The organism is Streptomyces sp. NPDC040610 (assembly GCF_055594065.1).
Map to the genome: position 1 here is coordinate 416,029 of NZ_JBVIXA010000006.1, position 114,033 is coordinate 530,061.

Genomic DNA, 114,033 nt, shown 5'->3' on the forward strand with positions numbered 1-114,033 from the left:
GGGGCCAACCCCCCCCCCCCCCCTTCCCCCCCCCCCCCCCCCCCCCCCCCCCCCCCCCCACAACCCCCCCCCCCCCCCCCCCCCCCCCCCCCCACCCGGGCCGCCCTCGGGCCCTACGGCCGCAGCGCCCGCAGCAGCAGGTCCGCCAAGTGGTCCGCGACCTGCTGCGGGGTCAGGGGTCCGTCCGGGCGGTACCACGTCGACAAGTGGTGGACGGAGCCGAAGTGGTAGTCCACGACGAGGTCGGCGGGGGTCGCCGTGGAGAACACCCCGGACTCCTGGCCCTCCTCGATCAGCGCCCGGAACCGCTCGTGGTAGCGGCGCCGCTCCGCCCGTACCTGCTTGTGCTTCTCGGGGCTGAGGTGGTGCATCGACCGGAAGAAGATCGAGGCGTCGTCGAGGTGGGCGATGGTGGTGACGACGACGTCGGCCGCCGCGTCCCGCAGCCTCCGCTCCACCGGCTCGTCCGCGTCGGCGAACGCGTCGAGCCGCTCCTGCTGCACCCGCAGCAACCGCGCGTACACCTCGTGCAGCAGGTCGTCCTTGGACCCGAAGTAGTGGTAGAGCGCGCCCTTGGTGACGCCCGCCGCCTCGACGATCTCCTGCACGGACGTACGGTCGTAGCCGCGGTCGGCGAAGAGCCGGGTGGCGGCGGCGAGCAGCCTCTGCGGGACGGGCGTACCGTCACCGTCCGTCGTTCTGGCCACTGCCGCCACCTGCCTTCCGTTGCATGCTTTTCTGGTCTTCCAGGCGTCCCGCCGCGATCCACCGCGGGTCTTCATGGACGGGAACGCGGTTCCCGCCGGAGGATCTTCCCATTCGCGGTGTGCGGTGGCTTCTCCAGGACCTCCACCGCACGGGGGTACTTCTCCGCAAGGGCGGCCCCGGGGTCCGCTCAGCGCTCGGACGCCTCCCACTTCTGCTGGATGTGGTTCATGCTCGTCAGCCACTTGTCGGGGGTCGCGGCCCGCGCCTGGTAGTACCCGGCGACCTCGGGGTGCGGCAGGATCAGGAAGCGGTCCTCGGCCATGCCGGTGAACAGCGCGTCGGCGACGTCGTCGGGCTCGATCGCGGTGGGCGCGAGGACGAGTTCCCCGGCGGAGCCCGCGGCGGTGAGCATGTCCGTGCGCACGCCCTGCGGGCAGATCGCGTGGACCTTGATGCCACGGTGACGGTAGGTCAGGGACAGCCATTCGGCGAAGGCGTACGCGCCGTGCTTGGTGACGCTGTACGGCGCGGCGCCCACCATCGTGAGCAGCCCGGCCGCCGACACCGTCGACACGAACCGGCCCTCGCCCCGCTCCAGCCAGCCGGGGATCAGCGCGTGCGCGGCCCGGACGTGCGCCATCACGTTCACGTCCCAGGCGTCGGCCCACACCCGCTCGGCCGCGGCCTCGGTGCCGCCGGAGGCGAGTCCCGCGTTGGCGCAGTACACGTCGACGGTGCCGTCGAGCGCGGCGAGGGCGTCGGCGACGACCGCGGAGGCGTCGCCGGGCAGCGCGACGCCGCCCACCTCGGCGGCCACCTCCGCCGCCCTGGCCGCGTCCAGGTCGTTGACGACGACGCGGGCCCCGGCGGCGGCGAAGCGGCGGGCCAGCGCGGCCCCGATCCCGCCGCCCGCGCCGGTGACGACGACTCCCTTGCCCTGCAGGCTCTCCACGGGTGGTCTCCTTCGGCCTCGGTCACCCTCGCGTCGACCGCGTGCGGGTCGATCACGTGGTGCTGGTCGATCACGTACTCCCTCGCAGACTAACCAGTCGGTATGTTGTGCCGAAAGGGGGTCTCCGGTGCCGGCGTCTCCCCGGCTCCTGGTGGAGCGGGCTCCACCACCGGACGGGGTGCCTCCGGGATGGTCGCGCGGGCCTGCGCACGGAATCGTGATCTTCGTACGGAACACGATTTCCAGGAGGAAGAACATGGCACGGACCGCCTCATCGCGGGCTTCTCTGCTGCTGGTCACGGCGGTCGGGACGGGGGCCCTGCTCGCCCCCGTCGCCGCCTCGGCGGCCCCGCGCCCGGACAGCCCGGTGCGGGCCATCGAGAGCGCCGCGCACCCCCTGCGCGCCACGGGGCCCGGCGGCTCGACGAAGGACCTGCGGCCGCTCGGGCGGATGGTGGGCGACGCCAAGGTGGTGGGCCTCGGCGAAGCCACCCACGGCACGCACGAGTTCTTCACCATGAAGGACCGGATGTTCCGCTATCTCGTCCAGGAGAAGGGCTTTCGGACCTTCGCCCTGGAGGTCGGCTGGACCACGGGGCTGCGCTTCGACGCCTATGTGCGCGGCGGCCCGGGCGATGTGCGCGAGCTGGTCCGCCAGGAGCTGTCGAAGGGCCCCTGGTACAACGAGGAGTACATCGAGCTGCTCACCTGGATGCGCCAGTACAACAAGAAGCACCCGGACCGCCAGGTGCGCTTCATGGGCAACGACCTCAACAACCCCAGGATGGGCGTCGAGCTGTACGACGCCGTGACCGACTACGTGCGCCGCCACGCCCCCGACCGGCTCGACCGGATCAAGTCCCTGTACGCGCCGCTGCGCGAGGTCACGGACGGGGACGCCCACCTGGCGCTGCCCCAGGCCGAGCGCACCCGGCTCGCGAAGCAGGCGCGGGCGGCGTACAAGCTGGTCAAGGACATCCGGCCGGAGCACGGGGGCACGAAGTTCACCTGGACCCTGCAGCACGCCCGCTCCATCGCGCAGACCTCGGACATCTACGCCTTCGACGCCGACACTCCCGCCGGGATCCGCGGGGCGATGCTCTACCGCGACCGGATCATGGCGGAGAACACGGTGTGGTGGCAGCGGCAGACCGGGGGCAAGGTGCTCGTGTCGGCGCACAACGCCCACATCGGGTACGAGTCGCGCGACGCCAACTACCCGAAGATGCAGGGCGCCTTCCTGCGGGACGCGCTCGGCTCGAAGTACCGCAGCGTCGGGTTCAGCTTCGACCGGGGCTCCTTCATGGCGACCGGCACCCAGGACACGAAGTGGAAGCCGCGGACCGTGGGCGCCGCCAGGCCCGGCATGAACGAGCACACCCTCGACAAGGTGTCGTACGACGACTACTACGTGGACATGCGCAACGCCCCCGCCGCCGCGCGCAAGTGGCTGGCCAAGTCCCGCCCGACCCGCAGCATCGGCACCGCCTACCCCGAGGGTCTTCACGACATCAGGCTCGGCGCGAACCACGACATCCTCATCCACCTGCACCGGATCACGGCCGCCCACCGGCCGCAGTAGCCCCGCCGGTGGCGCGACCGGTGGCCCGGCGGGTCAACTGCTGAGCCACCAGCGCCCGTTGTCCTTCGCCAGGGCGTCCCAGAGCAGGTTCAGCGGATGGTTCGCGTCGTACGAGGCGCGGTCGCCGCGCCGGGTGAAGACGCCGACGAGGACCTCGGTGCGCGGCCCGACGTCACCGACGACATCGAGGCGGCGCAGGCCCCCGGCCTCGGGGAGGCTGCCGGACTCGGCGGCCTCCGCGATGCCGCGGGTGACGAGCATCGCCCCGCTGACCACCCCGGACCGCAGCAGTTCGAAGCCGTAGTGGGCGGCCTCGATCTCGGCGGCGATGGACATCTCCTTGCGGAAGTCGGCGCCGTACCAGGCGGTGAGGAAGCGGGCGATGAGGCCGCCCGCGGAGACCACCAGGGGCAGGCCCGGCAGTTCGCTCGCGTCGACCGAGCCGCCGGGCAGCTTCTCCGGCGGCAGGTTCGTGAGGATCGACAGGCCGCTGCGCCGCCACTCCACGATCTCGTACGGCTCCAGCTCGGCCTCCTGGCCCTCCGTGACGACGATGCTGCCGCAGACCAGGTCGAGTTCCTTGGAGCGCAGCCGGGCGAAGAGGTCGCCGGTACGGACGTGGGTGACCTTCAGGTCGACGCCGCGGCGTTCGTAGGCGTCGCTGACGCGCTCCACGGCGTCCAGGAGGAAGCCGAGGGTGTAGCGGGTCGAGCCGACCGAGAGGGTGCGGCCGAGGCGGCGGCGCGCGTCGTGGATGCCGTCCGACCACGCGGACAGCGTGGAGCGCGCGAGCGCGACCAGATGCTCGCCGGTGGCGGTGAACAGGACGTCCTTCCCGCGACCCCGCTTGAGCACGAGCGCCTCACCGCACAGCGCGCCGAACGTGCGGTTCATCGTGTCCAGTTGCTTCTGCACGCTGGACTGTTCCCGGCCGAGCTGGCGCGCGGCGGCGAGCGCCGTGCCGGTCTCGTGCACGGCGAGCAGCGTCCGAAGCTGATCCATCGTGGTGTCCAGCAGTTCCGCGGGGTACTGCGTGGGACCGTTTAAGGCCATGCGAACTTACTCTCTCCAACTCCCTTTGAGTTTTACGGCATTGCAGCATAACCGCCACGGAAACTGATCCCTCGATCACCCCAGATTATCTGGGGATTTCTTCCAGAAAATGCTGGCTGTGTTCGTGGTGCCCATGGAATGGTCGAGCCAATCCCACTCGAACCTTCATCTCCCCGAGGAGAGTCGCACCCGTGAGCCAATACCAGGTCGCACCCGCGCCGGTCGGTCCCCGCCGCGCGGCCCGCGCAAACCGCGCGGTCCGGCGGCCCGGCACCCTGACCACTCTGGTCTGGACCTCTGCCATATCCGCAGTGTCCGCGATCGTCGGCGCGGTGCTCGTCTTCACCGGCGGCAATGACATGGCCGACGAGAACATCAGGGACGTCATCGACGACCATCCGGACGTTGTGGGACTGCCGTCGAATACGACAGCGGCCGACATCAAGTCGCTCTCGGGGCCCATCTGGGACGAGCTCGTCAGTGACCGTGCGGGCACCCTCGCGACCCGCGCCGGATTCGCCATTTTCACCGCTGTGTGCCTGCTGGTATTCACGCTCAGTGTCCGCAAGAAGGCGGCCACTTGGGCGCGCGTATTCATTACCATTTCGGGCTTCGTGGCCTTGTTCCCCCATGTCCTCATCTTGGGTGACTACGAACCCGAATCCGTCATGGCGTTCAGCTTCGTGGCGCTGCTCACGGTGCTCGTGGCCGTCGTGTGCTGCTGGCTCCCGGCCACCATCCGCTATGCCCGCGACCAGAGGACGCCCCCGCCCGCCGCCGTGCCCCACGGCGCCCCCGCCCACCCGGGCGACCGCATGCCGTACTGATCAGGGGCCCCGCGGACCCGCGCGGGAGCCGGTGCCGCCGCCCGGGGGACGGCACCGGCTCCCGCGTGTTCGCGTATGTTCCCGCGCGACATCTGGCCATGAGCGCCGAGCGGCAGGACCATGCGGTCGTGGAGCCCTACTGGGAATTGACCTTCGACGCCGACGGAGACGTCGACGCCGCGCAGCGCGACCGGCTCCTGTCGGGCGCGGAACGCGAACGCGTCACCGACCTGCTGGTGTTCGCGCACGGCTGGAACAACAACCAGCGGATGGCCCGGCAGCTGTACCGGCGCTTCTTCGCCCCGTTCGAGCAGCTCGCCGGAGCCGGGGTGCGCCTCGGCTACGCCGGTGTCCTGTGGCCCTCGATCCGCTTCCCCGACGAGCCGATCCCGGACTTCGAGCCGTCCGCGGGACCGGCCGCGGCCACCCCCGGGCCGCCGCCCTCCGCCCCGGCCATGTCCGCCGGCCCGGCCCCGCCCGGCGACCCGACCCTGGACCGGGCCACCCGCGACCTCCTGTCCCGGACCTTCCCTGGACCCGAGCAGACGGCCCGCCTGAACCGGCTCGCCGGGCTGCTCCAGGAGCGCGCCGAAGTCCGCTCCCGCCTGGACGAGTTCGCGCGGCTCGTCCGCGATCTGGTGGCGGTGCGCGACACCAGCCCGGCGCACGAGTTCGCCGACGACCTCGGCGCGGGCGAGCCCGCGATGCTCACGGACGACGCCGTCGAGGTCTGCGAGATCTTCCTGGCCATGCTGGAGGACGCCCGTGGCGCGCAGTTCCTCGACGGGGTGCGCAAGCGGCTGTGGCGCGGCGCGAAGGAACTGCTGCGGCAGGGCACGTACTACGCGATGAAGCGGCGGGCCGGTGCCATCGGGCAGCTCGGTCTCGGCCCCGCCCTCGGTCTGCTCGCCGGGGACGTGCCGGGCCTGCGCGTGCATCTGATCGGGCACAGCTTCGGGGCCCGCCTGATCGCGTACGGGCTGCACGGCATGCCTGCGGGGGCGCGCTGCGTGAAGTCGGCCACGCTGCTCCAAGGGGCCTTCTCGCACTACGCGTTCAGCCCACGGCTGCCCCACGACCGCTCGCGCGGCGGGGCGCTCGCCGGGGTGGAGCGGCGGGTCGACGGGCCGCTGGTGTGCTGTTTCTCGCGCCATGACGACGCGCTCGGCAAGCTCTATCCGCTCGCCTCCAAGCTCGCCGGCGACTCCGCGAGTTTCCTCAATCTGTGGGAGCGCTACGGCGCCATCGGGTTCGACGGGTTCAAGGCCGTCGACGGTGCGCAGCGGGTGGCGCTCGGCGGGGTCCTTCCGGCCCGGGGGTGCGTGAGCGTGGACGCGGCGGCCGTGGTGCGGCGGGGCGGCCCGCCCAACGGCGCGCACAGCGACATCTGCCATGCCGAACTGGCCCACGCGGTGTGCGGCGCCGGACGGATCGCCCTCGCCTGACCGGGGAGTCCACCCGTCGGTCGGACAGGGCCCGAAGCGCCCTGTCCGACCGGAGCGGTCCCCGCCGCGTGCCGGTCACCGGTGCCGGGGGAACTCCACCACCTGCTGGTAGGTCGGCCGGTTCTGCCACTGGACGGCGCGGTGCGTGATGCCGCCGACGGCCCGGTGGATCACGGCGTCCGCGCACCACTGCTCGCCCACCTTGCAGCTCGCGTCACCGGGGTAGACCTCTGACGCCGGTGTGGCGACGGCACGCTCCAGGGTCTTCAGGAGCACGTCGCGGCACGCGTCGAGCTTGCCGTTGCCGCAGTACGCCTCCTTCGTCCAGCCCTCGACCGGCTGCCCGAGCACGGTCCGCAGATCCTTGTCGGCATAGCCCCACCAGCCGTACTGGAAGGCCGACCCGGCGTGCGCCCCGGTCGGCCCGTGCCCCGCCGACGGCGCCTCGTCCACGCCGAGCTGCGCGGTCAGCGCCGCATAGAGGCCGTCCCCGAGGCCGGGCTTGAACGCGGCCTCGACGAGCTGCGGCCACCAGGCGTCCATGATCCGTACGGCGTCGGGGTGCGCGTAGACGTGCGAGCCCTGCGCGGTCTCCTTGCGCTGCGAGCCCGCCTTGCGCCAGGCCTCCAGCTGCTGCACGGCCTGGGCGAGGGCCGGGTTGTCGACGGGCTTGCCGCGGACCACCTTCAGGATCTCGGGAAGCACCTGTTCACCGCGCAGGTCGGTGACGGCGGCCTCCGCCATGGCCCGAGTGAGGGAGGCCCGGGTGACGCCGCCCTCCTCGGTGAGCTTCTTGACGCGGTCGTCGAGCAGGTCGCCGCGGTGCACGGCGCTCATGCCGAAGCCCGCCGAGCTGAAGTCCTTGGCCTGTTTGTTGTTCCAGGAGATGTAGTAGTCCTGGTTGACCGACTGCGGGTGCTCGGCGGGCGGTGTCTGCGCCGAGGTGTTGTTCGTCGGGTCGAAGTCCCGCCATTCGTAGGCCTGTTGGGCCTTCACCGGGAAGGACGGGTCGATGTCGGCGGCGCGCCGGGGGTTGGCACCGCTGTTGTAGTAGGCGATGTCGCGCGAGTCGGCGTAGAACCAGTTGAAGGCGTAGGAGATGTGCTGGGCCGCCTTCTGGAAGGTCGCGGCGTCCTTCACGTACGACGGGTCGTTGAGCATCTGGAAGCCGATGATCGAGTCGGCCTCGTGCCGGTAGGTGGAGCGCAGCGAGACGTACGCCACGGGCTTGCCGTCGACCGTCGCGCGGTGCGTGACGATGCCGTAGTGCGTGCGGAAGACCTGCATGCGGTAGGAGCCCGCCGCGGTGGAGTCGGCGACAGTGGGCTTCCAGGCGTTCTTGCGCTCCAGTTTGTCCATCGGGGTGCAGGTGCCCCGGTAGAGGTAGTGGGTCGCGTCCTTGCCGGGGGTGCCGCCGCCGGGTGCGCACAGTTCGACGGCGTACGTGTCCGTGATGTCCTGGCCCGCGGACGTCGCCGACCACGCGTAGTCCTGGCCGCGGCCGAGCTGGACGTACATGCCGACGCCCGCGAAGGAGACGCCGCGCGCGCTGATGCCGGGGCCCTGGAGTTCCTGCTGCATCAGGAGCTGGGGCGCGAAGTAGCCGGTCTGGGGGCCGAAGACGGCGACGGGGTTGCCGCTCGCGGTGTGCTTGCCGGAGACCAGGAGGGCGTTCGACATGCCCTTGCCGTGGGCGGGGTTGCCGGCCGAGCCGAACAGGTCGGACGGCAGGACGCCCTTGTCGTACATGCCCTGGAGCGGCTTGAGCTTCTTCGGGGCCCTGACCGGGTCCTTCGGCGCCTTCGCCGGGTTCTTGGCCGTGGCCTTGGCGCCGCCCTCGCGGTCGTACACGAGCTGTTCGCGCTGTACGGAGCCCGGGTCGGGCAGGGCGGTGCCGCGCGCCTTCTCGGGCTTGCCCGCGTAGGGGAAGCTGCTGCCGTCGTGGAGGGTCTGGACGGTCTCGGGGTCGTTGCGGCCGCGGAACTTCTCCCAGACCTCGGTGCCCTTCTCGACGCCGTACTTCTGCTGGGCCGCGAGCAGAGAAAGCGCCGACTCGACCTCTCCCCCGCCGCCGTTGCCGAACAGGCCGCCCACCACGGAGGCCAGCGCGATCATGTCGGTGATCTTGAAGGGCTGGATCTCGCCGACGTTCGTGATCGCGTCGATCTTGCCGGTGAGGACGTACTCGCCCGGGAAGTACCGCCCGTCCTTGGCCTTGACGCGGTACGCGTTGAGCCCGTCGACGTACGCCTGTGCGTCCTCCATGGCCCGCTGGCCGCGCTCGCCCTGCGTCTGCCGGATGTAGTCGACCTGCCGCTGGAGGTCCGCCTCCGTGTACGGGGCCTGCGGCCAGAACTGCTGCTCCAGGCCCTGGTTGGCGGGGGCGCCGCCCGCGAACGGGGTCAGCTCGCCGCGGCCGATGTGCCGGAACAGATCGATGAGCCACAGCCGGTCCTGGCCCGCGGCGAAGCCCGCGCCGAACTCGGTGCCGTAGCGGGTGGTGCCCTGGATGTGCGGAATGCCGTACTTCTTGTCACGGGTGATCGTCACGTCGTCCCGCGGCTTGGTGACGGAGGCGACCTGGTCGGGCTCGACACCGAAGGAGGCGTCGTTGAAGAACTCGGTGAGCTTGCCGTCGGTCAGCGAGGGATAGCCCGCCGCAAGGGCGTCGTAGGGGCCCAACTGGTCGTCGGCGTGGGCGGGCTGGGTGCCGAAGACGCGGTGGCTCAGGATCTCGGCGAGGGTCGCGTTGCCGTTCGCGCCGGGCGGCAGGATGTCCGCGCAGCGGTCGCCGCAGAAGTCGGTGACCGGCTGGGGTTCGGCCGCGGCGGCGCCGGGCCCGGGGGCGAGCAGCAGACCGGCCCCCAGGACAAGGGCCGCTGACATGGTGAGGGTTCTGAGCCGTGCGGTGCGTCGTCGCATAGGTGCTCCTCCAGGTCCTGGGGGTCCTTGGGGTCCTGTGGGTCCTGCGGAAGGCCGTCGCGGCGGAGGTTACTGTCGGGTTGCCGAACCTGAAAGATGAACAACCGTCGCCTTTTCACAACCACCACATGCATCTCCGCTGACCTGCGGGGAACGCGCTGATGGAAGCCATCGAAAATCGGATGGCACCAAAACGTGAGTCGATACGTCTACTCGATGCCTCTCGGGTCCAGGGCGACATCCCTCGGCCCGGGACGACGTCCGAGAACGTGTGACGGAGGTGCAGGGCGATGGCCGGATTCCGGAGTCTCGCGAGACAGGTGCGCGATCCGCAGAGCGATCTGGCACTGCGGCGGTACTCACTGCGCAAGTGCCTGGAGAGATTCGCCCCTTACGGTCACCGGGCGACCTGGGACCACCTGTGTTCCCGCGCCGGGTTCGGCCCCGAGGACCGCTCACCCGACCCGGCGCGGCTGGTGGCCGCGCTCGACGAACTGGAGGCGGCCCGCGCGGTGTGGCTCGCCTACGAAGAGGGCTTCGCGCGCCGTCGGCGCAGGGAGAAGCACGACGGCCTGCGCCGCCCCGGCAGCGTCGACGACTGGCACCGCTGCACCTGGGGCGGCCGTGGGGTCGCCTGGTGCGACGACCCCGGCGTGCACCCGTCCGCGCCGCTCGCCGACGTGCTGCGCAAACTCATCGACGCCCTCGAACGAGACCCCGGCGCCGCCTGCCCCGTGTGCGGCGACACGGCCCTCGAATGGCGCTACGGCCTGGCGCACGAACCGTCGTCGGGCCCCGTCTGCACGAGCTGCGGCATCGTGGTCCCCGCCCCCGTCCTCTCGCCCGAGGCCGAGCGGCACGCCCGGATGCGGCACTCGCGCCCACTGGTCTCCGCGTGAGAGCGACGGAGCACGCACGGGGCGGACCCCTCCCGGGGCCGCCGATCCGCCCCTGACCCTCAGGGCCTGGCGACGTCCGTGTGGATGGCCAGCTTGAACTCGGCCAGCATCAGAGGTGCGGCGAGCTTCACATCGCCCGAGCCGCGCGCGGATATCTTCAGGCCCACCGGGGTCCCGGGGTGCACGAACATCTGCCAGGTGTACGAGCGGTACTGCCCACCTCGGGTGGGGACGGTGTCCGTGGTCGCGGTGGAGTCGTAGCCCGTCGACAGGTTCAGCGGATCGCGCACGAACCGCGCGCGGTACTCCGTCGGCCGGTTGTCCGGCTCCCAGAAGACCATCGCCGACAGCGTGCCCCACCCGTCGTGACTCGGCCATATCAGGCCCGAGCGGGCGTCGGGGAAGCGCGACGGCGTGGTGAAGCCGTGCGCCGGGTCATGCATGCGCCAGGGGTCGTACTGCTCCTCGCCGGCTTCGTACGGGAAGCGCACGAGGTGGTACCCGTCGCTGTCGTAGGTGATCTTCTGGCGTCCGCCGCGTGCCGCTTCCCATTTCAACGAACAAATGACGACGCTCATCCTGTCCCCCGTGCGGTGTCGGCGTGTGCTGCTGGCGTGTTGTGATGGCTCGATGCAGGTATGTCTGAACGGTGCCCGTGGCGCGGACGACGGTGCGGCCGTGCCGCTGTCGCCCGGAGCCCTGGCACGATCCGCCGCCGAGGCGGTCGCCGCCGGCGCACTCGATGTCCATGTACACCCCAAGTCCCCCTGCGGGGAAGACACTTTGTCGCCACGCGCGGTCGCGGCGACGCTGGACGCGCTGCGCGCCGCCGTCGCGGTGCCCGTCGGCGTGACCACGGGTGCCTGGGCCGAGCCCGACCCGGCGGCGCGGGCGGCATGCGTGCGGGCCTGGACCGTGCTGCCCGACCACGCGTCCGTCAACTGGCACGAGCCGGGCGCGGAGGACGTGGCGCGGGCGCTCCTCGAACGGGGCGTGGGCGTCGAGGCAGGCATCTGGTCCGGCACGGACGGCGCGGAGCGGTTCGCGGCCTCGCCGCTCGGGCCCCGGGTGCTTCGGGTCCTCGCGGAGGTCACCGACCGGGACGCGGAGACGGCCGAGGCGTCGGCGCGGGCGCTGCTCGCGGGGATCGGCGACGCGCACGGCCGCCCGGTGCTGCTGCACGGTGAGGAGGGCGGCACCTGGCCGGTGCTCGCGCTCGCCGGACGGCTCGGGCTCGGGCGGCGGATCGGCCTGGAGGACACGCTGGTGCTGCCGGGCGGGGAACGGGCGGGGTCGAACGCGGAGTTGGTGGCGGCGGCGCTGGGACGGTGACCGCCGGGCGGGGTGGCCCGGCGGTCACCCGGCGAGGTCAGGAGCGGCGTTCGCCCATCAGGCGGGAGCCGATGATGCGGTTGCCGAACTCGTCGTCGGGGTTGGACAGGACGCAGGTCTCCAGGGACAGGCAGCCGCAGCCGATGCAGTCCGTGAGGTGGTCCCGCAGCCGTCCCAGCTGCCTGATGCGCTCGTCCAGCTCGGAGCGCCAGGTCCGGGACAGCGCCGCCCAGTCCTCGCGGTTGGGCGTGCGGCCCTCGGGCAGCTCGGCGAGGGCCTGGCCGATCGTGGCGAGCGGGATACCCACGCGCTGCGCGGCCCGGATGAAGGCGACGCGGCGCAGCGTGTCGCGGTGGTAGCGCCGCTGGTTGCCCGAGGTGCGCCGACTGCTGATGAGTCCCTTGGACTCGTAGAAGTGCAGGGCGGACACGGCGGCGCCACTGCGCGCGGCGAGCTGTCCGACCGTGAGCTCGTGGACCTTCTCTGGGATCTGGGGCACTCCTCGAAGCCTACTTGGCGCGTTGACAGCGGTCGGGGGCACCCCGCATGCTGAGCAAGCGCTTAGTTCACCTACGTCCGGGAGGCCGGGGACATGGCAGAGCCGAGGATCTTCACGTCAGCCGAGGAGCTGCGCGCCGCGGTCGGCGAGCAGCTGGGGCACAGCGACTGGCTGGCGGTCGACCAGAAGCGGATCGACCTGTTCGCGGACGCCACCGGCGACCACCAGTGGATCCACGTGGACCCGGAGCGGGCCGCGGCGGGCCCGTTCGGGACGACGATCGCGCACGGCTATCTGACCCTGTCGCTGCTGCCGGTGCTCGTCCCGCAGGTGCTCCGGGTCGAGGGCATGAGGATGGGCCTCAACTACGGCACGAACAAGGTCCGTTTCCCCTCCCCCGTGCCGGTGGGCTCGCGGGTGCGCGGGACGGCCGTGCTCACCTCGGTGGAGGAGACCAAGGACGGCGGCGTGCAGGTGACGGCCGCCGTCACCGTGGAGCGCGAGGACGGCGACAAGCCCGCCTGCGTGGCGGAGTCGGTGTCCCGCTACTACTTCTGAGCCGCCCCCACCATCCGCAGCACGAGGTCGGCGTACAGCGCGCCGACCTCGTCCGGCGTCCTGCGCCCCCCGACGTCGAACCAGCGGGCGACGTCGATGCACAGGGACAGCACGGCGAGCGTGGTGCCGGGCACGTCGGGGACATCGAACTCGCCCGCACGCACGCCGTCGTTGATGATCTCCCGGACGGCGGCGTCGGAGCGGCGGCGCAGGGCCACGATCTCGGTGCGGTGGTCGGCGCTGAGCGCGTCGAGTTCGTACTGCACGACCCGGGCGGTGGTGTGGTGCCCGGCGTGCCAGCGGACGAAGGACCGGACGGCGGCGGAGAGCCGGTCGGCCGCGGTGCCCTCGCCGTCGGCGGCGGCGCGCAGGATGGCGAGCGCCTTGTCGTGGCCGAGCCTGCTGATGCGGTGGAGCAGCTCTTCCTTCGTCTTGTAGTGGATGTAGAGCGCGGCGGGGCTCATGCCGGCGCGGCCCGCGATGTCCCGCGTCGTCGTCGCGTGATAGCCGCGCTCGGCGAAGGCGTCGACGGCGGCGATCAGCAGCCGCCTCGCCGCGTCGGGACTGACCTCGGCCCACGGCTGTTCCTCGCCGAGGGTCTCCTTCGCCGCACCCATGCGCGCTCCTTCCACCGTTCAGGACAGTCACCCTACCCTGAAGGTGAGCAAGCGCTTAGGCAAGTGGGCGGTGCGATGGATGCCGGGGCCCTCAGAACGCGGACACCCCGGTCAGCGCCCGCCCGATGACCAGCTTCTGGATCTGGCTCGTGCCTTCGTAGAGCGTCATGACGCGGGCGTCGCGCAGCAGCTTGCCGACCGGGTACTCGTCGATGTAGCCATAGCCGCCGAACACCTGGAGCGCGTTGTTCGCGGCGCGCACCGCGGCCTCCGACGCGAACAGCTTGGCCTTGGAGGACTCGGTGGCGAACGGCTGCCCCCGGTCGACGAGGTCGGCGACCCGCCAGGTCAGCAGCCGGGCCGCGTCGACGTCCACGGCGATGTCGCTGATCAGCTCCTGCACGAGCTGGTGCCGGGCGATGCTCTTGCCGAACTGCTCGCGCTCGCCCGCGTACGCCACGGCCGCGTCGAGGGCGGCCTGGGCGATCCCCACGCACCCCGCGGCCACCGACATCCGCCCCTTGGCCAGGGCCGACATCGCCACCGCGAAGCCCTTGCCCTCGGGCGCCAGCATCGCGTCCGCGGGCACCCGTACGTCCTCCAGGACCAGCTCGGCGGTGGCCTGGCCGCGCAGGCCGAGCTTGCCGTGCACGGGGCGGCGGGTCAGGCCGGGGCTGTCGGCGGGCACGAGGAAGGCGGAGACGCCCTTGTGCCCGGGGGTGTCGTTGGTGCGCGCGAAGAGCAGCACGACATCGGCCCAGGTCCCGTTGGTGATGAACATCTTGGAGCCGTTCACGACGTAGGCGTCGCCGTCGCGGACTGCCCGGGTGGCCAGATTTCCCGCGTCGGAACCGGTGCCGGGCTCGGTCAGGCCGAAGCACCCGACGTACGCGCCGGACGTGAGCCCCGGCAGCCAGCGCCGCTTCTGCTCCTCGCTGCCCCAGGCCGCGACGGACTTCGCCACCAGGCCGAGCGAGACCGAGACGATCCCGCGCACCGAGGAGTCGCCGCGCCCCAGCTCCTCCGTCACCAGGCAGTACGCCAGGTGGTCGCCGCCCGAGCCGCCGTACTCCTCGTCGATGGTCAGGCCGAGGAAGCCGACCTCGCCGAGCCGCCGCACGATCGACTTGTCGACGCTCTCGGCGCGGTCCCACGCGGTCACGTGCGGGGCGATCTCGCGCTCGACGAAGTCACGGGCGAGCCGCTTGGCGGCGGTCTGCTCGGCACTGAGCTCCAGGTTCATCGCGGCCACCTCACGCTCGGCTCCACCCTTCTCGGCGCTCGCCCGCAGCCCTAAATTAGCAGTGCTAGTTTCTGCGGGCAGCCCTACTATGTGCCGCATGGCCCGACCGCGCAAGCCCCTCCTCAGCCGAGATCGCATCGTCGACGCGGCCCGCGGCCTCGTGGACGCCGAGGGCCTCGCGGCGCTCTCCACCCGCCGCCTCGCGGCCGAACTCGGCGTCAGCGGCCCCTCGCTCTACAACCACTTCCGCACCAAGGACCAGATCCTGGAGGCGGTCGCGGACTCGGTGAGCGCGCAGGTCGACCTGTCGATGTTCGAGGACGGCAGGGACTGGCGCGCGGCGCTGCACGACTGGGCCGTCTCCTACCGCGCGGCCCTCACCCTGCACCCGAACATCGTCCCCGTCCTGGCCCGAGGACCCGGGCGGCGCCCCGCCGGACTGCGGCTCGCCGACGCGATGTTCGGCGCGATGGTCGCGGCGGGCTGGCCACCGGCCCAGGCCACCTCGATCGGCGCGCTGATGCGGTACTTCATCATGGGCTCCGCCCTCGGCTCCTTCGCGGGCGGCTTCGTCGACGACGAGACGGCGTACGACCCCGCCGACTATCCACACCTCGGGCAGGCCCATCTGCTCGCGGAGCACCAGGAGCTGGTGGACGAGCGGGCCTTCGAGGCGGGGCTGCGGGCGCTGCTCGACGGCCTGGAGGTGCAGTACCGCTGCCTGCCGGTGACGAGGACGGGCTGACCCCACGTCTTCCTGCCGCCCGCCGCCCTTCCTGGGGCTCCGCCCCAGACCCCGCTCCTCAAGCGCCGGAGGGGCTGAATCTTCCAGGGGCCCTCGGACAGGGGCCCCTCAGAACACCACCAGGGCCCGGCCGCCCTTGCCCGCCACCATGTTCTCGAACGCCGCCGGGATGCCGTCGAGGCCGATGCGGTCGGTCACCAGGGCGCCGAGGTCGAGGCGGCCCGCGCGGACGTGCTCGGCGAGGACGGGCAGGTCGACGGCCGGGTCGGCGTTGCCGTAGACGCAGCCGGACAGGGTGCGGCCCCAGTGGAACAGCTCCAGGGCGTTGAAGGTGACCTGCTGGTCCTTGCCGCCGATGCCGACGACCGTGGTGCGCCCGCCGCGCCGCGTCGACTCCCAGGCGGTACGGATCGTGACGGCGCGCCCCACGCACTCCACGGCCACGTCGACGCCGTGGCCGCCGGTCAGCCCGCGGATGTCGCGGGCGGTGGTGCCGGAGGCGACCACGTACTCGGTGGCGCCCGCGGCCCGCGCCAACTCCTCCTTCGCCGGGGAGACATCGACCGCCACGATCCGCCCGGCCCCGGCGATGCGGGCCGCCTGGAGCGTGGCGAGGCCGACACCGCCCGCCCCGAAGACGGCGACCGTCTCGCCCTCGCGGACGCGGGCCGCGTGGTGCACGGCGCCGTACCCGGTCAGGACGGCGCAGCCGAGCAGGGCCGCGTCCGTCAGCGGGACGCCGTCGGGCACGGGCAGCACGCAGGCGGCGGCGACCACGGTCTCCTCCGCGAACGCGGCGACGTTCAGGCCGGGGTGCAGGTCGGTGCCGTCGGACCGGCGCGCGTACACCTCGCCCGCGCCCGCGAGCGCGTTGCTGCACAGCCACACCTCGCCCAGGCCGCAGGCGTGGCAACTGCCGCACGAGGGCGCCCAGTTCAGGACGACCCCGTCGCCCGGGGCGACATGCGTGACGCCCTCGCCCACGGACACGACGGTGCCCGCGCCCTCGTGCCCGAGCACGGCGGGTACGGGCACCCGCATCGTGCCGTCGGACAGGGACAGGTCGGAGTGGCACACCCCGGCGGCGGCGAGGCGCACCCGCACCTGGCCGGGCCCCGGTTCGGGCAGGTCGATCTCGGCGATCTCCAGGGGGGAGCCGACGGCGGGCAGGACGGCGGCGCGGACGCGGACCACGATGGCGTACTCCTAGCGGGCGAGGTGACGAGGGCGGCCGGGGTCAGAACTGGAGCGACTTGGTCTGGAGGTACTCGGTGAGGCCGTGGGCGCCGAGTTCGCGGCCGACGCCCGACTCCTTGTAACCGCCGAACGGGGCCAGCGGGTTGAAGCTGCCGCCGTTGATGTCGACCTGTCCGGTGTGCAGACGGCGGGCGAAGGCCACGGCCTCGGCGTCGTCACCGGCCCACACCGCGCCCGCGAGCCCGTACACGGTGCCGTTGGCGATGGCCTCGGCGTCCGCCTCGTCCTCGTACCGCAGGAGCGAGACGACGGGGCCGAAGATCTCCTCCTGGGCGATCGTCATCTCCGGCGTGACGTCGGCGAAGACCGTCGGGCGGACGTAGTAGCCCTGCTCGCGCGGGGCGTCGGCGCCGCCCGCGACCAGGCGGGCGCCTTCCTTGACGCCCTGCTCGATGTAGCCGCGCACGCGGGTGCGCTGCTTCTCGCTGACGACCGGGCCGATGCGGTCGCCGTACTTCGCGGCGGCGGCCGCGGCCAGCTCCACCGCCTCGTCGTAGCGCGAGGTGTGCACCAGCATGCGGGTCCAGGCGCTGCAGGTCTGGCCGGAGTTGGCCATGACGTTGGCGACGCCGACGTTCACGGCCTTCGCGAGGTCGGCGCTCGGCAGGATGACGTTGGCGGACTTGCCGCCGAGTTCGAGGGCGACGCGCTTGACGGCGGCGCCCGCGAGGGCGCCGATGCGCTTGCCGACGGCCGTGGAGCCGGTGAACGAGACCAAGTCGACGCCGTCGTGCTCCGCGAGCGCCTGGCCCGCGACCGGACCGAGCCCGGTGACCAGGTTGAACACGCCCGCGGGCAGCCCCGCCGCGTGCACGATCCCGGCGAAGAGGCGCGCCGTCAGCGGGGTGTCCTCGGCGGGCTTGAGCACCACGGTGCAGCCCGCGGCGAGGGCGGGGGCGACCTTGGCGACGATCTGGTGCAGCGGGTAGTTCCAGGGCGTGATGGCGCCGACCACGCCGACGGGCTCGGCGTACACCGTGGAGTTGCCGACCTTCTCCTCGAAGGCGTACGTGGCCGCGAGGTCCGCGTAGGACCCGGCGACCAGGACGGGGACGGCGGCGTGCACGGCCTCCGAGAAGCGCAGCGGTGCGCCCAGTTCGGCGGTGACGGTCTCGGCGATCTCGCCCTGGCGGGCGGCCAGGCCGTCGCGGATCGCGCCGAGCAGCGCCGCGCGCTCCCGGGGCGGGGTGGCCGACCAGGCGGGGAGGGCGGCCCGGGCCGCGCGGACGGCCGCGTCGACGTCCGCCGCCGTGCCCGCGGGGACGTGGGCGATGACCTCTTCGTCGGCCGGGTTCACGACCGGGATCGTGTCGCCCGTCGCGGCCGGGCGCCAGGCGCCCCCGATGTACATCCCGTCGTGGGCCTTCATCCCATTCCTCCCCAACGCGACCTGCGGCTGACGTGCGCCACCCAAACTAGCGCCGTTAGTTTTCCGCCGCCAGGCCCCTCCTCGGGCGCTGCCCCCGCTCCCCGTCGGCGGCGCGCTCCGAGGCCGTCAGGCTGCCGAGCAGCGCCAGCGCGTGCGCGGAGGGGCTGCCGGGTTCGGCCTGGTAGACGACCAGTTGCCGGCCCGGTTCGCTGTTCACGGTGAACGACTCGTAGGCCAGTGTGAGGGCGCCCACGACCGGGTGGTGGAAGCGCTTGGTGTCCCGGGTCTTCTGCCGGATGTCGTGCCGTGCCCACAGCTCGCGGAACGCGGCGCTCTTGAGCGACAGCTCACCGACCAGCGCGGTCAGTTCGGGGTCGTTCAGGCCGACGCCCGCTCCCTCGCGCAGTGCGGCCACCGTGTTGACGGCGACGCGGTCCCAGTCCGGGTAGAAGTCCGGGGCGCCGGGGTCGAGGAAGACGAACCGCACCAGGTCCCCGCTGTAGGTGTGCCCGGCGAACAGCGCTCCGCCGAGCGGATTGTGCGCGAGCACCCGCAGACACGGGTCCAGGACCACGGCCGGGGTCCCGGCCCAGCTGTCCAGCATCCGCACGAGCCCCGCCCCCACCGTCCTGCCCCGCACCCGCCGCCGCCCGCCCGCGCCGGGCCCGGCCAGCCGCCGCAGATGAACGACCTCGTCCCCCTCCAACAACAACGCCCCGGCCAGCGCTTCGACCACCTGCACCGAGGGATTCCGCTCCCGCCCCTGCTCAAGCCGTACGTAATAGTCGGTACTCAACCCCGCCAGCATCGCCACCTCCTCCCGCCTGAGCCCCGGCACCCGCCGCCGCTCACCCCCCGGCATCCCGACGTCCCCGGGCCCCACCCGCGCACGCCGGGCCCGAAGGAACTGCCCGAGGAGGTTGTCGCTGTCCATAGGGCCGACGGTAGCGCCGGGGGCGTGGGGGTGGGTGGGTGTGCGGCTCCTAGGCGAGGGGGCCCGTCCGGCGCTGAGTGCGGACGGCTCGGGCGGAGGCGGGGCGGCCCCGGCTACGGCTACGGCGCAGGCCGAGGAATGGGCGGGCGGGTGGGAGAAGAGCCCGTCCGGCGCTTGAGGACGAGCGCGCAGCGCGATCGGGGCGCCCCCGTCTCACCGGGCCTGACGGTCCGGTCCAGGAACCCCGGCCGGGCCCACCCCGGGGCCGACCCGAGGCCCAGGCCCCCCGGGCCCCCGCCCAGAAGCCCGGCGCAGCCCCAGCACGGCGGCCCCCAGCAACAGCACCCCCAGCATCACGAACGGCGCCCCCACCCCCGCCACCCCGGCGATCGCCCCGGCCCCGGCGGGCGCGGCCACCTGCCCGAGCCGGTTCCCGGTGAGCCGCAAGGCCAGCGCGGTGGACCGCGCCTTTGCGGGCGCGGCCTGGACGACGGTCGTCATCGACAGGGGCTGCCCGACCCCGAGGCAGAAGCCGAGCAGCACGAGCATGACGGCGAGCGCCCACACGGGCACGGGCACGGCGACCCCGGCGCACAGCACCGCACCGAGCAGACAGGTGACGGCGACGAGCGCCCGCCGCCCGAGGACCAGCAGGAGCGGCGTCATCACAAGGCGGCAGGCGATCGTGGCGCCCGCCCGCAGACTGAGCAGGATCCCCACGGTCGCGGGGGCGATCCCCCGGTGCTCGCCGACGACCGGCAGATAGGCGGTGAGGATGTCCGTCGCGGACAGCACGGCGAGGCTGATGAAGATCCCCGCGGGCACACCGCGGGCCCGCAGGATCCCCAGCACGGGCACCTTGCCCGACCGCTCCACCGCCTCCGGGCCCACCGCCTCCCGGCCCGCGCCCCGCCCGCCCGAACCCGCCGCCCCGGCCGCCCCATCCTCGTACTCGATCCGCCACAGCGCCCCGACCCCGACCGCCCCGACCCCCGCCGACACCACGAGGGCGAGGGCGCTGGTGCGGGCCATGTCCGGCCCGATGAGGGCCCCCGCGGCGATCGGGCCGACGAGCTGGCCGAGCGAGGCGCCGATCGTGAAGTGGCCGAAGTTCCGGTCCTGTTCGGCGGGCGCCGACTGGCGGGCCACGATCGACTGGGCGCCGATGACGAAGCAGAGGTGGCCGAGCCCCATGACCCCGCTCCACGCGGCGAGCGCGGCGAGGGAGGAGGCCGTGCCGCTGAGCGCGCACCCGCCCGCGATGAGCGCGACGCCGACAGGCAGCAGCGGCGCGCAGCGCCCGTGGTCGGTGCGGCGGCCGAGCGGCACGGCGGCGAAGAGCGGGAGCAGGGCGTACACGCCCGCGATGACGCCGATGGCGCGCTCGTCGGCGCCCAGCGACAGGGCCCGGTAGGAGACGGCGGGCCGCGCCATCGACACCGCCCCCTGCGCGAAGCTGAAGGCGATGACGAGACGCAGCAGCCAGCCCCGGCCGGTCGGCCGGGGCCCGCCGCCACGTCGGTACCGCATCAGATGATGCCGAAGAGGATCCCGGCGCCGAGCACCACGAGCGAGGTGAGCACGGCCCACTTGACGGTGAACCGGGTGTGGTCGCCGAACTCGACCTTCGCCATGCCCACGAGGACGTACACGGCGGGCACGAGCGGGCTCGACATGTGCAGCGCCTGGCCCGCGATGGAGGCGCGGGCGATCTCCAGGGAGGAGACGCCGTGCGCCTGGCCCGCCTCGGCGAGGACCGGCAGGACGCCGAAGTAGAAGCCGTCGTTGGACATGAAGTAGGTGAGCGGGATCGACAACAGGCCGGTGACCAGGCCCATCTGGCCGCCCATGCCGTCGGGGATGGTGGAGACGAGCCAGTCGGCCATGTGGTCGACCATGCCGGTGCCGGTGAGGACGCCGGTGAAGACGGCGGCGGCGAAGACCATGCCGGTGACGTTCAGTACGTTCTCGGCGTGGGCGGCGATGCGGGCCTTCTGGTCGGGCATGTGCGGGAAGTTGACCGTGAGGGCGAGGGCCGCGCCGAGCAGGAACAGGACGGGGATCGGCAGCCACTCCATGATCATGGCGGTGAGGAGCAGGACCGTCAGGGCCGCGTTGAACCAGTAGAGCTTGGGGCGCAGGGTGGGGCGGTCGGGGTCGAGCCCCTGGAAGCCGTCGTCGTCATCGGCGTCGGCGTCCGTGTCCGCCCCGGCCGCGCCCGAACCCACGGCCGCAGAGCCGGAGTTGCCGCCCACGGCAGGGCTGCCCTTGGCGGGGCCACCCTTGGTGAAGCTGACGCGCCCGGCGTCCGCCCCCTCGCCCGCCCCCACGAGCACCGGCTCCCCGGCCCGCGTCTCGCTCTCCAGGACCTCGTCCAGCGAGAGCACCCCGAGCCGCCTGCGCTCCCGCAGCCCGAGTGCGTACGACAGGATGAAGACGGCGACGAGCCCGCAGGCGAGCGCCGGGATCATGGGGACGAAGATGTCGGCCGCGTCGACCTTGAGCGCGGTGGCCGCGCGGGCCGTGGGGCCGCCCCAGGGCAGCGTGTTCATCACGCCGTTGGCGGTGGCCGCGACACCCGTCATCACGACGAGGCTCATCTTGAGGCGCTTGTACAGCGGGTACATCGCCGAGACCGTGATCATGAAGGTGGTGGAGCCGTCACCGTCGAGGGAGACGATCGCGGCGAGCACAGCGGTGCCGACCACGATCCGCATCGGGTCCGCCTTGCAGAACCGCAGGATGCCCCGGACGATCGGGTCGAACAGACCCACGTCGATCATGACGCCGAAGTACACGATGGCGAACATGAGCATCGCGGCCGTGGGGGCCAGGTTGCCCACACCGTCGAGGACGTAGTCCCCGAGATGGGCGCCCTTTCCTACGAAGACGCAGAACAGCGCGGGGATGAGCACCAGTGCCGCGATCGGCGACATCTTCTTCATCATGATCAGCACCAGGAAGGTGGCGATCATGACGAATCCGAGGATTGTCAGCATGGGGGCTACCTATCGTTCACCATCGAACTACCACCAGGTCTGGCGGTTCGGATGACCGTAGGACCGGCTATCAAGCGTTAACAAGACGTTGACATGCGAGCAATAAGCGCAAAACTCCAGGTCAGCGGGTTTCTGCCGACGGCAGCGGGGCGAGCGTGACCCGGAAGCCGTTGAGCACGGCGGTGCCGGAGAGCGGGTCGAGGAGCGTGCCGTCCAGGAGCTGGTTGACGTTGGCTCCCGGGTCGGCCGCGGCCACGCTCAGCCGGGTGCCGGGCCGGTCGTGGCCCCAGCCGTGCGGCAGGCTCACGACGCCGGGGCGCACGGCGTCGGTGACCTCCACGGGCACGGCGATCTCGCCGCCGGAGGCGGTGACGCGGGCCCGCCCACCGTCGTCGAGGCCGAGGCGGTCGGCGTCGTCGGGGTGGACGTGCAGGGTGCAGCGGTTGGTGCCGCCGACGAGGGCGGGGACGTTGTGCATCCAGCTGTTGTTGGAGCGCAGATGGCGGCGGCCGACCAGGACGAGTCCGGCCGGTGCCCCGTCCGGGGTGCGGGACTCGTCCAGGGCGCGGGCGAGGCGCGGCAGGTCGTCGGCGATCGGCCCGGGCAGCAGCTCGACGCGGCCGCTGCGGGTCTTCAGGAGCTGGGGGACACGGGGTTCGAGGGGACCGAGGTCGATGCCGTGGGGGTGGTCGAGGAGGCGCTGGAGGCTGAGCCCCTCCGGGTCGGCGCCGAAGCCGTCGCCGTACGGGCCGAGGCGCAGCATCAGGTCCAGGCGCCGCTCGGGTCCGCTCTCGCCCGTGAGCCGGTCGGCCAGCTTCTTGGGGTCCTGGCCGTGCACGGACGCGTGCGGATCGGCGACGGCCTTGCCGAGGGTGCGGTCGATGGCGAGGGTGTCCACGGCGGCCGGGTCGGCGCCGTGCATGCCGATGGCGGCGAGCACGAGCCGGGCCAGGATCTCCGTCTCCGCCATCCGGCCCGCCTCCAGGGGGACGGCGGCGCGGTTGTAGCGGACCTGGTTGCGCACGGCGAGCGCGTTGAGGGCGAAGTCGTGGTGGGGGCTCTGCGAGGGCGGGGGCGGCGGCAGGACGACGTGCGCGTGGCGTGAGGTCTCGTTCAGGTACGGGTCGACGCTGACCATGAAGTCCAGTGACTCCAGGGCCTTGTCGAGGCGGTCGCCGTCGGGGGCGGAGAGGACGGGGTTGGCGGCGATGGAGATGAGGGCACGGATGGGGCTCTCCCCCGGGCCGCCGTCCACGGGACCGCCACCGCTCCGGCCGCCGTCCACGGCTCCGTCACCGCCCGGGCCGCCGTCCACCCCGTCGCGCTCCCCGCCCGCTCCGCGCGCAGGCGTGTCGATCTCCGCCGCCAGCGCGGCGATCGGCAGCTCCCCCTTCGCCTCCGGGTGCCCGTCGGCGCGGCTGCGCCAGCGGCCGAGGGCGAAGCCCTTGCCGGGTCCGGCCGGGCGCCGGGCCCGGTCGGTGGCGGAGAGCGGGAACATGGCGCCGCCGGGCCGGTCGAGGTTGCCGGTGAGGACGTTCAGTACGTCGACGAGCCAGCAGGTGAGGGTGCCGAGGGCGACGGTGCTCGCGCCGACGCGGCCGTAGACGGCGGCCGTGGGCGCGGCCGCGAGCTCGTGGGCCAGCTCCCGGATGGTGGCGGCGGGCACGTCGCAGGCGGCGGCGACGGCTTCGGGGGTGAAGTCCCGTACGGCGTCGGCGACTTGCTCCACCCCCACCACCTGCCCGTCGAGCGCCCCCAGCGCGACCAGGCCGTCCGCGAACAGGACCTGCGCCATCGCGGCGAGCAGCAGCGCGTCCGTGCCGGGCCGGATCGCCACGTGCCGGTCGGCCAGCTTCGCGGTGCGGGTGCGGCGCGGGTCGACGACGGTGAGCCTGCCGCCGCGGGCGCGCAGCGCCTTGAGCCTGCCGGGGAAGTCGGGCGCGGTGCACAGGCTGCCGTTGGAGTCCAGCGGATTGGCGCCGAGCATCAGGAGGTGGTCCGTGCGGTCCAGGTCCGGCACGGGGATGGCGAGGGCGTCGCCGAAGAGGAGTCCGCTGGAGACGTGCTTGGGCATCTGGTCGACTGTGCTGGCCGTGAACAGGCTGCGGGTGCCGAGGCCCGCGAGCAGCAGCGGCGGGTAGAGGGCACCGGCCACGGTGTGCACGTTCGGGTTGCCCAGTACGACGCCGACCGCGTGCGGCCCGTACCGCTCGACCAGTGGCCGGATGCCCGCCGCGACGGCGTCGAAGGCCTCCTCCCAGCTTGCCTCCTCAAGCCGCCCGTTCCGGCGTACGAGAGGCCGCCGCAGCCGGTCCGGGTCGCTGTCGGCCGCGCCGAAGGAGGCGCCCTTCGGGCAGATGAAGCCGCGGCTGAACACGTCGTCCTTGTCGCCGCGCGCGCCGGTCACGGCGGTTCCCTCGACGGTGAGGGTGAGGCCGCAGGTGGCTTCGCAGAGGGGGCAGACGCGCAGGGCGGTGCGGGGCATGGGTCCTCCAGAACGGCCGCGGCGGCGACCGCGGCGGCTTCGGCGCACGGACGGGTCGAGCATACCGACCGGTATGCATGGTGGCGAGGGCAATGGCTCAGTCCAACACCCCCGCCAAATAGGCCCGCAGCAGCGCCCGCGCCTCCCCCACGATCGCCTCGTCCCCGGCCGGGTCCACCCGGAACGCGAGGCGGAAGAGCGCGTCGGCGGTCTCGACGGCGACGAGGAAGGCGCGGCGCAGGGCAGGGTCGGGGGCGCGCCCGATGTGGCCGGAGAGCAGCTCCGCGAGGTGGTCGGCGACGCGGTGGTTGGGGGCCGCGCCGGGGTCGCCGACGGGGATCTGGGTGCCGAAGTCGACGAGGGCGAAGCCGGGGGCGGTGCGCTTCATGGCGAGGTACTCGTCGAGGAGCGCGTCGAGGGCGGCCCGCCAGTCCCCCGGCGCGACCGGCACGAGCCGCCGGGTGACCCGTCCGGCGTAGCGCTCCAGGTTGCGGTGGGCCAGGGCGTCGACGAGGGCCCGCTTGTTGCCGAAGAAGCGGTAGACGGAGCCGATGGGCACGCCCGCGCGCTCGGCGACGGACCGGGTGGTCAGGCTCTCGTAGCCGGTCTCGTCGAGAAGGTCCGCGCAGGCGTCGAGGATGCGGGCGAGGCGCTCGGCGCTGCGGCGCTGGACGGGGGCGCGGCGCAGGGCGGCGGGGGCGGGCGGGGACTCGGCGGCGGGTGCGGGCGGGGGCTCGGAGGCGCTGCGGTCCTGCATCCCGGGAGAGTAGAGCACTGTTCACATTTCATGGATCCTCTTGCGCTGGGAAATCGTGAATCCTACGGTGTTCCATAGGAATCAGGTCGGGATCACCGACCGGGGAGCCGAGGGAGCTGTGATGAGCGGGGACGACCCGAGGGACCACGCACGCAAGACCGCCGAGGGGCTGAGTTACCTCACGGGCTTCGGCAACGAACACAGCTCGGAAGCCGTGCCCGGCGCCCTGCCGCACGGCCGCAACTCGCCCCAGCGCGCCCCCCTCGGCCTGTACGCGGAGCAGCTGAGCGGCACCGCGTTCACCGAGCCGCGCGCCCACAACCGCCGCTCCTGGCTGTACCGCATCCGCCCCTCGGCGGCGCACCCGGCGTTCACGCGCGTCGACAACGGCGCGATCCGCACGGCGCCCTTCACGGAGGCCGTCCCCGACCCCAACCGGCTGCGCTGGAACCCACTGCCGGAGCCCGCCCCCGGCACGGACTGGCTCGCGGGCCTGTGGACCCTCGGCGGCAACGGCGACGCCACGCAGCGCACGGGCATGGCGGTGCACCTGTACCACGCCAACTCCTCCATGACGGACCGGGTGTTCAGCGACGCCGACGGCGAGCTGCTCATCGTCCCCGAGCACGGCGGCCTGCTGCTGCGCACCGAGTTCGGCCTGCTGCACGCCGAGCCGGGCCATGTGGCCCTGATCCCGCGCGGGGTCCGGTTCCGCGTGGAGCTCCTCGACGAGAACGCCCGCGGCTATGTGTGCGAGAACTACGGCGCGGTCTTCCAACTCCCCGACCTCGGCCCGATCGGCGCCAACGGCCTCGCGAACGCACGGGACTTCAAGGCTCCGGTGGCCGCGTACGAGGACGACTCGGACACGGCGGGCCCCGTCGAGGTCGTCAACAAGTTCTGCGGCAACCTCTGGTCGGCGACCTACGACCACTCCCCGCTCGACGTCGTCGCCTGGCACGGAAACCACGTCCCGTACGTGTACGACCTGCACCGCTTCAACGTCATCGGCACCATCTCGTACGACCACCCGGACCCGTCGATCTTCACGGTGCTCACCTCCCCCTCGGACACCCCGGGCCTCGCGGGCGTCGACTTCGTGGTGTTCGCGCCGCGCTGGCTGGTCGGCGAGGACACCTTCCGGCCGCCGTACTTCCACCGGAACGTGATGAGCGAGTACATGGGCCTGATCGAGGGCGCGTACGACGCGAAGGCGGAGGGCTTCGTGCCCGGGGGCGGCTCGCTGCACAACATGATGTCGGCGCACGGTCCCGACCACGAGACCTTCGAGAAGGCCAGCGCCGCCGAGCTGAAGCCGCAGCGGATCGACGACGGCCTGGCCTTCATGTTCGAGACCCGCTGGCCCGTCACCGCCACCGAGCAGGCGGCGACGGCCCCACACCTGCAGCGCGCCTACGACGACGTGTGGCAGGGTCTGGAGCGTCATTTCCGGCCGTAGTGGCATCACTTCCGGCCGCTGCCCGCGTCGCTACCGGAGTACGGAGTTCCACGTGACCGCTTTCGCCCCGGACTCGATCGTCCTGAACCGAAAGCTGCCGCTCTGGTATCAGGTGTCGCAGTCGTTGCGCGCCTCGATACTCGGCCGGGCGCCCGACGCCCCGCTGCGCCTGCCCACCGAGGAGCAGCTGGCGGGGCACTACGGCGTCAGCGTGCTCACCATGCGGCAGGCCCTCAAGGAGCTGGAGGACGAGGGCCTGATCAGCAGGCACCGGCGGCGCGGCACGTTCATCGAGCCCGGGGTGCAGCGCGGTTCGCCGGTGCGACTGCTCGGCTCGGTGGACGCGATCGTGGCCCAGCAGTCCGGCATGGACACCAAGCTCCTGTCCCAGGGGCAGGAGCCGGTGCCCGCCGAACTCGCCGAGTACTTCCCGGACGTGGACCGGGTCGCCACGTACCACCGGCTGCGCAGCGACACCAAGACCGGCGAGCCGACCAACCACGCCCGCAACCACATCCGCCCCGACCTCGCCGACCGCGTCGACCCCGCCGACCTGGAGCGGTGGCCGATGACGAAGGTCCTGCGGGACGTGGTGGGCGTGGCGATCTCCCGCATCACCGACACCGTGGAGGCCACTCTCGCCGACCCCGAGACGGCCCGCCTCCTCCAAGTGCCGCTGCTCAGCCCGATCCTGCACTACACCGGCATCACCTACGACGACCAGGGCCGCGCCCTGGACGTGGCCCGGATCCACTACCGCGGCGACCGCTTCTCCTTCACCGTCACCCTGGACGCGACCTGACGGCCCCCGGCGGGAGCGTCGTACGATGCCGGGCGTGACGCACGACGAAGCGCCGCTGCTCGCGGATCTCCTGCCGTGGTCCGTCGCGCCGCTCAGGCCCGGGCGCGGGTGGCCGATGGCGCCGGACGCCGCGTCCCTGAAGGCCCGTTGGAACGCCTTCGTCCGCGCCGATGCCGCCGACCGCGAGACGCTCCTGCGGCCCACCCGGTCCCGGACCCTGCACACCGCCGTGGCCCAACTGCCCGGCTTCGACGGCGCCACGGTCCGCCTCGCCCGCGAGGCGGGCCCCTGCCCGGAGCCGGTCCGCGTCCTGCACGGCCCCTTCGACGAGCAGTGGCTCATCCCCGACCACCGCCTCATCGACGTGGCCCGGCCCGAGCTGTGGCGCGTCCTCGGCACCGGACAGCTCTTCCTCACCGAGCAGGGGTACGTGGCCGACGGCTCCGGTCCCGCGGTGCTCGCGTCCGCCGTGCTCCCCGACGGGCGCTCCCCCGCGGGCCGCCCCGGCCGCATCCGCCCCCTCTTCCGGCGCCCCGGCGGCCTCGAACCCAACCTCGCGCCGGGCCTGTCGCGCCATCTCACGCGGGTGTACGGGGCCGAGGTCACCGCCCCGGACGTGCTGGCGTGGACGCTGGCCGCCGCCCGCGCGTCGGCGGCGGGCTGCGCGGTGCCGCTGACCTCCGATGCCCGGGTGTGGGCGCGGGGCGTCGCGGCGGGACGGCGACTGCTGTGGCTGCACCTGCGCGGCGCGGGCGGCGAACGCCCCCGACTGCCCGGCGGACGGCGCCCCTACGTCCGCTCACCCCTGCCCGCGCGCCCCCGCACCCTCGCCTACGACCCGGACGAGGAGGCCCTTGTGGTGGGCGGGAGCGGCGTCATCTCCCCCGTGCCCGCGGCCGCCTGGGACTTCCGGGTGAGCGGCGTGCGAGTCGTTGAGCTGTGGTTCGACCGACGGACGGCGGAGGCGGAACCGGGCTCCCTGGAGGCCGTGCGCCCCGCCGCCTGGCCGCAGGAGTGGACGTCCCAGCTCCTCGAACTGGTCACGGTCCTCGCGCTCCTCGCCGCGGAGGAGCCGTTCGACGTCGGGGACGCGGGGCGGATCACGTCCGGGGACCTGCGGGCGGCCGGGGTGCTGCCGGTGCCCGGGTCGGCGCGGCGGCCCGCTTCGGTCCTCGACCACCACGAGGAGGGGCCGGAGGGGCAGTTCGCGCTCCTGTAGCCGGGTCGGCCGCGGTGCGGCCGTGGCGGCGTCAGGCGCGGGGAGCGCGCCCCGCACCGGCCCCCGGCAGCAGCGCCACCAGGCTCAGCCCCTGGAGCACCACCAGCACGGTCACGCCCACGTGGAAGCCGGACTCCCCGCCACCGCCGACGCCGTACGCGAGGGCGGCGACCGCCGGGCCCACCGCGAACGCCAGCGTGCGGGACGTGTTGCCGACGCCGCCCGCGGTCCCGACGAGGTGCGCGGGGGTCGCGCCGAGGATCCCGGTGTTCACGGGCGTGCCGAACAGGGCCTGCCCGGCGCCCGCGAGGGCGAGGCGCCAGCCGATGTCCCAGAGCCCCGCGTCGGGCCCGAGGGTCACCATGCTCAGGACGCCCGCGCCGCAGAGCCCGGCCCCCACCGCCCCCACGAGCCGCGGCGGCAGCCGGTCGGCGAGGGTCCCGCCGAGCGGCGCCGTCAGCGCGACCGCGCCGATGAAGAAGACCATCGCCAGGCCGGTCAGGGACGCTCCGGCGTCCAGGACGTCGGAGACGTAGTACGGCAGCAGGAAGTAGGAGAGCCCCACGAACGTGCCGCTGAGGAAGAGGGAGAGGACGGGCAGGCCCACCGCGCGGCGGCGCAGCAGGTCGAGGACCGGGCGGGCGGTGCCGAGCCGCGCCCAGGCCACGGCGCCCCCGACGGCCGCGAGGCCGAGCAGGGCCGCGGCGACGGGCGCGTCCGCCTCGATCCGGCCGAGGGCGAGGAGCAGCGCGGTCACGGCGGCGCCGAGCAGCACGCCGTCGCCGACCAGCGAACGGCCGGGCACCGCGAGGCCCTTGCCGGTACGCGGGAGCAGGCGCGCCCCCAGCCACCACACGACGAGCAGCACGGGGATCTTCAGCAGGAACACCGGGCGCCAGCCGTACGCGTCGGCCACCGCACCGCCCAGCGACGATCCGCCCATGGAGCCGATCGTCATGACCGTGGCCACGAACCCCATGGCCCGCCCCCGCTGTTCGGGCCGCACGCTCGCGGCGACCACCGGCAGGTAGAGCGCCCCGACGAGCGCGCCCGCCACTCCCTGGAGGACGCGGGCGGCGAGCAGCACCGGCAGGTTGGGCGCGGCGGCCGCGAGGACGCCGGTCAGTCCGATCGCGGGCACGGCGAGCAGGAACAGGGAGCGCAGGTCCACGCGGTCGCTCCAGCGTCCCGCGGGGATCGCGAGGGCGGCGGTGGGCAGCGTGTACGCCAGCAGGACCCACTGGGCCGACGAGGAGCCGACGCCCAGGTCGGCGCCCATCGCGGGCAGCGTCACCGCCGTCAGGCTGATCTCCAGGGTGACCATGAGCATGGCCAGCGCCATCACGGCCACGGGGGCCCAGCGCGTGGGCGGGGAGCCGTCGGGCGGCGGGGTGCGGGTGGATTCGGGAGTGTGCTGAGTCATGCGGCCGACGCTAGGAAGGAGGTGAGGGTGGTCGCCTCTGTCGGATGACTGGGGTGTGCGGGACTCGGCAGCTTCCCCGGTCACGTCGCCCGGCCCCGGTCACCCCGCTCCCCCCCGGACGCGCGACCCCAGCCGCCCCAGCCGCCCCAGGCACCCCGGTCGCCCGACCCCAGTCATCCGACAGAGGCGACCGCGCGCACCGCTCGCGTAACTTCCTGGGTGTCGGCACGAGCCCTCCCGCTCAATGCCTCCCCCACCTGGAAGGACATCCCATGCACGCCATCCGCGTCCACGCCTTCGGCGGCCCCGGGCAACTCCGCCACGAAGAGGTGCCCGACCCCGAGCCGGGGCCCGGTCAGGTGCGGGTGCGGGTCCGCGCGGCGGGCGTGATGCCGTTCGACATCGGCGTCCGGCAGGGGGCGATACGGCCGCCGGGGCTGGAGTTCCCGATCGTGCCGGGCAATGAGTTCGCGGGCACGGTGGACGCGGTGGGCGCGGACGTCACGGACTTCGTGCCCGGTCAGGGCGTCCTCGGATTCTCGCTGCTCGGTGCGTACGCCGAGTACGTCGTCGTGGGCGCCGACCAACTCGTCGCCAAGCCCGACGCCATGGACTTCACCGTCGCCGGCGGCTTCCCCGGCAACGCGCAGGGCGCGCACATGGCGCTCAGCGCGCTGCGGGTGGGGCCCGGCGACACGGTCCTCATCAACGGCGCGGCGGGCGGCCTCGGCACGCTGTCCGTGCAGCTCGCCAGGGCCTGGGGCGCCACCACCGTCATCGGCACGGCGAGCCCCCGCAACCACGACCACCTGCGGGCGCTCGGCGCGATCCCCGTGACGTACGGGGACGGTCTGGAGGAGCGGGTGCGCGCCATCGCCCCCGACGGCGTCGACGCGGCCCTCGACAGCGCGGGCGCACAGGCGCTGCGCGCGTCGGTCGCCGTGGCCAAGGACCGCTCCCGCGTCATGTCGATGGTCGACGACGAGGAGGCCGAACGCCTGGGCCTCCCCCTGCTCCGCGGCACCCGCACCGCCCGACGCCTGGCCGAGGTCACCGACCTGTACGCCAAGGGCCTGTTGCGGGTCCACGTCCGGGCCACGTTCCCCTTGGAGCAGGCCGCGGCGGCGCAGCGCGAGGTGGAGTCGGGGCATGGGCGGGGGAAGGTGATTCTTACGGTGGCGGGGTGAGGTGGGGCGCGGCCCGGGGGAGGCGGTCGGTCGGCCACCGGGGACGGCCACGGGGGCCGGACGCCAGGTCGCAGATCCCACATCCCACATCCCAGGTCCCACATCCCAGGTCCCAGGGAATATCCACCGCCTCCGGCGGCTTACTTGAACCATGCTTCAAGGTCGCGCCGCCGAACTGGACCAGCTGGCAGCCCTCCTCGCCCGGGCCCGGCAGGGCCACAGCGCCGCCCTGGTCCTCCGCGGCGAGGCGGGCATCGGCAAGTCGGCCCTCCTCACGGAGACGACGGCCATGGCCGCGGCCCAGAACTTCAAGGTGCTCCGCACCACGGCCACGGAGACGGAGGCCGAACTCCCCTTCGCGGCCCTCCACCTCCTCCTGCACCGGGACACCGACAGGATCTCGGCCCTCCCCGCGCCCCAGGCGATGGCGCTGCGCACGGCGTTGGGGTTGGCCGCCACCCCGGACGACGCGGAAGCCTCCGCCGGGAGGGAGCCCTACGACGACACGCGCGTCCCCGCCAGGACCGGCGCCGGGAACGACAGTGCGGTCGGCGTCACGACCGGCACCGAAGCCACCATCGCGCGCAATGCCCGGAGCCACACCGCGATCCACACCGAGAGCGCCAGCGACGGCCACCCGCACGTCCTCACCGGAGCCGGGCCCCGGAACGGCACTTCAGCCACCTCGACCACCGCCCACGCCACTCCCACAGTCCGGGCGGACACCGACACCACCACCGCAGCCCCCACCCCCGACCACCTCGCCACCCCTACCGAGACCGACCCACGCGGCACCACCCCGACCGGCGCCACAGCCGACGCCCGAACCACCCCCGCACCCACCACCCCCGCTCCCCGCCCCCACCAAACCACCACCACCGACCGCTTCCTCACCGGCCTGGCCGTCCTCACCCTCCTTGCCGAACTCGCCGACGGGCAGCCGCTGTTGTGTGTGGTCGACGACGCGCACTGGCTGGACCACGCGTCCGCCGAGGCGTTGCTGTTCGCGGCGCGGCGCCTCGCCGCCGAGGGTGTGGTGCTGCTGTTCGCGGTCCGCGAGGGGCACGCGCCCCGGTTCCCGGCCCCCGGGCTGCCGGAGTTGCGGGTCACCGGCATCGGCGGGATGGCCGCGGCCGACCTCCTCGCCGAGCACGCGGGTGACCTGCCTCCGTACGTACGCGCGGAGATCCTCGGCGAGGCGCACGGGAATCCGCTCGCGCTGCGGGAACTCCCCGCGGCCCAGCGGGAGGGGCACCTCGGGACGCTCGCCGGGACGTCGCACGCGGGGGCGCTCCCCCATGGCTCCCGTGTCCAGCAGGCGTTCGTGGACCGCGTCGCCGCGCTGCCGGAGGCGACCCGCACGCTGCTCCTCGTGGCGGCGGCGGAGGGCACCGGCGACCTGGAGGCGACGGCGGCCGCGGCGGGCGCGCTCGGGGCGGGTGTCGCCGATCTCGAACCGGCCGAGCGCAGACAGCTCATGCGACTGGAGGGCGGGCGGCTGGTGTTCGGGCACCCGCTGATCCGTACCGCGGCCTACCAGTCGGCCCCGCTCGCCGCCCGTGTCGCCGCGCACCGCGCCCTCGCGGACGCCCTGCCGCGCGTGGGCGGCGCCGACCGTCGCGCCTGGCAGTTGGCGGCGGCCGCCACCGCGCCGGACGAGTACGTCGCCGCCGCCCTGGAGGAGACCGCGCGGCACGCCCGCGCCCGCGGCGGCTACGCGGCCGAGGCGGCGGCGCGCGAACGGGCCGCCCGGCTCACCCCGGACGGCACCGGACGGGCCCGGCGCCTCGCGCTCGCCGCCGTGGCCGCCGCGGACGCGGGCCAGAGCGCGCACGCGGCCGACCTCGCCCGGCGCGCCGCCCCGCACCTCACCGACCCCGCCGTCCTGGCCCGGCTCGCCCGGGTCCGCGCGGGCGTGGCCAGGGAGCGCGAGGAGTTCGACGCGGCGCACAGGGTGCTCGTGGACACGGCGGCGGCGATCGCCGACCGGGCGCCGGACACGGCGGCGCCGCTCCTGTACGAGGCGATGACGGCTGCCTGGGTGGCGGGGCACCGCCCGTCCATCGACGAGATCACCGACCGCGTGGCGGCCCTCGGCCTCGCGACGCCGTCCGGCGCCCCGCCGTACCTGCCCGCCGTCGAGGGCATCGCCCGGCTGGCGGCGGGCGAACCGGGCCGGGCCCTGCCGCCCCTTCGGGACCTGTTCGCGCGGCTGCGCGGCGAGGCGCACGGGCTCGGCCTGCGCGAGCGGGCGTCCATCGCCACGTGGTTCGCGCCCCTGGGCGATCTTCAGGGCGGCATCGACGTGGCCGCCGAGCTGGAGCGCGAGTGCCGTGAGCAGGGGGCGGTCGGGCCGCTGCCGTTGGTGCTGCTGCTGCGGGCGCGGGCCCGGGTGCTGCTCGGGCGGCACGGGTGCGCGCTCGCCGGGGCGGCCGAGGGGGTGCGGATCGCGGAGGACAGCGGGCAGCGCCACTACGCCGCCCAGCTGACCGGCGTCCTCGCCTACCTGGCCGCGCTCGGCGGCGACGAGGCCCGCGTCAAGGAGCTCACGACCTTCGTCGACCCCCGGCAGGCCCCGCCGGGCCGGGTGTGGAGCGCCGCCGCCCAGCCCCTGCTCGACCTGGGCCTCGGCCGTCACGAGGCGGCGCTGCGCGGCTACGAGGACCTGGCGGCGGGCCCGGCGTCCCACACGACCGTCGCCCTGTACTGCGTCCCCGACCACGTCGAGGCCGCCGTGCGCGCCGGAGAGCCCGACGGCGTAAGGGAGTTGGCGGAGCGGTACGCCGAGTGGGCCGGGCACACGGGCATGCCGTGGGCCCGTGCCGTCGCGGCCCGCTGCCGGGGGCTCCTCGCCGAGGCCGGGGCGGCCGGGGCCGACGCCGTGCACGCGGCGTACGAGGAGGCCCTGCGGCTGCACGCGGACGACGGCCGCCCCTTCGAGCGGGCCCGCACCCAGCTGCTCCTCGGCCAGTGGCTGCGGCGCGCGGGCCGCAGGAGCGAGGCCCGCGGGCCGCTCCGGTCGGCCCTCGACGTGTTCGAACAGCTGGAGGCGGCGCCGTGGGCGGAGCGGGCCCGCGCCGAGCTGCGCGCCACCGGCGAGAGCAGGTCCCCCCGGCACCCGGAGAAGCTGACGGCGGCCCGCCTGACCCCCCAGGAACGCCAGGTGGTCCGCCTGGCCGCCACCGGCATGACCAACCGCGACATAGGAGCCCACATGTTCCTGTCCCCCCGCACAGTCGGCTACCACCTGTACAACGCCTACCCGAAGCTGGGCATCTCCTCCAGAGCCGACCTACCCCACCTGAACCTGCAGCCCGACTGACCCCCAACAACCGCACACAGCAAAGCCGTTACGAAGACGGGAAGCGGGAGAAACACGAGGACGAGGCGCCGGGGGGCATCCCAGCCCGCCGGGCGCTTGAGAACGGGGCGGGGGCCGACAATGTCAGCCGGTCCGGCACTCGGGAACGAGGCACAGGGCAGACAATTTAAGCCCGTCCGGCGCTTGAGGACGAGGCGCGGAGCGCCGATTCGGCGGCGCCCCGTCCCACGGGCACATGGCGACAGCGCACACGGCAACAAGCCAGACGGGGCACGCCAAGAACAACAGAAAGCCGGGCATTCCGGGCCCCTTGGCCCGACAGCGGGGTGGGCGGGCGGGAAGAAAAGAGCAAAGAGAGGGAGGACGGCGGGACGCCACGGCCCGAGACCAAGGCGCCCACGCCAGAAACTAGTGGCTGCCGAACAGCGAACGCCGCAACCGCCGCAGCGGAGCGAACAGCGACACCCGGCGCACTCGTGCGCGCCTGCCGCCGCTGCGGTCGTGCGCGACATCACGCGAGGTGAGCTCGCGCATCAGCAGCGTCGCCTCGGCCGCCTCGCGCTGCGGGACGGCGGGGCCGCCCAGCACCGAGAGATGACGGTCGAGACGCGAACTGGTCGCGCCGCTCCCACAAGTGATCGCAGGGACCCTCGCCCTACTGCGCACTGTTATCTGTTCCATGTCACTCCCCACCCGTACGAGGGCACCCGGCCCAGGGCAGGTTAACCCTATCGCCCCGCCATGACACTCGTGTATCCCGGTCGCAGGATTCACCTTCTCCACAAGGACGTTGACGATTACTCTCCGAATCCAACTGATTTCAGGGAGAGTTGGACAACCGGTGCGGTGGTGGGCCGCACCGAGCCCCCGTCGGGTTCGACGGTGACAGCGAGTGAGCTCGCGTTCCTCTTCAGATCGTCCGCGACGACCGGCGTTTCGCCGTCGAGAAGGCCCAGGGAGCGGGGCGCGCCCCCGGCGCGCATCACCCACAGTTGATGGTCCCGGCCGACGGGCGGGCTGCCGAGCCGGGACGGCGTGACCACGGCCTGCCCCCGCGTGCGGGACGCGACGACGCCGAGGCCGCGCCCGCGGGCGTCCCGGGCGTCGGCCGCGCGGACGTCGGGCGCGGCCAGGACGTGGGCGATCTCACGTGTGGCGGTCCGCTCCTCGTCGAGCCGGTCACCGGCACGGCCGAGGGCGAGGGCGAGGATGCCGGCGGCGACGAGGGCGAGGACGGCGGCGGACGCGGCGAGCGCCACGAGGACGGGGGCACGGCCGCGCGCCGGGGCGCCCCGGTGCTCCCGCACCACCACCGCGGGCTCCGGAGCCTCCTGCTCGGTGGCGCGCACGGCGGTCAGGATGCGGTCCCGCAGGTCCGGCGGCGCCGGGACGGAGGCGGCGCGCGCGAGGCGTACGGTGTCGGCGGCGAGCGCGCGCACCTCGTCGGTGCAGCGCGGGCACCCCTCCAGATGCCGTTCGAAGCGGCGGGTCTCCTGCGGTTCGAGGGCGTCGAGGGCGTACGGCACGGCGAGGGAGTGCACGGTGCGGCCGATCCGCAGGCCGCCCACGTACATCCGGATGCGGCCGAACAGGCCGGTGCCCGCAAGTCTCATGCGGCGGCGCCCAGACAGTCGCGGAGCCGCAGGAGGCCGTCCCGCATCCGGGTCTTGACGGTGCCGAGGGGGACGGAGAGGCGGCGGGCCACCTCGCGGTATGTGTAGCCGTCGTAGTAGGCGAGCGTCACGGCCTGGTGCTGGAGGTCGGTGAGCCGCTCCAGGCAGCGGCGCACCCACTCGCGCTCCAGGCTGCCCTCGACCTCCTCGGCGACCTGGTCGAACGCGGGCGCCTCCGCGCGCTGGGCGACGCGCTGCTCGCGGTCGCTCGCGGCCCGCGCGCTGCGGACCCGGTCGACGGCTCTGCGGTGGGCGAGCGTGAGGATCCAGGACAGGGCGCTGCCGCGCGCCGGGTCGTAGCGGGCCGCGGTGCGCCACAGTTCGAGCAGCACTTCCTGGACCACCTCCTCCGACTGGGCGGGGTCGCGCAGCACTCTGCGGACAAGGCCGTACACGGGCCCGGACACCAGTCCGTACAGCTCCTCGAACGCCTTCTGGTCGCCGCGGGCCACCAGTGGCAGCAGTGCGTCAGCGTCCACCGAGTCCCCCTCTCGTGGCCTGTCGTGGCCTCTCCCCGGGTCTTCCGCCCCACGTCCCGGCCCTTCCCCGCTCCCCCGGGCGCCCAATTCTGGACGCGGTGGGGGTTCGGTGCGAGACCTCCGGCGGGATTGGTGCCAATCCGCTCGGGGCGCGGCACCGAATGGCGGGGCAGACGGACCGCGCCCGGCCCACGCGCGCGGCCGTCGGGACAACGCACGAGAGACGACCGACCACCCAACCACCACAGTGAGGACGGACGCGATGACAGCAGTCGCGAGGAGCCGCGCGAGGCTACGGAGCACCCGTGGCATCGCCGGGCTCGTGTGCGGTGTGCTGGCCGCCGGAGGGCTCGCAGCCGCCGGGACCGGCACGCTCGAACCGGAGGCGGCCCACGCCTCCAGCCACCGTGAGGCCCCGCTGATCTCGGGGCAGCCGCAGTACGACAACACGGACGTGTACGCGTTCGTCAGCCCCGACAAGCCCGACACCACGACGATCGTCGCGAACTGGCTGCCGTTCTCGGAGCCCGCGGGCGGCCCGAACTTCTACACGTTCGCCGAGGACGCCCAGTACGACGTGCACATCGACAGCGACGGCGACGCGCAGGGCGACCTGCTGTACCGCTGGACCTTCGACACCCGTACGAAGAACGGGGACACGTTCCTCTACAACACCGGCGCCGTCACGTCCCTCGACGACCCCGACCTGAACGTGACGCAGACGTACGACATCGACCTGCTGCGCCTGAAGGACCAGAAGGTCGTCTCGACGAAGAAGGTCGCCGACGACCTGCCGGTCGCGCCGAGCCATGTCGGCAAGGCGTCCATGCCCGACTACGCCAAGCTGCGCGGCCAGGCCGTGCGGAAGCTGTCGGACGGCGGCACGGCGTTCGCCGGGCAGGCCGACGATCCGTTCTTCCTGGACCTGCGGGTGTTCGACCTCCTGTACGGGGGCGATCTGTCGGAGGTCGGGCGGGACACCCTCGCCGGGTACAACGTCAACTCCGTCGCCCTGCAGGTGCCGTCCGCCTCGATCCGGCAGTCCGAGAAGCAGCCGACCGTCGGCGTCTGGTCGACGACGCAGCGCAAGAACGCCGCCGGGAAGTGGACGCAGGTCTCCCGGCTCGGGGCGCCGCTCGTCAACGAGGTCGTCGTGCCCATGAAGGACAAGGACAAGTTCAACGCGTCCGCGCCCTGGAACGACGCGGACTTCCTGCCGTACGTCACCAAGCCGGAGCTGCCGCGCCTGATCGAGTCGATCTACAAGATCAAGGCGCCGAAGGAGCCCCGCAACGACCTGGTGTCGGTGTTCCTGACCGGCGTGAAGGACCTCAACCAGCCGCCGAACGTACGGCCAGCCGAGGCCCTGCGGCTCAACACCTCCGTCAAGCCCACCGCGTCGCCGAAGCGCCTCGGCGTCCTCGACGGCGACAACGCGGGCTACCCCAACGGACGGCGCCTCGGCGACGACGTCCTCGACATCTCCCTCCAGGTCGTCCAGGGCGAACTCGTCGGCCAGAAGAACGACTTGGGCGATGCCGTCAACGCCAACGACCGCGCCTTCGGCCGCGCCTTCCCGTACGTGGCCCTGCCCACGTCGGGCTCCCGCGGCCCGCTCGCCGAGAAGGGCGCACGGTCCGGCTCGGACGACGGCTCCGGAGCACCCCGCGACGCCCTGACCGGCGGCGCCCCGGTCGCGGCCGCCCGCGACACGGACGACTCCACCGACACCGTCCTCCTGGCCTCCGCCGCAGCCGGCGGCGCCGGCCTCCTCCTCCTGATCCTCGGCCTCGTGTGGTGGCGCATGCGGGACAGCGGCTCGGCTCCGCGGGGTCGCGGGTCCGGGGTCATGGGGGGTTGAGAGATGGCTTGGCGTCGCTTTGGGGGGTGGTGGCGGGCGGCTCGGTCCGGCGGAGGTGCTGGGGCGGTTGGGTCCGCCGTGTCCACCGGATCTCCCGGATCGGCCGGGTCCGCCGGGGTGTCGGTCGACGGCACCCCGGCCGGGGAACGGCCGGAGAGCGGCGGGGCCGGTGTGCGGTGGCTCGGTGGGACGGCGGTCGGCCGGTCTGCTCGGGCGCGGGGCGCCCGGCGCGTCGGGGCCGTTGTCGTGCTCGCGGTCGTGCTGACCGCGGGTGCGGTGGTCGTCGGCGGGCTGCGGGAGGAGGGGCGGCCGTCCGTGGCGGCCGCCCCGCCGCCCCCGTACGCGGCGCCGCCCGACGGGCTCCGCGCGGGCGACCTCGACCGTGGAGTGGCCTCGCTGCGCGAGCGGGTGCGGGTGCGGCCCCGGGACTTCGCGTCCTGGGCCGCGCTCGGGTCCGCGTACGTCGAGCAGGCACGCATGAACGCCGACCCCACCCGGTACGCCGAGGCCGAGCGTGCCCTCGACCGCGCGCTCGCGCTCCGCCCCGGCCACGACGGGGCCCTGGCCGGGCTCGGCGCGCTCGCCGCCGCGCGGCACGACTTCTCCGGCGCGCTGCGGTACGCCGAGCGGGCGCTGGCCGCGAACCCCTACAGCGAGCGCGCCCTCGCCACCCGTATCGACGCGCTCGTGGAACTCGGCTCGTACGAACGGGCGTTGCGGGCGGCGCGGGTCGCCGACGCGCGGCGGCCCGGCATTCCGGTCTTCACGCGGTACGCGTACGTGCGGGAGCTGCGCGGGGACGTCACCGGGGCGCGGCGCGTCCTGGAACGCGCCCTCGCCTCCGCGCGGGCGCCCGGCGATGTCGCGTACGTCACCACGGCGCTGGCCCAACTCGCCTGGCGGCAGGGGCAGTACGCCCAGGCCGCGCGGCGGTGCGCGGTCGCGCTGCGGGCCGACCCGTCGTACGTCCCCGCTCTGGAGACGCGGGGGCGGGTGCGGGCCGCCCAGGGCGAGACGAAGGCGGCTGTCGCCGATCTGCGCGACGCCGTGGCCCGGCAGCCGCTTCCCGGCACGCTGGTGGCGCTCGGTGAACTGTACGAGTCCCGGGGGGAGTTGGCGCGGGCCCGGGAGCAGTACCGGCTGATCCGCGCCTGGACGCGGCTGGCCCGTGCGAACGGGGTCAACCCTGATCTGGACACCGCGCTCGCCGCCGTGGACCACGGGGACGCGAAGGTCGCGTTGGCGGCGGCGCGGGCCGAGTGGGGGCGGCGGCGCACCGTGCACACCGCTGACGCGCTGGGGTGGGCCCTGCATGCCGTCGGGCGCGACGAGGAGGCGCTGCGGTACACCCGGCGGGCCACCGCCACGGGGTTCCGTGAGGCGTCCTTCTTCTACCACCGCGGGGTGATCGAACTGCGCGCCGGCTCGCCCTCGGCGGGGAGGCGGTGGCTCGAGCGGGCGGTCGGGCTCAACTCGGGGTTCTCGCCTGTGGGTTCTCGGGACGCTGGGCGACTGTTGGAGGGGTTGCGATGAGGGCTGTTTCGTGTGCGGGTGCCTTTTGGCGGGCGGTGTTCCCGTCCCGCCGCTCCGCGGCGGATATCCCCCACCGGCCCACCCGCCACTCCGCGCCGGAAGGCGGACCGGAGGCCCGTCCGGGGCCCGGTGCCCCGGGCGGTCAGCCCGACGTGCGCGCTGGCGGGCCCGACCGTCCGGCGGGTGCCGGTCCGGGCGCTCTGGGCAGTGCGCTTGAGGCCTACGCGCCGGGCCGGCCGGAGCAGCCCGTTCGGCGGCTCTCGCCCTTCGGGGGCGCGCGCTTCCGACGGCGCCGATGCCCCGGAGGGGCCGAGCGGGGGCGGACCCGTGGGACGCTCACGCCGCGTCGGGCACGCCAGACACGCCGGACCTGGCCCAGCAGCCACGCCTCCGCCTGGGCACGCCGCACCCTCGCCGTCGCCCTCCTCACCCTCTGCGGCACCCTCCTCCTCCCCGCCGCCCCCGCCTCCGCCCACCCCCTCGGCAACTTCACCGTCAACCAGCACGACGCCCTCACCCTGGCCCCCGGCCTGCTCCGCGTCGACCACGTCGAGGACCTCGCCGAGATCCCCGCCTCCCAGGCCGAACCGGGCATCAAGCGTGCGGGCACGGCTCGTTGGGCCGCCGAGCGGTGCCGCAAGGCCGCCGTCGGCACCCGCCTCGCCCTCGGCGGGCGCACCGTCCCCCTCCGGTCCCGCGCCGCCCGCGCCCTCGTGCGCACCGGCCAGGCCGGGCTCCCCACCGTCCGCGTCGAGTGCCGCTTCGCCGCCCCGCTCCCCGAGGGCAAGAACCTCGCCCTCACCTACCGCGCGACCCGCCAACCCACCCCCGGCTGGCGCGAGATCACCGCCCGCGGCGACCGCATGACCCTCACCGACACCGACGTACCCGCGACCTCCCCCTCCCGCTCCCTCACCCGCTACCCGAAGCACCTCACCTCCTCCCCTCCCGACACCACCTCCGCCGCCCTCCGCGTCCGCCCCGGCGGCCCCGCCCTCGCCGCCGACCCCGCACCGCCCGCCTCCGCCCTCCCCCGCGCCGCCACCGACGCCCTCACCCGTCTCGTCGCCCGCCACGACCTCACCTGGACCTTCGCCGCCGCGGCCCTCGGCACCGCCCTGCTCCTCGGCGCCCTGCACGCCCTCGCCCCCGGGCACGGCAAGACCCTCATGGCCGCCACCGCCGCCGCCCGCGGCACCGCCACCCTCCGCGACGTCCTGCCCCTCGCCGCCTCCGTCACCGTCACCCACACCTTGGGCGTCGTGGCCCTCGGGCTCCTCGTCGCGGGCGGTTCCGCCGCCGCCCCCTCCGTCGTCGCCTGGCTCGGCGTCGCCAGCGGCCTCCTCGTCGCCGGAGCGGGCGCCGTCCTGCTCCGCCGGGCCTGGCGTCATCGCCATCACGCCCACGGCCACGGCCACTCCCATGGGCACGGTCACACTCACGGGCACGGGCACGGGCACCCTCACAGTCACAGTCACGAGCAGCAGCTCGGCCACGGGCACCCCCATGCCCACCCGCACGCACACCCGTCCCCACCCCCCACCCTGCGCGGCACCCTCCTCCTCGGCTTCGCCGGTGGCCTCGTTCCCAGTCCCTCCGCCGTCGTCGTGCTCGTCGGTGCCGCCGCTCTCGGCGAGGCCTGGTTCGGGCTGTTGCTCGTGCTCGCGTACGGCGCGGGGCTCGCGGTCACGTTGACGGTGGCCGGGTTCCTGGTGGTGCGGCTGGGGACGCGGGTCGCCGCGGTGGCGGGGCGGCGGCTGTCGCGGAGGCGGGCGGGGCGGGTGCGGCTGGCCGGGCTCACCCGGCGCCTCGCGCCGCTGGGCTCCGCGTGCGTGGTCCTCGCGCTCGGGTGCGGATTGGTGTTCAAGGGGGCCGCAACAGCGCTCGGTTGAGCTACTTTTGTGGAGAATCGCACGGCTGCGAAAGTGGGGGGCTCGTGTCCGACGAAGCGCGAGTGATCGCAGGGCGTTACCGCCTCCTGGCGCCGCTGGGCGAGGGGGGCATGGGCACGGTGTGGCGGGCCCGGGACGACGTGCTCGGCCGCGAGGTCGCCGTCAAGGAGGTCCGCGCGCCCGCGGGACTCCCGGCGAGCGAGGTCGAGCGGCTCTACACCCGCCTGGAACGGGAGGCCTGGGCCGCGGCCCGGATCCCGTACCGCAACGTCGTGACGGTGTACGACGTCGCCACCGACGAGGGGCGGCCGTGGATCGTGATGGAGCTGGTGCCCGGCCTCTCCCTGTCGGACGTCCTGGAGGCCGAGGGCCCGATGACCCCGCAGCGCGCCGCGCACATCGGCGCGGAGGTCCTCGGCGCGCTGCGCGCCGCGCACGACGCGGGGGTGCTGCACCGCGACGTCAAGCCGGGCAACGTCCTGCTGTCCAATGACGGCCGGGTGGTGCTGACCGACTTCGGGATCGCGATGGTGGAGGGCAGTTCGGCCCTCACGATGACGGGCGAGGTCGTCGGGTCGCCCGAATTCCTCGCTCCGGAGCGGGCGTTGGGGCGGCGCCCCGGTCCGGAGTCCGACCTGTGGTCGCTCGGCGTGCTCCTGTACGCGGCCGTGGAGGGCGTCTCGCCGTTCCGGCAGGACACGCCGCTGAGCACGCTGCGCGCCGTCGTCGACGAGCAGTTGCCGCCGCCGCGCCACGCGGGCCCGCTGACCCCGGTCATCGAGGGCCTGCTGCGCAAGGACCCGGCGGAGCGCTCGCTCGCGGCGGACGCGGAACGGGATCTGCGCCTGGTCGCGGAGGGCCACGCGCCACGCACGGAGGCGTCGGCCTCGTACCAGCCGACGGTCGTCGCCCCCCAGCGGCCGGGTCCCACTCCGCCGCCACCCCCGCCGCCCGCCGGTTTCTCCTCGTCCGCGCCGACCGGCACCACCCCCACGCCCGGCACGACGACGACCACGACGTCCCAGCGCCGCTCGCGCCGTACGACCGCCGTGTTCGTCGCGGGCCTCACCGCCGTGGCCCTGGCCATCGGCGGTGTCACGTACGCCCTGATGAAGGACGACTCGGACGGCGGGAACGGCGGCGCCGACAGCGGCAGCGGCTCCACCGGCGGATCGAACGGCGGCGCCACGGGCAACGGTGGATCCGACGGTGGCGGGGACGGCGGCGGCAGCGACGGGGGCGGGTCCGGCAACGGAGGCAGCGGCAGCGGCGGATCGGGCAGCGGCGGCGGCGGATCCAACGGCGGCACCAATGGGGGCAGTGGCGGCGGTTCCACCGACGGCGGCGGGCACGGGGGCACGACCACCCCGGCCCAGTCCGTGCGCGTCAGCGTCACCGCGCACCGCACCTCGTACACGGGCGCGTGCCCGGTGCCGCCCGGCGAGGCGCCGTCGTTCGGGGCGACCTTCACCGTGGGGCGGGTTCCGGTGGGTGTGCAGTACCGATGGGTGACCGCCGAGGGCGAGTCGAGCGACCCGGGCTGGAAGACGCTCTCGTTCGCGTCGGGCGACGGGAAGAGCAAGCAGGTCAACCACGTGGAGGTGCCGGGCTGGACGGATCCCGGCACGCACCGGGGCAGCGTGCGGGTCGAGGTCCGCAGCCCGGTGACCGCGACGTCGAACTCCGTCGCGTACTCCGTGACGTGCGAGGAGGAGCCCCCGACCACCGGAGGGGGCTCCTCCTCTCCCTACGATCAGTGAGGCCGGTGCGGCGAGCGGTGCGGCCGCGCGGGGTGGGAGGCCGTCAGGAGGCCGCTCCTCGGAACACCGGGAGGTAGCCACCGGACTGGCCCGCGGCGGTCGGGTGGTAGGACTCGCCGATGTTGCCCCAGTTCACGCTGTGCAGCCAGGAGTCGCTGGAGCAGATCTCGTGGTTGGTGAACGTGGTGGTGACATCGCCGAAGGTGAAGCCGTGGTCGGCCGCGCGCTTGGCGGTGGCGGTGTTGAGGTGGTCGGCGGCACCGTTGATGGCGCGGCGCTCGCCCTCGGTGAGACCGGCGAGACAGCTGCCGCCGAGTTTGTAGAAGCGTGGATAGCCGAGCACCACGACGCGGGCGGACGGCGCCTTGCTCTTGATCGCCGAGTAGACCTGGTCGAGCCGGCCGGGCAGCGTCGAATCCACGTACGCCTTGGCCTGGTTGACGCGCGTCACACAGCTGGATTCGGACTGCAGTACGCAGGTCGTCATCACGTCGGCGAAGCCCGCGTCGTTGCCGCCGACGGAGAGGGACACCAGTCCGGTGCCGGAGTTCAGCGGCCCCAGTTGGTTGCTGAGGACGTCACTCGTACGAGCGCCGGAACAGGCCGTGAAGTTGAAGCTGGAGGGTGAGTTGGCGGCAGCCCACAGCGCCGGGTAGGAGCGGGTGCTGCGCTTGCAGTTTCCGCTGCCGCTGTCGTAGCTGCCGGCGCCGACGCCGGAGGAGTAGGAGTCGCCGAGCGCCACATAGGCGGGGGCGGCGGCCCGGTCGTCGCCGGAGTCCGCGTGCGCCGTGGCCACCCCGGTGAGGGTGCAGGCGGCGGCGAGGAGGAGCGAGGAAGCGTATGCCGTGAAACGGGACAATCTCATGGAACCTCCCTTAGCAGGATTTCTGCCTCGACAGTGGTAGCACGCACCACCCGTTGCCGATAGTGTCCATGTCAATCAATTCTTCAGTAATTCCCTTGCCCGCCAGGACAGTTCACCGACCGGACTACAGTCCGACAACGAACATCTGCACACCCCCTCCGCATCTTGACGGGCCGCCGGATGCTGAGCGACATTGAAGCCCGGCATCCGGCGCTTCGGGGGGCAAGTCGCCCATGCAGACCATCAGGATCAAGTCAGCGTCTTCCGGGTCTTCCGGTACAGGACGGCCGGACCAGGACCCTGACGGAGCGTCGCGCACCGCGGCGTCCGCGGACCTCACACCCCTGTTCGCGGGCGTGGCCGTGGCCGCCGGATGCGTCGGGGCGGCGTTCGCGCTGCTCGACCTCTCCTCGCCGCTGCGCGCCCCGTTCGTCCTCTTCTTCCTGCTCGCGGCCCCCGGCTTCGCCCTGTCCCCGTGGCTGCGGGGGCTCGACACCTGGGCCCGCGTCGTGGCCTGCGGCAGCGGCGCGCTCGTGGTCGACCTGGTGGTCGCCCAGGCGATGCTGGCACTGCACGTGTGGTCGATCCGCGGCGGCGTCGCGGCGGTCGGCGCGCTCAGCGTGCTCGTCTTCCTGTCGGCCCTGGCGCGGCGGCGTCACCGCGCCCCGAGTAGACGGACGTGATGACGTGGAGGTCACCGTGCACCGCCCCGGCGAGCTCACCGCAGCCGACCGGGCGGCGTGGACGGCCATGCAGTCCAAGGCTCACCTGAACGGGTTGCCCGACCTCTCGAACCCGTTCCTCGCACCGGAGTTCACCCTCGCCATGGCGCGGGTACGGCGGAACGTGCGGGTGGCCGTCGCCCGGGAGGACGGCGAGCCCGCCGCGTACTTCCCGTTCCAGAGATCCAGAACCGGCGTGGGCCGGGCCGTCGGCCTCGGCGTCTCCGACTGCCAGGGCCTGGTGCACCGGCCCGGCTTCGAGTGGGACGCCCGGGAGCTGCTCCGCGACTGCGGGCTCGCGATGTGGGAGTTCGACCATCTCGCGGCGGGCCAGGACGCGTTCGAGACCGGCGCCTGCGGTCGCTTCGCGTCCCCCGTGATGGACCTCGACGAGGGCTACGACGGCTATCTCGCCCGCGTCCGGGCCCGCTCCCCCAAATTCCTCCGCTCCACCCTCGCCAAGGGCCGCAAGCTCCAGCGCGACCACGGCGAGGTGCGCTATGTGCACGACGAGCGCGACCCCGCCGCGCTGCGCAGGCTGATCGCCTGGAAGTCCGCGCAGTACCGCAGGACGGGCCGCAGCGACCGCTTCGCGCACGACTGGATCACCCGCCTGGTGCACCAGCTCTTCCACAGTCGCGGCGACTCCTTCGCGGGCGTCCTCTCCGTGCTCTACGCCGGGGGCGCGCCGATCGCCGCGCACTTCGGCCCGCGCAGCGAGCGCGTGCTGGTGTGCTGGTTCCCTGCGTACGACCCGGATTTCGCCCGGTACTCACCGGGTCTGCTGCTGCATCTGCACATGGCCGAGGCGGCCGCCGCCGACGGCATCGCACACATCGATCTCGGGCGCGGCCAGAAGCAGTGGAAGGACTCCCTGAAGACACGTGAACTCACGGTGTCGGAAGGGTGGGTGGCGTTGCGCCACCCCATGGCAATCGGACATCGTGTCCACCGGGCACCCGTACGGGCGCTTCGCAATACCGTCGTAGGCCGACCGGAATTGTTCGGACCCGCAGATCGCCTGCTCAAACGCCTGGGAAAGATCAGAGCCACGCGCCGGAACGATTAAGAAGCGCGCAGGAAGCGCCAAGGAACGCCAGCGCTGATGGGAGATACGGACACTCTTGTGGTGTCCGAAGAGAACGGCAAATATCCGAAACCGTGAGACCCCGTTCCAGGTCTTGCCATACGGTCGCAAGCATCAATACCGTCGTACATCCACCCGCATCGGTCCATCGGCAGTCGGTCTAGGGGAGGGCTCAAGACCGCGATGGTTCCGGCGCGGGGCGCGGTAGGGGGGTGCCCGTGTCCGGTGATCGAATTTCTGCCGGAGCACGTGCCGCGCAGTCATGCCAACTCACTCGGCGTGCCCGGAAATCCATTCCGCCATGATCGCAGTGAGAATCCCCCCTTTCGAACCGGATCCACAACCGGACCGCCCGGGGGCGGGCGGTCCACCGGACGAGAGGGATCAGACTCATGAGTTCTGCTGTGCGCCCGGCCGACCGGGGGCAAGATCCTTTAATCGAACCGTCGTCGAACGCCACTGACGGGTCGAAGGAAAAGACCGGACCAATGGAAGGAACCGCCATAGCGGGACTGCCCGCCATTCCCAGCCAGCACGAATACCGCGCGGTTTCCTCACATCTGGCGATTGCGCCACCGGTGAGCGTCGTGATTCCCGCCATGAACGAGGCGGAGAATCTTCCCTACGTGTTCAAGACGCTGCCCGAGTGGATCCATGAAGTCGTACTGGTGGACGGCAACTCCACCGACGACACGGTCGCCGTGGCCCGGGAGCTGTGGCCGGACGTGAAGGTCGTGCGCCAGCTCGGCAAGGGCAAGGGCGACGCGCTCATCACCGGCTTCGAGGCCTGCACCGGCGACATCATCGTGATGGTCGACGCGGACGGCTCCGCGGACGGCCACGAGATCGTCAGCTACGTCTCCGCCCTCGTCTCGGGCGCCGACTTCGCCAAGGGCTCCCGCTTCGCCAACGGCGGCGGCACCGACGACATGACCTTCATCCGCAAGCTCGGCAACCACGTCCTGTGCTCCGTGGTCAACGCCAAGTTCGGCGCCCGCTACACGGACCTCTGCTACGGCTACAACGCGTTCTGGCGGCACTGCCTCGACAAGATCGAACTCGACTGCACCGGCTTCGAGGTCGAGACGCTGATGAACATCCGCGTCGTCAAGGCCGGGCTCAAGGTGCAGGAGATCCCGAGCCACGAGTATCTGCGCATCCACGGCGTGAGCAACCTCAGCGCCGTGCGCGACGGACTGCGGGTGCTCAAGGTGATCCTGACCGAACGCTCCAACAAGCGCACGCAGCGCCAGGGTTCGCGGCCCACGCCCCTGCCACCGCACCAGGGAGAGGCTTCTTGATCTCCATCTCGGTGGTCGTGTGCGCGTACACCGAGGACCGCTGGGAGGACATCCTCGCAGCGGTCGCCTCGGTGCGCGCGCAGTCCCACACCGCCCACGAGACCCTGCTCGTGGTCGACCACAATCCGCCTCTCCTCGACCGCCTGACCAAGGAGTACAAGGAGACACAGGGAGTGCGGGTGCTCGCCAACGCGGGCCCCCGCGGCCTGTCCGCGGGCCGCAACACCGGCATCGCCGAGTCGAGCGGCGAGATCATCGCCTTCCTCGACGACGACGCCGTCGCCGAGCGGGACTGGCTGCGCCACTTCGCCGCCGGGTACGAGGACCCGCGGGTCCTCGCCGTCGGCGGGCGCACGCTGCCCGCCTGGGAGTCGGGCCGCCGGCCCCGCTGGTTCCCCGAGGAGTTCGACTGGGTCGTCGGGTGCATGTACCGGGGCCACCCGACGGGCCGTGTCGCGGTGCGCAACGTGCTCGGCGGCAACGCCTCCTTCCGGCGCACCGCCTTCGAGATCGCGGGCGGCTTCGCGACCGGCATCGGGCGTGACGGCGACAAGCGCCCGCTGGGCGGCGAGGAGACGGAGCTGTGCATCCGGCTCACCCGCGCCCGCCCCGACGCCGTGCTGCTCATCGACGACCGCGCGGTGATCCACCACCGGGTGCCCGCGGCCCGGGAGCGGTTCGGCTACTTCCGCACCCGTGCCTACGCCGAGGGCCTGTCCAAGGCCCTGGTGTCCCGGAGCGTCGGCGCCGACAAGGGCCTCGAGTCCGAGCGCCGGTACACCACCCGGGTGCTCCCGGCCGGTGTCGGCCGCGGGCTGCGGGACGCGGTGCTCGCGCGCCCCGGTGGTGCCGGGCGCGCGGGGGCGATCGTCGCGGGCGTGGTGGCGGCGGCCGGTGGGTACGTCGTCGGGAGCGTCCGGGCGCGCCGGGCGGGGGCAACCTTCGCCGTCGTGGACGTGTCCGGCCCGGCCACCGCGACCCGGGGCAGCGAGAGCACCCGGGGGACGGGGACGAGAGGCGGTGAGGGCGGAAGATGAGCACCGGCGGGATACCGATCCTGATGTACCACGCGGTCGCCCCGCGCCCGAACGAGGCGACCCACGATCTGTCCGTCTCGCCCGAGGCGTTCTCGGAGCAGATGGAGGTGGTGCGCGCTCTCGGCTGCACCCCGCTCACCACCTCCCAACTGGCCTGGCACTGGCGTCATCCCGGGCGCCCACTGCCGACCCGGCCCGTCCTGATCACCTTCGACGACGGCTACGAGGGCGTGCACCAGCACGCCCTCCCGGCGCTCGCCCGGCACGGCTTCAGCTCGACGCTCTTCGTGGCGACGGGCTGGCTGCCGGGGAAGTACGACACGGGCGGCGGCCTCGACACCATGCTCGGCTGGGACCAGGTGCGCGAACTGGCCGCGGCGGGCACGGAGATCGGGGGACACAGCCATACGCATCCGCAACTGGACCAGCTCTCCGACGACGCGCTCTGGTTCGAGCTGGTGCGCTGTCGTGAGATCCTCGCCGATGAACTCGGCAGCCCGCCGGTGTCGTTCGCCTATCCCTACGGCTACTCCAGCCGCCGGGTGCGGTGCGCGGTCCGCGGCGCCGGGTTCGGCCAGTCCCTCGCCGTGGGCAACGGCCTGGCGCGACGCTGCCAGGGTCCGTACGCGCTGCGGCGGGTGACGGTGCGGCGCGGCACCCGGATCGGGGAGTTCGAACGGCTGCTGCTCGGCCGCTCGATCGTCCGGTCCTTCGCCACGGACCGGGTGCTCAGCAAGGGATACGCCATCGTCCGCAGAGCCCGACAAGCCCGCCGGAAGGCAGCCCGCCCCCGTGTCTGACACGACCACCGCACAGGCAGCGGTCACCGGGACCGAAGCGCAGACCGACGGCGCACCGCCGTCCGGCAAGTGCCGCAGGGCCCGGAGAATGCGGCTGCCCGGAGCGGGCCGGAGCGGCGGCGGGAGCCCGCTGTTCCGCAACGCCTACGCACTCATGCTCAACACCGGAATCTCCGGTCTGCTCGGCCTCGGTTTCTGGCTGGCCGCCGCCCGGTACTACTCGGAATCGGCGGTCGGCCAGGGCTCGGCGGCCATCGCGGCGATGAAGCTCCTCGCGGGCATCACCGCCGTGACGCTCATGGGCGCGCTCGCCCGCTTCATCCCCGTGGCGGGCCGCGCCACGGGCAGGCTCATCTTCCGCACGTACGCGACGAGTTCCGTCGTCGTCGCGTGCGCGGCCCTCGCCTTCCTGGCCACGCTCGGGCTGTGGGGTCCTTCGTACCGCTTCCTGCACGGGCCGGTGGCCGGGATCTGCTTCGTCGGCGCGGTGGTGGCGTGGTCGCTCCTGACGCTCCAGGACGGGGTCCTCACCGGGCTGCGCAACGCGCTGTGGGTGCCGGTCGGCAACACGGTGTTCTCGGTCGTCAAGCTGGGGCTCCTGATCGTCTTCGCGGCGGCCATACCGACGGCCGGGGTGTTCGTGTCGTGGGTGGCCGCCATCGCCTTCTCGGTGGTGCCGCTCGGCTGGCTGGTCTTCCGGCGGCTCGTGCCGCGCCATGTGCGGGCCACCGAGGGCAGGACCACGCCCCCGACGCTGCGCGAGATGGGGCGCTTCCTCGCCGGTGACTACACCGGTTCGCTGTGCTCGCTCGCCGTGGTCTATCTGGTGCCGGTGATCGTGGCCGCGCAGGTCAGCTCCGCCGACAACGCGTACTTCTACATCGCGACGACCATCGGCGGCACCACGAACCTGCTCGCCATCAACATGGGCGCGTCGCTGACCGTCGAGGGCGCGCACGACCCGGCCCGGCTCGCCGCCAACACCCGTGCGGCGCTGCGCCGGATGGCGCGGATCATGATCCCGGTGTGCGGGATCCTCTTCGTGGGCGCGCCGTACATCCTGCACGTGTTCGGCGCGGGCTATTCGGAGGCGGCCACTCCGCTGCTGCGCTGGTTCGCGGTGGGTGCACTCCTTCGGGTGGTCATGGAGACGTACTTCGCCGTCCTGCGCGCGCAGAGCCGCACCTCCGGACTCGCCTGGCTGCAGGGCCTGCTGTGCGCGCTCGTGCTCGGCCTGACCCTGCTGCTGCTCCCCCGGATGGGGCTGACCGGCGCGGGGGTCGCGGAGATCTCCAGCCTCGCGCTGATCGTGGCGATCGCTGCGCCCAAGCTGTACGCGATCACGCGCGCGGCCCCGGCGGCCGAACGCGCGGCGCCCGACGGGGACCTGGCGGACCTCGGCACCCGGGACGTCCCCGCGAGCACCACCATGGAGCTCACCCCGCAGCGGTCCGCGGACCCCGGGCACAAGGAGCGGCGGCACGGGCCCGCGTGGGCGCTGCGCGAGTCCCTGGACTCCGACACACTTCAGCTGGCGGTCCAGATCGACGTGGAGCACCCGGAGCGCCGCCCGGACGTGCGTCCGGGACCGACGGCACGAGGGCCCGTGGGAACGGGCAAGGGGGACGAGATGGAGGGGCACCGGCCCACCTGGGCGGCCCGGTCGGCGCGCTCGACGCCCGCCGCCGGGGCGCGTGTGGTGCTGCCGCCGGGAGCGGACGGGGCGGAGCGGGGGGCGGGGTCGCAGGGGTCCGCCGCGGAGTGGCCGGCCTCGGAGAGGTCGGAGACGCCGGAGAGGTCCGACGGGTCGGAGGGGTTCGGCGGGGCGCAGAGGTCCGGCGGGTCGGAGTTTTGCGGCTCGCCCAGGTCGGCGTCGGGCACGGAGCCCGTCAGCGGGACGGGCCCAGTGGACGCGAAGAGCTACCAGGACGCGGAGCGCTACGAGGACGCGGAGCGCTACGAGGACGCGGAACGCTACCGGGACGCGAAGAGCCCCGCCGACACGGAGCACCGCGCAGACGAGCCGGGCCGACCCGCCGCCGAGAGCGGCCTCGACCCCATGGGCCTGCCCGTGAAGGAGCCCTGGCCGACCGTGTCCGACCCGAAGGCACCCCCCGTCGCCGTGCCCCCGCCCACGTCCGGCGCACCCGGCACGCCACCCACGACGCCGCCCGCCGCACCGCCCACCACAGGACCGGCCAGCACCCCGGCCCCCGCGCCCCCGTCCGGCCCGCCGTCCCCGACCTCCGCTCCCCCGGCCCGCCCGGCCGCCGCGCCCACCCGGCCCGCGCGCCCGTACCGCACTCCCCGCAGGCCCCTGGTCCTCGGCCTGCTGCTGCTCGTCGCCCTCGGCCTGTACTGGGTCCCGGCGTTCGGGCTCGGTGACGGTGACCTCGACCGGATGGGCGGGCTCGGGCTCATCTCCGTGCTGCCGCTGCCGACGCTGGTCGGCGCCGCGCTGCTCGTGGGTGTGTTCGCGTCGCTGCTGTGGCTGGAGCGGCAGCACCGCTGGCTGCTCCTGCTGACGCTGCTCGCCACCGTCGTGTCCCTGCACGCGCTGCCCGCCGTCATCGAGACCGAACCGCGGTTCGCGACGGCCTGGCAGCACCTGGGCTTCATCGAGTACATCGACCGGACCGGCACGGCGGTGCCCGACCTGGACGCGCGCTGGAGCTGGCCCGGCTTCTTCGCCGCCGCCACGTTCCTCGCGCAGGCGTGCGGCGTCTCGGACCTCACCGAGGTCATCCGCTGGTGGCCGACGGTCGTCCAACTCCTCTACCTGGCCCCGATGCTGCTGCTCACGCGCTCCCTGCGGGCGAGCTGGCGCGCCAAGTGGGCCGGGCTGTGGATCTTCGTCCTGAGCGGCTGGGTCGGCCAGGACTACTTCTCGCCGCAGGGCTTCACGTATCTGCTGTACATCTCGTTCGTGGCGATCCTGCTCGTGTGGTTCCGCGCGCCGCGCGTGGTCTGGACGAAGCGGCGGCCCGGCGAGGCCGAGGTCGAGCCCGCCGACCGCCGTCAGCAGGCGGTGCTGCTCCTGGTCCTCCTGGGGCTGTTCGCGGGCACGGTGCCCGCGCACCAGCTGACGCCGTTCGTCATGCTCGGCGTCCTCACCGCCCTGGTCCTGCTGCGCCGCTGCGAGCTGCGCGGCCTTCCGCTGCTGTGCGGCGTCATGGTCGCCGTCTGGCTGGGCTTCTTCGCCGAGCCGTACTGGTCGGGGCACTTCGACGAGCTCTTCGGCGGGGTCGGTGGCGTCGGCGGCAATGTGTCGTCGTCGGTGTCCGGCCGGATCGAGGGCGGAAGTTCGACGCACAAGCTGGTGCTGTACGTCCGGGTGGCGCTCGCCGGCGGAGTGATGGCCATGGCCTGCTGGGGCTGGCTGCGCAGGCGTCGGTACAAGTACCGCGAGGTGTCGCTGCTCGTCCTCACCTTCGTGCCGTTCCTCGGCTTCGGCATGCAGTCGTACGGCGGCGAGATGGCGCTGCGCGTCTTCATGTTCGCGCTGCCGGGCGCCGCGCTGCTCGCCGCGCTCGCTCTGTTCCCGCGCACCGGCGCCACGCCGAAGGAGCGCGACCGGGACAAGGTGAGCCTCGCGCCGCTCGCCGCGCTGCTCGCGGGCCTCGTCCTGGTGGGCGGCTTCCTGGTGGCGCGCTGGGGCAACGAGCCCTTCGAGCGGATCAGGACCGGCGAGGTCGCCGCCATGGACTATGTGTACGCGCACGACGACCCGACGGTGCGGCTGCTGTGGATGAGCAACGACACCGTCAACAACGTGACGCCCGCGATCCCCTGGGGCGCGCGGGACGCGGAGAAGGTTGAGTACGTGCCGACGCTCGCGCCGCCGGACCCGGTCCTGGTGTCCGGCCTGGTGAAGGCGCTCAAGGACGCGGGGCCCAACTCGTACCTCATGATCAACCGCAGCCAGACCGTCTATCTCCAGATGGACACCGGCTATCCGGCGAACTGGGACACCCGTCTCGCCCGCAACCTCGACAAGCGCCCGGAGCTGAAGAAGGTCTACGGCAACGCCGACGCGACCCTGTACGCGCTGCGCGAGCAGCCGGAGGGACCGGTCGTCGCGGCCGAACCGGGAGCGGTCGGCCCGAAGGTGACGTGGACGCCGTGGTCGGTGGTGGGCGCCCTCGCGGTGCTCGCGCTGATCGTGCTGCTCGCGGTGCGCGAGGTGGTGCGGGTCGCGGTGGCGCCCGGCGTGGGGCAGCAGCGCTGGCTGCAGAGCAGCTTCTGGTTCTCGCTGCCGCTGCTCGCGGTGTTCGTGGCGTCGCTGATCCAGCGGTTCCTGACGATGGCGTAGGACGGGGCGGCGGTGTGGGGCACAGCGGCGGAGCGGGATCCGGCGCGGCCGGAGGGGCTCACGCGGTGACGTCGCTCACCGCGTCAGCCACTTCACCTCGTACCCGGCCATGTCGAACCGCTTGCCGTCGACCTTCGCGCTGATCTTCCGGTCGAGGGTGTTGACCACGAGCACGGCCTTGTCGTCGGCGAGCACGCGGACGTTCGGCGCGTCGTCCTCGGCGATGTCCACCTTCTCGTAGCGGGTACCGGGCGGGAAGGCCTCCGAGAAGCGGGCGAGGAGGCGCAGCATGGGCCGTTCGCGGCCGCCGTCGGCGCTCTGGGTGGGGCTCCACAGGCAGCCCGCGCAACTCCCCTCCCGCTTCTGCGGGTTCCAGTAGAAGCCGCTGCTCGCGCCGCCGCGGGCCATCGCCATCAGGCCGGAGGCGTGCACGGCGACGCGGCGCGCCTCGGACCAGTCGTCGCGGTTGTCCTGGCGGTCGCCCGGCTCCACGTAGTACTCGGCCCACCACAGCGGCAGGTCGCCGGTCTGCTCGCGCACCCAGCGGCCGACGGCCGTGAGCTTGTCGGTGGCCGCGAACTCGTCGGGCAGCAGCTCGTCGTCCTCGGTGTAGCTGGCGCCGTCGACAACCACGAAGTCGGCGCCGTCCTTGTGCTTGTTCCAGTACCTGAAGGCGTCGAGGGACCGCTGGTCGAGGCGGCCCCACGGGCCCTCGACGGACTCCGCGTCGTCGTCGGACCCGCGCGGGTCGACGCTGTCCATGGCCAGGTAGGGGCCGCCCACCTGGATGTCCTTGTTGACCTGCTTCAGGGCCTTGTGGACGAGGTTGTAGAGCTTGGTGTAGCCCTCGTAGTCCCAGCGGGCCTCGGCGGAGTTCCAGAAGCCCTTGAACTCGTTCCAGACGAGGAAGTGCCGCACGTCGGGGTAGCGCTTGGCGACGGTCGCCGCCAGTGCGGCGTAGTCGTCGAAGTGCTCGGGCCGGGGCGCGGTCTCCAGGGAGTCCTGGCTCCAGTTCGTGTTGTCGGAGCCCGGCTTGCCGCCCTTCATCCAGTCCGGGGCGCAGCACAGCGTGACCACCGGCGCGCCCTTGGTGGCCCGGATCAGGTCCATCCGGTGGTCCATCGCCTCGAAGTCGTAGCGCCCCTTGACCGGCTCGGGGTTGCCCGCGCCCCAGCCCATGAGGTGCTGGATCTGCGGCAGCGGGCGCGGCTGGTCGGCGAGCAGCCGCTGGATCCGGCCGACGGCCGCGTCGTCTCCTTCGCCCGCGCTGTACTGCGTGTGGGTGAAGCCCCAGCCGACCTCGGGCCGGGCCTCTCCGCTTGTCGGGGCGGGCGTGCCGTACACCTTGTCGCCGTCCGGTGTCGTGCCCGCCGTGCTGCCGCGCTCCCCCTCGGGAAGGGTGAGCATGGTCAGGACCAGTGCCAGCGCGGCCATCGCCACGCCGACGAGGGCGGTGAGACGCCACCGCCGTGCATCCACTTGCCACCCATGACGTCCCATCACGGGCAAGCGTATCGGCGTGCCCTGGCGGTGGGGGCGGTTCCGCGCGAGAGCCGGCTCTACGGCGCGCGGGGCGGCGCAGTGGGGAAACCGCGTGCACGAGAGCGCACCCGTGACGGATCATGGCGGCATGTCTGCGAACCCTAAGGACGCCCTGCCGATCCGGCTCAACGTCGACGACAGCGACTCCCCGTCCGACGTCGTGGACGCGCTGTTCCTCGGCCGCTTCGCGACGGGCGAGCAGCCGTTCTCGCACAGCGCCAACATCGACCGCGTGAAGCCCGGCTCCGAGCTGCTGCCGCCCGGCGCGACGGTGCTGCGGGCCGCCCGCGACGACGACCGCAGCGCCACGCTCGCCGAGGGCGAGGGCTGGACACTGCTCGTGTCCCGGTGGAACCGCGGCGCGGACGTCACGGTCACGGCCACCACCGCCGAGCTGGCCGAGCGGGTGCTCAAGGAGGCCACGGACGGGGCGCAGGACGACCCCGAGCCGCAGCCGGAGAACGTCACCATGGGGTTCTGGTACGTCTCGCCGCGGCGCGGGCCGCACCGCACGACCCGGCAGATCTCCGCGGGTACGTGGGACGAGGTGCGGGAGAACTACACCGCGCCGGTCGCCGACGCCATGGACAAGCTGATGAAGACCACGCCGGAGGACATCTCCGGCCGCCTCCTGCTGCTGCACGGGCCGCCCGGCACCGGCAAGACGTCCGCGCTGCGCACCCTCGCGCGGTCCTGGCGCGACTGGTGCCAGGTGGACTGCGTCCTCGACCCGGAGCGGCTGTTCACCGACGTGGGCTATCTGATGGACATCGCCATCGGTGAGGACGACGGCACGGCGAAGGGGCGTTGGCGGCTGCTGCTCCTCGAGGACTGCGACGAGCTGATCCGCGGCGAGGCCAAGCACACGGCGGGCCAGGCCCTGTCCCGGCTCCTCAACCTCACGGACGGGCTGCTCGGCCAGGGCCGCAACGTCCTCGTCGGCGTCACCACCAACGAGGACCTGGAGCGCCTCCACCCGGCCGTGGTCCGCCCCGGCCGCTGCCTGGCCCGCATCGAGGTCGGCCCCCTCACGCTCACCGAGTCCGTCGACTGGCTCGGCACCTCCGAGGGCGTCTCCCGCGAGGGCGCGACCCTGGCGGAGCTGTACGCCCTGCGCCGGGGGCAGTCGCCGACCGCGCTGCCGTCCGCACGGGACGGGGCCGACGCGGGTCTGTACCTGTAGGCGTCCGCCCCGGGGACCTGTAGGCGTCCGCCCCCGAGACCTGTAGGTGCCCGCCCCCGGGACTTGCAGGCGTCCGCCCCGGGTTCAGCCCGCCGAACCGTAAGCCGCGCGCAGCGCGTCCCGGACGGCGGCCACCGCGTCCTCCTCGGAGAGGCCGAGCCGCCGTACGCGCTCCGCGTAGGCCTGCGCGGCGACCGCGGCCCCCTTGGCCGCCGCGTCCCCTGCGGCGGCCACGAACGTCCCGTTCCGCCCCCGGGTCTCGATCACCCCGTCCTCTTCCAGCGCCCGATAGGCCTTGGCGACGGTGTTCGCGGCAAGCCCGAGTCCCTCGGCGAGCCCCCGCACGGTGGGCAGCTTGTAGCCCACCGGAAGGCTCCCGCTCCGGGCCTGGGCGGCGATCTGCGCCCGTACCTGCTCGTACGGCGCGGCCGGGGCCCGCCCCTCCGCACCCTCGTCGATCACGATCTTCAGCGTCACGCGGCGATTGTCCCGCACCCCGCCGGGGAAAAAGGAGAGGCGGCTCCCGCGCACCCCGACTACCGTCCGCCCCATGACAGAAGTCCTGGTCCGCGCCCTGCGCCCCACCGACCCCGCGGACGCATCCGCGTTCGCGGCGGTCCGCCGCGTCTGCGTGCCCGCCATGCTCGTCACGTCCGCGTCCGTGGCGTTCGACGCGGCGCACGCGCATCCCGACGCGCACTACCTCCAGTTGGTCGCGGAGGTCGACGGCGAGGTGGTCGGCACGGCGCAGACCGGCATGGCGTACGACAGCCCGGAGCCGGGGCAGAGCTTCGCCAACGTCTACGTCCACCCGGGGCGCCGGGGCGCCGGCGCGGGCTCGCTCCTGGTCCGCACGGCGGAGGAGTACCTGGTGGGCAAGGGTGCGACGGCCCTGTACTCCTGGGTGCTCGACAGCGAGGAGAGCCGCGCGTTCGCCGCGCGCCGCGGCTACCGCGCGAGCCGGTCCGCGCACTTCCTCCGCCTCGACCTGGCGAACGGCGAGCTGCCGCCCCTCGCGGCGCCGCCGCCCGGCGTGGAGCTGCGCAGCGGCGCCGAGTTCGCCGCCGACCCGCGCCCGCTGTTCGACCTGGACGCGGAGACCGTCGCGGACGAACCGGGCGACGTGGCGGCGGAGTTCACCGACTACGAGCACTGGCTGGCGGAGACCTGGCGCCATCCCCTGGTCGACCAGGAGCTGACGACGGTGGCCTTGGTGGACGGGCGGCCCGCTGCGTTCAGCCTGGCCCGCACGGACGACGCCTCGCGGTACGCGAGCGGGATGACGGGCACGGCGCGGGCGCACCGCGGGCGGGGGCTCGCCAAGCTGGCGAAGAACGACTCGCTGCACCGGGCGCGGGCCGCCGGGTTCACGGAGGCGTTCACCGGCAACGACGCCGGCAACGGGCCGATGCTCGCGATCAACAAGTGGTTCGGCTACGAGATCTGTGACACGGAGGTACGTCATGTCCGCACCCTCGGCTGAGCCGAGCACCGCCACCGACGTGGAGGTCGTCCTGCGCAAGGCGGGCCGCACGAAGATCCGCTATCCGGCGCGGCTCCTGTCCGACGACGGCACCCGCGTCTCGGTGCGGGCGCCCTGGGCGGGCGCGGGCATACGGGACTTCGGCTTCGTGCGCTTCGAGCCCGGCGACGTGTTCGTCGAGCACTTCTGGCGTGACCGCTGGTACGCCGTGAAGGAGGTGTACGCGGCGGACGGCACGCTCAAGGGCTGGTACTGCGACGTGACCCGCCCCGCCGTGCGCGAGGACGCCGTGCTGACCGTGGAGGACCTCGACCTGGACCTCTGGTGCTCGGCGGACGGCACCACGATCCTCCGCCTGGACGAGGACGAGTTCGCGGCGAGCCCCCTCCCCACAACAGACCCACCCGCGGCAGCGGCAGCCCAAGCGGCCCTGAACGACCTGGAACAACTGGCCAAACAGGGCGGCAACTTCCCCCGGACCCACCCGTCCTCGTAACCCAGGCGCGCCCCACCCCGGCTCCCGCCGAATCGGCCTCCGGCCTCGTCCTCAATCGCCGGACGGGCTTCCCCCGCCGACCCTAAGGCGCCGCCGTCCCCACCACCACGTACCTCTCGTCCTCCACCGTCCTCCCCCACAGCCGCGCGTCCCCCGAGAGGCGCTCCGTGTGCGTGTGGGGGACCAAGGGAGCCAGGGACCGTATGAGGTCAGGGGCGGGGATGCCGACGGGGCTGATGGTGCCCCAGACGCCCTCGATGAGGACGAGGCGGCCGCCGGGGCGGAGCAGGGTGTGCCAGTGGCGCAGGACCGCGTCCGGGTCCGGGAGCATCCACAGGATGTGGCGGGCAAGGATCGCGTCGAAGCGGTGGTCTCCGACGGGGGGTCGGGCCGCGTCGCCCACGAGGACGCGGGCGTCGTGGGCGGTGAGCTTCGCGCGGGCCCGGGTCGCCATCTCCGGGGAGAGGTCGACCGCGGTGACACGGTGTCCCTGTTCGGCGGCGAGGAGTGACAGGGTGCCCGTGCCGCAGCCCACGTCCAGGACGGTGCCCGGTGTGTCCGGCAGCCAGTCGGTGAGGCGGTCGGACCAGGCCGCGCGCACCAGCGGGTCGCGCAGGCCGTGGTCCGGCTCGTCGTCGAACGCGGCGGCCTGCGCGTCCCAGTCGATGCCCGAACCGTCGTCTCCCGCGCGATTGCCCACGTCAAAGCTCATGTGCCGATCGTGACACCCGCCACTGACAATCGGCCCGCGATGAGAAACGCTCCCCGGACTGGTCTACCGCTGTGTCACCGAGCTCTTCGGTGGGTACGGCAGGACGGGTAGGCAGGGAGGCCGTCATGCGCCGAGTGACCGTGCACAAGACCGTCGAGAAGTCCGCCGCGCGCCGCGCGAGGGAGAGCCGGGAGGCCCGCGAGGGCGCCCAGCGGCTGCCCCGCGAGCGCCCCGAGGTCCGCAGAGACGTCCTGCGCGTCTGGTGGCCCACCGAGTAGGCCCCGAGGAGCCCCCGCGCGCGCCCGGGCCTGCCCGCAGCTACCGGGGCTGCCCGGGGCTCCCGGGGCGAGCGCCCCCGGAAGCCCGCCCTCAGTCCGTGAGCCGCTTGCGGTAGTGGAAGCGGTCGTAGATGCCCTCTACGCGCCGCTCCACGAAGTCGTATCCGAAGCGGGGATAGATCTTCTGGTTCTCCCACATCATGGCGTTGGTGTAGAGCCGGATCTCGGGCAGGCCGAGGGCCCGGGCGTGCGCCTCGACGAATGCGAGGAGGGCGCGCCCGAGGCCCTGCCCGGCCGCGTCGGGGTGGACGGCGATGTTGTCCAGGTAGAGGTGGTCCTCGTGGGCGTAGAGGACCACCAGGCCGACGACCGGGTCCCCTGTGACGTGCACCCGGCCCGCCGCCACGTTCGCCGCGTGGTCCGACTCCATGGGGGCGGGCACCCGGCCGATGCGCTCGATGTAGTGGTGGTACGCCGCGTCGGTGACCGCCTTCACGGCGGGCACGTCGGCGGCTTCGGCGAGGCGGAGGGTGTGCGGGCCGGGGGCCTCGGCCGCGTTGGTCCTGTCTGTCATTCCGTCACGTTACGACGGGAGTTCAGCAGGCCGCGCGCCAGTTTCCGCAGCAGCGGCCACAGCACGACGAGCGCGACGACGACGTACACGGACACCGAGAACGGCGTGTCCACCAGGCCACTGACGCTGCCGTCGCTGATCTGCAGGGCGCGGCGCAGCTGCTGCTCGGCGCCTGGCCCGAGGATGACCCCGATGACGGCGGGCAGGACGGGCAGTCCGTAGCGCCGCATGCCGAATCCGATCAGGCCGATGACGAGGAGGATCACCAGGTCGAGGGCCTCCCCGCCGACCGCGTACGCGCCGACCGCCGCGAAGAACAGGATGCCCGCGTAGAGGTAGGGCCGCGGGATGCGCAGGAGCTTCGCCCACACTGGGGCCAGGGGCAGGTTCAGGGCCAGGAGCAGCACCATGCCGACGAACAGGGACGCGATCAGCCCCCACACCAGCTCCGACTCGCGCTCGAAGAGCAGCGGCCCCGGCTGGATGCCGTACTGCTGGAAGGCGGCCAGCATCACGGCGGCGACGGCCGTGGTGGGCAGGCCGAGGGTCAGCATCGACACGAGGGTGCCCGCCGCCGACGCGGAGGACGCGGACTCCGGTCCAGCGACGCCCTCGATGGCGCCCTTGCCCCACTCGTCCTTGTGCTTGGACAGGTGCTTCTCGGTGACGTAGGAGAGGAAGGTGGGGATCTCGGCGCCGCCCGCGGGGATCGCGCCGAACGGGAAGCCGATGAGGGGGCCGCGCAGCCAGGACTTCCAGGTGCGCCTGACGTCCTGCCTGCCGAGCCAGGGGCGGCCGACGGGGATCGCCTGCCCGCTGGTGCGGCGCAGATGGGCCGCCACCCACAGGGCCTCGCCGATCGCGAAGAGCCCCACGGCGACGATCACCACGTCGATGCCGTCGGCGAGTTGGAGCGAGCCGAAGGTGAGGCGCTGCTGGCCGGTCATCTGGTCGAGGCCGACCAGGCCGAGGGTGAGGCCGATCAGGAGTGATGCCAGTCCCCGTATACGAGAAGACCCGAGCACCGACGTCACCGCGATGAACGCGAGGACCATGATGGCGAAGTAGTCGGGCGCGCCGATGTCGACGGCCAGGTCGGCGACCTTCGGGGCGAGCGCGACGAGCAGGACCGTGCCGATCATGCCGCCCGCGAAGTGGCCGATGGCCGCTGCCGCGAGGGCTTGCGCGCCGCGCCCCGACTTGGCCATGGGGTTGCCCTCCATGGCGGCGACGACGGCGGCGCTCTCGCCCGGTGTGTTCAGCAGGATCGAGGTCGTCGAACCGCCGAACATGGCGCCGTAGTAGATGCCCGCGAACATGATGAACGCGCCGGTGGGTTCGAGCCCGTAGGTGACGGGGAGCAGCAGCGCCACGGCCATCGCGGGGCCGATGCCGGGCAGCACGCCGATGGCCGTGCCGAGGAGGACGCCGACGGCGGCCCACAGGAGGTTGATGGGGGTGAGGGCGGTGCCGAAGCCGTCCATCAGGGAGCTGAAGGCGTTCATGTCACAGCACTCCCATCAGGGGGCCGCCGGGCAGCGGCACTCCGAGCAGATTGTTGAAGACGGCGTACGTGACCAGGGAGAGCCCGGCGGCGATGAGCGGGTCGCGGTGGACTGCGCGGCTGCCGAGGGCGTAGGCGGCGCCCCAGAAGAGCAGGGCGCCCGCGACGGGGAAGCCCACCGGCTCGATGAGGACGGCGGTGGCGAGGAAGACTCCGGCGAGCAGCAGCACGGTGCGCCAGTCGGCGGGTTCGGACAGGTCGACGTCCTCGCCGCCCTCGGCCTCTCCCGCCCGTCGCCCGACCACCACCCCGGCAGGACGCGCTTCGCGCGGAACCCCTGTCCCGCCGCGCAGCACGTCGACGGCGAGCAGGACGGACACGGCGAGCAGACCGATACCGACGGCGATGGGGGCGGTCCGCGGGCCGATGGGGCCGCGCTGGGTGAGGGCGACGTCCATGGTGAGGGCGTCGGTGAGGACGACGACGCCGAGGGCGAGCAGCATGACGCAGACGCCGAGTTCGGAGTGCTCGCGCAGCCAGGCGCGGCGGGTGGAGGTCCGCTCCGCGGGCGGTTCGGTGGTCGTCACAGGCCCAGCTCCTTCAGTACGGATACGACGCGTCTGTCCTGGGCGTCGAGGAAGTCGCCGAACTTGTCGCCGGTGAGGAAGGCGTCGTCCCAGCCGTTCTTCGCCAGGGACGCGCGCCACTCCTTGGAGCCGTGCAGCTTGCGGACGAGCCCGGTGAGCTTGTCGCGTTCGGCGTCGGAGAGCCCGGGCGGGGCGACGATGCCGCGCCAGTTGGTGAAGTTCACGTCGTAGCCGGACTCCTTGAGGGTCGGCCCGTCGAGGCCCTTGACCCGCTTCGGTCCGGTGACGGCGAGGAGCCGCAGCTCGCCGGACTTGATCTGGTCCAGGTACTCGCCGACACCCGAGACGCCGAAGGCGACCTTGCTGCCGAGGATGGAGGCGAGGAGTTCGCCGCCGCCGTCGAACGGCACGTAGTTGACGTCCTTGGGCGGGATGCCCGCGGCGCGGGCCATCAGCATGGGGGCGATGTGGTCGGGCCCGCCGGGCGAGGAGCCGCCGCCGACGGGCATCTTGCCGGGCTTCTCCTTCCAGGCGTCGACGAGCTGCCCGATGGTCTTGTACGGGGAGTTCTTCGAGACCACGACGACGTCCTGCTCCTCGGTGAGGCGGGCGATCGGGGTGGTGTCGGCGAGGGTCTTGGGGGCGTGGTTGGAGCGGGCGGCGCCGACGACGCCGAGGCCCATGGACATCGCGAGCTTGCCGTTGCCGTGCTCGCCCACGAGGCGGCTGAGGCCGACGGTGCCGCCGGCGCCGGGCAGGTTGAACACCTCGATGTTGTGGGTGAGTCCGGCGTCCTCGGCGTTCTTGGCGGCGGTGCGGGCGGTGATGTCGTAGCCGCCGCCGGGGGTGTTGGGGACCATGAGGCGCAGGCCGGGGATCTTCGTGCCGGTGTCGTCGCCGCTGCCCGTGGTGAGCAGCGGGGGCCCCACGAGGACGAGGAGCGCGGCGCCGAGCAGCGCGAAGGGGGTGCGCGAGCGCACGAGTGCCACGTGAGCCACGTGTGCCACCACCTGTCGTTTTGTCGGGGAGTCGAGCGGGACGGGGCCGTGCCGGTGGGCGGGCCCTGGCGTGGGGGGTGTGAGGTGGCCCACATGTTGCCCGCGCGTTGAGAACCTGTCTCTCTTCCGGAATCAACGGACGTTGTGGTCCTTGTGGTCGCGCTCGTAGCCTGCGCCGATGACGAGGGTGACGAGAGTGCTGGTCGTCGACGATGACTTCATGGTCGCCAAGCTGCACAGCCGTTGTGTGGCGGCGACGGCCGGGTTCACGGTGGCGGGGGTCGCGCACGGCGGGCAGGAGGCGCTGCGGGCGGCGGAGCGGCTGCGGCCCGATCTGATCCTGCTCGACGTGTATCTGCCGGACATGGACGGCATCGCGGTGCTGCGGGAGCTGCGGGCGGCGGAGGAGCGGGATTCCGGCCGGGCGCCGGTGGACGTCCTGTTCATCACGGCGGCGCGGGACGCGGAGGTGGTCCGGGCCGCGCTGCGCGCCGGGGCCCTGCACTACCTGATCAAGCCCTTCAACCAGGCGGCCCTGCAGGAGCAGTTGCGGCACGTCGCGGCCCTGCGCGCCCGCCTCGACGGCCTGGCCGAGGCCCGCCAGGAGGACGTCGACCAGATCTTCGGCACCCGCCCGCCCGGCTCCCGCGAACTCCCCAAGGGCCTCGCCCCGCACACCGCGGACCTGGTGGAACACACCCTCCGCGCCCACCCCACCGGCCTCTCCGCCACGGAGTGCGCCGAGGCGGGTTCCCTCTCCCGCGTCAGCGCCCGCCGCTATCTGGAGTACTTCGCGGACACGGGCCGCGCGGAGGTGACCCTGAAGTACGGCGGGGCGGGGCGGCCGGAGCGGAGGTATCGGTGGGTGGGGTGAGGGGCGGGTGACCTGAGGGGAGGCTGAGGGGGTCCTTAACGGCGGCATAAGGATGGCCTCCGGGCGGTCCCAGCAGGCGAATTCGGGGTGCGCGGGGGCTAGCTTGCTGATCGCCGCGAGGTTCGCGGCCCGCCCGCCGCGGGGGTTCGTGGCCCGCCCGTCGCGGGCGCTCGTGAGCCGCACGCCGCGGGGGGCTCGTGACTCGCACGCCCCCACCTGTTCGTCGCCCTAGGAGAGATCCCCCATGACCGCTGCTCGCAAGGTCGTCGCCCTCGCCACCGCGGGTGTCGCCCCGCTCGCCCTGACCGTGTTCGCCGCGGTGCCCGCCGCCGCGCACGGGTCGATGACGGACCCGGTGAGCCGGGTGTCCGCGTGTTTCCAGGAGGGGCCCGAGGCGCCGAAGTCGGCCGCGTGCAAGGCGCTGGTGGCGGCCGGCGGGACGCAGGCGCTGTACGACTGGAACGGCGTCAACATCGCCAACGCCGCGGGCAAGTCGAAGGAGATCATCCCGGACGGGAAGCTGTGCAGCGCCGGGAACGACAAGTACAAGGGGCTCGACCTGCCGCGCGCCGACTGGCCGTCGTCCAGGCTCACCGCCGGTGACCACACCTTCAAGTACCGGGCCACCGCCCCGCACCGGGGCTCCTTCGAGCTGTACGTCACCAAGGACTCGTACGACCCGAAGAAGCCCCTGAAGTGGTCGGACCTGGAGGCGCGGCCCTTCGCGAAGGTCACCGACCCGAAGCTGGAGAACGGCAGTTACGTCTTCCGGGGGAAGGTGCCCGCCAAGTCCGGGCGCCACCTGGTCTACTCGATCTGGCAGCGCTCCGACTCCCCCGAGGCCTTCTACACCTGCTCCGACGTGGTGTTCGGCGGCAAGGGCAGCGGCGGTCCGGGTGCCGGGGCCGCCGCGCCCACCGCCTCCGCGCCCTCCGAGAAGGACATAGCCGACGGCGCGGACAAGTCGTCCGTGGAGCACCGCGGCCACGGCGACAGCGACGCGAAGACCGGACCGAAGGTCACGGAGGCCGAGCCCGCCGAGGACACGGGGACCACCGGGGCCGCCGAGGACACAGCGGACGGCGCGGCGGCCGCGCCCGGCACCTCCGGGAACCAGCCCGAGGTGAAGGGCGCCGCGGGCAAGCCCGTCGCCGCCGACGAGAACCTCGCCGAGACCGGCGGCGACAGCACCACCCCGTACCTCGCGGTCGGCGGCGCCGCGGTGCTCGCGGTCGGCGCGGCCGCGATGTTCCTGACGACCCGCCGCCGCGCGGCCACCGGCGGGCGCCACGGCCGCTGACCGGGTCCTCCCGGCCGTGTGAAGTCGCCCGCGGCCAGGGAGAGGTGCGGGCCGCCGCCACCCCGGACGCGGGGTGACGGCGGCCCCGCGCCGCTCGCTCCTACGACAGGCAGGTGGTCGGCTTCGCGTGGGCCGGGTCGAGGGCGTTTGCCACCTCGTGGTGGGCGACCCGGTCCAGGATGCCCACCGCCACGTGCTCGGAGAGGTCCACCGCGCAGAGGTCCTGCACGACGACGTTGCGCACGTCGGGGCCGTTCAGGAACTGGGAGCGGTACGGGGTGACGACCTCGTCGTACTTCGTGGCGATCACGGTGTAGCGCACGCCGGGGACGGTGTCGCCGCCCGCGTTCAGCTTGGTGAGGAACTTCGACCCGGCGATCTGGTCGGCGAGCGCGGGGGTGGCCGTCGACAGCAGGTCCGCCGCACCCGGGAAGAAGGGCAGGAGCTTGGTCAGGCCGAGCAGGGTCGTGCCGTGGTTGTCGGGCGCGAGGCCGATCAGGGCGTTCACCTTCTCGGCGCCGCCGAGGAACTTCAGGTAGTAGCGGGGCATCATGCCGCCCTGCGAGTGCCCGACGATGTCGACCTCCTCGGCGCCCGTCGCCCCGAGCACCTTGTCGACGTAGGTGTCGAGCTGCTCGGCCGACTTGTCGACCGGGCCGAGGCCGTGGAAGAAGGGCACGGCGGGCAACTGGCCGTAGTCCAGCGAGAAGACGCAGTAGCCGCGCTTGACCAAGTAGGGCGCGAGAACCAGCCAGTTGTCCACGGAGTTGCCGAAGGTGCCGTGGGCGAGGACGACCGGTCGGGGGTGGGCGGCGGACGGTTCGCAGCCGTAGTCGTTCCAGCCGCTCGACACGGCGGCGGTGGTGCGCGAGGAAGCGGATTCGGCGGCCGTGGCGGTGGGGGTGAGCGTGGCGGCGCCCGCGACGATCAGGGCGGCGGTGAGCGCGCGCAGCGCTCGTCTCCAGGGCAGCATCGTGTGTTCTCCTTGCGGCTCAGGGGAGTGCGAGGACTGGGTAACGATCGCCCTGTGACCCGGGACACGAGGTTGACGTGGTCACGCTAAATTACGAGCCAGTAGTGCAAGTGTGAAGTTACGCGCGGGTAAAAAATCCAGCGATCACTGGCACGGTCGACACCTCCGGCACCCTCGGCGGCGAGCGACAGCGGCCGTGCCGTGGCGGGTTGTCGAGCATCCGGCACGCGCGGGCACCGGCGAACCCTATGATCACCCTACGTACGAGTGCGGCTACCAGCGGTCGTGAACTGTGTGGAGTGGTTGGACAGTTGGTGGCCGCACCCGTGCGCCATCCCCAGCAGCAGCGGTACGGCGGGTGCGCGTCGGCGCGTCACCTGTCCAGGTATGAGGAGACGCCCCCATGGCGAAGGCGAAGTTCGAGCGGACCAAGCCGCACGTGAACATCGGCACGATCGGCCACGTCGACCACGGCAAGACGACGTTGACGGCGGCCATCACGAAGGTGCTGCACGACGCGCACCCGGACCTGAACCCGTTCACGCCGTTCGACGAGATCGACAAGGCGCCCGAGGAGCGCCAGCGCGGCATCACGATCTCGATCGCGCACGTCGAGTACCAGACCGAGGCGCGTCACTACGCTCACGTCGACTGTCCCGGTCACGCGGACTACATCAAGAACATGATCACGGGTGCGGCGCAGATGGACGGCGCGATCCTCGTGGTCGCCGCCACCGACGGCCCGATGCCGCAGACCAAGGAGCACGTGCTCCTGGCCCGCCAGTCCGGCGTCCCGTACATCGTCGTCGCCCTGAACAAGGCCGACATGGTGGACGACGAGGAGATCCTGGAGCTCGTCGAGCTGGAGGTCCGCGAGCTCCTCAGCGAGTACGAGTTCGACGGGGACAACGCCCCGGTGGTGCAGGTCTCCGCCCTCAAGGCCCTCGAAGGCGACAAGGAGTGGAGCGAGAAGCTCCTGGGCCTGCTGAAGGCCGTCGACGAGAACATCCCGCAGCCCGCGCGCGACACCGACAAGCCGTTCCTGATGCCGATCGAGGACGTCTTCACCATCACCGGACGCGGCACCGTCGTCACCGGACGCATCGAGCGCGGCATCCTGAAGGTCAACGAGACCGTCGACATCATCGGCATCAAGCTCGAGAAGACCACCACCACGGTCACCGGCATCGAGATGTTCCGCAAGCTGCTCGACGAGGGCCAGGCCGGTGAGAACGTCGGCCTGCTGCTGCGCGGCATCAAGCGCGAGGACGTCGAGCGCGGCCAGTGCATCATCAAGCCCGGATCGGTCACCCCGCACACCGAGTTCGAGGCCACCGCGTACATCCTGTCCAAGGACGAGGGCGGCCGCCACACCCCCTTCTTCAACAACTACCGCCCGCAGTTCTACTTCCGCACCACCGACGTCACCGGTGTCGTCACCCTCAAGGAGGGCACCGAGATGGTGATGCCGGGCGACAACGCCGAGATGACGGTGAACCTCATCCAGCCCGTCGCCATGGAGGAGGGCCTGCGCTTCACCATCCGCGAGGGCGGCCGCACGGTGGGCGCCGGCCAGGTCACAAAGATCAACAAGTAGCCTCCCGCCCGCCCCTGCGGGGCCGCGGCGCACCTGCCGGACCCCGGCCTCGGCAAGACTGGCCCGTCATCCACTCCGGAGCGGGCCAGTACGCACTCAGGCGTCCGTCACCCGCAGACCGGCCATGCCCGCCAACGCCGGTGCCAGCTCAAGCAGTTGAATACCGCTGATCGTCGCCCCGCGCAGCCCTTCGAGCCCCGAGGCGATGCCGAGAGCTGCCGCCCCGCTCAGGTCGGCCCGGTCCACGGTGACGCCGTCGAAGCGGACGCGCTCCAGCGTCGTACCGGGAAAGGCGACGCCGTTGAGGCGCGCGCCGCCGAAGTCGACATCCCGCAGCAGGCAGTCCACGAAGACGACATCGCGCAGCTCGGCCGCGCGCAGGTTGACCGAGTCGAACTTGCAGCGGTGGAACACCACGCGGCGGAGCCGGGCGCCGTACAGCTCCACCCCGGCGAGCAGCCCCGCGCCCGACTCGCAGTCCGTCCACTGGGTCTCGGCGAGGTCGGTGCCCACCCAGCGGGTCTGCCACGTCCAGACATCGGTGAAACGGACCCGGCGATACCGCCCGCCCTCGACGGCCACCGAGGAGAAGGCGCACTCCAGGAAGGTGGTTCCGCCGCCGTCCAGATCGACGAAGTCACCCCCGTCGAAGTGCATGGACTCATGGTCCCCGTCCCGCCCCAGCTCCCCCTCGAACACCTCCAGGCGGTGGGCGAACGGGAGGTCGGCGAGGCTCCGGGGAGCGGGGATGGCGGGGCGCGGGGTCGCGGGCATGGCGGGTCCTCTCCGAGGGGCGGAGTCGGGGGTGGGGATGAGGGGCGGGATGCCGTTCGTTGTATCGCGCCCGGGCGGCGGCGACCCAATCGGGCGGCACGGGACACCTGTCGCCGTCGCCCGAGCCGTCGCGGCGAGACGCCTTCGGGGAGAGGGGTGAAACCATCACAAACCACCCACTTCAAGTGTGAGGTACGCCACTGACCAGGGGGCCCGATTCGAGCCGGGTTAGCCCCAACTCACTTATCGGCAAGGTGAGTTGATGACGTCAAGACATCTTCACCCGAACCCCGCGCCGGTTCCCTCAAACGGATCCTGCGCCGCACCGCCCGGCAGGCGACAAGCGGCCCCTCGCGGTCCTTCGCGCTCCGGCTCGGTGGGTGCGGCTATGCGCAGGGACTCCACCAGTTCGCGGTAGAGCGCGTCCGAGCGCAGCAGTTCCTCGTGCCGTCCTTGCGCGCGGACGCGGCCGCCTTCCATGACGACGATCGTGTCCGCGTCGAGCACGGTCGACAGGCGGTGGGCGATCGTCACCACGGCGCCGGTGGCCGCGCGCGAGCGGATGCAGTCGTGCACGGCCACCTCGGTCAGTCCGTCCAACTGGGCGGTGGCCTCGTCCAGGAGCAGCACGTCGGGGGTGGCGAGCAGCGCGCGGGCCAGGGCGATGCGCTGCCGCTCGCCGCCGGACACGCCGGTCGAGGACAGGGGGGTGTCCAGGCCCTCGTCGAGTGCGTCGATCTTGTCGGCGAGCCGTACGTCCCGCAGTGCCTGCCGGAGTTGGTCCGTGGTGGCGTCGGGGCGGGCGAGCAGGAGGTTGTCGCGGATCGTGCCGGGGACGATCGGGGTGTCCTGCTCGACGTAGGCGAGGCGGGCGCGGATGTCGGAGTGGGTGAGGTCGCGGTACGGGCGGCCGTCCAGGAGCAGTTCGCCGTGCGTCGGCTCCAGGAACCGCAGGACCAGGGAGAACAGGGTGGTCTTGCCCGCGCCCGACGGGCCGACGACGGCGGTGTGGCCCCGCCTGGGGATCTCCAGGTCGATGTCCCGCACGGCGGCGGGCCGGTCCGGGCCGTAGGCCGCGGTGACCTTGCCGAGGCGCAGTACGGGTGTCCCGTCCGGGCCCCCGGCAGCGCGCGCGTGCCCGTCGGCGGCGGGGCTCGTGGTGTCCTCGGCGCCCAACTCGTCGGCCTGGCGGATGCGTTCGGCCGCGGCGATGCCCGCCTGGAGCTTGGTGACGTTCTCGCTGACTTCGGTGACGGGCTCCATCAGCGCGAACGCGTACAGCAGGAAGGCGATCAGGCTCGACACCTCGAGGTGGCCCTCCCCCACCCGCCAGGCGCCCACGCCGAGGATCGCGATGATGGCCAGGTGGATGCCGGACCACGCGGTGGTCCAGGCCAGCGCCTCGCGGCGGACCACCCGGGTGCCGTGCTCGGCGGAGGCGCGCGCGTCGGCCATGATCCGCTTCTCCATGCGGTCCTCGGCGCGGTTGACCTTCACCGTGCGTATCGCGCGCAGCGTGCCTTCCAGTACGCCGCCGAGCCGCCCCACATGCTCCTGGGCCTGCTGCTGCGCCTGCGCGATGCCGGGCATCAGGAACGCGAAGACCACGCCGGTGAGCGCCACGGCGACCAGGGTGGTGGCGAGCAGCACCGGGTCGAGGCAGCCCATGAGGACGAGGCTGCCCACGAGCATGGCCGTCCCGTTGATCAGGCCGATCAGCGATTCCGAAGCGGCCTCGCGCAGCAGCACCGTGTCGGAGGTGACGCGGGTGACGAGCTCACCGGTCGGGCGCGCGGTGACGGCGGGCACGGTGGCCCGCAGGAAGCGCCGCACCAGCGACTCCCTGGCCTCCAGGACCACGCGCTCGCCCAGCGTCCCGAGCAGGACCCACTGCCAGAACGACACCGCGCCGCCGACCACGAGCAGGGCGAGGAGCGTCAGCACCGGGCCGAGCAGCGACGACGAGGTGCCGAGCGCGTCGAGGACCTGCTTGGTGACCATGGGCGTGGCGAGGCCCAGGGCGGACACGAGCAGGGCCAGGCACAGGCCGTGGATCAGCGTGCGCCGATGGGGGCGGGCGAACGACCACAGGATGCGCAGGCGCGGCGCGGCGTCCCGGAGGGCGGCGGGGGTGGCGGGGGGAGAGGGGGCGGCGGGGGCGACAGGAGGAGAGGGAGTGGATGCGGACATACCCACAGTGGAACATCGATGTTCCACAACGGTCAATCGAGTTTCGATTCGGCATGCGACTCGGTTACGAGGGACTACCGTGGGCGCCATGGGGTCCGATCGCACAGCCGCGCGAGGCTCAGCCACGCCCGGCACAGCCACGCAAGCCGCCACCACCGCCAGCGCCACGGCCGCCACCAGCACCACGGCTGCCACCACCACGCGGGAAAGCACCACCCGTGCCCGCACCCGGCGCGCGATCCTGGACGCCGCCGTCACCCGGCTCTCCGCCGACCACGCGGCCTCCCTGGCCGACGTCGCGGAGGCCGCCGGGGTGGGGCGCACCACCGTCCACCGGTACTTCCCCGAGCGGTCCGACCTGCTCGCGGCCATCGGCACGGACGTGGGCGAGCGGCTGGAGGCGGCGACCGCCCGCGCCCGGCTCGACGAAGGACCGGCCCCGGAGGCCCTGGACCGGCTGTGCCTGGAGTACTTCGAACTCGGCGACCGCCTCATGCTGCTCTACGACGTGCCCCAGTTCTGGGCCTGGTCCGGCCTGGAGGAGGGCGAGGAGACCCCGTCCGACCGCGCCCTGATCGCCCTCGTCCGCCGCGGCCAGCGGGACGGCACGCTCGACCCCGACGTCGACAGCACCTGGCTGCAGAGCGTCCTGTGGGCCCTGCTCTACGCGGCCTGGGAGCAGACCCGCGACTACGACACCCCCAAGCACACCGCGCTCTCCCTGTGCCTGCGCACCCTCAGGAAGGCCACCGCCGCCTGAGTCCCGGCCGCCCGAACCCCGGGCCGCCCGGGCCCCGGCCGCCCCGGGGCTCGCAGCACCCCTCGCCCCGCCACGCCTCGCACCCCTCCTTGACCGCGATGACGGCGATGACCAGGGCGGCGGCCGGGTCGGCCCAGGACCAGCCGAGGGTGGCATTGAGGAGCAGGCCGAGCAGGAGGACGGCGGACAGGTAGGTGCACAGCAGGGTCTGCTGGGAGTCCGCGACCGTGCTTGCGGAACCCAGCTCGCGCCCGGTGCGGCGCTGGGCGGCGGACAGGAACGGCATGACCGCCAAGGACACGGCGGCGACGACGATCCGCAGGGCGCGCCGCTCGCGCGCCTCCCGTACCGCGTGCTCGCGGGCGGAGAACTGCCAGGCGACCGCGGCGGCGGAGGAGACCTCGATGACGGAGTCGAGGCCGAAACCGATCAGGGCGGTGGAGGAGGCGAGGGACCCGGCGGTGAGGGCGACGACCGCTTCGATGACGTTGCAGGCGATCATGGCCGCGACCAGCAGGCGTATGCGGTGGGCGAGCACATCCCGCCGGGTCGGAGAGGGGCCCAGGGGCATCGGCGTCTCGGCGGCCATCAGCAGCAGCCCTTCTCCTCGGCGTCCGGGCAGGTGCGGTCGGCCTCCACGGCCTCCACGGCGGCGCGCAGGTCGTCCAGGGCGTGGCCGAGGCGCGCGCGTCCGCCAGTTCGTACCGGGTGCAGCGGCCGTCGGGGACGGTGACGACCAGGCCGCAGTCGCGCAGGCACGCCAGATGCTTGGACAGGCGGGTGCGGGAGACGCCGATCGACCCCGACCCCGGCACGGCCGGGCAGCGGGCTTCACCGAATCGCTTATCGAACGAACGTGCGAACATTGAGTTAGAGTGCTCATGCGGCCCGAGCGAGCCGGACGACACAGAGGGGGGTCATGGGAGCCAGGAGGTGTGTATGTCGTTTACGCATCTCCGTGCGGCGAGTGGCTACTCGCTGCGGTACGGGGCCAGCCATCCGCACACGCTCGCGGAGCGGGCCGCCGAGCGGGGGCTCGACGCCCTGGCACTGACCGACCGGGATTCGCTCGCGGGCGCGGTGCGCTTCGCCAAGGCGTGCGCGCGGTCGGGGATCCGGCCGCTGTTCGGGGTCGACCTGGCGGTGCCCGGCGTACCGGCGCCGGGAGCGGCACCGGCCGGGCGGCGGCGGACCCCCGCCAGGGGCGGCGCGTTCGTGACGGAGGCGTCGCTGCGCGCGGTGTTCCTGGCCCGGGACGCGCGCGGCTGGGCCGAGCTGTGCCGTCTGGTGACGGCGGCGTCGGACCACGGCGTCACCTGGGAGGACCTGACCTGCGCGGAGGACGAGGCGTTCGTGCTCCTCGGGGCGGACTCCGAGGTGGGGCGGGCTCTGGCGGCGGGACGCCCGGACCGGGCCGCGGCGCTGCTCGGCCCGTGGCGTGAGCGGTTCGGCCGGTCGCTGCGCATCGAGGTGTCCTGGCACGGGCGGTCCGGCACCGGCCCCGGGTCGCTGCGCCTTGCCGCGCGGATGGCGGGATTCGCCGCCGAGCAGCAGGTGCAGGCGGTGGTGAGCAACGCCGTGCGCTACGCCGATCCGCGGCAGGGCGAGGTCGCCGACATCCTGGACTCCGCCCGCCTCCTCGTCCCGGTCGACGACCGGGACGCGTCCCGGCTGGACGGCGGGCAGCGGTGGCTGAAGGACGCCGGGGAGATGGAGCGGATCGCCGGGCGGATCGCCGAGGCCGCGGGCGGCCGGGGCACGGACGCGCGGCGGCTGCTCGCGGCGACCGAGGAGACGGCCGCGGCCTGCGCGGTCGACCCCGGTGAGGCGTTCGGGCTCGGGCAGCTGAATCTCCCGGAGTCCGAACTGGTGGGCGCGCGCGCCGAGTTGGTCGACAAGGCCCTTGCGGACCGGTGCGCGGCGGGCATGCTGGGGCGCGGCTACCACCGGGACGTCCAGCGCTGGGACCGACTCGAGGACGAGTTGCGGATCATCGCGGGGCACGGTTTCGCCGGGTACTTCCTGACCGTCGCCGAGGTGGCGGCGCAGGCGCAGGCGCTCGGCATCCGGGTCGCGGCGCGCGGCTCGGGCGTGGGCTCGCTGGTCACGCATCTGCTGGGGATCAGCCCGGTCGACCCGGTGGCGCACGGGCTGCTGATGGAGCGGTTCCTGTCCGCGCGGCGGTCCGCGCTGCCCGACATCGACCTGGACGTGGAGTCGGCGCGGCGCCTGGAGGTCTACCAGGCGGTGCGGAAACGTTTCGGCGCCGACCGGGTGGCGACGCTCGCGGTGTACAAGACGTACCGGGCGCGCGGCGCGATCGAGGACGTGGCGCGGGCCCGGGGCATGGACCCCGACAAGGCGGCCCGCCTCGCCAAGGCGTTCCCGCACATCCGGGCGAAGGACGTGCGGGCGGCCCTCGCCGAGCTGCCGGAGCTGCGCGAGGTCGCCGCCGAGGACCACGGCCGGCTGTGGGAGCTGGTGGAGGCGCTCGACGGGCTGCCGCACGAGGCGGCCATGCACCCCTGCGGCCTCCTGGTCTCCAACGCGGGACTGCTGCGGCGCACCCCGGTGGCGCCGACCACCGTGGAGAACATCGCCATGTCCCAGTTCGACAAGGAGGACATCGAGGACACCGGCCATCCGAAGATCGACGTCATCGGCGTCCGCATGCAGTCGGCGCTCGCGCACGCGGTCGCCGAGATCGAACGGGTCACCGGCGAGCACCTGGACCTGGACGACCCCGCGCAGGTGCCGCCGGGCGACCCGGCCACGTACGACATGATCACGTCCGGGGACACCCTGGGGACGTTCCAGCTGGAGAGCCCGGGACAGCGCGAGCTGGTCCAGAACCTGCGGCCGCGGTCGTTCGACGACCTGACCCTCGACATCAGCCTGTTCCGCCCCGGCCCGGTGGCGGCCAACATGGTGGCGCCGCTGATCGAGGCCCGCGACGGCCGGGCCCGCGTCCGCTGTCCGCACCCGGACCTGAAGCCGATCCTGGCCCAGACCGAGGGGCAGGTGGTCTTCCACGAGCAGGTCATCGCGATCATGGCGACGATGACCGGCTGCGACCGGGGCACGGCGGACGAGGCGCGCCGCGCCCTGTCCGACCCCGAGCGGCAGGGCCGGGTGCGGGCCTGGTTCGCCGCTCAGGCCCGCACCCGCGGCTATCCGGTGCGGGCCGTACGGGACGTGTGGGACATCCTGGAGGGCTTCGGCAGCTTCGGCTTCGCGAAGGCGCACGCCGCGGCCTTCGCGCAGCCCGCGTACCAGTCGAGCTGGCTCAAGGCCCACCGGATGGCGGCCCTGCTCGCCGGGCTGCTCACGCACGACCCGGGGATGTACCACAAGCGCGTCCTGGCCGCGGACGCCCGTCGGCACGGGGTGCCGCTGCTGCTGCCCGACATCAACCACTCCCAGGCCGCACACACAATCGAACTGGTGTCCGGCAAGTGGGGTGTGCGGATAGGGCTTTCGCAGGTCCGCGGCATCACCGAGGCCGAGAGCGGCCGCGTCACCGCCGGGCAGCCCTACACCTCGCTGGAGGACTTCTGGCAGCGCGCCCGGCCCAGCCGCCCGCTCGCCGAACGGCTCGCGCAGGTCGGGGCGATGGACTCCTTCGGCGTGCGGCGCGAACTCCTGCTGCGGATCTCCGAGTTGCACCGCTCCGGCCGCGGCAAGGACTCCGCCACGGGACAGCTGCCCATGGGCGACGGCGACGGCGAGCCGGGCGGCGGCACCGCCGCGCTCACCGGCCTGCCCGCCATGGACAGCTCCGAGCAGCTCGCCGCCGAGCTGGACGTGCTCGGCATGGACGTCTCCCGCCATCTGCTCGCGGACCACCGCGCCCTGCTGGCCGACATCGGCGCGACGCCCGCCGCCGATCTGCCCCGGCTGCGGCACGGCGCCACGGTGCTGGTCGCCGGGGTCAAGGTCGCCACCCAGACACCGCCGATCCGCTCCGGCAGGCGCGTCATCTTCGCCACCCTCGACGACCCCACCGGCCTGTCCGACCTGGCGTTCTTCGAGGACAGCCACGCCCACTGCGCCCATACGGTCTTCCACAGCAACCTGCTGCTCGTACGCGGGACGCTGACCCGCCGCCCGCCGCGCGCCTTCAGCATCACCGGCACGGCCGCCTGGGACCTGGCCGAGCTGATCGAGCTGCACCGGGACGGCGGACCGGCCGCGGTCGCGGATCGGCTCGCCCGCCCCGCGGCCCCCGGGCGCCGGGCGGGGACGCGCCGCACCCTCACCCAGCCGACCGGTTACGCCCTGCACCCCTGGGCCGACCTCAAGCCCCCGGGAACCCCGGCCGCCCTCACCGCTCTCGACGGAAGGACCTTCCACCATGCGAGTCCCGGAAGCGCGGGGTGACCGACGATGATCCTCTACGTCCACTTCGGCGACCCGCAGCCCGAGCCGACGTACCGCCGGCTCATGGAGACACTCGCCGAGTTCACGCCCATGGTCCAGGCCCTGCCGCCCGACGCGGCACTCGCCGACGTGTCCGGGAGCGTGCGGTACTTCGACCGTGACGCCACCGCCCTCGCGGCCCTGATCCGGATGCGGACGGCCGCGGTCTTCGGCCTCGACGCGACCGTCGGCGTCGGCCCCAACCCGCTCCTTGCCCAACTGGCCGCCCACCGCGGCGCCCCCGGCGCGATCCGCGCCGTCCCCGACGACCCCGAGGCCATCACCGCGTTCCTCACCGGGCTGCCCGCCGCCGCGCTGCCCGGGGTCGGCCCGGCGACGGTCCGCACCCTGGCCTCCTACGGCCTGGCCACCGCCGACCTGATCGCCGCCACTCCCCTGCTCACGCTCCAGCGCATCCTGGGCACGGCGGCCGGGCGCCAGCTCCACCAGCGCGCGGCCGGGATCGACCCCACCCGGGTCGCCCCCGGCGCCCCGCCCCGCACCTTCAGCGCCGAGCACCGCTTCACCCGCGACGAGCTCGACCCCGACCGGCAGCGCGGCGCCCTGGCCCACCTCACCGAGAACCTCGGCACCCGGCTGCGCGGCGAGCGGCAGGCCTGCCGCTGTCTGACCCTGACCGTCCAGTACGCCGACCGCACCGGGTACTCGTCGATCACCCGTAGCCGCACCCTGCCCGAACCCACCGCGCACAGTCCCCGACTCCGCGCGGCGGCACACGCGTTGCACGGCACGCTGGGGCTGCAGCGCGCCCGGGTCCGCGGCCTCACGCTGCGCGCGAGCGACCTGTGCGACGCGGGGTCGGCGTCCCGGCAGCTGACCTTCGGGGCCGACGACGACAAGGCCCGCCGTATCGAGGCGGCGGCCGACCGGGCCCGGGCGCGCTTCGGTCCGGGCGCGGTGCGGCCCGCGAGCACCGCGGGGCTGCGGTGACCTTTCCGGGCGTCGGGCCGCGCGTCGGCCTGTAGTCGCGTGCGGCGGTGCCTGTAGTGCGCCGGTGCCTGTAGTGCGCAGGCACCAGGGCGGGGGCGGGCTGGTCCGGGCGCACCAGGGGAAGACGGCGGCGGGGGACGATGCCCGGCCGGGGGGCCGGAGGCAAGTGTGGGAGGCACGCACCTTCTCGTGCCCGCACGCACTCGCCCACCCCTCCACGCGCTCGCTCGCGCCTGCGCACCCCCACGATGAACGGGACGTCCATGTCCGTAACTGTCCTTCCCCCGGCCCGCGTCGGGAAGCTGTCGATCGGTGCCCTCGGCATCCTGGCGCTCGCCCTCGGCACCCTGCAGTCGGTGGTGGAGCCCGCGCTCCCGCAGCTGCAACGCGAGTTGGGGGTCAGTCCCGCCGAAGGGGCCCTGATCGGCAACACGTTGCTCATCACCGGCGCGGTCGTCGCGCCCGTCGCGGGCAAGCTCGGCGACCGCTACGGCGGCAAGCGCGTCCTCGTCCGGCTGATGGCCGTCGTCTCGGCCGGTGGTCTGCTGGCCGCCCTGGCGCCGAACCTGCCGGTGCTGCTGGCCGGTCAGGTGCTGCAGGGCGTCATGGTGGGCGCGCTGCCCCTCTCCTTCATCCTCGTCCGCAAGCACCTCGCGGCAGGGCCGTCGCGGCTGGCGATCGGCCTGGTCATGGCGCTGTTCACAGGCGGCGGCATGGTGGGGACGCTGAGCGCGGGGCCGATCGCCGAAGGGCTGTCCTGGCCCTGGATGTTCGCGCTGCCGACCGTCGCGGTCATCGTGACGACGGCCGCCGTGGCACGGCTGCTGCCGCACGATCCGCCGGTCCGGTCGGACAGCGGGATCGACTGGCCCGGCATGGTGCTGCTGAGCGGCACGCTGCTCGTGTTCATGCTCGGGCTCGTGAAGGTGACGGGCTCCGGCCTGCCGCCCCTCGCGGTCGGCGGCATCGCGATGGCCGTCGTCGCCCTCGCGACCGGATGGGTCGTCGTCGAGCGCCGGGCGGCCGCGCCGATGGTCGACCTGCGCATGCTGGCACGGCCCGCGCTCTGGCATTCGTGCGTGCTCACCTTCGTCGTCACCGCCGGTTTCGGGATGGTGGCCTTTCTGCTCCCGCAGTTGTTCGCGTTGGAGGCCGACGGGTACGGCTTCGGGCTCGGCACCACCGACATCGGCCTTCTCCTGCTGCCCGGCGCCGTCGCCGGGGCGGTCAGCGACTCGGTCGGCGGGGTCGCGGCGCGGCGTCTCGGTCTGCGTACCGTGCTCGTCGTGGGCGCCGTCGTCATGGCGGCCACGGCGATCGCCCTCGCGGCGCTGCACACCGCGGCATGGCAGCTCGTCCTCGCGAAGGTGCTGATCGCGATCGCCGCGGGCGTCGCTTCCACGGCGCTGCTCACCCGCGCCGCCACCGCCGTCGAGACCGAGGACACCGGCATCGCCACCAGCCTGCTCGTGGTGACCCGTGTGATCGGCGTCGCCATCGGCGGCCAGGTCGGCGGCTCGATCCTCGACGCCGGGGCCGACCCGGCGACGGGCCTGCCGACCGAATCGGCCTTCGCCACCGGCTTCGTCGCCGCCGGTCTCACCGCCGCACTCTCACTGCTCGTCGTCCGTGTCACGAAGAAGGGAACCCAGGCATGACATCTGTCGATCTGTCGATGAACGCGAGTACGCCGACCACGCGGCGCACCGTCCTGATCTCGGGCGCCAGCATCGCCGGACCCGCCCTCGCGTACTGGCTGCGCCGCTCCGGACACACGGTCACCGTGGTGGAGAAGGCGAGCGCACCGCGCGGCGGCGGCTATCCGATCGACATCCGCGGCACCGCGACAGAAGTGGTCCGGCGGATGGGCGTCCTGCCGCGACTGCGGGACGCGCACATCGACGTGCGCCGCTACACCTTCCTCGACGCCGACGGCGCCACCGTGGCCTCGGTCGGCGCGGGCGCCGCCGCCGGAAGCGCCGCGGGGCAGGACCTGGAGGTACGTCGCGGGGATCTGGCCGCGGCCCTCCACGCGCTGGTCCGCGACGACGTGGAGTTCCTGTTCGACGACTCCATCGACACCCTCGACCAGTCAGGACCCGGGGTCGACGTCACCTTCCGCAGTGGGCGGCAGCGCACGTTCGACCTGGTCGTCGGCGCCGACGGCATGCACTCGGCCACCCGGAACTCCGTGTTCGGCCCCGAAGAGCAGTTCCACCGCCATCTCGGCCACTGCTTCGCCCTCTTCACCGTGCCGAACACCTTCGGGCTCTCCCGCGAGCTCATGATGTGGAACACCCCGGGCAGAGCCGCGGCCCTCTACGCCACCGGGCACGACGACGAGCTGCACGCCTTCCTGAACTTCCACCAGCCCCGGCCACCGCTCACCGCCCCGCGCGACCCCGACGCCCAACGGGACCTGGTCGCCAGGGTCTTCGCGGACGCGGGCTGGGAGGTCCCCGCCCTGGTCGACGCCCTGCGCAAGGCGGACGACCTGTTCTTCGACACGGCGGGTCAGATCCGCATGCCCCACTGGTCGAGCGGCCGCGTCGCGCTCGTCGGCGACGCCGCGTACGCCCCCTCGTTCCTCACCGGCCAGGGTTCGAGCCTCGCGCTCGTCGGCGCCTACATGCTCGCCCACGCCCTGGCCACGCACCGGGACCACACCACGGCCCTCACCGCCTACGAACACGGCCTCCGCCCGTTCGTGGCCCTGAACCAGGCCCTGGTCGACGAGGGCGGGGCCACGCTCTTCCCCACCACGGCAAGGGCCCTGGAGCGGCGCGACGCGATGCTGCGCGGCCTCGTCACCATGCCCTCGGCGACGGCGCGACCGGCCCACTCGGCCCTGACGCTGCCACAGTCCGCCCCGGCGCCGTGACCTAGTCGGTGTCCGCCCGGGCCAGGCCCGTCCGGTAGGCGATGACGACGAGCTGGGCCCGGTCGCGGGCCTCCAGTTTCGTCATGGCGCGCTGGACGTGGGCGCGGACGGTGAAGGGGCTGAGGAACATCTGCTCGGCGATCTCCTGGTTGGACAGGCCGGTCGCGACCAGGGCCACCATCTCGCGTTCGCGCGGGGTGAGCACGGCGAGCTGTTCGGGGTGGCGCGGCGGGGCGTCGGCCGGTGTGGCCAGGAACCGGGCCACCAGGGAGCGGGTCGCGGCCGGGGACAGCAGGGTGTCGCCGTCGGCGATCGTCCGTACGGCCGCCAGCAGGTCCTCGGCCCCGATGCCCTTGCCGATGAAGCCCCCGGCGCCCGCGCGCAGCGCCTGCGCGACGTACTCGTCGGTCTCGTACGTGGTGAGGATCAGGATGCGGCTGGCCCGCAGGTCCGGGTCCGCGCAGATCTCCGACGTGGCGGTGAGGCCGTCCACCTCGGGCATCCGGATGTCCATGATCACCACGTCCGGGCGCAGTTGCCGGGTGAGCCGCACTGCCTCCCTGCCGTCGGCGGCCTCGCCGACCACGGTGATGTCGTCGGCGGATTCGAGAAGCAGCCGGAAGGCCCCGCGCAGCAGGGCCTGGTCGTCGGCGAGCAGCACGCGGAGGGTCATGGCGCGCCCCCGGCCTGTCCGGCCTCTCCGACTTCTCCGGCGCCCGGCTCTCCGGCGCCCGGCCGTCCGGCACCTGTCGCTCCGTCAGGCAGCGGCTCCTCGATGGGTGTCGCCCCGTCCGTCATCCGTCCCCCGACAGTCGTCGTCCCGTCAGCCATCCGCCCCTCGGCACTCATCGCTCCGTCCGTCATCCGCCCCTCGGCACTCGTCGCCCCGTCCCCGCTCCGCGTCGTGTCCTTGGCGGGCGGCAGGGGCAGTTCGGTGGAGACGAGGAAGCCGCCCTCCGGGCGCCTGCCCGCGGAGAGTCGTCCTCCGACCGCGGTGGCGCGTTCGCGCATCCCGATCAGACCGTAACCGGGCGGACGTTCCGTCGTCGTGGCCGCGCCCGCTCCGGTGGCCGCGTTCGGCGTCGTACGGGATCCCCTGCCGTCGTCGGTGACGGTGATGGTCACGCGGTCGCGGTTCCAGGCGAGGCGCACCCGGGCGCTGCCGGTACCGGCGTGCTTGGTCACGTTGGTCAGGGCCTCCTGGACGATGCGGTAGGCGGTGAGGTCGACTCCCGGCGGCAGTGGCCTGGCCGTGCCCTCCTCGTGCACCGACACCTCGAGGCCCGCGCGGCGGAAGGACTCCAGGAGCGTGGGGAGCCGGGACAGTCCGGGCGCCGGTTCGGCGGGCCGGGCTGTTTCCCCGGGCTCCATGTCCTCGGACTGGCGCAGCAGGCCGACCGTGGCCCGCAGGTCGTCGAGCGCGTCGCTGGTGGTCTCGACGAGTTCCTTGAGGCTCTTGCGGGTCTGCTCCGGGCGGGTGTCGAAGAGGTGGGCGGCGACCGTGGCCTGCGCGTTGGCCAGGGTGATCTGATGGGCCACCAGGTCGTGCAACTCCCGGGCGATGCGCACCCGTTCCTCGGCCACTCTCCGGCGCGCCTCGCTGTCCCTGCTCTCCTCGGCCCGCAGGGCCCGCTCCTCCACGGCCGCCAGATAGGCCCGCCGGTTCCGCACCGAGCGCCCGAGCACCCCGGCCACGAGGGGGAACGCCGCCACCGCCCCCACCCTGCTCGCGTCCTTCCAGGAGAGGGCCCCGAACAAGGGGGTGGCGGCGAGCAGGAGTCCCGCGGAGATGAGCGACACCGCGAGCGCCGCGCGCCGTTCGTCGCGCACGGTGCGCGCGTAGGAGTAGGCGGTGATCACCGCGGGCGCCACGATGAGCGGGCTCAGCAGGAGGCCAAGCGGCGGCACGAGGATGCCGCTCGCGGTCGTGACCGCCATGACGGCCAGGGGCGCCCGGTGCCGCAGCGGCAGTACGGCACTGGACACCACGGCGATGGCGTAGGCGGCGGCGGACGGCGGTGACAGCGGGCCGTCGTCGTCGCGCAGCACACCGCCGAGCAGGCAGAGCGCGAACGCCGTCGCCGTGACCGCGCCCTCCCGCCACCACGTGCCGCGTGCGCGCGGGCCACCGCCGTCCGGGTGCTTCATGACCGGCTCAGTACCGGTGCCGGCCGACGGGCAGCGGCTGCGGCGCCGCGTCCGCCACGGCAGCGGGGCCCGGGACGTGCCTGTTCAGCTTCTCGCCCTCGATGTCCACGTTCGGCAGCACGCGGCTCAGGATACGGGGCAGCCACCAGGCCCGGTGGCCGAGCAGGGCGAGGACCGCGGGCACGATCGCCATCCGCACCACGAAGGCGTCGAAGGCGACGGCGGCGGCCAGGCCGACGCCCATCGTCTGGATGGTCGGGCTGCTCATCCCGATGAATCCGGCGAAGACGCTGACCATGATGATCGCCGCCGCGGCCACCACCCGTCCGCTGTGCCGGAACCCGGTGACGATGGCCTCGCCGGGGGAAGCCCCATGGACGTACGCCTCCCGCATCCGGGTGAGCAGGAAGACCTCGTAGTCCATGGCTAGGCCGAACACGATCCCGATGACGAGGATCGGCATCAGCGACATGACGGGGCCGGTCTGTTCGATGCCGAGCAGGTCCGCCGCCCAGCCCCACTGGAAGACGGCGACGAGGACACCGAAGGCGGCACCCACCGACAGCAGGAAGCCGAGGGCTGCCTTGACGGGGACCAGGACCGAGCGGAACACCACCATCAGCAGGAGCACCGCCAGGCCGATGACCACCGTCAAGTAGGGGATGAGGGCGTCGGACATGGCTTCGGAGATGTCGATGTTCATCGCGGTCTTGCCGGTCACCAGGACGCCCGCGCCGGTGTCGGCCTCGACGCCGGAGACCGCGCCCCGGATCGCGTTGACCAGGTCCTTGGTCTCGCCGCTGTTCGGCGCGGTCTTCGGTATGGCAGTGAGGACGGCCGTGTCCTTGGTCCTGCTGAGCACCGGATCACCGACCGACGCGACCCCGTCCACGCCCCGCACGGCCTTGACGACCAGGTCCGTCGCGGCCCGGGTGTCCGCCGCCCTCGACGAGTCCACGACCACGGTCAGCGGGCCGTTGAAGCCGGGGCCGAAGCCGTCCGACAGCAGGTCGTAGGCGCGGCGCTGGGTGGTCTCCACCGACTTGGACTCGTCTCCGGGCAGGCCGAGTTCGAGGCTCAGCGCCGGTGTCGCGACGGCGCCGAGACCGAGTCCGGCGACCATCAGGACGGCCACGGGGCGACGCAGCACGAACCGCGCCCAGCGGGTGCCGAGCCCGGGACGGCTTGCCGGGTGCTCGCTCCCCTCCTTTTGGTACGCGGGTGTCCTGCGGGCGGCGCGCGACAGCACCCGTCGGCCGAAGAAGCCGAACAGCGCCGGGACCAGCGTCAGCGCGACGAGCACGGCGAGGGCCACGGCGCCCGCTCCGCCCAGGCCCATCTTGGTGAGTTCGGGGATGCCGACTACGCCGAGGCCGACCAGGGCGATGAAGACGGTCGCCCCGGCGAAGACGACGGCGGATCCGGCCGTGCCCGCCGCCCGGCCCGCGGCCTCCTCCGGGTCGCTGCCCCGGGCGCGCTCGTCGCGGTAGCGGGAGGTGATGAAGAGCGCGTAGTCGATGCCGACCGCGAGGCCCAGCATCAGCGCCAGGATGGCGACGGTGTCCGTCAGGCCCAGCGGCACGGCGAGCGCGGAGACCAGGCCGAAGGCGATGGCCACGCCCACGAACGCGGTGAGGAGCGAAAGCCCGGCCGCGACCAGCGACCCGAGGGTGAGGACGAGGACGACGGCCGCCACCGCCACGCCGATGAGCTCCGTCGTACCGCCCGGTGCCTCTTCCGACTCCAGGGCCGAGCCGCCGATCTCCACGGTCAGACCCGTGTCCCTGGCCTTGCTCGCGGCGTCCTCCAGGGCGCTCTTCGTCGACCCGGTCAGGTCACGGGCGTCGGCGGTGTAGGTGATCGTGGAGTAGGCGATGGTGCCGTCCTTGCTGACGGCGCCGGTCTTGTACGGGTCGGTGGCCGACGCGACCTGGTCGCCGCCGTCCAGCGAGCCGAGCGTGCCCTTGACGGCCGCCTTGTTCTCCCCGGCCGTCACCCGCTGCCCGTCCGGGGCCTGGAACACCAACCGGGCCTCGGCGCCCTGGGCGTTGCTCTCGGGGAAGCGCTCGTCAAGGAGGTCGAACGCCTTCTGCGACTCGGTGCCCGGCATGGAGAGGTCCTCTTCCTCCGCGGCCGGCGCCACGGCGGCGGCCGCCACGGCCAGCAACAGGGCCCCCAGCCACAGACCGCCCACGAGCCGGCGCCGCCGGAAGGCCCACCGCCCGATCCGGTAAAGAAAAGTCGCCACCTGTAGATCACTCCAGACACCGCTAGGCAAGGGAAACGCGCGAGATGCACGCGTCTCCCACAGTTGCCTCCGGCGCCCCTGCCGGGCATCGTCCCCTGCCGCCGTCTTCCCCTGGTGCCCCCGGACCAGCCGCGCACCTGTTCTGGTGCCTGCGCACTAGAAGCGTCCCTTCATCCATTCGGCCCACCCCACCTGCGTGAGCCCCGGGCGCCTCGGAGCGTGGGGGCATGACCTTCGCCGATGAGTTGAAGAGCGCCGTCACCCCGCGAGCAGCCCTGCTCGTCGTCGGTGTACTGGCGCTCCAGCTGCTGTTCATCGCCTCCTACGTGGGCGCGCTGCACCATCCGAAGCCGCGGGACGTGGCCTTCGGAGTCGTCGCCCCCGGCGACGCGGCCGCCCAGACCAGGGACAAGCTGGCGAAGCTGCCCGGTGAGCCACTGGATCCGCGCGTGGTCAAGGACGAGGCCGAGGCGCGGCGGCAGATCATCGACCGGAAGATCGACGGCGCCCTGATCGTCGACCCCCGGGGCACCACCGACACCCTCCTGGTCGCCTCCGGCGGCGGCAAGGCACTCGCCAACGCCCTGGAGATGATCGCCACCAAGGCCGACGGCGACCAGAAGCGCTCGGTGCGGCCCGTCGACGTCGCCGCCGCGTCGCCCCAGGACTTCAACGGCCTGTCGTCGTTCTACCTGGTCGTCGGCTGGTGCGTGGGCGGCTATCTGTGCGCCTCGATCATGTCGATCAGTGCGGGTTCGAAGGTCGCGAACCCCCAGCGCGCGGCGATCCGGCTCGGCGCGATGGCCCTGCTCGCCCTCGCGGGCGGCCTCGGCGGCGCGGTCATCATCGGCCCGATCCTGGGCGCCCTGCCCGGCTCGATCATGGCCCTGTGGGGCCTGGGCGCCCTGGTCACCTTCGCGGTCGGCGCGTTCACGCTCGCCCTGGAGGCGATCACCGGCGTCGTCGGCATCGGCCTGGCCGTGCTGGTCATCGTGGTGGCGGGCAACCCCAGCGCGGGCGGCGCCTTCCCCCTGCCGATGCTGCCCCCGTTCTGGGAGGCGATCGGTCCGGCCCTGCCCCCGGGCGCGGGCACGTGGGTGGCCCGCTCCATCGCGTACTTCCAGGGCAACGCGGTGACGGGCCCGCTCCTGGTCCTCTCGGCGTGGGCGGTGGCGGGAACGGCGGTGACGTTGCTGGTGGCGACGCGCAAGGCGGGCGGCCGGACGAAGACGGACGAGGCACCTGCCAGCCCGTCCGGCGTTTGAGGACGAGCCGCGAAGGGGCGAAAAGGGGGGCCAGGGGCGCAGCCCCGTGAATGTCAGACCCACCTGCGACCCTGAAGAGCATGATCCGCACACTCGCCGTCGAAAACTACCGCTCGCTGCGCAAACTGATCGTCCCGCTGGACCGCCTGAACGTCATCACGGGCGCCAACGGCACGGGCAAGTCCAGCCTGTACAGAGCGCTGCGCCTCCTCGCGGACGCGGGCCGGGGCGGCTCCGTCACTGCCCTGGCCCGGGAAGGCGGGCTCCAGTCCGCCCTGTGGGCCGGCCAGGCCAAGGCCGAGGCGACCAACATGAGACTCGGCTTCGCCGGCGACGAGTTCGGATACGCGGTCGACTTCGGGCATCCCATACCGACATCGGGCGTGGGCGCGGCCCCGTCCCTGTTCAACCTGGACCCGGAGATCAAGCGCGAGTGCACGTGGGCGGGCCCGGTCCTGCGCCCAGCGGCCCTGCTGTGCGACCGTGCGGGCCCCGCGGTGCGCACGCGGACGGCGGACGGCGGCTGGCACCGCACACAGGGCCTGCGGCCGTACGACAGCATGCTGAGCGAGCTGGCGGACCCGCAGCTCGCGCCCGACCTGCTCCGGCTGCGCGAGCTGATCCGCTCCTGGCGGTTCTACGACCACGTCCGCACCGACGCCGACGCCCCCGCCCGCGCCGCCCGCATCGGCACCCGCACCCCGGTCCTCGGCCACGACGGCGCCGACCTGGCGGCGGCCCTGCAGACCATCCGCGAGATCGGCGACGCCGGGGCGCTCGACGCCGCCGTGGACGACGCGTTCCCGGGGACGCGGGTGCGGGTCGAGGACAACGGCGGGCGGTTCGAGGTGCAGTTGCACCAGAAGGGGCTGAACCGCCCCCTCGGCGCGGCCGAGCTGTCCGACGGCACGCTGCGCTATCTGCTGTGGGCGGCCGCGCTCCTGACGCCCCGGCCGCCCTCGCTCCTGGTCCTCAACGAGCCGGAGACCAGCCTCCACCCGGACCTGCTCCGCCCCCTCGCGGACCTGATCCTGCACGCGACCAAGGACACCCAGATCGTCCTGGTCACCCACGCCGACCCGCTGGCGGAGGCGGTCTCGAAGGGGGCTCGCCGCCACCGCGTGGACGTCAACTCCATAGAGCTGGTCAAGCAGTCGGGCGAGACGGGGGTCGCGGGCCGCGAAAGCCTGCTGGACGAGCCCTTGTGGTACTGGCCCAAGCGCTGACGCACGGGCACCGAGCCCCGTAAGGGGCGCGGGGAACTGCGCGACCAGCCCCCGCAATCCGCAGACGAAAGGGGCCGCCCAGCACCCGAAGGCACCGGACGACCCACACCCGACGACAAGGCTCAGGCGGCCGACCCCACCCCGTAGAACGCCAGCCGCATCAACCCCTCCATCTCGGAGAGCATCGGCATCCGCGGGTTGGCGGGCGCGCACTGATCCGCGTACGCGTTCCTCACCTGCTGGGGCAGGGCCTCGATGAAGGCGGCCTCGTCGACCCCGGCCTCCTGGAAGGAGGCCGGGATCCCGCACCGTGCCCGCAGTTCCTCGACGGCCCGGGCGTAGGACTCCACGCCCTCCTCGGGCGTGGCCGCCGCCAGGCCCAGCATGCGGGCGATCTCCTGGAACCGCTCCGGCGCCCGGTACACCTCGGCCTTGGGCCACGGCGTGGCCTTCCCGGACACCGTGCCGTTGTGCCGGATGACATGCGGCAGCAGCACCGCGTTGGTGCGGCCGTGCGGGATGTGGAAGGTGTTGCCGAGGGTGTGCGCCATGGCGTGCACGAGGCCGAGGAAGGCGTTGGCGAAGGCCATGCCCGCGACGGTCGAGGCGTTGTGCATCTTCTCGCGGGCCTCGGGGTCGCCGGCCCCGTTCACCACGCACCGCTCCAGGTTCTCGAAGATCAGCTTGATGGCCTGGAGGCAGAGCCCGTCGGTGTAGTCGTTGGCGTACACGGAGACGTACGCCTCGGTGGCGTGGGTCAGGGCGTCGAAGCCGGAGTCGGCGGTGACGGCCGGGGGCAGCCGCAGCGGCAGGACCGGGTCGACGATGGCGACGCTCGGGGTGAGGGCGTAGTCGGCGAGCGGGTACTTCTGGGCGGCCCGCGGGTCGGAGATGACGGCGAAGGGCGTGACCTCCGAGCCCGTGCCCGAGGTCGTCGGGATGGCGATCATGCGTGCCTTCTCGCCGAGCCCGGGGAAGCGGAAAGCCCGCTTCCTGATGTCGAAGAACTTCTCCTTGGTGTCGGCGAACTCGACCTCGGGGTGCTCGTACATCAGCCACATGACCTTGGCCGCGTCCATGGGCGAGCCACCGCCGAGGCCGATTATGGTGTCCGGCCGGAAGTCCCGCATCCGGGCGGCGCCCGCGCGCACAGTGGCGAGTTCCGGGTTGGGCTCGACGTCGTCGATGACCTGCACGGTGACCGGCTCCGCGCGGGCGGCCAGGATGTCGGTGACCTTCCGTACGAAGCCGAGGTCCGACATCGTCCGGTCGGTGACGACGCAGACGCGCTCGATGCCCTCCATCTCGCCCAGGTGGCGCAGCGAGTTGCGCTCGAAGTAGATCTTCGGCGGGACCTTGAACCACTGCATGTTGGTGTTGCGCCGTCCGATCCGCTTGACGTTGACGAGGTTGACGGCGGAGACGTTGTTCGACACCGAGTTGTGTCCGTAACTGCCGCAGCCGAGGGTGAGCGAGGGCAGGAAGGCGTTGTAGACGTCGCCGATGCCGCCGAAGGTCGAGGGCGCGTTGACGATGACGCGGACCGCCTTGACGCGGCGGCCGAACTCCTCCGCCAGCGCCTCGTCCTCGGTGTGGATCGCGGCGCTGTGCCCGAGCCCGTGGAACTCGACCATCCGCGCGGCGAGTTCGATCCCCTGCTCGGTCGACTCCGCCTTCAGCGCGGCCAGTACGGGGGAGAGCTTCTCGCGGGTCAGCGGCTCGCCCTCGCCGACCTCCGCGCACTCGGCGAGCAGGATCTGGGTGTTCTCGGGCACCTCGAACCCGGCCTGCCCGGCGATCCACCGCGCGGACTTGCCGACGACGTCCGCGTTCAGCTTCGCGCCCGCGCAGTTCGCGGCGAACGCCGTGGTGCCGAAGACGAACTCCTCCAGCTTGGTCTTCTCGGCCGCCGACACCACGTACGCGCCGAGCCGCTGGAATTCGGCGATCCCCTCGTCGTACACCTCACGGTCGAGAACGACCGCCTGCTCGGAGGCGCAGATCATGCCGTTGTCGAAGGCCTTGGAGAGCACCACGTCGTGCACGGCGCGGTTCAGCTTGGCGCTGCGGGCGATGTACGCGGGGACGTTGCCCGCACCGACGCCGAGTGCGGGCTTGCCGCAGGAGTAGGCGGCGCGGACCATCGCGTTGCCGCCGGTGGCGAGGATGGTCGAGACGCCCTCGTGGCGCATGAGGAAGCCGGTGGCCGCCGTCGAAGGGTCCTCGATCCACTGCACGCAGTCCTCGGGCGCCCCGGCCGCGACGGCCGCGTCGCGGACGACGCGGGCGGCCTCGGCGGAGCACTTCTGGGCGCTCGGGTGGAAGGCGAAGACGATCGGGTTGCGGGTCTTCAGGGCGATGAGGGCCTTGAAGACGGTGGTGGAGGTGGGGTTGGTGACCGGGGTCATCGCGCAGACGACGCCGACCGGTTCGGCGATCTCGGTGATGCCGTTCAGCTCGTCGCGGGAGATGACGCCCGCGGTCTTGAGTCCGCGCATCGAGTTCACGACGTGCTCGCACGCGAAGAGGTTCTTGACGGCCTTGTCCTCGAAGAGGCCGCGCCCGGTCTCCTCGACGGCCTGCCGGGCCAGTTCCCCGTGCGCGTTCAGCGCCGCCAGGGAGGCCTTCGTGACGATGTGGTCGACCTGTTCCTGGTCGTAGGACTCGAAGCGGGCGAGCGCGGCGCGGGCCCGCCGGACCAGACCGTCCACCGACTCCTCGGCCCGCGCGTCCTCGGCCTGCGGCTCCTTCGTCTCCATGGCAGGTACTCCCTCTTCAGACCCTTGTGGTGACCTCTCCATTCGACCTCCGCGGCGCCGTCCGGAGATCAAGAAAAAGCCCTGATCCAAGAGGGAGAAAGTCCTTCCGGCAGCGCGAAATATCGCGGAAAACGATCTCTCACCTGCGTGAACACCAAGGGACCAAAGACCCTTGCGGGCTTGTGAACACATTCACAAAATCCCCGCCACCACTCCTGATCCGGCCATTCCCGCCCCACCGAAAAGGCCTGACCGGGGTGACGCACTCCACTTCCGCGCCCCGCGACCGCACATTCCGGCTATCGCGGAAACTTCCCCCGATTCCCCCCTTCCCGCCGGTCACGCGTGGTGCACCACACCCCAACCGACCGTGAGGGATCATTGCTTCACGCCACTACACACAGTTTTCAACCAACGACTGAAAGTCAGCGCCCGATGTGCTTTCGCTGTCGCCTTCGGCAAGACTCCGGTCCGTTCCGTTCGTTATTCGCAACAACAAGCAAGGGAGTGTTCGAAATGCGGTACATCTCTGGGGGGATCGCGCTGGGCGCCGCTCTCGCGCTCGGCGGTCTGGCCACCGCGGCCACCGCCGTTCCGGCGCCCGCGGCCACCGCTGCGCCCGCCGCCGCGAGTGGCTTCGCGCCCTCCGAGCTGGTGCTCACCGTCGGCTACGGCACCAAGGCCGCCGACGCCTCGATCCAGCGGGCCGTGACCCTCGGCTGTTCCTCCACCGGCGTCGGCAGCCACCCCGACGCACCCGGCGCCTGCGACCAACTGCACGCGGTCGGCGGCAAGTTCGACAAGGTGACCAAGGCGCCGACGACCACCGCCTGCACCAAGGAGTGGAACCCGATCGTGGTGACGGCACAGGGCGTCTGGGAGGGCCGACGGGTCTCGTACGAGCACACCTTCGCCAACCCCTGCGCGATGACGGCGGGTCAGGGCAAGGTCTTCAACTTCTGAGACCGCGCGGGTCCTGAGGGCCCGTGAGCCAGCCCCGCAACGCGGCCTGGGCGCCGGCCTGGAAACGGGTGTCGGCGCCCAGTTCGTCGAGCAGGCGGCTGATGCGGCGGCGCGCGGTGTGCACATGCACGCCCAACCGGCGCGCGATCGCCTCGTCCTTGAAGCCGCCCGCCAGCAGACCGAGCAGATCGCGGTGCTCGTCGGAAAGGCGCGGCCCGGCGCCGCCGAGCGGCAACGCCCGCTCCCACAGGGCCTCGAAGAGCGGCCGGAAGACGTGCTGGAGCAGCGCGTCGCGCACGACGACGGCCGCGCGGGTCGGGTCGACACCGGCCGCGGGCGGCAGCAGCGCGTCCCTGCCGTCCACCGCGATCAGCTTGGTGGGCACGTCGGCCGCGACCCGCACCCCGAGCCCCCGGTCGACCAGCGGCCCGAGCAGCCGGGTCCGGCCGGGCAGCGCGAGCCCCTCGCGGGCGAGCACCACCCGCACGCTGACCCCGCGTTCCAGCAGGGCCGCGATGCCGGTGCCGGGGTCGGCGCCCGCGACCGCCCACGGATTGAGGTAGGGCGGCCGGTCGAGGATCAGCACCTCCTTCTCGGCGCGGGCAAGGAGGTGGTCCACGTGCCGCACGATGGCGCCGGGACCGCTCACCGCCTCGACGGCCGCGACCGCGCCGGGTGCGAGGGCCGGGGCGGGTTCGAGGCGCTCGGCGATCTCGTCGGCCTGGCGCCGCAGCCGCTCCAACTCCGCCGCCTGGGCGTGCAGTTCCGCCTGTCTTCGGTGGATCAGGGCCCGCACGGCGGGCGCGGGCGGCACCGGACGCGGCAGCCCGGCACGGCCGAAGGACCCGGCCCCCGCCCCGGCTCCGCCCGCACCCCTTTCCGCGCCTTCGCCCGGACCCGCGCCCCCGCCCCCGCCCGCGCCGGAGTCCGGGTCCCCACCCGGCTCCGTGTCCGCGTACGGAACCGTGAACCCGTGCTCCCGCAGCCGGGACAGCGACCGCTCCAACTGCCCCCGCGTGAGCCCCAGTTCCCGCCGCAGCTGCTCGGCGTCACGGGCCGCCGGGGCCCGCTGCCGCAGCAGCGCCCCGTACACCCGCTCGTCCGCCTCCCCCAGGCCCAGGTCGCGCAGCGCGCTTCCCTTGCCGCTCCCCATGGTCATGTCGGGCAGTCTCACCCCGCCCCACGACGCACACAAGTGTGCGGCCCCACTTGTGACCAGTCGTTATTCCTTGATCAACATACGGGCAACGACTTGCATGAGCACGGCAAGTACATGGTGCGCTCTTTTCTGCGCGTGGAGGGGAACTTGAGAAGCTCACGCAGACGGACACGAATAACGGGGAGCGCGGCGCTGCTCGGCGCCGCGGCACTGCTCGCCTCCGGAGTACCGGCGGCCCAGGCCGCTCCGGCGGCTCCCGATGGCCCGGCCACCGAGGTCGTCCCCGGCAAGGGCACGGCGACCCCGGCCCTGGTCGACGGGATCGCCGAGGCCGCCAAGGACTCGGGCAGCCCGGCCGACGCGGCCCGCGGCCACCTCGCGGCCAAGAAGGGCCGCTACGGAATACCGGACCCGCGCCGGGACCTGAGCACCGAGTCGACGCTGCGGCACGGCGACAGCGAGACCGTGCGCTTCCAGCAGAAGCACCGGGGCGTGCCGGTCCTCGGCGGCCAGTATCTGGTGCGGATGGAGAAGAAGGACGGCGAACGGGTCGTCACCGGCACCTCCGGGAAGTACTTCACGGGCCTCGCGGTCGGCACGAAGGCCGAGGTCGCGGAGCGGACGGCCGTCGAGCGCGCCGTGGCCGCGACCGCCGCCGGGGACGGCCGGACGGGCAGCCTGACCAAGCTGGCCCCCACGTCCCGCACGGCCGGTGGCGCCAAGGCCAAGGGCAAGGCCGCGAGCGGCTCCAAGGACGGCGGCGGCCACGCCCTCTCCGGCGCCTCCCACGGCCTGGTCGTCCTGCCCCAGGGCGAGGGCCTCCTGACGTACCACGTCACCGTCTCCGGCAGCGACCCGGCGACCGGCGCCCCGGTGAAGCAGGAGGTGTACGTCGACGCGGCGTCCGGCTTCCCCGTACTCCAGTACTCGGCGATCCAGACCATCGACGGCCCCGGCGACGGCTTCCCCGGCGCCGAGGGCAGCGGGGTCAGGCTCGACGGCAAGAAGGTCGGCCTCGACGTCGCGCACGAAGCCACCTCGGACTCGTACCAGCTCCGGGACTACCGCCACCAGTGGGACGGCAGCAAGAACGCCCTGACCACCTGGGACGCGCGGGGTGTCGACGCCAATGACGCGTCGGGGCGCTGGCCGCAGGGGATCACCGAATTCGCCTCCAAGACCAAGGAGTTCGGCAAGGAGGCGACCGACTCGGGCGCGGTCGACGCGCACTGGGCGGCCGGGCAGGTCCACGAGTACTACAAGAAGAAGCACGGCCGTGACAGCCTCGACGGCAAGGGCATGGCCATCAACTCCCTGGTGGGCGTGACCGACGGCGGCTTCCCGTTCGTCAACGCCTACTGGGACGGCCAGAAGATGGTGTACGGCGGCGGCGACGAGGAGTTCAAGCCGCTCTCCGCGGATCTGGACGTGGTCGGCCACGAGATGACGCACGGCGTCGTCGAGCACACCGCGGGCCTGGTCTACGTCGGCCAGTCCGGCGCCCTGAACGAGGCCATCGCCGACTACTTCGGCAACGCCATCGACGTGAACGCCTCGAAGACGCCGATGGACGACCCCAAGGCCGGGCTCATCGGCGAGGACCTCTGCCGCACCCAGTCCCCCGCCGACTGCGCGCTGCGCGACCTGAACGACGGCCGCACCACCGCGAAGGACTTCCTCGGCGTCACCATCGGCACCGACAGCGGCGGCGTGCACCTCAACTCCACGATCGTCTCCGGCGCGCTGTGGGACATCCGTGAGGACCTGGGCGCCACCCTCGCCGACAGGATCGTCTACAAGGCGCTCGCGGAGTACCTGACGCCGCTCGACGGCTACACCGACGCCCGCAACGCCGTGGTCGCCGCGGCCAAGGACCTCGGCGTCAAGGGCGCGAAGCTGCGCACCGTGCACCGCTCGTTCGACGCGCACGGCATCACCAAGGGCTGGGAGAAGGCCATCGGCGCCGACTCCGAGAAGCTCCTCGGCGACCTGAACGCCACCCGGGTCGGCGGCAGGCTGCCGAACACCGGCGCGGGTGCGGGCGGCGGCTGGTGGGCCGCCTCGAAGTCCGACGACGAGGGCCAGGAGGCCTTCTCCGTGTACGCGGGCCGCACCGACGGCACCGGCACGCCGAAGCTGCTCAGCCCCAACGACGGGCGCTACCACGTCTACCCGGACACCGACGGCAAGCGCGCGGTGTGGGTGGCGTACGGGCCGACCAGCGTGGAGATCCTGTCCCGGCCGCTGACCGGCGGCCCGGTCAAGAAGCTGTGGTCGGCGGGCACCACCGTCGCCAACGTGCGCATCGCCGACGGCAACGTCACCTGGCAGGAGTCCAGCCCGCACGGCCAGCAGCGGGTGGCCTATCTGCGCCCCGGTGACCGGGAGCCGGTGTTCGTCGACGGCGGCCGCTACGACGTGGTGACCGCGCTGCCCACGATCAGCGGTGACAAGCTCGGCTACGCCAAGGTGTACACCGACAAGGACGGGCAGCAGCAGGTCTCCACGGAGATCACGGACGTGCGCACCGGCAAGCAGACGCTGGTCCCGGCCAAGGGCGGCCTCCTCGGCATCGCCACCCCGGCGATCAACGGCAAGTACCTGTACTGGCTGGTCGACGACATCGCCGACGACAACCGCATGGCCCTGCGGCGCGCGAAGCTCGACGGCACCGGCCTGACCGACATCGTGCCCGAGGACTCCAAGGACTCCTACTTCTGGAACGTGGACGCCTCCGACTCGGCGCTCACGCTCACCCAGTGGCAGCCCCAGCGGGGCTGGAGCAACGGGAACCTCACCAAGCTGGTGCAGACCGACCTGGACGGCAAGGGCCTCAAGCGGGTCTCCTGCAACCGGGGCGAGCAGACCGGCCACGCGGCCGACACCGGCAGGCGCGTGGTGTGGATCGACGGCACCACCGGCCACACGGACCTGGTGACCCGGGCCCGCCCGGCGGGCACCTGCTGATCCCCGGACACACGAACGGCGGTGCCCCGTCCACCTCACCGGGTGGGCGGGGCACCGCCTTGTGGAACCCGGCCCGCCGCCCCCTCCATGGGGCGGTGGACCGGGGCGGCTCAGACCATCGCGGCGAGCAGGTCGCGCGTGTACGCGGCACTCGGCCGCTCGAAGACCTCGTCGCGGGTCCCGGTCTCGACGATCTCGCCGCCGCGCAGCACGGCGACGCGGTCGCAGAAGTGCCGTACGACGGCCAGGTCGTGGGAGACGAAGAGCAGCGAGAGGCCCAGTTCGTCCCGCAGGTCCATCAGCAGGTTCAGGACCTGGGCCTGCACGGACACGTCGAGCGCGGACACCGGTTCGTCGGCGATGATCAGCCGGGGCCGCAGGGCGAGCGCGCGGGCGATGCCGACGCGCTGGCGCTGGCCGCCGGAGAACTCGTGCGGGTAGCGGTCCAGGTCGGCCGCGGACAGGCCGACCTGCTCCAGGAGTTCGGCCGCGCGCTCCCGGCGCTCGGCGGCACCGGCCCGGGTGTGCACCCGCAGCGGTGTGGTGACGATCTGCTCGACGGTACGACGCGGGTTCAGCGAGGCGTAGGGGTCCTGGAAGATCAGCTGCACGTCGCGGCTCAGCTCCCGGCGCAGCGCGGTGTCCCCGGCGGCGCCGGAGATGTCCCGGCCGTCGAAGCGCACCTCGCCCGCCGTGGGCCGCTGGAGCCCGGCGAGCACCCGGGCGGTGGTGGACTTCCCCGACCCGGACTCGCCGACCAGGCCGAGGGTCTCGCCCTCGTGCACGTGCAGGCTGACGCCGCGCACGGCCCGGGCGGGCTCGCGGCGGCGGCCGAGCAGGGTGCGGCCGCCGCCGAACTCCACGTGCAGGCCGGTGACCTCGGCGAGGGGGCGGCCCGTCGCGGCGATGGGCGCGCGGGCCGCGGTGCGGGGCTTCGGTTCGGGTTCGTCGACCGTCGGCAGGCGGGTGCCGGGGTCGCTGGTCAGGGTGGGGGCGGCGCCGATCAGGGCGCGGGTGTAGGGGTGTTCGGGCGCGGTGAGGACCCGCCGGGTCGGCCCCTGTTCCAGGAGGTGGCCGCCGCGCATGACGAGCATGCGGTCGGTGGCGTGCGCGACGACGCCCACGTCATGGGTGACCAGGACGACGGCGGTGCCGTGCTCGTGCCGCAATTCGTCGAGCAGATCGAGCACCTGGCGCTGGACGCGGGCGTCGAGGGCGGTGGTGGGCTCGTCGGCGACGAGCACGTCCGGGCTGTTGATCAGCGCCATGGCGATCATCACGCGCTGCCGCATGCCGCCGGAGAACTGGTGCGGGTAGTCCCGGGCGCGGGCGGCGGGGATGCCGACCCGCTCCAGCATGTCGGCGGCGCGGTCGCGGGCCTCGGCGCGGGACGCGGCCCGGTGGTGGATCCGGTAGGCCTCGGCGAGCTGCGCGCCCACCCCGTGGAAGGGGGAAAGGGCGGCGAGGGCGTCCTGGAAGACCATCGCGACCCGGTTGCCGCGCAGCGGCCGCAGCGCGCCCTCGTCCGCCCCGACGATCTCGGTGCCGCCGATCTCGATGCTCCCGGCGATCCGGGTCCGCGCCGGGTCGTGCAGCCCCAGGGCGGCGAGGCCCACGGTGGACTTGCCGGAGCCCGACTCCCCCACCAGGCCGACGACTTCGCCCCGCGCCAGGTCGAAGGTGACGCCCTCGACGGCCATGACGGTGCCGCGCGTCCCCGTGAAGGTGACGCTCAGGTCCCGTACGCGCAGCACGGGCCATTCCTTGCCGGAGCCGCTCACGCGAGCCTCACTCTCGGATCGAGCCAGGCCACCACGAGGTCGGCCAGGGCGACGAACACCACCACGAAGAACGCGGCGAGCAGCACGGTGCCGACGACGGTGGGCAGGTCGTTCTGCACCACCGCGTCCACCGCGAGCTTGCCGACGCCGCTGAGCCCGAACACGGTCTCGGTGATGAACGCGCCGCCGAGCAGCGCGCCCACCTCCAGGCCGAGGAGCTGCACCAGCGGCGCGGCGGCCCCGCGCGAGGTGTACTTCAGGTGGGCGCGCAGCGGGCCGAGCCCCTTGCCGCGCGCCGTGCGCACGTACCCCTCGTGCATGACCTCCAGCATCTGGGCGCGGGAGAGCCGGGCGAACACGGCGGCGTTGACGAAGCCGAGGACCAGGCACGGCAGGAGCAGTCCCGCGGCCCAGGCGCCGATGTCGTCGCCGGGCGAGGTGTAGCCGGGCAGCGCGAACCAGCCCGTCCGGTAGACGAGGAGGTACTGCAGGGCGTAGCCGAGGAAGTAGATCTGCACGCTGGCGCCGACCAGGGTGAAGCCGGACAGGAGCCGGTCGGTGAGGCGGCCCCGGCGCAGCGCGGACAGGAAGCCCGCGCCGATCCCGAAGACGACGATCACCGCGAGCGCGCCGCCCGCGAGCGAAAGGGTGACGGGGAAGCGGCTGGTGATGGCGGCGCGCACCGGCTCGTGCAGCGCGTAGGAGTAGCCGAGGCAGGGCGCGTCGCAGGCGATCGGGGTGCCGTCGACGTCGTTGATGGTGCGGCCCGCGACCAGGCCGCGCACATAGTCGGCGTACTGCGCGACGATCGGCTGGTCCAGGCCCATGGAGTCGCGGACCGCCGCGATCTGGGAGGCGTCGCACTTGGGTCCGCAGGCGATGACGGCCGGGTCGGAGGGGGCGGCGTAGAAGAGCGCGAAGGCGGTCGCGGAGATCGCGAGGAGCACCACGGCCGCCTGCAGCGCCCGTCGGGTGAGGTATCCGAGCATGGGTCAGGACTTCTTCAGGTACAGCCAGGCCGGGCTGATGGTGCCGTAGATCGGGTGGATGAAGGCGCCGCCGACGTCGGCGCCGCGCACCTGCTGGACGCGCTGGTGCAGGAACGGCACCAGCGGCACGTCCTTCATGATCGTGTCCTGTTCGAGGGCGATGAGCGCCTTGGCCTTCTTGGTGGCGTCGCCGATCCCGGCGATGCGGTCGAGTTCCTTGTCGACGGCCGGGTTCTTGTACCGCGGGTCGTTGTCGAGGGTGTCGCGGCGGCTGTCGAAGCGGTACGGGACGCCGGTGGCCGGGGTCGGCCAGTCCACGGACGAGGTGGACATCCACAGGTCGTACTTCGGTTCGGCGCCGCGCAGGACCTCGTTGGTGTAGGCGGGCAGCGGCAGCGGCTTGGTGACGAGTTCGATGCCGGCCTTGTCGAAGGCGTCCACGAGGACCTGGGCCAGGCGGTCGTTGACGGCGTTGGACTCGTAGGCGTAGCTGAGGCTCTTGACCGGCTTCTCGGCCTTGGCCAGGTGCTCCTTGGCCTTCTTGATGTCGCCGGTGGGCGCCACCGGGTAGGTGTCGTACGGGTGCCAGCCGACGATGGCGGGCGAGGAGTAGGTGGTGGCGATGTCGCCGACGCGCGGGCCGCCGAGGGCCTGGCGGGCCTGCTGGCGCGGGAAGAGGTAGTGGATGGCCTTGCGGACCTCCGGGTCGGCGACCCGGTCGTTGCGGATCACCAGGTGCGAGCTGAACGCGCCGCGCCGGCCGTCGACGACCAGGGCCTTCTTCTTCGGGTCGCGGTTGGCCTCGCCGATCAGCTCGGGCGGGAACTCGTTCTTGGTGGTGACGGTGGCCGCGCCGGCGCCGCGCCCGTTGAGGATCTCCTGGGCGGTGTTGAGTTCCTTCTTCTCGAAGGTGAACTCGAACTTGTCGGCGTACTGGTGGCGGATCGGGTCGGTGTCCGCCTTCCAGTGCGGGTTCTTCGCCAGGGTCAGGGACTGGTTCTGCTTGTGCTCGACGATCCGGTAGGGGCCGGTCGCGAACGGCTTGAGGTCGTAGGCGGCGCCGGTGTCCTTGTCGGGGCGCACCGGTGACGAGGAGGACTGCGCGGCCATGAACGGCACGTCGGACTGCGTCTTGTGGAAGCGGAAGACGATGGTCTTGTCGTCGGGCGTCTCGATGCGGTCGAAGTCGCCGTCCTTCTTCGGGCCGCCGTAGACCTTGCGGGCCCGCGCGAGGTCGGACTTGCCGGTCAGCCACTGCGGCCAGTACGACGGGCCGACCTCGAAGCCGGGCGCGAAGGTGCGCTCGATGCCGTACTTGACGTGCTTGGAGGTGATCGGCTTGCCGTCCTGCCAGGCGATGCCGTCCTTGAGCCGGTACGTCCAGGTGCGGCCGCCGTCGGAGGGCTTGCCGGTGTCGGTGGCGAGGTCGCCGACGAGCTTCGGCTTGCCGTCGACGATCTGGTACTGGGTGAGCTGGCGGCCCCACAGGAGCGAGGTGTTGTAGGCCTCGCCCGCGTAGATCTTCTGCGGGTCCAGGTGGGCGTAGTCGCGCAGGTTGGCGACGCGGATGGTGCCGCCCTCGCGGGCGCCGGAGACGGCCGGGGCGGGGCCCGCGCTGTCCTTCGCGCTGCCGACCCCGGCGATGAGGTCGCCCTCCTTGCGGGGCCCCGCCGCGTCCGCCTCCGACCCGGCCCCGGCCGAGCAGGAGCACAGCACGAGCATGGCGGAGGCGGCGGCGGCGAAGGGGACCGCGGTGCGCGAACTGATCCTGGGCATGGTGGAACTCCCTTGCGGGTGGGGCGGGTGGAGGGTGACGCGCGGGCGCGTCGGGGTCAGCGACGGGTACGGGGGTCGAGCGCGTCCCGTACGGAGTCGCCGAGCAGGTTGAAGGCGAGGACGAAGAGCAGGATCGTCACGCCGGGGAAGACCATGTAGGTCGGGTCGTCGTAGAAGACCTCGGAGCCGCGGGCGATCATCCGCCCCCAGTCGGGGATCGGCTCGCTGATGCCGACGCCGAGGAAGGAGAGGGCGGCCTCGGCGGTGACGATGCCGGGCAGGGCGATGGTGATGTGCACGAGCACCGGCGCCCACACGTTGGGCAGCAGTTCGCGCAGCACGATGTGGCGGCGGGACGCGCCCATGGCCCGGGCGGCCTCCACGAACTCCCGTGTCCGCAGGGACCGGACGGTGGTGCGGAGCATCATCGCCAGCGGCACCCAGCCGAACGCCGCGAAGATCACCACGAGCACGGTGAACTGCATCCAGGCGGGTTCGTTCTCGCCCGGGTCCACGAAGCGGGTCTGCACGATCGGGCTGAGCGCGAGGAAGAGCAGCAGCGTGGGGAAGGCGAGGAGCACGTCGCAGACGAAGGTGAAGACGCGGTCGGCGAGCCCGCTCAGGTAGCCGACGGTCACACCGAGCACGACGCCGAGGACCGCGATCACGAGGACGGCGGCGCCCGCGACCAGCAGGGAGGTGCGGATGCCGTACAGGAGCTGGGTGAACACGTCCCGGCCGAGGCCGGGTTCGAGGCCGAACCAGAAGTCGTCGGACATTCCGCCGCCCGGCAGCACCGGCAGGCCCTCCGGGCTGAGCAGTCCCGGTTCGTTCTGGCCGTAGTGCTCGGTGGGGTTCTTGCCGTACGCGGCGGCGACGAGCGGCGCGGCGAGGGCGAGCAGCGCGAACAGGGCCACCACACACAGCGCGGCGAGGCCGAGCCGGTCCCGGCGGAAGGCGCCGACGGCCGCGGCGAGCGGGCCGCGGGACCCTGGGTGTGGCGCGTCGGCCATGCTGCCCAACTCCTGATGACGTGCGGACGCGGAGGTTTCCCGCGTCGAGGTGCGCATCATTAGAGCCAGCGAAGCGGAGCCTTTGCAAATCCCCCACAGAAAGCATTTCGGGAATGCTGCGTAGTTTTACAGCGGCGCAACATTACAAGCCCCCATAGTGGTATGAACTCGGACATCTCGCCGCAATGAGATCTGCGCCACAGAACCTCGCCACGGAAGGCAACACGGCACTTCGACCTTGCTTAGGAAGGTCATCTAGATGCAATACCTGCGCATCATGGGGCAGTCTACGCGCGTCACCCCTTGGGAATTCAGGGATCACGAATTCTTCAAGCTGCCTTCTTAATTCTCTTGGAAAACACCGAAGGGCCCCGGAAACCGAATGGTTTCCGGGGCCCTTCGTCGTGCTCGAACCGGGCGTCAGCCGATTTCCGCCCCGAAGGCCTCGAGGGCCTCGGGCACCGGCTGGAAGAACGTCTCGCCGCCGGAGCTGCAGTCACCGCTGCCGCCGGACGTCAGGCCGAGGGCCGTGTCGCCCGCGAACAGCGCGCCGCCGCTGTCGCCGGGCTCCGCGCACACGTCGGTCTGGATGAGCCCGTTCACGATGTCGCCGTTGCCGTAGTTCACGGTGGCGTCCAGGCCCGTGACCTTGCCGTCGTGGAGCTGCGTGGTGGAGCCGCTGCGCTGCACCTCCTGGCCGACGGTCGCGGCCCCGGCCTTGGTGATCTTCTGCGTGCTGCCGTTGTAGAGGTTCACCTCGCTCGGGTGCGCGGTGTCGCCGGAGTACTTGACGATGCCGTAGTCGTTGTCGGGGAAGCTGGAGCCCACGTTCTCACCGATGGCCGGGCCGCCCTGCTCCTCGGACCAGCTCTTGACGGCCTCCGTGCAGTGCCCCGCGGTCAGGAAGTGCGGGGCGCCGTCCTTGACCACGTTGAAGCCGAGCGAGCAGCGGCTGCTGCCGCCGAAGATGGCGTCGCCACCGGCGATGAAGGGCTTGAACTCTCCCTTGGAGTGCTTCAGTTCGGCCTTCTCGCCGAGGCCGTCGACGACCGACGTCAGCTTCTTCAGGTCGGCGCCCTTGACCGTGCGGTCCACGGTGACGACGACCTTGTTGGTGGCCGGGTCGGTGGCCCACGAGCTGCCGGGGACCGAGGCCTTGTCGGTGAGCGTGGTGCGGGCGCCCTTGAGCTCGGCGAGGGAGTTCTCGACCAGTCTGGCCTTGGCGCCGGCGGACTCGACGGCGTCCTTGGCGTTGTCGTCGAGGACGTTCACGACGAGGTTCTTGGCCCGCGCGTCGTAGTACGTTCCCGCGGCGTCGGCGCCCAGCTCCTTGTCGAGCGAGGAGGCGAGCTTTCCGGCCTTCGCGATGGACAGCGTGTCCGGCTTCGGGGTGGGGGTGTCCTCACTCGCGTTCGCAGTCTGGAAGGTGACGGCCGCGCCGATCAGAGCGACGACACCCGCGCCTGCCATGGCGGCACGGCGCTTGGGTATGCGGCGGTGCTTCAACTCGCGTCCTCCTGTGGGGGGTCGGTCCGCTCCGGTGTGGGGACCTCGGCGGCCGAAAGGCGTACGCGCATGGCGGGCTGACGGTGGGAAAGCCGCGTCCATGCCAATGGGACGCGGCCCACTATTCCCAGCGGGCGAGGTCGCACACAAGGTCTACTTCCGGACGCACGCGTTCCAACGCCCCCGCGCCCCAGCCCTGTTGACCGTCCGTGGTCTCACCACGTCGGTTCCCGCTGCAAACACCGCGTGCGAGCGGCGATCGGCAGCGGGTGAGGACTAGTCCTGTCCGGTTCTCGACGCTCGGCGGCCGGGCGCGGGCGGCGTGGAGGCAGCGAAGAGCCCCCGCCCAGGAGTGGGGCGGGGGCTCGACGGCCGCTGACTGCAAGGGGTACGGAGACCGCCTGCCGTACGGGTACGGAGGTGGGTGTCAGTACACGCTCACGTTGTACGCGCGCAGGGCCTCGGTGACCGGCTGGAAGAACGTCGTGCCGCCGGAGGAGCAGTTGCCGCTGCCGCCGGAGGTCAGGCCGAGCGCCGTGGAACCGGCGTAGAGCGGGCCGCCGCTGTCGCCGGGCTCGGCGCAGACGGTGGTCCGGATCATGCCGTACACGATGTCCCCGTTGCCGTAGTTCACCGTGGCGTTCAGGCCCGTGACGCGGCCGGAGTGGGTGCCGGTGGTGGAGCCGCGGCGCGTCACGCTCTGGTTGACGGTCGGGTCGGCGGCGCGGGTGATGTCCTGGCTGCCCACGGTGCCGGACTTGGTGATCGAGTTGTTCGTGTACCTGACGATGCCGTAGTCGTTCGTCGGGAAGCTGGAGCCGTGCGTGCTGCCGAGCACGGTGGTCTTCGCCGAGTTGGCCCACCAGGTGCCCGCGCCGTCGGTGCAGTGGCCCGCGGTGAGGAAGTAGTAGGTGCTGCCGCTGCGCACGTTGAAGCCGAGCGAGCAGCGCCAACTGGTGGCGTACGTGGCGTCGCCGCCGGAGATGTACTTCTGGAACTTGCCCGGCGTCCGCTCGATCTTCAGGGCGCCGGCCTTGTCGCCCGCGGCCTGCTTCAGCGAGGCGATCTCGGCCTTGGAGACCGTGCTGTCGGCGGTGACCACGACCTGCTTGGTCTTGGGGTCGACGTTCCAGGCGGTGCCCGCGACGTCCGCCTTCAGGACGGCGTCGCTGGCCGCCGTCAGGTCGGAGGCGCTGTAGGTGCGGGACTCGTCCGCGCTGGCGGCGGGCACGGCGAGGGCGGCCGCGGCCACGAGCCCGGTCGCGACGGCGACCGTGCGGGAGTGTCTCGATATACCGCTGCGGGGGGTGGTGCGCTTGATCCTCACTGCTGGTTCCTCCCGAGGGAAGTCAGGGGGCCCATGTGGGTTGGGGGCCCGTGAGGCGCGGTCGAAGGACCGGTGGATTCCGGTTACACCGTGTCCCTGACAAGCGCTGCTCGGGAGTATTGGGTCCGCCGTGACACCGCACAAGGGGTGCCTTTCGGCCCGAGCGGCCGATACACGACGACCGGCCCCGGCGGTGTCGCGGATGCGGCACACCACCGGGGCTCTGGGTCATCGGCGTCCTGTCAGACGTAATCGCGGCGGGAAAGGTTCCGTTCCCCGGCGGCGATCTCGGCGGTGAGGGTGTTGCCGGGGGGCGGGAAGGGGCAGATGAAGTGGTCGGCGAAGGCGCACGGGGGCAGCAGCGACCGGTTGAAGTCGACGCTCGTACGGCCCTGTTCGTCGGGCGCGGCGGGCCGCAGGAACCGGAACCGGTAGCTGGAGACACCGCTGGTCCCGTCCGCGAACACCGCCCACAGCGAGCCGTCGCCCTCGACGCTCACCTGCAGCGTGTGCTCCCGCCCTGCCAGCGTGAAGGCGAGTTCACCGCCGAGCCCGAGCCCCCGCTCCACGCCGTCCGCGTTCCCGACGCGCACGGTGCGGTCCCGCTCGTACGGTGTGAAGCGGCCCTCGACCGCGAAGCCCGGGTCGTACGCGGTGACGTCGATGCCGGTGAAGGCGCCCCGCGCGGGCGCGTCCGGGTCGAAGTCGCGCACCGCCCAGAGCCCTTCGCGGCGCAGCACCACCAGGCGCCGCTCGCCGAGCCCGAGCCGGGCGGCGGTGACGGGGCCGGGGTCGGGCGCAAGGCGGGCCGTACCGGCGAAGGGCTGCCCGTCGAGGGTGAGTCCGTCGTCCGCCGCGGCCGTCAGGACGAGGTCGTCGCCGTCCTCGGCCCAGTGTCCGGGGAGGCCGGGCAGGGCGCCTTCGGGGTGGTCGGCGAGCCAGTGCGTGCCGGTGAGGGCCAGCGGGCCGTAGGGCGCGGAGACGGTGGCCGTGCGCAGCTCGTGCCACTCCTTGAAGTCCCGCAGTGTGTCTTCGGTCGTGCTCATGGTGTGCAACCCTTCTCAAGCCTTCCACGCGGGCTCGGGCAGCCCGAGGTGTGAGCGCAGCGTCGCGCCCTCGTATTCCGTGCGGTACGCGCCGCGCTCCTGGAGCAGCGGCACCACCCGTTCGACGAACTCGTCGAGCCCGCCCGGCGTCAGGTGCGGGACGAGGATGAAGCCGTCGGCCGCGTCCGTCCCGACGAACTCCTCCAGTTGCTCGGCGACGGCGGCGGGCGTGCCGATGAAGGACTGCCGGGACGTCGTCTCGATGACGGTCTGGTGCAGGGACAGGCCCTTGGCGCGGGACAGGGCCCGCCACTTCTCGGCGACGGCGAGGGGGTCGCCGACCCGGACGCGGCCCTGGACGAGGGTGGAGTCCGGGTCCGGGTCGATGTCGGGCAGCGGCCCGTCGGGGTCGTACGCGGACAGGTCGACGCCCCACACCTGTTCCGCGGCGAGCAGGGCGTTCTGCGGCGACACCTGCTTGCGGCGGATCTCGATGGCGCGCTCCTGGGCCTCGGCGGCGGTGTCCCCGAGGACGAAGGTGACGCCGGGCATGATCTTCAGGTCGTCCGGGGCGCGCCCGTACGCCGCGAGCCGCCCCTTCACATCGGCGTAGAAGGCGCGGCCCGCCTCCAGGGTGCCGTGCCGGGTGAAGACGACGTCGGCCGAGGACGCGGCGAACTCCCGGCCCTCGGGCGAGTCCCCGGCCTGGATCACCACGGGGTGGCCCTGCGGCGCGCGCGGCAGGCCGAACTCCCCGGCGATGTCGAAGTGCCGGCCGCGGTGCGCGAACGGCCGCGGCTCGCCGACGGATCCGTCGGGCCCGTCGGGGGTCCAGGAGTCCCACAGCTCCCGCGCGGTGGCGACGAACTCGGCGGCGCGGGTGTAGCGGTCGGCGCGGTCGAGGAAGCCGCCGCGGCGGAAGTTCTCGCCGGTGAAGGCGTCGGAGGAGGTGACGACGTTCCAGGCGGCGCGGCCGCCGCTCAGATGGTCCAGGGAGGCGAGGCGCCGGGCCAGTTCGTAGGGCTCGTTGAAGGTGGCGTTGACGGTGGCGGCGAGGCCGAGGTGCTCGGTGACGGCGGCGAGCGCGGCGAGGACGGTGAGGGACTCGGGCCGCCCGACCACGTCCAGGTCGTGCACGCGCCCCTTGTGCTCGCGCAGCCGCAGCCCCTCCGCCAGGAAGAAGAAGTCGAAGAGCCCGCGTTCGGCGGTGCGTGCCAGATGCGTGAAGGAGGAGAACTCGATCTGGGAGCGGGAGCGCGGGTCCGCCCACACGGTGGTGTTGTTGACGCCGGGGAAGTGGGCGGCGAGGTGGATCTGTTTCGGTGTCGTACGAGGCGTCATGACGGGTCCCCCGCGAGTGCGGCGTAGCGGTTGGCGGGCCGGGCCAGGCCCAGGTGCTCCCGGAGCGTGGCGCCCGGGTAGAACGTGCGGAACACACCCCGGTGCTGGAGCAGCGACACGGTGCCGTTGACCAGGCGCTCCAGGTCGCGGCGCGGCTCGACGGGGGTGAGGTGGAAGCCGTCGACGGCGCCCGCCTCGTGCCAGCCGGCGATGAGGTCGGCGAGGTCGACGGGGCCGCCGCGGTACAGCGGGCCCTCGGCGGTGGGCAGCGCGCCGCCGCCGTGCCCGGGCTGCGCCGCGTGCTCGCCGCCGCCGAGTTCGACGACCAGCGCGGCGAGCACCCGCAACTGCCCCGTTGGGCGGCCGAGTTCGGCGGCTCGGCGGTGCAGCGCGGCGCGGGCGGCACCCGCCTGCTCGGGGCTCGCGGCCCGCACCAGGGCGACGTCCGCGTGCCGGGCGGCGGTCTCGCGGGCGTGGCCGTCGGTCGCGTCGACGACGACCACGGGGTTGCCCTGCGGCGGGCGCGGCACGATCGAGGGGCCGCGCACGGAGAAGGTGCCGCCCTCGAAGTCGACGTAGTGCAGCTTGTCCCGGTCGATGAAGCGTCCGGTCGCCACGTCCCGGATCTCGGCGTCGTCCTCCCAGCTGTCCCACAACCGCCGCGCCACGTCCGCGACTTCACCGGCCTCGCGCCACAGCACCTCCGCGGGCGCGGCCCGGCGCCGTCCGAACAGCCGCGCCTCGGCCTCGGTGGCCGACACGTCGACGGCCCAGCCGGCCCGGCCGTGGCTCACCCAGTCGAGGGTGGCCACGGCGGCCTGCACGTGGAAGGGCTCGGTGTGCGTGGTCGTCACGGTCGGCACCAGGCCGACGCGGCCGGTGACCGGGGCGATCCGGGAGAGCACGGCGAGCGCGTCGGGCCCGTGCCGGGCGAAGGAGTCCCCGAGCGTGACGAAGTCCAGGGCGCCGCGCTCGGCGAGCAGCGCCAGCTCGGCGTACGGGGCGGCGGCGTAGGCGCCTGGCTGGTCGATGGCGGCGGCGAGGTGCAGGGGGCCGCGGCACGCGGCTGATGCGGTCATGAGGAGCGAACCTCTCTCGACGAGTACCGGCCGCGAGGGGGCCGGTGGGCAAACAGGCACGGACAGACGCGACAGGTGCGACAGGTGCGGGGGCAGCAGCGGGGCCGCTCATCGCGCCGGGTCCGTGAGGAAGGTGAGGACGGCGCGCGCGGTGGCGTCGTTCTGCCGGAACGAGGGGCTGTTGGTGCGGGGCCGGGTGAAGGCGCCCGCGCCCCGGGCGTCGGTGTGCGGGCCGAGCGCGAAGCGGCGCGGGTGCGGGGTCCCGGAGCGGTCCCGGACGCGGCCGTCGGCGGGGTCGACGGCGAGCAGGCCGTCGGGAGTCTCGGCGACGCCCTCCGCGTGCAGCGCGCGCAGCAGGGGGTCGCGGGTGCGGGCGAGCGTCGGCTGCGGCAGCCGCGCCTCGACCAGGGCGCGGGCCGCGACACTCGCCCCGGGCACGGTCGCGCCGCGCGCCCGGAACTCTCCCCCGCTCGCCGCCACCGTCATCCCCGCGCCGAGGAACCGCACCACCCCGGCCCGCGACAGCGCGAGCAGTTGCCGCAGCCTCGGCCCGGGCGGCCCGGAGGCGAGATAGCTGAAGTAGCCGTGCCACCACGGCCCGATGTCGCCGAGCCGCACCAACTGCCCGTACACGGACAGCAGTCCGAGGAAGACGGCCAGGTCGGGGCTGTGCGCGGGGTCGTGGCGGCGGGTGAGGTCGGCGGTGATGTAGGCCCTGATGCCGTCCTGGAGTCCGTCGTACGACGGGTGGCGGACGCCGTCCAGGGGGTGGTCGATGGCGCGCAGGTCGAGGCGGTCGGCCGGGTCGGGCACGGCGGCGGAGACGAGGGCGGCCAGCTCGGGGCTGCCGGGCGGGCAGACCGCGTACTTCTCGTCGAAGTCCGGCCAGGCCATCGCGGTGCGCTCGGCGTGGGCGGTGAACAGGCGGTGGTAGTGGGCGAAGCCCAGTTCCTTCTCGATCAGCGGCCACACGTCGCGGGCGAAGTCGTAGCCGTCGGGGCGTGCGAGCAGCTCGTCGATCTGCGCCGGGCCCAAGTAGCGCGGCAGCGGCGGCCGTTCGCCGTCGTCCCAGGTGTAGCCGAGCTTGGCGTGGTAGGGCACGCCGCGCCGCGATCCGACGTACAGGACGGGCTCGCGTCCCGACGGCACGTAGGTGTCGCCCTCGTACCGCCCGCCGCGCCCCTCGGTCAGGAGCACCATCAGGTCGACGAAGGCCAGGCCGAAGCCCCGGACCAGGACGGGCTCGCCCGCTTCGAGGGCGCTCAGGTCGGTGTCGGCGGTGAAGTCGGGCGGCAGGTGGACGAGTCCGTGGCGGCGGGCGTAGCGGGACAGGCGCTGCTGTTCGTGGTCGAGTTCGGCGTCGAGGTGGCCCTGGGCGAGGATCACCAGGTCGGCGGGCAGGGGGTGGTCGGTGCCTTCGAGCCACACCTCCTGGCGGTCGTCCGGTGGGCCGGTCAGGCGCAGGGCGCGGCGGGCGTGGTGGTGGACGGTGATGCCGGGCGGCAGGGCGGCCACCGCCTTCTCGTACACCCAGCGCAGATAGGCACCCTGGGTGCGGCGGTCGGCGAAGACCTGTCCGTCGGCGCCCGCCCACTCGTGCAGGGCGGGTCCGGGGAGCACGGGCCCGGCCGTCTCCACCGTGTCGTCGGTGAACATCGTGACGTCCTGCGCGTGCGAGTTCATCCACAGCAGCGGCGACTGCTCCGCGCGCCAGATCCGTCCCGGGCCGGGCGGGTAGGGGTCGACGAGGTGGATGTCGAGGCGCGCGCTCCCGTACAGCTCGGGCGCGTTGGCGGCGATGCGCTCGACGATGCCGGTGGCGCGGGGGCCCGCGCCGACGATGACCAGGGCGGGGTTCATCGGGCCCGCTCCGAGCCGCGCGCGTAGTGCCGCTCCACGTAGTACTGGCCGACGCTGAGCAGCGAGGTCACGACGACGTACCAGAGCGTGGCGACGAGCAGGAGCGGGATGACCTGGTAGGTGCGGTGGTAGACGAGCTGCACGGAGTAGAGCAGGTCCTGGACGGCGATGACGCTGACGATCGAGGTGCCCTTGAGGGTGCCGATCAGCATGTTCCCGGCCGGGGGCACGATGGAGCGCATGGCCTGCGGAAGCACCACCCGCCGGAACCGCCGCCACCGCCCGAGCCCGAGCGACTGCGCGGCCTCCACCTGGCCCCGGTCCACGGAGAGGATGCCGCCGCGCACGACCTCGGCGGCGTACGCGGCCTCGTGCAGCGTGAGCCCGATGACGGCGATGGTGACGGGCCCGAGGAGATCCACGGTCTTGACGCCGAACAGCGTCGGATAGAGCGCGCCGATGTTGAACCAGAACAGCAGCTGCACCAGGATCGGCATCGACCGGAAGAACCAGACGTAGCCCCAACTGACCGATCTCAGCACGGGGTTGTCGGAGAGACGACCGAGGGCCAGCAGGGTGCCGAGCGCGAAGCCTAGCGCCATCACCACCCCGGTCAGCCACAGCGTGAGCCAGAGTCCGCGCAGCACGGACGCGGAGGTGAAGTAGTCGCCGACGACGTCCCACTGGAAGGCGTCGTTGCGGGCGACGGACTGGGCGACGAGCGCGAGGGCGACGAGGACGACGGCGGCGGCGATCCACTGGCCGATGCGGGGCCGCGCCACCACGGGCAGGTCGGCGGGGTCGTCCGTGGGCGGGTCCGGCGGGCGGACGTCGACTTGGGCGAGGGTGTCGGATGACATGTGAAGGCTTTCGTCAGGACGAGCAGGACGACAGGACGAGTGCCGCCTTCACATGGGCCGCGCCGGGGCGCGGCCGGACACGGACCGAGCCCCTCAGCAAGGGTCCGCCTCTTGAGACTACGGGGCGCTTCGCGCCTGCTGTCAAGGCTGTCCAGGAGCGGCGCGGAACCCTGTCCAGAATATGAGCCGTACGTCTCAGGTCAGTTGACGCGGAAACGGATGCCTGTTCCACTTGTGCTCATGCATCCACAGCAGTGGCTGGTCAGGCGCTCCCACATCGACTTCGGTCGCGTGTGGTCCGCGTCTTGTTGATGCACTCTTGATGCACTTCTGAGCCGACCTGTCCCGCCCGCGTGCCCGGGCCCATCGCCCCGCGCGTTCCACGATGCGGACAGCTGTCTCGGCTTTCCCCGAACTCCCGCGCGCTTTCGCGCCGTTGCTTCGCCTTCACACGCGTACGTCCACGCGACCCCTCCCCTCGCACGACCCGTACCGCACCACACCGCACCGCACCACACCGCCTCACACAGCACCGCACCACATCGCACCGGAGCCGGAGACCACCACGTCATGCGCACACCCCTGCCCTCCCGCCGCCTCACCACGGCCTTCGCCCTGCTCACCGCCGCCACCCTGACGCTCACGGCGTGCGGCTCAGGCGACTCCTCGAACGCCGCGGGCGGCGCCGCCCCCGCGGGCAGGAGCGGCAAGCTCCCGACGACGGACGTGGTGTCGTCCATCGCCAAGAACGACAAGGCGGCCCGGCTGCTCCCGGCGGACGTGCGCGCCCGCGGCTCCCTCAGGATCGCCACCAGCGTCGGCGGCACCCCGCCCGGCTCGGCCTATCTGCCGGACGGCAAGACCGTCGTGGGCCAGGACATCGACTTCGCGAACGCCGTCGCCAAGGTCCTCGGCCTGCGCCTGAAACGCGAGACCGCGAGCTTCGAGGCGATCCTGCCGTCCCTGGACAGCGGCAAGTACGACCTGGGGACGGGCAACTTCGGCGTCACCGACGAACGTCGCAGGACCATCGACTTCGTCACGTACATCAACGACGGCCAGGGCTTCGCCGTGCGCGCCGACAGCAAGCTGAAGAAGATCACGGACTTCGCGCAGCTGTGCGGCCTGAACGTGGCGACCGGCGCGGGCACCACCTTCGAGGTGACCCTGGAGGACAACAAGCACGTCTGCGCCGACGCGGGCAAGAAGCCGTACAGCGTGAAGACCTACACCGAGCCGGGCGCGATCTGGCCCTCGCTCCAGCAGGGCCGCAGCGATGTGGTGATGTCCACGATCAACGGCCTGCGGTACGCGGTCGAGCAGCAGGAGGGCCTGAAGTTCCTGGGCGAGTTCCACCGCCTGGACGTGGGCTTCGCCTTCAAGAAGGGCACGAAGCTGGCGCCCGCGTTCCAGGCCGCGGTCAACCGGCTCATCGAGGACGGGACGTACGACCGCATCCTGAAGAAGTGGGGCACGCGGGCCTCGGCGATCGACGAGTCCCGGATCTCGCCGCCGGAGATCAAGGACTGACGCCACGTCACCGGCGGCGGCCCGGGGCGGCGGTCCTCACCGTGCCCCGGGTCCCGCGCCTCGCCTCAGCAGTCGCAGCAGCAGCACTCGCAGCAGTCGCACCCACAGTCGCAGTCCCGGCAGGCACCCTTGCGCTTCTTCCGGGACCAGGGGCCCTCGTACTCGTGCGCGCAGCACATCTGGCACGTGCAGAACAGGCCGATCGCGACCACGCACCCGGCGATCAGCCCGCGCCGCGGCTTCGACGGCTCACCGCCGGACCAGCCGCCGTCACCGCCGCCGTGCCCGCCACCGCCGTAGTCCCCGCCGCCGTACGAGCCGTCCTTGTAGTTCCCCGAGCCGTACGAGGACCCGTCCCCGTACGACCCCGATCCCCACGACCCCGAGCCGGACCCCGAGCCGGACCCGGAGCCCCACGACCCGTCGTGGGCCGTCACCTCGCGCCCGGAGAACCCGGTGGGCCCGGCGGACCCGGAGAACCCGGTGGGCCCGGAGAGCCCCGCACTCGGCGCGTGCCCGCACGAGGACGTGCCGAACGCCCGGTCGACGGAGCGCGCGAGTTCGTGCACGAGCAGGGCGTGCGCGAGCTTGCCCTCGGTGAACTCGACCTCGGCGAGGGCGAGGCGGATCCCGTGCAGCGCGTCGTCGGCGAGCCGCCGGGCCTCGGCGCGGGAGGTGCCGAGGGCCGTGATCGGGTTCCAGGCGCCCGCCTCGGCGTCCGCGACCCGGTCCTCCACGGCGTCGAGGAGGTGCGCGAGCCTGCCGAAGAGGCGTCCGGCCTCGGCCAGCGGCTCCGCGTTGCCCGGGCGTCCGGCGAGCACGGCGGTGTGCGCGAAGGCGGCGGCGGTCGCGGTCTCGGTCGGCTCGGTGACCGTGAGCAGGGAGGTGCCGGGGCCCGCCAAGGCCTCGATGCCCTCCTGCCGTTCGACGGCGTCCAGCAGGACCGCCGTGTCGAAGCCCACGTCGGCGCCGGTGCTCGCGCCCGCCCGGTCCCACTTGCCGGCGACGCGCCGGGCCGCGGCGGCCACCGGCCTGCGCGCCAACAGGCCGTCGCCGTCGACGACGTGGTCGCGGACCTTCGCGGAGGCGAGCACGAGCGAGACGGCCGCGGCGAGCCGCGCGCCCTCGCCCTGGGCCACGGAGGCGGTGCGCATGCCGCGCAGCGGACAGGGGCCCGCGGTGCGCCGCCAGCCGGAGGCCCGGTCGGCCTGAGCCTCCGTCAGAACCGAGATGATGAGCCCGTCGTAGTTGGTCACGACGCGTGCGAACTGCCCGTGGTCACCGCGCAGCGCGAGACACAGCCCGCACAGATGCGCCATCCACTGGGTCCTGAGCCCCTCCCCGAGACGGTGGCTGCAGGGCCTGACGATTCCGAACAAGGCGACTCCCCCGTGAGCCCGATGAGTCCGACGAATCCGCTGGGTGTGCGAACTCCGGCATCGTATCGAGCCGTCCGCTCACCCGTCCGTTCACCCGTACGCACCGTCCGTCACCCATACGCCGCGAAGAATCATATTTCACTCACTGTCAGCAGCCGTACACGGCAAGACCCTTGAAGAATCCCGCGCGTCGCCGTATTGACTGTGTGCCAGTACCGTCACGAAAACCCCGCGCGGCGACTATCCCCTTGGCGCACCATCCGCATCATGGACGACCATAGGGATGCGGAACGCAAGCAGACCGCTGCGAGAGGAGGCGTCCATGGGATCGGTGCGCAAGGCGAGTGCCTGGCTTGGCCTCGTCGACGACAACAACGACGAGCGTTACTACGACGGATACGAAGACGACGGGGCCGACGGCCCCGAGGCGGCCGAGGCCTGGGTCACGGACCCGCGGGTCAAGGTCGCGTCGGACGTGGCCGAGGACAAGGGCCACAGGATCGGCACGGTCACGCCGGACAGCTTCCGCGACGCCCGCGCCATCGGTGAGATGTTCCGGGACGGCGTGCCGGTCATCGTGAACCTCACGTCGATGGAGCCCGGCGACGCCAAGCGCGTCGTCGACTTCGCCGCCGGGCTCATCTTCGGCCTGCGCGGCTCCATCGACCGGGTCGCGCACCGGGTGTTCCTGCTGACCCCCGCCAACACGGAGATCGTCAGCGGTGAGGCCACGCCGCACCGCACGGACGGCTTCTTCAACCAGAGCTGAGGCAAGGCCGCTCGCCGTGCCCGTGCCCGCCGCCGCGCGCCCCGCGCGCTCAGCGGAAGGCGTCGAGCCCGGTGAGCGCCTTGCCGAGGACCAGCTGGTGCATCTCGACGGTGCCCTCGTAGGTGAGCACCGACTCGAGGTTCGTGGCGTGCCGCATCACGGGGTACTCGAGCGAGATGCCATTGGCGCCGAGGATCGTGCGCGACGTGCGGCAGATCTCGATCGCCTCTCGTACGTTGTTGAGCTTGCCGAAGCTGACCTGCTCGGGCCGCAGCCGCCCGGCGTCCATGCGGCGCCCGAGGTGGTGCGCGAGCAGGATGCCCTTGTGCAGCTCGACCGCCATGTCGGCGAGCTTGGCCTGGGTCAGCTGGAAGCCGCCGATCGGCTTGCCGAACTGCTCCCGGGTCCTTGAGTACTCCACGGCCGCGTCGAAGCAGGCGCGGGCCGCGCCCATCGCGCCCCAGACGATGCCGTAGCGCGCGTGCGACAGACAGCTCAGCGGGCCCTTCAGGCCGGTGACGCCGGGCAGCACCGCGTCGGCCGGCAGCCGCACCTCGTCCAGGACCAGCTCGCTGGTGACGCTGGCGCGCAGCGACCACTTGTGCCTGATCTCCGGCGCGGAGAAGCCCGGGGTGTCCGTGGGGACGGCGAAGCCCCGGATCCCGTCGTCCGTCTGCGCCCAGACGACAGCCACCCCGGCCACCGACCCATTGGTGATCCACATCTTGCGGCCCGTCAGGACCCAGTCCGTGCCGTCCCGCTTCGCGTACGTCCGCATGGCCGCCGGGTCCGAGCCGTGGTCGGGCTCGGTGAGGCCGAAGCAGCCGATGGTCTCGCCCGCCGCCATGCCCGGCAGCCAGCGCTGCTTCTGCTCCTCCGAGCCGAAGCGGTGGATCGCGTACATCGCCAGCGAGCCCTGCACCGACACCAGCGACCTGATCCCGGAGTCCGCCGCCTCCAGCTCCAGGCAGGCCAGCCCGTACTGCACGGCGCTCGCGCCCGCACATCCGTACCCGGTCAGCGACATCCCGAGCGCCCCGATCGCCCCC

General features: G+C 72.9%; 89 protein-coding genes and 1 pseudogene (1 of these 90 only partly in view). 40 read left to right on the plus strand and 50 right to left on the minus strand.

Annotation, left to right across the window (positions count from 1 at the left end; all coding sequences use genetic code 11):
• Positions 1–113 precede the first annotated feature (113 nt).
• Both ACZ6AA_RS23270 and ACZ6AA_RS23275 read right to left on the minus strand, forming a co-directional pair.
• A complete protein-coding gene (locus tag ACZ6AA_RS23270) occupies positions 114–707 on the minus strand; it encodes a TetR/AcrR family transcriptional regulator (RefSeq protein ID WP_468452908.1) in 594 nt (197 codons plus the stop codon).
• 188 nt (positions 708–895) lie between these two features.
• Positions 896–1,660 carry an SDR family oxidoreductase gene (locus ACZ6AA_RS23275; protein ID WP_471459712.1) on the minus strand — a complete coding sequence of 255 codons (765 nt, stop codon included), beginning with the start codon at positions 1,658–1,660 and terminating at the stop codon, positions 896–898.
• A gap of 256 nt (positions 1,661–1,916) precedes the next feature.
• On the opposite strand from ACZ6AA_RS23275, the gene ACZ6AA_RS23280 reads away from it, so the two are divergent.
• A complete protein-coding gene (locus ACZ6AA_RS23280) occupies positions 1,917–3,242 on the plus strand; it encodes an erythromycin esterase family protein (protein WP_468452904.1) in 1,326 nt (441 codons plus the stop codon).
• A 33-nt stretch (positions 3,243–3,275) separates the two neighbouring features.
• Here ACZ6AA_RS23280 and ACZ6AA_RS23285 read toward each other — a convergent pair whose 3' ends face one another.
• The gene (locus ACZ6AA_RS23285; protein WP_468452902.1) at positions 3,276–4,295 is read right to left on the minus strand and encodes a LysR family transcriptional regulator; all 1,020 of its coding nucleotides are present in this window, start codon (positions 4,293–4,295) and stop codon (positions 3,276–3,278) included.
• Positions 4,296–4,486: 191 nt separating this feature from the next.
• On the opposite strand from ACZ6AA_RS23285, the gene ACZ6AA_RS23290 reads away from it, so the two are divergent.
• Positions 4,487–5,122 carry a hypothetical protein gene (locus ACZ6AA_RS23290; RefSeq protein ID WP_471459715.1) on the plus strand — a complete coding sequence of 212 codons (636 nt, stop codon included), beginning with the start codon at positions 4,487–4,489 and terminating at the stop codon, positions 5,120–5,122.
• A 98-nt stretch (positions 5,123–5,220) separates the two neighbouring features.
• Positions 5,221–6,567, plus strand: a complete 1,347-nt coding sequence (locus tag ACZ6AA_RS23295) for a serine-threonine protein kinase (RefSeq protein ID WP_468452898.1) — start codon at positions 5,221–5,223, stop codon at positions 6,565–6,567.
• Between the two features lie 75 nt (positions 6,568–6,642).
• Here ACZ6AA_RS23295 and ACZ6AA_RS23300 read toward each other — a convergent pair whose 3' ends face one another.
• Positions 6,643–9,489 carry a penicillin acylase family protein gene (locus ACZ6AA_RS23300; RefSeq protein WP_471459717.1) on the minus strand — a complete coding sequence of 949 codons (2,847 nt, stop codon included), beginning with the start codon at positions 9,487–9,489 and terminating at the stop codon, positions 6,643–6,645.
• 290 nt (positions 9,490–9,779) lie between these two features.
• Here ACZ6AA_RS23300 and ACZ6AA_RS23305 point away from each other — a divergent pair, with 290 nt between their 5' ends.
• Positions 9,780–10,388 carry a hypothetical protein gene (locus ACZ6AA_RS23305; protein ID WP_468452894.1) on the plus strand — a complete coding sequence of 203 codons (609 nt, stop codon included), beginning with the start codon at positions 9,780–9,782 and terminating at the stop codon, positions 10,386–10,388.
• A 59-nt stretch (positions 10,389–10,447) separates the two neighbouring features.
• Here the strand turns inward: ACZ6AA_RS23305 and ACZ6AA_RS23310 are convergent, their stop codons facing one another.
• Complete coding sequence (locus ACZ6AA_RS23310) at positions 10,448–10,966, minus strand: hypothetical protein (protein ID WP_468452892.1); 519 nt, start codon at positions 10,964–10,966, stop codon at positions 10,448–10,450.
• 52 nt (positions 10,967–11,018) lie between these two features.
• Here ACZ6AA_RS23310 and ACZ6AA_RS23315 point away from each other — a divergent pair, with 52 nt between their 5' ends.
• Positions 11,019–11,720 carry a 3-keto-5-aminohexanoate cleavage protein gene (locus tag ACZ6AA_RS23315; RefSeq protein WP_468452890.1) on the plus strand — a complete coding sequence of 234 codons (702 nt, stop codon included), beginning with the start codon at positions 11,019–11,021 and terminating at the stop codon, positions 11,718–11,720.
• A gap of 37 nt (positions 11,721–11,757) precedes the next feature.
• On the opposite strand, the gene soxR is transcribed toward ACZ6AA_RS23315, so the two are convergent.
• The gene (gene soxR / locus ACZ6AA_RS23320) at positions 11,758–12,219 is read right to left on the minus strand and encodes a redox-sensitive transcriptional activator SoxR (protein WP_468452888.1); all 462 of its coding nucleotides are present in this window, start codon (positions 12,217–12,219) and stop codon (positions 11,758–11,760) included.
• 93 nt (positions 12,220–12,312) lie between these two features.
• On the opposite strand from soxR, the gene ACZ6AA_RS23325 reads away from it, so the two are divergent.
• The gene (locus ACZ6AA_RS23325) at positions 12,313–12,777 is read left to right on the plus strand and encodes a MaoC family dehydratase (protein ID WP_468452886.1); all 465 of its coding nucleotides are present in this window, start codon (positions 12,313–12,315) and stop codon (positions 12,775–12,777) included.
• Here ACZ6AA_RS23325 and ACZ6AA_RS23330 read toward each other — a convergent pair.
• Positions 12,768–13,394: a TetR/AcrR family transcriptional regulator gene (locus ACZ6AA_RS23330; RefSeq protein ID WP_468452884.1), complete on the minus strand. Its 627-nt coding sequence runs from the start codon at positions 13,392–13,394 to the stop codon at positions 12,768–12,770. The genes ACZ6AA_RS23325 and ACZ6AA_RS23330 overlap by 10 nt on opposite strands.
• 91 nt (positions 13,395–13,485) lie before the next feature.
• Entirely contained in the window at positions 13,486–14,637 is a 1,152-nt protein-coding gene (locus ACZ6AA_RS23335) for an acyl-CoA dehydrogenase family protein (protein WP_468452882.1), read from the minus strand.
• 97 nt (positions 14,638–14,734) lie between these two features.
• Between ACZ6AA_RS23335 and ACZ6AA_RS23340 the strand changes: the two genes are divergently transcribed.
• The gene (locus tag ACZ6AA_RS23340; RefSeq protein ID WP_468452880.1) at positions 14,735–15,382 is read left to right on the plus strand and encodes a TetR/AcrR family transcriptional regulator C-terminal domain-containing protein; all 648 of its coding nucleotides are present in this window, start codon (positions 14,735–14,737) and stop codon (positions 15,380–15,382) included.
• Between the two features lie 108 nt (positions 15,383–15,490).
• Here the strand turns inward: ACZ6AA_RS23340 and ACZ6AA_RS23345 are convergent, their stop codons facing one another.
• The 7 genes from ACZ6AA_RS23345 to ACZ6AA_RS23375 form a co-directional block, all read right to left on the minus strand.
• The gene (locus tag ACZ6AA_RS23345) at positions 15,491–16,576 is read right to left on the minus strand and encodes a Zn-dependent alcohol dehydrogenase (RefSeq protein ID WP_471459722.1); all 1,086 of its coding nucleotides are present in this window, start codon (positions 16,574–16,576) and stop codon (positions 15,491–15,493) included.
• Positions 16,577–16,619: 43 nt separating this feature from the next.
• Complete coding sequence (locus ACZ6AA_RS23350; RefSeq protein WP_468452877.1) at positions 16,620–18,008, minus strand: aldehyde dehydrogenase family protein; 1,389 nt, start codon at positions 18,006–18,008, stop codon at positions 16,620–16,622.
• Positions 18,009–18,063: 55 nt separating this feature from the next.
• A complete protein-coding gene (locus ACZ6AA_RS23355) occupies positions 18,064–18,942 on the minus strand; it encodes a helix-turn-helix domain-containing protein (RefSeq protein WP_468480647.1) in 879 nt (292 codons plus the stop codon).
• A gap of 213 nt (positions 18,943–19,155) precedes the next feature.
• On the minus strand, positions 19,156–20,472 hold the full coding sequence (locus ACZ6AA_RS23360) for an MFS transporter (protein WP_471459724.1): 1,317 nt from the start codon (positions 20,470–20,472) through the stop codon (positions 19,156–19,158).
• Entirely contained in the window at positions 20,472–21,941 is a 1,470-nt protein-coding gene (locus ACZ6AA_RS23365) for a CitMHS family transporter (RefSeq protein WP_471459726.1), read from the minus strand. The genes ACZ6AA_RS23360 and ACZ6AA_RS23365 overlap by 1 nt, the downstream gene beginning before the upstream one ends.
• Before the next feature lie 121 nt (positions 21,942–22,062).
• Positions 22,063–24,426, minus strand: a complete 2,364-nt coding sequence (locus ACZ6AA_RS23370; RefSeq protein ID WP_471459728.1) for a molybdopterin oxidoreductase family protein — start codon at positions 24,424–24,426, stop codon at positions 22,063–22,065.
• 97 nt (positions 24,427–24,523) lie between these two features.
• Positions 24,524–25,183 (minus strand): TetR/AcrR family transcriptional regulator, encoded by a 660-nt coding sequence (locus ACZ6AA_RS23375; RefSeq protein ID WP_468480643.1) that lies wholly within the window; start codon positions 25,181–25,183, stop codon positions 24,524–24,526.
• A 121-nt stretch (positions 25,184–25,304) separates the two neighbouring features.
• Here ACZ6AA_RS23375 and hmgA point away from each other — a divergent pair, with 121 nt between their 5' ends.
• From hmgA to ACZ6AA_RS23390, 3 genes are read left to right on the plus strand one after another with little or no spacing between them, the layout of a single operon-like run.
• A complete protein-coding gene (gene hmgA / locus ACZ6AA_RS23380; protein WP_468452867.1) occupies positions 25,305–26,642 on the plus strand; it encodes a homogentisate 1,2-dioxygenase in 1,338 nt (445 codons plus the stop codon).
• Between the two features lie 52 nt (positions 26,643–26,694).
• Entirely contained in the window at positions 26,695–27,444 is a 750-nt protein-coding gene (locus ACZ6AA_RS23385) for a GntR family transcriptional regulator (RefSeq protein WP_030356155.1), read from the plus strand.
• 25 nt (positions 27,445–27,469) lie between these two features.
• Positions 27,470–28,663: a type ISP restriction/modification enzyme gene (locus ACZ6AA_RS23390; RefSeq protein ID WP_468452865.1), complete on the plus strand. Its 1,194-nt coding sequence runs from the start codon at positions 27,470–27,472 to the stop codon at positions 28,661–28,663.
• Between the two features lie 31 nt (positions 28,664–28,694).
• Here ACZ6AA_RS23390 and ACZ6AA_RS23395 read toward each other — a convergent pair whose 3' ends face one another.
• Complete coding sequence (locus tag ACZ6AA_RS23395; RefSeq protein ID WP_471459732.1) at positions 28,695–30,086, minus strand: MFS transporter; 1,392 nt, start codon at positions 30,084–30,086, stop codon at positions 28,695–28,697.
• A gap of 272 nt (positions 30,087–30,358) precedes the next feature.
• On the opposite strand from ACZ6AA_RS23395, the gene ACZ6AA_RS23400 reads away from it, so the two are divergent.
• Complete coding sequence (locus tag ACZ6AA_RS23400) at positions 30,359–31,273, plus strand: NADP-dependent oxidoreductase (protein WP_471459734.1); 915 nt, start codon at positions 30,359–30,361, stop codon at positions 31,271–31,273.
• Positions 31,274–31,424: 151 nt separating this feature from the next.
• Positions 31,425–34,595: a helix-turn-helix transcriptional regulator gene (locus ACZ6AA_RS23405; RefSeq protein ID WP_471459736.1), complete on the plus strand. Its 3,171-nt coding sequence runs from the start codon at positions 31,425–31,427 to the stop codon at positions 34,593–34,595.
• Between the two features lie 408 nt (positions 34,596–35,003).
• Here the strand turns inward: ACZ6AA_RS23405 and ACZ6AA_RS23410 are convergent, their stop codons facing one another.
• The 3 genes from ACZ6AA_RS23410 to ACZ6AA_RS23420 all read right to left on the minus strand — a co-directional run bounded on the left by ACZ6AA_RS23410 (position 35,004) and on the right by ACZ6AA_RS23420 (position 36,747).
• Positions 35,004–35,276, minus strand: a complete 273-nt coding sequence (locus ACZ6AA_RS23410; protein ID WP_190119037.1) for a hypothetical protein — start codon at positions 35,274–35,276, stop codon at positions 35,004–35,006.
• Between the two features lie 116 nt (positions 35,277–35,392).
• Positions 35,393–36,169, minus strand: a complete 777-nt coding sequence (locus ACZ6AA_RS23415; RefSeq protein ID WP_468453480.1) for an anti-sigma factor — start codon at positions 36,167–36,169, stop codon at positions 35,393–35,395.
• Positions 36,170–36,204: 35 nt separating this feature from the next.
• Positions 36,205–36,747 carry a sigma-70 family RNA polymerase sigma factor gene (locus tag ACZ6AA_RS23420; protein ID WP_468480639.1) on the minus strand — a complete coding sequence of 181 codons (543 nt, stop codon included), beginning with the start codon at positions 36,745–36,747 and terminating at the stop codon, positions 36,205–36,207.
• 262 nt (positions 36,748–37,009) lie between these two features.
• Between ACZ6AA_RS23420 and ACZ6AA_RS23425 the strand changes: the two genes are divergently transcribed.
• The 4 genes from ACZ6AA_RS23425 to ACZ6AA_RS23440 all read left to right on the plus strand — a co-directional run bounded on the left by ACZ6AA_RS23425 (position 37,010) and on the right by ACZ6AA_RS23440 (position 43,793).
• Positions 37,010–38,608, plus strand: coding sequence for a DUF4331 domain-containing protein (locus tag ACZ6AA_RS23425; RefSeq protein ID WP_468480638.1), 1,599 nt, complete (start codon positions 37,010–37,012; stop codon positions 38,606–38,608).
• 78 nt (positions 38,609–38,686) lie between these two features.
• Complete coding sequence (locus ACZ6AA_RS23430; protein ID WP_471459738.1) at positions 38,687–40,141, plus strand: tetratricopeptide repeat protein; 1,455 nt, start codon at positions 38,687–38,689, stop codon at positions 40,139–40,141.
• Between the two features lie 152 nt (positions 40,142–40,293).
• Positions 40,294–42,033, plus strand: coding sequence for a nickel transporter (locus ACZ6AA_RS23435; RefSeq protein WP_471459740.1), 1,740 nt, complete (start codon positions 40,294–40,296; stop codon positions 42,031–42,033).
• 44 nt (positions 42,034–42,077) lie between these two features.
• Positions 42,078–43,793 carry a serine/threonine-protein kinase gene (locus tag ACZ6AA_RS23440; RefSeq protein ID WP_471459742.1) on the plus strand — a complete coding sequence of 572 codons (1,716 nt, stop codon included), beginning with the start codon at positions 42,078–42,080 and terminating at the stop codon, positions 43,791–43,793.
• Between the two features lie 43 nt (positions 43,794–43,836).
• Here the strand turns inward: ACZ6AA_RS23440 and ACZ6AA_RS23445 are convergent, their stop codons facing one another.
• Positions 43,837–44,658, minus strand: a complete 822-nt coding sequence (locus ACZ6AA_RS23445) for an SGNH/GDSL hydrolase family protein (RefSeq protein WP_468452850.1) — start codon at positions 44,656–44,658, stop codon at positions 43,837–43,839.
• A gap of 233 nt (positions 44,659–44,891) precedes the next feature.
• Here ACZ6AA_RS23445 and ACZ6AA_RS23450 point away from each other — a divergent pair, with 233 nt between their 5' ends.
• From ACZ6AA_RS23450 to ACZ6AA_RS23475, 6 genes are all read left to right on the plus strand, one after another.
• Positions 44,892–45,341, plus strand: coding sequence for a hypothetical protein (locus ACZ6AA_RS23450; protein ID WP_468452848.1), 450 nt, complete (start codon positions 44,892–44,894; stop codon positions 45,339–45,341).
• Positions 45,342–45,345: 4 nt separating this feature from the next.
• Complete coding sequence (locus tag ACZ6AA_RS23455; protein WP_468452846.1) at positions 45,346–46,449, plus strand: GNAT family N-acetyltransferase; 1,104 nt, start codon at positions 45,346–45,348, stop codon at positions 46,447–46,449.
• Positions 46,450–46,859: 410 nt separating this feature from the next.
• Positions 46,860–47,768, plus strand: coding sequence for a glycosyltransferase family 2 protein (locus ACZ6AA_RS23460; protein WP_468452844.1), 909 nt, complete (start codon positions 46,860–46,862; stop codon positions 47,766–47,768).
• Positions 47,765–48,805, plus strand: a complete 1,041-nt coding sequence (locus tag ACZ6AA_RS23465; protein WP_471459745.1) for a glycosyltransferase family 2 protein — start codon at positions 47,765–47,767, stop codon at positions 48,803–48,805. Before ACZ6AA_RS23460 ends, ACZ6AA_RS23465 begins: the two co-directional genes overlap by 4 nt.
• The gene (locus ACZ6AA_RS23470; protein WP_471459747.1) at positions 48,802–49,605 is read left to right on the plus strand and encodes a polysaccharide deacetylase family protein; all 804 of its coding nucleotides are present in this window, start codon (positions 48,802–48,804) and stop codon (positions 49,603–49,605) included. The genes ACZ6AA_RS23465 and ACZ6AA_RS23470 overlap by 4 nt, the downstream gene beginning before the upstream one ends.
• The gene (locus tag ACZ6AA_RS23475; protein WP_471459749.1) at positions 49,598–53,917 is read left to right on the plus strand and encodes a lipopolysaccharide biosynthesis protein; all 4,320 of its coding nucleotides are present in this window, start codon (positions 49,598–49,600) and stop codon (positions 53,915–53,917) included. Before ACZ6AA_RS23470 ends, ACZ6AA_RS23475 begins: the two co-directional genes overlap by 8 nt.
• Positions 53,918–53,992: 75 nt before the next feature.
• Here the strand turns inward: ACZ6AA_RS23475 and ACZ6AA_RS23480 are convergent, their stop codons facing one another.
• Positions 53,993–55,417: a GH39 family glycosyl hydrolase gene (locus ACZ6AA_RS23480; RefSeq protein WP_471459751.1), complete on the minus strand. Its 1,425-nt coding sequence runs from the start codon at positions 55,415–55,417 to the stop codon at positions 53,993–53,995.
• Between the two features lie 130 nt (positions 55,418–55,547).
• Here ACZ6AA_RS23480 and ACZ6AA_RS23485 point away from each other — a divergent pair, with 130 nt between their 5' ends.
• Positions 55,548–56,642, plus strand: a complete 1,095-nt coding sequence (locus tag ACZ6AA_RS23485; RefSeq protein WP_469006003.1) for a DUF5925 domain-containing protein — start codon at positions 55,548–55,550, stop codon at positions 56,640–56,642.
• Positions 56,643–56,726: 84 nt separating this feature from the next.
• On the opposite strand, the gene ACZ6AA_RS23490 is transcribed toward ACZ6AA_RS23485, so the two are convergent.
• A complete protein-coding gene (locus ACZ6AA_RS23490) occupies positions 56,727–57,119 on the minus strand; it encodes a GntR family transcriptional regulator (protein ID WP_468452832.1) in 393 nt (130 codons plus the stop codon).
• A 73-nt stretch (positions 57,120–57,192) separates the two neighbouring features.
• Here ACZ6AA_RS23490 and ACZ6AA_RS23495 point away from each other — a divergent pair, with 73 nt between their 5' ends.
• Together ACZ6AA_RS23495 and ACZ6AA_RS23500 are read left to right on the plus strand one after the other, a co-directional pair.
• Positions 57,193–58,125: a GNAT family N-acetyltransferase gene (locus tag ACZ6AA_RS23495; RefSeq protein WP_471459753.1), complete on the plus strand. Its 933-nt coding sequence runs from the start codon at positions 57,193–57,195 to the stop codon at positions 58,123–58,125.
• The gene (locus ACZ6AA_RS23500; RefSeq protein WP_471459755.1) at positions 58,106–58,621 is read left to right on the plus strand and encodes a ribonuclease FAU-1 family protein; all 516 of its coding nucleotides are present in this window, start codon (positions 58,106–58,108) and stop codon (positions 58,619–58,621) included. The genes ACZ6AA_RS23495 and ACZ6AA_RS23500 overlap by 20 nt, the downstream gene beginning before the upstream one ends.
• Before the next feature lie 82 nt (positions 58,622–58,703).
• Here ACZ6AA_RS23500 and ACZ6AA_RS23505 read toward each other — a convergent pair whose 3' ends face one another.
• Entirely contained in the window at positions 58,704–59,333 is a 630-nt protein-coding gene (locus tag ACZ6AA_RS23505; RefSeq protein WP_468480632.1) for a class I SAM-dependent methyltransferase, read from the minus strand.
• 125 nt (positions 59,334–59,458) lie between these two features.
• On the opposite strand from ACZ6AA_RS23505, the gene ACZ6AA_RS23510 reads away from it, so the two are divergent.
• On the plus strand, positions 59,459–59,611 hold the full coding sequence (locus ACZ6AA_RS23510; protein WP_385721620.1) for a hypothetical protein: 153 nt from the start codon (positions 59,459–59,461) through the stop codon (positions 59,609–59,611).
• Positions 59,612–59,702: 91 nt separating this feature from the next.
• Here the strand turns inward: ACZ6AA_RS23510 and ACZ6AA_RS23515 are convergent, their stop codons facing one another.
• The 4 genes from ACZ6AA_RS23515 to ACZ6AA_RS23530 are packed head-to-tail and all read right to left on the minus strand — an operon-like array spanning position 59,703 to position 63,256.
• Positions 59,703–60,185 (minus strand): GNAT family N-acetyltransferase, encoded by a 483-nt coding sequence (locus ACZ6AA_RS23515; RefSeq protein ID WP_468452824.1) that lies wholly within the window; start codon positions 60,183–60,185, stop codon positions 59,703–59,705.
• Positions 60,182–61,690: a tripartite tricarboxylate transporter permease gene (locus ACZ6AA_RS23520; RefSeq protein ID WP_471459758.1), complete on the minus strand. Its 1,509-nt coding sequence runs from the start codon at positions 61,688–61,690 to the stop codon at positions 60,182–60,184. Before ACZ6AA_RS23520 ends, ACZ6AA_RS23515 begins: the two co-directional genes overlap by 4 nt.
• 1 nt (position 61,691) lies before the next feature.
• Positions 61,692–62,276 (minus strand): tripartite tricarboxylate transporter TctB family protein, encoded by a 585-nt coding sequence (locus ACZ6AA_RS23525; protein WP_468452820.1) that lies wholly within the window; start codon positions 62,274–62,276, stop codon positions 61,692–61,694.
• Positions 62,273–63,256, minus strand: coding sequence for a Bug family tripartite tricarboxylate transporter substrate binding protein (locus ACZ6AA_RS23530; protein WP_471459823.1), 984 nt, complete (start codon positions 63,254–63,256; stop codon positions 62,273–62,275). Before ACZ6AA_RS23530 ends, ACZ6AA_RS23525 begins: the two co-directional genes overlap by 4 nt.
• A gap of 196 nt (positions 63,257–63,452) precedes the next feature.
• On the opposite strand from ACZ6AA_RS23530, the gene ACZ6AA_RS23535 reads away from it, so the two are divergent.
• Positions 63,453–64,148 (plus strand): response regulator, encoded by a 696-nt coding sequence (locus ACZ6AA_RS23535; RefSeq protein WP_468452818.1) that lies wholly within the window; start codon positions 63,453–63,455, stop codon positions 64,146–64,148.
• A gap of 244 nt (positions 64,149–64,392) precedes the next feature.
• The gene (locus ACZ6AA_RS23540) at positions 64,393–65,448 is read left to right on the plus strand and encodes a lytic polysaccharide monooxygenase auxiliary activity family 9 protein (RefSeq protein ID WP_468452816.1); all 1,056 of its coding nucleotides are present in this window, start codon (positions 64,393–64,395) and stop codon (positions 65,446–65,448) included.
• Between the two features lie 100 nt (positions 65,449–65,548).
• Here ACZ6AA_RS23540 and ACZ6AA_RS23545 read toward each other — a convergent pair whose 3' ends face one another.
• The gene (locus ACZ6AA_RS23545) at positions 65,549–66,421 is read right to left on the minus strand and encodes an esterase/lipase family protein (protein WP_468452814.1); all 873 of its coding nucleotides are present in this window, start codon (positions 66,419–66,421) and stop codon (positions 65,549–65,551) included.
• A 403-nt stretch (positions 66,422–66,824) separates the two neighbouring features.
• Between ACZ6AA_RS23545 and tuf the strand changes: the two genes are divergently transcribed.
• Positions 66,825–68,018: an elongation factor Tu gene (gene tuf, locus ACZ6AA_RS23550; RefSeq protein ID WP_468452813.1), complete on the plus strand. Its 1,194-nt coding sequence runs from the start codon at positions 66,825–66,827 to the stop codon at positions 68,016–68,018.
• Between the two features lie 96 nt (positions 68,019–68,114).
• On the opposite strand, the gene ACZ6AA_RS23555 is transcribed toward tuf, so the two are convergent.
• Positions 68,115–68,792, minus strand: coding sequence for a pentapeptide repeat-containing protein (locus ACZ6AA_RS23555; protein WP_468452811.1), 678 nt, complete (start codon positions 68,790–68,792; stop codon positions 68,115–68,117).
• A gap of 279 nt (positions 68,793–69,071) precedes the next feature.
• Positions 69,072–70,982, minus strand: coding sequence for an ABC transporter ATP-binding protein (locus ACZ6AA_RS23560; RefSeq protein WP_471459762.1), 1,911 nt, complete (start codon positions 70,980–70,982; stop codon positions 69,072–69,074).
• 88 nt (positions 70,983–71,070) lie between these two features.
• On the opposite strand from ACZ6AA_RS23560, the gene ACZ6AA_RS23565 reads away from it, so the two are divergent.
• Positions 71,071–71,742, plus strand: a complete 672-nt coding sequence (locus tag ACZ6AA_RS23565; protein WP_468452807.1) for a TetR/AcrR family transcriptional regulator — start codon at positions 71,071–71,073, stop codon at positions 71,740–71,742.
• On the opposite strand, the gene ACZ6AA_RS23570 is transcribed toward ACZ6AA_RS23565, so the two are convergent.
• A complete protein-coding gene (locus ACZ6AA_RS23570) occupies positions 71,720–72,331 on the minus strand; it encodes a cation efflux transmembrane domain-containing protein (protein WP_471459764.1) in 612 nt (203 codons plus the stop codon). The two genes, ACZ6AA_RS23565 and ACZ6AA_RS23570, sit on opposite strands and share 23 nt — an antisense overlap.
• A pseudogene (locus ACZ6AA_RS23575) lies at positions 72,331–72,542 on the minus strand (ArsR/SmtB family transcription factor); the annotation flags it as partial. The pseudogene ACZ6AA_RS23575 and the gene ACZ6AA_RS23570, both read right to left, overlap by 1 nt.
• A gap of 139 nt (positions 72,543–72,681) precedes the next feature.
• Between ACZ6AA_RS23575 and dnaE the strand changes: the two are divergent.
• The 4 genes from dnaE (at position 72,682) to ACZ6AA_RS23595 (ending at position 79,993) form a co-directional block, all read left to right on the plus strand.
• On the plus strand, positions 72,682–76,122 hold the full coding sequence (gene dnaE, locus ACZ6AA_RS23580) for a DNA polymerase III subunit alpha (RefSeq protein ID WP_471459766.1): 3,441 nt from the start codon (positions 72,682–72,684) through the stop codon (positions 76,120–76,122).
• Between the two features lie 6 nt (positions 76,123–76,128).
• Positions 76,129–77,112 carry a DNA polymerase Y family protein gene (locus tag ACZ6AA_RS23585; RefSeq protein ID WP_471459768.1) on the plus strand — a complete coding sequence of 328 codons (984 nt, stop codon included), beginning with the start codon at positions 76,129–76,131 and terminating at the stop codon, positions 77,110–77,112.
• 263 nt (positions 77,113–77,375) lie between these two features.
• On the plus strand, positions 77,376–78,770 hold the full coding sequence (locus tag ACZ6AA_RS23590; protein WP_468480627.1) for an MFS transporter: 1,395 nt from the start codon (positions 77,376–77,378) through the stop codon (positions 78,768–78,770).
• Positions 78,767–79,993, plus strand: coding sequence for an FAD-dependent monooxygenase (locus tag ACZ6AA_RS23595; RefSeq protein ID WP_471459770.1), 1,227 nt, complete (start codon positions 78,767–78,769; stop codon positions 79,991–79,993). Before ACZ6AA_RS23590 ends, ACZ6AA_RS23595 begins: the two co-directional genes overlap by 4 nt.
• Position 79,994: 1 nt before the next feature.
• On the opposite strand, the gene ACZ6AA_RS23600 is transcribed toward ACZ6AA_RS23595, so the two are convergent.
• The 3 genes from ACZ6AA_RS23600 to ACZ6AA_RS23610 are packed head-to-tail and all read right to left on the minus strand — an operon-like array spanning position 79,995 to position 84,389.
• The gene (locus tag ACZ6AA_RS23600; RefSeq protein ID WP_468480625.1) at positions 79,995–80,666 is read right to left on the minus strand and encodes a response regulator transcription factor; all 672 of its coding nucleotides are present in this window, start codon (positions 80,664–80,666) and stop codon (positions 79,995–79,997) included.
• Positions 80,663–82,141: a sensor histidine kinase gene (locus ACZ6AA_RS23605; RefSeq protein WP_471459772.1), complete on the minus strand. Its 1,479-nt coding sequence runs from the start codon at positions 82,139–82,141 to the stop codon at positions 80,663–80,665. The genes ACZ6AA_RS23600 and ACZ6AA_RS23605 overlap by 4 nt, the downstream gene beginning before the upstream one ends.
• Before the next feature lie 7 nt (positions 82,142–82,148).
• A complete protein-coding gene (locus ACZ6AA_RS23610) occupies positions 82,149–84,389 on the minus strand; it encodes an MMPL family transporter (RefSeq protein WP_471459774.1) in 2,241 nt (746 codons plus the stop codon).
• A gap of 227 nt (positions 84,390–84,616) precedes the next feature.
• Here ACZ6AA_RS23610 and ACZ6AA_RS23615 point away from each other — a divergent pair, with 227 nt between their 5' ends.
• Both ACZ6AA_RS23615 and ACZ6AA_RS23620 read left to right on the plus strand, forming a co-directional pair.
• Positions 84,617–85,654, plus strand: a complete 1,038-nt coding sequence (locus ACZ6AA_RS23615; RefSeq protein ID WP_471459776.1) for a DUF3533 domain-containing protein — start codon at positions 84,617–84,619, stop codon at positions 85,652–85,654.
• A gap of 80 nt (positions 85,655–85,734) precedes the next feature.
• The gene (locus ACZ6AA_RS23620; protein WP_471459778.1) at positions 85,735–86,880 is read left to right on the plus strand and encodes an AAA family ATPase; all 1,146 of its coding nucleotides are present in this window, start codon (positions 85,735–85,737) and stop codon (positions 86,878–86,880) included.
• Between the two features lie 122 nt (positions 86,881–87,002).
• Here ACZ6AA_RS23620 and adhE read toward each other — a convergent pair whose 3' ends face one another.
• Complete coding sequence (gene adhE, locus ACZ6AA_RS23625) at positions 87,003–89,639, minus strand: bifunctional acetaldehyde-CoA/alcohol dehydrogenase (protein ID WP_471459780.1); 2,637 nt, start codon at positions 89,637–89,639, stop codon at positions 87,003–87,005.
• Positions 89,640–90,155: 516 nt separating this feature from the next.
• Here adhE and ACZ6AA_RS23630 point away from each other — a divergent pair.
• Positions 90,156–90,602, plus strand: coding sequence for a subtilase-type protease inhibitor (locus ACZ6AA_RS23630; RefSeq protein WP_468452782.1), 447 nt, complete (start codon positions 90,156–90,158; stop codon positions 90,600–90,602).
• On the opposite strand, the gene ACZ6AA_RS23635 is transcribed toward ACZ6AA_RS23630, so the two are convergent.
• A complete protein-coding gene (locus ACZ6AA_RS23635; protein ID WP_468480621.1) occupies positions 90,592–91,761 on the minus strand; it encodes a helix-turn-helix domain-containing protein in 1,170 nt (389 codons plus the stop codon). The genes ACZ6AA_RS23630 and ACZ6AA_RS23635 overlap by 11 nt on opposite strands.
• 147 nt (positions 91,762–91,908) lie before the next feature.
• Here ACZ6AA_RS23635 and ACZ6AA_RS23640 point away from each other — a divergent pair, with 147 nt between their 5' ends.
• Entirely contained in the window at positions 91,909–94,728 is a 2,820-nt protein-coding gene (locus ACZ6AA_RS23640) for a M4 family metallopeptidase (protein WP_471459782.1), read from the plus strand.
• Positions 94,729–94,838: 110 nt separating this feature from the next.
• On the opposite strand, the gene ACZ6AA_RS23645 is transcribed toward ACZ6AA_RS23640, so the two are convergent.
• The 11 genes from ACZ6AA_RS23645 to ACZ6AA_RS23695 all read right to left on the minus strand — a co-directional run bounded on the left by ACZ6AA_RS23645 (position 94,839) and on the right by ACZ6AA_RS23695 (position 109,306).
• Entirely contained in the window at positions 94,839–96,509 is a 1,671-nt protein-coding gene (locus ACZ6AA_RS23645) for a dipeptide ABC transporter ATP-binding protein (protein WP_468452776.1), read from the minus strand.
• The gene (locus tag ACZ6AA_RS23650) at positions 96,506–97,498 is read right to left on the minus strand and encodes an ABC transporter permease (protein WP_468452774.1); all 993 of its coding nucleotides are present in this window, start codon (positions 97,496–97,498) and stop codon (positions 96,506–96,508) included. The genes ACZ6AA_RS23645 and ACZ6AA_RS23650 overlap by 4 nt, the downstream gene beginning before the upstream one ends.
• A gap of 3 nt (positions 97,499–97,501) precedes the next feature.
• Complete coding sequence (locus ACZ6AA_RS23655; protein ID WP_471459785.1) at positions 97,502–99,274, minus strand: ABC transporter substrate-binding protein; 1,773 nt, start codon at positions 99,272–99,274, stop codon at positions 97,502–97,504.
• Positions 99,275–99,330: 56 nt separating this feature from the next.
• On the minus strand, positions 99,331–100,287 hold the full coding sequence (locus ACZ6AA_RS23660; protein ID WP_471459787.1) for an ABC transporter permease: 957 nt from the start codon (positions 100,285–100,287) through the stop codon (positions 99,331–99,333).
• Positions 100,288–100,707: 420 nt separating this feature from the next.
• Positions 100,708–101,793, minus strand: a complete 1,086-nt coding sequence (locus ACZ6AA_RS23665) for a S1 family peptidase (RefSeq protein WP_468452769.1) — start codon at positions 101,791–101,793, stop codon at positions 100,708–100,710.
• 427 nt (positions 101,794–102,220) lie between these two features.
• On the minus strand, positions 102,221–103,120 hold the full coding sequence (locus ACZ6AA_RS23670; RefSeq protein WP_468452767.1) for a S1 family peptidase: 900 nt from the start codon (positions 103,118–103,120) through the stop codon (positions 102,221–102,223).
• A gap of 242 nt (positions 103,121–103,362) precedes the next feature.
• Positions 103,363–104,166 carry a DUF1684 domain-containing protein gene (locus ACZ6AA_RS23675; RefSeq protein WP_468452765.1) on the minus strand — a complete coding sequence of 268 codons (804 nt, stop codon included), beginning with the start codon at positions 104,164–104,166 and terminating at the stop codon, positions 103,363–103,365.
• 15 nt (positions 104,167–104,181) lie between these two features.
• A complete protein-coding gene (locus ACZ6AA_RS23680) occupies positions 104,182–105,507 on the minus strand; it encodes an NtaA/DmoA family FMN-dependent monooxygenase (RefSeq protein WP_471459790.1) in 1,326 nt (441 codons plus the stop codon).
• The gene (locus ACZ6AA_RS23685) at positions 105,504–106,586 is read right to left on the minus strand and encodes an LLM class flavin-dependent oxidoreductase (protein ID WP_468452761.1); all 1,083 of its coding nucleotides are present in this window, start codon (positions 106,584–106,586) and stop codon (positions 105,504–105,506) included. Before ACZ6AA_RS23685 ends, ACZ6AA_RS23680 begins: the two co-directional genes overlap by 4 nt.
• Positions 106,587–106,694: 108 nt before the next feature.
• Positions 106,695–108,446, minus strand: a complete 1,752-nt coding sequence (locus ACZ6AA_RS23690) for an FAD/NAD(P)-binding protein (protein WP_471459791.1) — start codon at positions 108,444–108,446, stop codon at positions 106,695–106,697.
• Positions 108,443–109,306 carry an amino acid ABC transporter permease gene (locus ACZ6AA_RS23695; RefSeq protein WP_471459793.1) on the minus strand — a complete coding sequence of 288 codons (864 nt, stop codon included), beginning with the start codon at positions 109,304–109,306 and terminating at the stop codon, positions 108,443–108,445. The genes ACZ6AA_RS23690 and ACZ6AA_RS23695 overlap by 4 nt, the downstream gene beginning before the upstream one ends.
• A 570-nt stretch (positions 109,307–109,876) precedes the next feature.
• On the opposite strand from ACZ6AA_RS23695, the gene ACZ6AA_RS23700 reads away from it, so the two are divergent.
• A complete protein-coding gene (locus ACZ6AA_RS23700; protein WP_468452756.1) occupies positions 109,877–110,836 on the plus strand; it encodes an ABC transporter substrate-binding protein in 960 nt (319 codons plus the stop codon).
• A gap of 65 nt (positions 110,837–110,901) precedes the next feature.
• Here the strand turns inward: ACZ6AA_RS23700 and ACZ6AA_RS23705 are convergent, their stop codons facing one another.
• On the minus strand, positions 110,902–112,215 hold the full coding sequence (locus ACZ6AA_RS23705) for a DUF5685 family protein (protein ID WP_468452754.1): 1,314 nt from the start codon (positions 112,213–112,215) through the stop codon (positions 110,902–110,904).
• A gap of 322 nt (positions 112,216–112,537) precedes the next feature.
• On the opposite strand from ACZ6AA_RS23705, the gene ACZ6AA_RS23710 reads away from it, so the two are divergent.
• Complete coding sequence (locus tag ACZ6AA_RS23710) at positions 112,538–112,984, plus strand: cell division protein SepF (protein WP_468452752.1); 447 nt, start codon at positions 112,538–112,540, stop codon at positions 112,982–112,984.
• Positions 112,985–113,033: 49 nt separating this feature from the next.
• Here the strand turns inward: ACZ6AA_RS23710 and ACZ6AA_RS23715 are convergent, their stop codons facing one another.
• A protein-coding gene (locus ACZ6AA_RS23715; RefSeq protein ID WP_468452750.1) for an acyl-CoA dehydrogenase family protein crosses the window boundary here: on the minus strand, positions 113,034–114,033 show its 3' portion. 191 nt of this gene lie beyond the right edge of the window; the window shows 1,000 of its 1,191 coding nt (coding positions 192–1,191); its start codon lies beyond the right edge, outside the window; its stop codon occupies positions 113,034–113,036.

What these genes read in the sequence shown, in the direction of transcription:
- ACZ6AA_RS23280 (WP_468452904.1), top strand. Translation starts at nt 1,917, where the DNA reads ATGGCACGGACCGCCTCATCGCGGGCTTCTCTGCTGCTGGTCACGGCG.
- ACZ6AA_RS23285 (WP_468452902.1), bottom strand. Translation starts at nt 4,295, where the DNA reads ATGGCCTTAAACGGTCCCACGCAGTACCCCGCGGAACTGCTGGACACC.
- ACZ6AA_RS23295 (WP_468452898.1), top strand. Translation starts at nt 5,221, where the DNA reads ATGAGCGCCGAGCGGCAGGACCATGCGGTCGTGGAGCCCTACTGGGAA.
- ACZ6AA_RS23300 (WP_471459717.1), bottom strand. Translation starts at nt 9,489, where the DNA reads ATGCGACGACGCACCGCACGGCTCAGAACCCTCACCATGTCAGCGGCC.
- ACZ6AA_RS23305 (WP_468452894.1), top strand. Translation starts at nt 9,780, where the DNA reads ATGGCCGGATTCCGGAGTCTCGCGAGACAGGTGCGCGATCCGCAGAGC.
- ACZ6AA_RS23310 (WP_468452892.1), bottom strand. Translation starts at nt 10,966, where the DNA reads ATGAGCGTCGTCATTTGTTCGTTGAAATGGGAAGCGGCACGCGGCGGA.
- ACZ6AA_RS23315 (WP_468452890.1), top strand. Translation starts at nt 11,019, where the DNA reads ATGCAGGTATGTCTGAACGGTGCCCGTGGCGCGGACGACGGTGCGGCC.
- ACZ6AA_RS23325 (WP_468452886.1), top strand. Translation starts at nt 12,313, where the DNA reads ATGGCAGAGCCGAGGATCTTCACGTCAGCCGAGGAGCTGCGCGCCGCG.
- ACZ6AA_RS23330 (WP_468452884.1), bottom strand. Translation starts at nt 13,394, where the DNA reads ATGGGTGCGGCGAAGGAGACCCTCGGCGAGGAACAGCCGTGGGCCGAG.
- ACZ6AA_RS23335 (WP_468452882.1), bottom strand. Translation starts at nt 14,637, where the DNA reads ATGAACCTGGAGCTCAGTGCCGAGCAGACCGCCGCCAAGCGGCTCGCC.
- ACZ6AA_RS23340 (WP_468452880.1), top strand. Translation starts at nt 14,735, where the DNA reads ATGGCCCGACCGCGCAAGCCCCTCCTCAGCCGAGATCGCATCGTCGAC.
- ACZ6AA_RS23350 (WP_468452877.1), bottom strand. Translation starts at nt 18,008, where the DNA reads ATGAAGGCCCACGACGGGATGTACATCGGGGGCGCCTGGCGCCCGGCC.
- ACZ6AA_RS23355 (WP_468480647.1), bottom strand. Translation starts at nt 18,942, where the DNA reads ATGGACAGCGACAACCTCCTCGGGCAGTTCCTTCGGGCCCGGCGTGCG.
- ACZ6AA_RS23360 (WP_471459724.1), bottom strand. Translation starts at nt 20,472, where the DNA reads ATGCGGTACCGACGTGGCGGCGGGCCCCGGCCGACCGGCCGGGGCTGG.
- ACZ6AA_RS23365 (WP_471459726.1), bottom strand. Translation starts at nt 21,941, where the DNA reads ATGCTGACAATCCTCGGATTCGTCATGATCGCCACCTTCCTGGTGCTG.
- ACZ6AA_RS23370 (WP_471459728.1), bottom strand. Translation starts at nt 24,426, where the DNA reads ATGCCCCGCACCGCCCTGCGCGTCTGCCCCCTCTGCGAAGCCACCTGC.
- ACZ6AA_RS23375 (WP_468480643.1), bottom strand. Translation starts at nt 25,183, where the DNA reads ATGCAGGACCGCAGCGCCTCCGAGCCCCCGCCCGCACCCGCCGCCGAG.
- hmgA (WP_468452867.1), top strand. Translation starts at nt 25,305, where the DNA reads ATGAGCGGGGACGACCCGAGGGACCACGCACGCAAGACCGCCGAGGGG.
- ACZ6AA_RS23390 (WP_468452865.1), top strand. Translation starts at nt 27,470, where the DNA reads ATGCCGGGCGTGACGCACGACGAAGCGCCGCTGCTCGCGGATCTCCTG.
- ACZ6AA_RS23395 (WP_471459732.1), bottom strand. Translation starts at nt 30,086, where the DNA reads ATGACTCAGCACACTCCCGAATCCACCCGCACCCCGCCGCCCGACGGC.
- ACZ6AA_RS23400 (WP_471459734.1), top strand. Translation starts at nt 30,359, where the DNA reads ATGCACGCCATCCGCGTCCACGCCTTCGGCGGCCCCGGGCAACTCCGC.
- ACZ6AA_RS23405 (WP_471459736.1), top strand. Translation starts at nt 31,425, where the DNA reads ATGCTTCAAGGTCGCGCCGCCGAACTGGACCAGCTGGCAGCCCTCCTC.
- ACZ6AA_RS23410 (WP_190119037.1), bottom strand. Translation starts at nt 35,276, where the DNA reads ATGGAACAGATAACAGTGCGCAGTAGGGCGAGGGTCCCTGCGATCACT.
- ACZ6AA_RS23415 (WP_468453480.1), bottom strand. Translation starts at nt 36,169, where the DNA reads ATGTACGTGGGCGGCCTGCGGATCGGCCGCACCGTGCACTCCCTCGCC.
- ACZ6AA_RS23425 (WP_468480638.1), top strand. Translation starts at nt 37,010, where the DNA reads ATGACAGCAGTCGCGAGGAGCCGCGCGAGGCTACGGAGCACCCGTGGC.
- ACZ6AA_RS23445 (WP_468452850.1), bottom strand. Translation starts at nt 44,658, where the DNA reads ATGAGATTGTCCCGTTTCACGGCATACGCTTCCTCGCTCCTCCTCGCC.
- ACZ6AA_RS23450 (WP_468452848.1), top strand. Translation starts at nt 44,892, where the DNA reads ATGCAGACCATCAGGATCAAGTCAGCGTCTTCCGGGTCTTCCGGTACA.
- ACZ6AA_RS23460 (WP_468452844.1), top strand. Translation starts at nt 46,860, where the DNA reads ATGAGTTCTGCTGTGCGCCCGGCCGACCGGGGGCAAGATCCTTTAATC.
- ACZ6AA_RS23470 (WP_471459747.1), top strand. Translation starts at nt 48,802, where the DNA reads ATGAGCACCGGCGGGATACCGATCCTGATGTACCACGCGGTCGCCCCG.
- ACZ6AA_RS23480 (WP_471459751.1), bottom strand. Translation starts at nt 55,417, where the DNA reads ATGGGACGTCATGGGTGGCAAGTGGATGCACGGCGGTGGCGTCTCACC.
- ACZ6AA_RS23485 (WP_469006003.1), top strand. Translation starts at nt 55,548, where the DNA reads ATGTCTGCGAACCCTAAGGACGCCCTGCCGATCCGGCTCAACGTCGAC.
- ACZ6AA_RS23495 (WP_471459753.1), top strand. Translation starts at nt 57,193, where the DNA reads ATGACAGAAGTCCTGGTCCGCGCCCTGCGCCCCACCGACCCCGCGGAC.
- ACZ6AA_RS23500 (WP_471459755.1), top strand. Translation starts at nt 58,106, where the DNA reads ATGTCCGCACCCTCGGCTGAGCCGAGCACCGCCACCGACGTGGAGGTC.
- ACZ6AA_RS23505 (WP_468480632.1), bottom strand. Translation starts at nt 59,333, where the DNA reads ATGAGCTTTGACGTGGGCAATCGCGCGGGAGACGACGGTTCGGGCATC.
- ACZ6AA_RS23510 (WP_385721620.1), top strand. Translation starts at nt 59,459, where the DNA reads ATGCGCCGAGTGACCGTGCACAAGACCGTCGAGAAGTCCGCCGCGCGC.
- ACZ6AA_RS23515 (WP_468452824.1), bottom strand. Translation starts at nt 60,185, where the DNA reads ATGACAGACAGGACCAACGCGGCCGAGGCCCCCGGCCCGCACACCCTC.
- ACZ6AA_RS23520 (WP_471459758.1), bottom strand. Translation starts at nt 61,690, where the DNA reads ATGAACGCCTTCAGCTCCCTGATGGACGGCTTCGGCACCGCCCTCACC.
- ACZ6AA_RS23535 (WP_468452818.1), top strand. Translation starts at nt 63,453, where the DNA reads ATGACGAGGGTGACGAGAGTGCTGGTCGTCGACGATGACTTCATGGTC.
- ACZ6AA_RS23540 (WP_468452816.1), top strand. Translation starts at nt 64,393, where the DNA reads ATGACCGCTGCTCGCAAGGTCGTCGCCCTCGCCACCGCGGGTGTCGCC.
- ACZ6AA_RS23545 (WP_468452814.1), bottom strand. Translation starts at nt 66,421, where the DNA reads ATGCTGCCCTGGAGACGAGCGCTGCGCGCGCTCACCGCCGCCCTGATC.
- tuf (WP_468452813.1), top strand. Translation starts at nt 66,825, where the DNA reads ATGGCGAAGGCGAAGTTCGAGCGGACCAAGCCGCACGTGAACATCGGC.
- ACZ6AA_RS23555 (WP_468452811.1), bottom strand. Translation starts at nt 68,792, where the DNA reads ATGCCCGCGACCCCGCGCCCCGCCATCCCCGCTCCCCGGAGCCTCGCC.
- ACZ6AA_RS23560 (WP_471459762.1), bottom strand. Translation starts at nt 70,982, where the DNA reads ATGTCCGCATCCACTCCCTCTCCTCCTGTCGCCCCCGCCGCCCCCTCT.
- ACZ6AA_RS23565 (WP_468452807.1), top strand. Translation starts at nt 71,071, where the DNA reads ATGGGGTCCGATCGCACAGCCGCGCGAGGCTCAGCCACGCCCGGCACA.
- ACZ6AA_RS23570 (WP_471459764.1), bottom strand. Translation starts at nt 72,331, where the DNA reads ATGGCCGCCGAGACGCCGATGCCCCTGGGCCCCTCTCCGACCCGGCGG.
- dnaE (WP_471459766.1), top strand. Translation starts at nt 72,682, where the DNA reads ATGTCGTTTACGCATCTCCGTGCGGCGAGTGGCTACTCGCTGCGGTAC.
- ACZ6AA_RS23585 (WP_471459768.1), top strand. Translation starts at nt 76,129, where the DNA reads ATGATCCTCTACGTCCACTTCGGCGACCCGCAGCCCGAGCCGACGTAC.
- ACZ6AA_RS23590 (WP_468480627.1), top strand. Translation starts at nt 77,376, where the DNA reads ATGTCCGTAACTGTCCTTCCCCCGGCCCGCGTCGGGAAGCTGTCGATC.
- ACZ6AA_RS23595 (WP_471459770.1), top strand. Translation starts at nt 78,767, where the DNA reads ATGACATCTGTCGATCTGTCGATGAACGCGAGTACGCCGACCACGCGG.
- ACZ6AA_RS23600 (WP_468480625.1), bottom strand. Translation starts at nt 80,666, where the DNA reads ATGACCCTCCGCGTGCTGCTCGCCGACGACCAGGCCCTGCTGCGCGGG.
- ACZ6AA_RS23605 (WP_471459772.1), bottom strand. Translation starts at nt 82,141, where the DNA reads ATGAAGCACCCGGACGGCGGTGGCCCGCGCGCACGCGGCACGTGGTGG.
- ACZ6AA_RS23615 (WP_471459776.1), top strand. Translation starts at nt 84,617, where the DNA reads ATGACCTTCGCCGATGAGTTGAAGAGCGCCGTCACCCCGCGAGCAGCC.
- ACZ6AA_RS23620 (WP_471459778.1), top strand. Translation starts at nt 85,735, where the DNA reads ATGATCCGCACACTCGCCGTCGAAAACTACCGCTCGCTGCGCAAACTG.
- adhE (WP_471459780.1), bottom strand. Translation starts at nt 89,639, where the DNA reads ATGGAGACGAAGGAGCCGCAGGCCGAGGACGCGCGGGCCGAGGAGTCG.
- ACZ6AA_RS23630 (WP_468452782.1), top strand. Translation starts at nt 90,156, where the DNA reads ATGCGGTACATCTCTGGGGGGATCGCGCTGGGCGCCGCTCTCGCGCTC.
- ACZ6AA_RS23635 (WP_468480621.1), bottom strand. Translation starts at nt 91,761, where the DNA reads ATGACCATGGGGAGCGGCAAGGGAAGCGCGCTGCGCGACCTGGGCCTG.
- ACZ6AA_RS23650 (WP_468452774.1), bottom strand. Translation starts at nt 97,498, where the DNA reads ATGCTCGGATACCTCACCCGACGGGCGCTGCAGGCGGCCGTGGTGCTC.
- ACZ6AA_RS23655 (WP_471459785.1), bottom strand. Translation starts at nt 99,274, where the DNA reads ATGCCCAGGATCAGTTCGCGCACCGCGGTCCCCTTCGCCGCCGCCGCC.
- ACZ6AA_RS23660 (WP_471459787.1), bottom strand. Translation starts at nt 100,287, where the DNA reads ATGGCCGACGCGCCACACCCAGGGTCCCGCGGCCCGCTCGCCGCGGCC.
- ACZ6AA_RS23675 (WP_468452765.1), bottom strand. Translation starts at nt 104,166, where the DNA reads ATGAGCACGACCGAAGACACACTGCGGGACTTCAAGGAGTGGCACGAG.
- ACZ6AA_RS23680 (WP_471459790.1), bottom strand. Translation starts at nt 105,507, where the DNA reads ATGACGCCTCGTACGACACCGAAACAGATCCACCTCGCCGCCCACTTC.
- ACZ6AA_RS23685 (WP_468452761.1), bottom strand. Translation starts at nt 106,586, where the DNA reads ATGACCGCATCAGCCGCGTGCCGCGGCCCCCTGCACCTCGCCGCCGCC.
- ACZ6AA_RS23690 (WP_471459791.1), bottom strand. Translation starts at nt 108,446, where the DNA reads ATGAACCCCGCCCTGGTCATCGTCGGCGCGGGCCCCCGCGCCACCGGC.
- ACZ6AA_RS23695 (WP_471459793.1), bottom strand. Translation starts at nt 109,306, where the DNA reads ATGTCATCCGACACCCTCGCCCAAGTCGACGTCCGCCCGCCGGACCCG.
- ACZ6AA_RS23700 (WP_468452756.1), top strand. Translation starts at nt 109,877, where the DNA reads ATGCGCACACCCCTGCCCTCCCGCCGCCTCACCACGGCCTTCGCCCTG.
- ACZ6AA_RS23710 (WP_468452752.1), top strand. Translation starts at nt 112,538, where the DNA reads ATGGGATCGGTGCGCAAGGCGAGTGCCTGGCTTGGCCTCGTCGACGAC.